General features: G+C 43.9%; 90 protein-coding genes and 1 pseudogene (1 of these 91 cut by a window edge). 56 read left to right on the plus strand and 35 right to left on the minus strand.

Annotated features, from left to right (window positions below; genetic code table 11):
* The 3 genes from HQR03_RS00985 to trmB all read right to left on the minus strand — a co-directional run.
* Positions 1–1,099, minus strand: partial view of a regulatory protein RecX gene (locus HQR03_RS00985; protein ID WP_173238832.1) — the 5' portion only. 8 nt of this gene lie to the left of the window's left edge; the window shows 1,099 of its 1,107 coding nt (coding positions 1–1,099); it begins with the start codon at positions 1,097–1,099; the stop codon falls past the left edge of the window.
* A 57-nt stretch (positions 1,100–1,156) separates the two neighbouring features.
* The gene (gene recA / locus HQR03_RS00990) at positions 1,157–2,215 is read right to left on the minus strand and encodes a recombinase RecA (protein ID WP_173238833.1); all 1,059 of its coding nucleotides are present in this window, start codon (positions 2,213–2,215) and stop codon (positions 1,157–1,159) included.
* Positions 2,216–3,245: 1,030 nt separating this feature from the next.
* Positions 3,246–4,043: a tRNA (guanosine(46)-N7)-methyltransferase TrmB gene (gene trmB, locus HQR03_RS00995; protein ID WP_101212380.1), complete on the minus strand. Its 798-nt coding sequence runs from the start codon at positions 4,041–4,043 to the stop codon at positions 3,246–3,248.
* A 1,037-nt stretch (positions 4,044–5,080) separates the two neighbouring features.
* On the opposite strand from trmB, the gene HQR03_RS01000 reads away from it, so the two are divergent.
* Entirely contained in the window at positions 5,081–6,010 is a 930-nt protein-coding gene (locus HQR03_RS01000; protein WP_173238834.1) for a DUF2628 domain-containing protein, read from the plus strand.
* A gap of 34 nt (positions 6,011–6,044) precedes the next feature.
* Here HQR03_RS01000 and HQR03_RS01005 read toward each other — a convergent pair whose 3' ends face one another.
* Together HQR03_RS01005 and HQR03_RS01010 are read right to left on the minus strand one after the other, a co-directional pair.
* On the minus strand, positions 6,045–7,904 hold the full coding sequence (locus HQR03_RS01005) for a monovalent cation:proton antiporter-2 (CPA2) family protein (RefSeq protein ID WP_173238835.1): 1,860 nt from the start codon (positions 7,902–7,904) through the stop codon (positions 6,045–6,047).
* Between the two features lie 89 nt (positions 7,905–7,993).
* The gene (locus HQR03_RS01010) at positions 7,994–8,698 is read right to left on the minus strand and encodes a hypothetical protein (RefSeq protein WP_173238836.1); all 705 of its coding nucleotides are present in this window, start codon (positions 8,696–8,698) and stop codon (positions 7,994–7,996) included.
* A 201-nt stretch (positions 8,699–8,899) separates the two neighbouring features.
* On the opposite strand from HQR03_RS01010, the gene HQR03_RS01015 reads away from it, so the two are divergent.
* Positions 8,900–9,214, plus strand: a complete 315-nt coding sequence (locus tag HQR03_RS01015; RefSeq protein ID WP_173238837.1) for a hypothetical protein — start codon at positions 8,900–8,902, stop codon at positions 9,212–9,214.
* A 71-nt stretch (positions 9,215–9,285) separates the two neighbouring features.
* Here the strand turns inward: HQR03_RS01015 and HQR03_RS01020 are convergent, their stop codons facing one another.
* The 6 genes from HQR03_RS01020 to gmk form a co-directional block, all read right to left on the minus strand.
* The gene (locus tag HQR03_RS01020) at positions 9,286–10,479 is read right to left on the minus strand and encodes a cation diffusion facilitator family transporter (protein WP_173238838.1); all 1,194 of its coding nucleotides are present in this window, start codon (positions 10,477–10,479) and stop codon (positions 9,286–9,288) included.
* A gap of 213 nt (positions 10,480–10,692) precedes the next feature.
* Positions 10,693–12,990, minus strand: coding sequence for a primosomal protein N' (locus HQR03_RS01025; protein WP_173238839.1), 2,298 nt, complete (start codon positions 12,988–12,990; stop codon positions 10,693–10,695).
* Positions 12,991–13,134: 144 nt separating this feature from the next.
* Positions 13,135–13,515 (minus strand): RidA family protein, encoded by a 381-nt coding sequence (locus HQR03_RS01030; RefSeq protein ID WP_173238840.1) that lies wholly within the window; start codon positions 13,513–13,515, stop codon positions 13,135–13,137.
* Between the two features lie 176 nt (positions 13,516–13,691).
* Positions 13,692–15,878 carry a RelA/SpoT family protein gene (locus HQR03_RS01035; protein WP_173238841.1) on the minus strand — a complete coding sequence of 729 codons (2,187 nt, stop codon included), beginning with the start codon at positions 15,876–15,878 and terminating at the stop codon, positions 13,692–13,694.
* A gap of 474 nt (positions 15,879–16,352) precedes the next feature.
* Positions 16,353–16,613, minus strand: a complete 261-nt coding sequence (gene rpoZ, locus HQR03_RS01040) for a DNA-directed RNA polymerase subunit omega (RefSeq protein ID WP_025652441.1) — start codon at positions 16,611–16,613, stop codon at positions 16,353–16,355.
* A gap of 220 nt (positions 16,614–16,833) precedes the next feature.
* Positions 16,834–17,460: a guanylate kinase gene (gene gmk, locus HQR03_RS01045; RefSeq protein ID WP_025652442.1), complete on the minus strand. Its 627-nt coding sequence runs from the start codon at positions 17,458–17,460 to the stop codon at positions 16,834–16,836.
* Between the two features lie 349 nt (positions 17,461–17,809).
* Here gmk and ispH point away from each other — a divergent pair, with 349 nt between their 5' ends.
* The 12 genes from ispH (at position 17,810) to HQR03_RS01105 (ending at position 29,799) form a co-directional block, all read left to right on the plus strand.
* The gene (gene ispH / locus HQR03_RS01050) at positions 17,810–18,766 is read left to right on the plus strand and encodes a 4-hydroxy-3-methylbut-2-enyl diphosphate reductase (RefSeq protein WP_025652443.1); all 957 of its coding nucleotides are present in this window, start codon (positions 17,810–17,812) and stop codon (positions 18,764–18,766) included.
* Between the two features lies 1 nt (position 18,767).
* Positions 18,768–19,013 (plus strand): hypothetical protein, encoded by a 246-nt coding sequence (locus tag HQR03_RS01055; protein ID WP_025652444.1) that lies wholly within the window; start codon positions 18,768–18,770, stop codon positions 19,011–19,013.
* A 149-nt stretch (positions 19,014–19,162) separates the two neighbouring features.
* A complete protein-coding gene (locus HQR03_RS01060) occupies positions 19,163–19,978 on the plus strand; it encodes a thioesterase family protein (RefSeq protein ID WP_173238842.1) in 816 nt (271 codons plus the stop codon).
* A gap of 474 nt (positions 19,979–20,452) precedes the next feature.
* Positions 20,453–21,985: a catalase gene (locus HQR03_RS01065; protein ID WP_217271508.1), complete on the plus strand. Its 1,533-nt coding sequence runs from the start codon at positions 20,453–20,455 to the stop codon at positions 21,983–21,985.
* Positions 21,986–22,261: 276 nt separating this feature from the next.
* Complete coding sequence (gene htpG, locus HQR03_RS01070; RefSeq protein WP_025652448.1) at positions 22,262–24,271, plus strand: molecular chaperone HtpG; 2,010 nt, start codon at positions 22,262–22,264, stop codon at positions 24,269–24,271.
* Between the two features lie 347 nt (positions 24,272–24,618).
* A complete protein-coding gene (locus HQR03_RS01075; RefSeq protein WP_173238843.1) occupies positions 24,619–26,100 on the plus strand; it encodes a C13 family peptidase in 1,482 nt (493 codons plus the stop codon).
* Between the two features lie 103 nt (positions 26,101–26,203).
* Complete coding sequence (gene fghA / locus HQR03_RS01080) at positions 26,204–27,094, plus strand: S-formylglutathione hydrolase (protein WP_025652450.1); 891 nt, start codon at positions 26,204–26,206, stop codon at positions 27,092–27,094.
* A gap of 145 nt (positions 27,095–27,239) precedes the next feature.
* Positions 27,240–27,593 carry a TIGR03643 family protein gene (locus tag HQR03_RS14320; protein WP_173238893.1) on the plus strand — a complete coding sequence of 118 codons (354 nt, stop codon included), beginning with the start codon at positions 27,240–27,242 and terminating at the stop codon, positions 27,591–27,593.
* A gap of 125 nt (positions 27,594–27,718) precedes the next feature.
* Positions 27,719–28,408: a ribulose-phosphate 3-epimerase gene (gene rpe / locus HQR03_RS01090; protein ID WP_025652452.1), complete on the plus strand. Its 690-nt coding sequence runs from the start codon at positions 27,719–27,721 to the stop codon at positions 28,406–28,408.
* 105 nt (positions 28,409–28,513) lie between these two features.
* Positions 28,514–28,849, plus strand: a complete 336-nt coding sequence (locus tag HQR03_RS01095) for a hypothetical protein (RefSeq protein WP_101212403.1) — start codon at positions 28,514–28,516, stop codon at positions 28,847–28,849.
* Between the two features lie 133 nt (positions 28,850–28,982).
* Positions 28,983–29,294 carry a hypothetical protein gene (locus HQR03_RS01100; RefSeq protein ID WP_010201409.1) on the plus strand — a complete coding sequence of 104 codons (312 nt, stop codon included), beginning with the start codon at positions 28,983–28,985 and terminating at the stop codon, positions 29,292–29,294.
* 193 nt (positions 29,295–29,487) lie between these two features.
* Positions 29,488–29,799, plus strand: a complete 312-nt coding sequence (locus HQR03_RS01105; protein ID WP_010201404.1) for a hypothetical protein — start codon at positions 29,488–29,490, stop codon at positions 29,797–29,799.
* A gap of 167 nt (positions 29,800–29,966) precedes the next feature.
* On the opposite strand, the gene rpmG is transcribed toward HQR03_RS01105, so the two are convergent.
* Entirely contained in the window at positions 29,967–30,122 is a 156-nt protein-coding gene (gene rpmG / locus HQR03_RS01110) for a 50S ribosomal protein L33 (RefSeq protein WP_010201403.1), read from the minus strand.
* A 134-nt stretch (positions 30,123–30,256) separates the two neighbouring features.
* Positions 30,257–30,493 (minus strand): 50S ribosomal protein L28, encoded by a 237-nt coding sequence (rpmB, locus tag HQR03_RS01115; RefSeq protein ID WP_149488796.1) that lies wholly within the window; start codon positions 30,491–30,493, stop codon positions 30,257–30,259.
* Positions 30,494–30,978: 485 nt separating this feature from the next.
* Here rpmB and HQR03_RS01120 point away from each other — a divergent pair, with 485 nt between their 5' ends.
* Positions 30,979–38,805 (plus strand): hypothetical protein, encoded by a 7,827-nt coding sequence (locus HQR03_RS01120; RefSeq protein WP_173238844.1) that lies wholly within the window; start codon positions 30,979–30,981, stop codon positions 38,803–38,805.
* A gap of 211 nt (positions 38,806–39,016) precedes the next feature.
* Positions 39,017–39,940, plus strand: coding sequence for a formyltetrahydrofolate deformylase (purU, locus tag HQR03_RS01125; RefSeq protein ID WP_227693171.1), 924 nt, complete (start codon positions 39,017–39,019; stop codon positions 39,938–39,940).
* A gap of 129 nt (positions 39,941–40,069) precedes the next feature.
* Here the strand turns inward: purU and HQR03_RS01130 are convergent, their stop codons facing one another.
* Complete coding sequence (locus HQR03_RS01130; RefSeq protein ID WP_173238895.1) at positions 40,070–40,834, minus strand: cytochrome C assembly family protein; 765 nt, start codon at positions 40,832–40,834, stop codon at positions 40,070–40,072.
* 462 nt (positions 40,835–41,296) lie between these two features.
* On the opposite strand from HQR03_RS01130, the gene ffh reads away from it, so the two are divergent.
* The 7 genes from ffh to HQR03_RS01165 all read left to right on the plus strand — a co-directional run bounded on the left by ffh (position 41,297) and on the right by HQR03_RS01165 (position 47,745).
* Positions 41,297–42,841 (plus strand): signal recognition particle protein, encoded by a 1,545-nt coding sequence (gene ffh / locus HQR03_RS01135; RefSeq protein ID WP_173238845.1) that lies wholly within the window; start codon positions 41,297–41,299, stop codon positions 42,839–42,841.
* Between the two features lie 195 nt (positions 42,842–43,036).
* Complete coding sequence (gene tsaB / locus HQR03_RS01140; RefSeq protein ID WP_025652460.1) at positions 43,037–43,720, plus strand: tRNA (adenosine(37)-N6)-threonylcarbamoyltransferase complex dimerization subunit type 1 TsaB; 684 nt, start codon at positions 43,037–43,039, stop codon at positions 43,718–43,720.
* Positions 43,721–43,817: 97 nt separating this feature from the next.
* Positions 43,818–44,660: an undecaprenyl-diphosphate phosphatase gene (locus HQR03_RS01145; RefSeq protein WP_101212406.1), complete on the plus strand. Its 843-nt coding sequence runs from the start codon at positions 43,818–43,820 to the stop codon at positions 44,658–44,660.
* 67 nt (positions 44,661–44,727) lie between these two features.
* Positions 44,728–45,651, plus strand: coding sequence for a class I SAM-dependent methyltransferase (locus tag HQR03_RS01150; RefSeq protein WP_025652462.1), 924 nt, complete (start codon positions 44,728–44,730; stop codon positions 45,649–45,651).
* Positions 45,652–45,808: 157 nt separating this feature from the next.
* On the plus strand, positions 45,809–46,048 hold the full coding sequence (locus tag HQR03_RS01155; protein ID WP_173238846.1) for a hypothetical protein: 240 nt from the start codon (positions 45,809–45,811) through the stop codon (positions 46,046–46,048).
* 88 nt (positions 46,049–46,136) lie between these two features.
* Positions 46,137–47,075 carry a 4-hydroxybenzoate octaprenyltransferase gene (ubiA, locus tag HQR03_RS01160; RefSeq protein WP_173238847.1) on the plus strand — a complete coding sequence of 313 codons (939 nt, stop codon included), beginning with the start codon at positions 46,137–46,139 and terminating at the stop codon, positions 47,073–47,075.
* Entirely contained in the window at positions 47,068–47,745 is a 678-nt protein-coding gene (locus tag HQR03_RS01165; RefSeq protein ID WP_173238848.1) for a DUF4112 domain-containing protein, read from the plus strand. Before ubiA ends, HQR03_RS01165 begins: the two co-directional genes overlap by 8 nt.
* Before the next feature lie 106 nt (positions 47,746–47,851).
* Here HQR03_RS01165 and HQR03_RS01170 read toward each other — a convergent pair whose 3' ends face one another.
* From HQR03_RS01170 to HQR03_RS01180, 3 genes are all read right to left on the minus strand, one after another.
* A complete protein-coding gene (locus HQR03_RS01170; protein WP_173238849.1) occupies positions 47,852–48,475 on the minus strand; it encodes a hypothetical protein in 624 nt (207 codons plus the stop codon).
* 80 nt (positions 48,476–48,555) lie between these two features.
* Positions 48,556–48,993: a secondary thiamine-phosphate synthase enzyme YjbQ gene (locus tag HQR03_RS01175; protein WP_173238850.1), complete on the minus strand. Its 438-nt coding sequence runs from the start codon at positions 48,991–48,993 to the stop codon at positions 48,556–48,558.
* Between the two features lie 9 nt (positions 48,994–49,002).
* Complete coding sequence (locus HQR03_RS01180) at positions 49,003–49,620, minus strand: hypothetical protein (protein WP_101212414.1); 618 nt, start codon at positions 49,618–49,620, stop codon at positions 49,003–49,005.
* A 171-nt stretch (positions 49,621–49,791) separates the two neighbouring features.
* Here HQR03_RS01180 and yiaA point away from each other — a divergent pair, with 171 nt between their 5' ends.
* Positions 49,792–50,358 carry an inner membrane protein YiaA gene (gene yiaA / locus HQR03_RS01185; RefSeq protein WP_201575919.1) on the plus strand — a complete coding sequence of 189 codons (567 nt, stop codon included), beginning with the start codon at positions 49,792–49,794 and terminating at the stop codon, positions 50,356–50,358.
* Positions 50,359–50,408: 50 nt separating this feature from the next.
* On the opposite strand, the gene mnmC2 is transcribed toward yiaA, so the two are convergent.
* From mnmC2 to ispZ, 4 genes are all read right to left on the minus strand, one after another.
* Positions 50,409–52,448: a tRNA (5-methylaminomethyl-2-thiouridine)(34)-methyltransferase MnmC2 gene (gene mnmC2 / locus HQR03_RS01190; RefSeq protein WP_173238852.1), complete on the minus strand. Its 2,040-nt coding sequence runs from the start codon at positions 52,446–52,448 to the stop codon at positions 50,409–50,411.
* Positions 52,449–52,782: 334 nt separating this feature from the next.
* On the minus strand, positions 52,783–53,238 hold the full coding sequence (locus HQR03_RS01195; RefSeq protein ID WP_173238853.1) for an SH3 domain-containing protein: 456 nt from the start codon (positions 53,236–53,238) through the stop codon (positions 52,783–52,785).
* The gene (locus HQR03_RS01200) at positions 53,235–53,564 is read right to left on the minus strand and encodes a YciI family protein (RefSeq protein ID WP_101212422.1); all 330 of its coding nucleotides are present in this window, start codon (positions 53,562–53,564) and stop codon (positions 53,235–53,237) included. The genes HQR03_RS01195 and HQR03_RS01200 overlap by 4 nt, the downstream gene beginning before the upstream one ends.
* A 177-nt stretch (positions 53,565–53,741) precedes the next feature.
* Positions 53,742–54,293 (minus strand): septation protein IspZ, encoded by a 552-nt coding sequence (gene ispZ, locus HQR03_RS01205; protein WP_173238854.1) that lies wholly within the window; start codon positions 54,291–54,293, stop codon positions 53,742–53,744.
* A gap of 171 nt (positions 54,294–54,464) precedes the next feature.
* On the opposite strand from ispZ, the gene HQR03_RS01210 reads away from it, so the two are divergent.
* Both HQR03_RS01210 and HQR03_RS01215 read left to right on the plus strand, forming a co-directional pair.
* Positions 54,465–55,346, plus strand: a complete 882-nt coding sequence (locus tag HQR03_RS01210; protein WP_101212426.1) for a PHP domain-containing protein — start codon at positions 54,465–54,467, stop codon at positions 55,344–55,346.
* Positions 55,347–55,587: 241 nt separating this feature from the next.
* Positions 55,588–57,042, plus strand: coding sequence for a GGDEF domain-containing protein (locus HQR03_RS01215; protein ID WP_244951947.1), 1,455 nt, complete (start codon positions 55,588–55,590; stop codon positions 57,040–57,042).
* A 168-nt stretch (positions 57,043–57,210) separates the two neighbouring features.
* On the opposite strand, the gene truD is transcribed toward HQR03_RS01215, so the two are convergent.
* On the minus strand, positions 57,211–58,440 hold the full coding sequence (gene truD / locus HQR03_RS01220; RefSeq protein ID WP_173238855.1) for a tRNA pseudouridine(13) synthase TruD: 1,230 nt from the start codon (positions 58,438–58,440) through the stop codon (positions 57,211–57,213).
* 379 nt (positions 58,441–58,819) lie between these two features.
* On the opposite strand from truD, the gene HQR03_RS01225 reads away from it, so the two are divergent.
* Positions 58,820–60,457, plus strand: a complete 1,638-nt coding sequence (locus tag HQR03_RS01225; protein ID WP_173238856.1) for an FAD-dependent oxidoreductase — start codon at positions 58,820–58,822, stop codon at positions 60,455–60,457.
* A gap of 108 nt (positions 60,458–60,565) precedes the next feature.
* A complete protein-coding gene (locus HQR03_RS01230) occupies positions 60,566–61,222 on the plus strand; it encodes a GNAT family N-acetyltransferase (RefSeq protein ID WP_173238857.1) in 657 nt (218 codons plus the stop codon).
* A gap of 29 nt (positions 61,223–61,251) precedes the next feature.
* On the opposite strand, the gene HQR03_RS01235 is transcribed toward HQR03_RS01230, so the two are convergent.
* Positions 61,252–61,413: a hypothetical protein gene (locus HQR03_RS01235; protein WP_227674769.1), complete on the minus strand. Its 162-nt coding sequence runs from the start codon at positions 61,411–61,413 to the stop codon at positions 61,252–61,254.
* Positions 61,414–61,840: 427 nt separating this feature from the next.
* On the opposite strand from HQR03_RS01235, the gene HQR03_RS01240 reads away from it, so the two are divergent.
* Both HQR03_RS01240 and HQR03_RS01245 read left to right on the plus strand, forming a co-directional pair.
* The gene (locus HQR03_RS01240) at positions 61,841–62,209 is read left to right on the plus strand and encodes a hypothetical protein (protein WP_173238859.1); all 369 of its coding nucleotides are present in this window, start codon (positions 61,841–61,843) and stop codon (positions 62,207–62,209) included.
* Between the two features lie 143 nt (positions 62,210–62,352).
* Positions 62,353–63,435: an XAC2610-related protein gene (locus HQR03_RS01245; protein WP_173238860.1), complete on the plus strand. Its 1,083-nt coding sequence runs from the start codon at positions 62,353–62,355 to the stop codon at positions 63,433–63,435.
* Between the two features lie 124 nt (positions 63,436–63,559).
* On the opposite strand, the gene gorA is transcribed toward HQR03_RS01245, so the two are convergent.
* The 3 genes from gorA to HQR03_RS01260 form a co-directional block, all read right to left on the minus strand.
* Complete coding sequence (gorA, locus tag HQR03_RS01250) at positions 63,560–64,915, minus strand: glutathione-disulfide reductase (RefSeq protein ID WP_173238861.1); 1,356 nt, start codon at positions 64,913–64,915, stop codon at positions 63,560–63,562.
* 221 nt (positions 64,916–65,136) lie between these two features.
* The gene (locus tag HQR03_RS01255) at positions 65,137–65,589 is read right to left on the minus strand and encodes a threonine/serine exporter family protein (RefSeq protein WP_025652627.1); all 453 of its coding nucleotides are present in this window, start codon (positions 65,587–65,589) and stop codon (positions 65,137–65,139) included.
* A 1-nt stretch (position 65,590) separates the two neighbouring features.
* On the minus strand, positions 65,591–66,406 hold the full coding sequence (locus tag HQR03_RS01260) for a threonine/serine exporter family protein (RefSeq protein WP_173238897.1): 816 nt from the start codon (positions 66,404–66,406) through the stop codon (positions 65,591–65,593).
* 163 nt (positions 66,407–66,569) lie between these two features.
* Between HQR03_RS01260 and HQR03_RS01265 the strand changes: the two genes are divergently transcribed.
* The 3 genes from HQR03_RS01265 (at position 66,570) to HQR03_RS01275 (ending at position 68,905) form a co-directional block, all read left to right on the plus strand.
* Positions 66,570–66,851 (plus strand): DUF503 domain-containing protein, encoded by a 282-nt coding sequence (locus tag HQR03_RS01265; protein WP_173238862.1) that lies wholly within the window; start codon positions 66,570–66,572, stop codon positions 66,849–66,851.
* A gap of 335 nt (positions 66,852–67,186) precedes the next feature.
* Complete coding sequence (locus HQR03_RS01270) at positions 67,187–68,044, plus strand: M48 family metallopeptidase (protein WP_173238863.1); 858 nt, start codon at positions 67,187–67,189, stop codon at positions 68,042–68,044.
* A gap of 477 nt (positions 68,045–68,521) precedes the next feature.
* Positions 68,522–68,905, plus strand: coding sequence for a hypothetical protein (locus HQR03_RS01275; protein ID WP_173238864.1), 384 nt, complete (start codon positions 68,522–68,524; stop codon positions 68,903–68,905).
* Positions 68,906–69,071: 166 nt separating this feature from the next.
* On the opposite strand, the gene HQR03_RS01280 is transcribed toward HQR03_RS01275, so the two are convergent.
* From HQR03_RS01280 to uvrA, 3 genes are all read right to left on the minus strand, one after another.
* Positions 69,072–69,986, minus strand: coding sequence for a DUF2971 domain-containing protein (locus HQR03_RS01280; protein ID WP_173238865.1), 915 nt, complete (start codon positions 69,984–69,986; stop codon positions 69,072–69,074).
* Positions 69,987–70,083: 97 nt separating this feature from the next.
* Entirely contained in the window at positions 70,084–70,368 is a 285-nt protein-coding gene (locus tag HQR03_RS01285) for a hypothetical protein (protein WP_173238866.1), read from the minus strand.
* A gap of 225 nt (positions 70,369–70,593) precedes the next feature.
* Positions 70,594–73,500 (minus strand): excinuclease ABC subunit UvrA, encoded by a 2,907-nt coding sequence (gene uvrA / locus HQR03_RS01290; protein WP_173238867.1) that lies wholly within the window; start codon positions 73,498–73,500, stop codon positions 70,594–70,596.
* Between the two features lie 805 nt (positions 73,501–74,305).
* Here uvrA and HQR03_RS01295 point away from each other — a divergent pair.
* From HQR03_RS01295 to HQR03_RS01355, 13 genes are all read left to right on the plus strand, one after another.
* A complete protein-coding gene (locus tag HQR03_RS01295; RefSeq protein ID WP_101212457.1) occupies positions 74,306–75,670 on the plus strand; it encodes an MFS transporter in 1,365 nt (454 codons plus the stop codon).
* A 150-nt stretch (positions 75,671–75,820) separates the two neighbouring features.
* Positions 75,821–76,453 carry a DUF3833 domain-containing protein gene (locus HQR03_RS01300; protein ID WP_240990833.1) on the plus strand — a complete coding sequence of 211 codons (633 nt, stop codon included), beginning with the start codon at positions 75,821–75,823 and terminating at the stop codon, positions 76,451–76,453.
* A 241-nt stretch (positions 76,454–76,694) separates the two neighbouring features.
* Entirely contained in the window at positions 76,695–77,330 is a 636-nt protein-coding gene (gene ssb / locus HQR03_RS01305) for a single-stranded DNA-binding protein (RefSeq protein WP_025652640.1), read from the plus strand.
* Between the two features lie 582 nt (positions 77,331–77,912).
* Complete coding sequence (locus HQR03_RS01310; protein WP_173238868.1) at positions 77,913–78,602, plus strand: hypothetical protein; 690 nt, start codon at positions 77,913–77,915, stop codon at positions 78,600–78,602.
* Between the two features lie 75 nt (positions 78,603–78,677).
* The gene (locus HQR03_RS01315; RefSeq protein ID WP_173238869.1) at positions 78,678–79,196 is read left to right on the plus strand and encodes a BLUF domain-containing protein; all 519 of its coding nucleotides are present in this window, start codon (positions 78,678–78,680) and stop codon (positions 79,194–79,196) included.
* Between the two features lie 66 nt (positions 79,197–79,262).
* Complete coding sequence (locus HQR03_RS01320) at positions 79,263–79,700, plus strand: BLUF domain-containing protein (RefSeq protein ID WP_025650790.1); 438 nt, start codon at positions 79,263–79,265, stop codon at positions 79,698–79,700.
* 559 nt (positions 79,701–80,259) lie between these two features.
* Positions 80,260–80,583: an H-NS histone family protein gene (locus HQR03_RS01325; RefSeq protein ID WP_025650789.1), complete on the plus strand. Its 324-nt coding sequence runs from the start codon at positions 80,260–80,262 to the stop codon at positions 80,581–80,583.
* Positions 80,584–80,908: 325 nt separating this feature from the next.
* A complete protein-coding gene (gene gspN / locus HQR03_RS01330; protein WP_173238870.1) occupies positions 80,909–81,724 on the plus strand; it encodes a type II secretion system protein N in 816 nt (271 codons plus the stop codon).
* The gene (locus tag HQR03_RS01335; protein WP_025650787.1) at positions 81,725–82,621 is read left to right on the plus strand and encodes a type II secretion system protein N; all 897 of its coding nucleotides are present in this window, start codon (positions 81,725–81,727) and stop codon (positions 82,619–82,621) included.
* Between the two features lie 155 nt (positions 82,622–82,776).
* Positions 82,777–85,047 carry a type II secretion system secretin GspD gene (gene gspD, locus HQR03_RS01340; protein WP_173238871.1) on the plus strand — a complete coding sequence of 757 codons (2,271 nt, stop codon included), beginning with the start codon at positions 82,777–82,779 and terminating at the stop codon, positions 85,045–85,047.
* A gap of 426 nt (positions 85,048–85,473) precedes the next feature.
* Positions 85,474–86,514, plus strand: coding sequence for a TatD family hydrolase (locus HQR03_RS01345; RefSeq protein ID WP_173238872.1), 1,041 nt, complete (start codon positions 85,474–85,476; stop codon positions 86,512–86,514).
* A 117-nt stretch (positions 86,515–86,631) separates the two neighbouring features.
* Positions 86,632–87,501: a tRNA threonylcarbamoyladenosine dehydratase gene (locus tag HQR03_RS01350; RefSeq protein ID WP_217271509.1), complete on the plus strand. Its 870-nt coding sequence runs from the start codon at positions 86,632–86,634 to the stop codon at positions 87,499–87,501.
* A 21-nt stretch (positions 87,502–87,522) separates the two neighbouring features.
* Complete coding sequence (locus HQR03_RS01355) at positions 87,523–89,340, plus strand: ATP-binding protein (RefSeq protein WP_227674767.1); 1,818 nt, start codon at positions 87,523–87,525, stop codon at positions 89,338–89,340.
* 285 nt (positions 89,341–89,625) lie between these two features.
* Here the strand turns inward: HQR03_RS01355 and efp are convergent, their stop codons facing one another.
* Positions 89,626–90,198, minus strand: coding sequence for an elongation factor P (efp, locus tag HQR03_RS01360; RefSeq protein ID WP_025650782.1), 573 nt, complete (start codon positions 90,196–90,198; stop codon positions 89,626–89,628).
* A gap of 165 nt (positions 90,199–90,363) precedes the next feature.
* Here efp and epmB point away from each other — a divergent pair, with 165 nt between their 5' ends.
* The 8 genes from epmB (at position 90,364) to HQR03_RS01405 (ending at position 101,472) form a co-directional block, all read left to right on the plus strand.
* Complete coding sequence (epmB, locus tag HQR03_RS01365) at positions 90,364–91,371, plus strand: EF-P beta-lysylation protein EpmB (RefSeq protein WP_173238874.1); 1,008 nt, start codon at positions 90,364–90,366, stop codon at positions 91,369–91,371.
* 154 nt (positions 91,372–91,525) lie between these two features.
* Positions 91,526–93,343, plus strand: a complete 1,818-nt coding sequence (locus HQR03_RS01370; protein WP_217271510.1) for a hypothetical protein — start codon at positions 91,526–91,528, stop codon at positions 93,341–93,343.
* Between the two features lie 353 nt (positions 93,344–93,696).
* Positions 93,697–95,790: an EAL domain-containing protein gene (locus HQR03_RS01380; RefSeq protein WP_173238875.1), complete on the plus strand. Its 2,094-nt coding sequence runs from the start codon at positions 93,697–93,699 to the stop codon at positions 95,788–95,790.
* 377 nt (positions 95,791–96,167) lie between these two features.
* Positions 96,168–96,629 (plus strand): c-type cytochrome, encoded by a 462-nt coding sequence (locus tag HQR03_RS01385; protein WP_173238876.1) that lies wholly within the window; start codon positions 96,168–96,170, stop codon positions 96,627–96,629.
* Between the two features lie 46 nt (positions 96,630–96,675).
* Positions 96,676–97,704, plus strand: coding sequence for an AAA family ATPase (locus HQR03_RS01390; RefSeq protein ID WP_037025906.1), 1,029 nt, complete (start codon positions 96,676–96,678; stop codon positions 97,702–97,704).
* A gap of 89 nt (positions 97,705–97,793) precedes the next feature.
* Positions 97,794–98,843, plus strand: a complete 1,050-nt coding sequence (locus HQR03_RS01395; protein ID WP_173238877.1) for a hypothetical protein — start codon at positions 97,794–97,796, stop codon at positions 98,841–98,843.
* Positions 98,840–101,116 carry a transglutaminase TgpA family protein gene (locus tag HQR03_RS01400; protein WP_173238878.1) on the plus strand — a complete coding sequence of 759 codons (2,277 nt, stop codon included), beginning with the start codon at positions 98,840–98,842 and terminating at the stop codon, positions 101,114–101,116. The genes HQR03_RS01395 and HQR03_RS01400 overlap by 4 nt, the downstream gene beginning before the upstream one ends.
* A 68-nt stretch (positions 101,117–101,184) precedes the next feature.
* A complete protein-coding gene (locus HQR03_RS01405; RefSeq protein WP_025650774.1) occupies positions 101,185–101,472 on the plus strand; it encodes a DUF4031 domain-containing protein in 288 nt (95 codons plus the stop codon).
* An 81-nt stretch (positions 101,473–101,553) separates the two neighbouring features.
* Here HQR03_RS01405 and HQR03_RS01410 read toward each other — a convergent pair whose 3' ends face one another.
* Both HQR03_RS01410 and HQR03_RS01415 read right to left on the minus strand, forming a co-directional pair.
* Positions 101,554–102,072: a DUF302 domain-containing protein gene (locus HQR03_RS01410; RefSeq protein WP_173238879.1), complete on the minus strand. Its 519-nt coding sequence runs from the start codon at positions 102,070–102,072 to the stop codon at positions 101,554–101,556.
* Positions 102,073–102,225: 153 nt separating this feature from the next.
* Complete coding sequence (locus tag HQR03_RS01415; RefSeq protein WP_173238880.1) at positions 102,226–103,122, minus strand: LysR family transcriptional regulator; 897 nt, start codon at positions 103,120–103,122, stop codon at positions 102,226–102,228.
* Between the two features lie 196 nt (positions 103,123–103,318).
* Here HQR03_RS01415 and HQR03_RS01420 point away from each other — a divergent pair, with 196 nt between their 5' ends.
* Positions 103,319–104,443 (plus strand): S-(hydroxymethyl)glutathione dehydrogenase/class III alcohol dehydrogenase, encoded by a 1,125-nt coding sequence (locus HQR03_RS01420; RefSeq protein WP_173238881.1) that lies wholly within the window; start codon positions 103,319–103,321, stop codon positions 104,441–104,443.
* A gap of 135 nt (positions 104,444–104,578) precedes the next feature.
* Here the strand turns inward: HQR03_RS01420 and HQR03_RS01425 are convergent, their stop codons facing one another.
* Together HQR03_RS01425 and HQR03_RS01430 are read right to left on the minus strand one after the other, a co-directional pair.
* Positions 104,579–105,247: a DsbA family oxidoreductase gene (locus HQR03_RS01425; protein WP_173238882.1), complete on the minus strand. Its 669-nt coding sequence runs from the start codon at positions 105,245–105,247 to the stop codon at positions 104,579–104,581.
* A 244-nt stretch (positions 105,248–105,491) separates the two neighbouring features.
* On the minus strand, positions 105,492–106,046 hold the full coding sequence (locus HQR03_RS01430) for a carboxymuconolactone decarboxylase family protein (RefSeq protein WP_025650768.1): 555 nt from the start codon (positions 106,044–106,046) through the stop codon (positions 105,492–105,494).
* Between the two features lie 406 nt (positions 106,047–106,452).
* On the opposite strand from HQR03_RS01430, the pseudogene nfsB reads away from it, so the two are divergent.
* Positions 106,453–107,019: pseudogene (gene nfsB / locus HQR03_RS01435) on the plus strand (oxygen-insensitive NAD(P)H nitroreductase); the annotation flags it as partial.
* A gap of 309 nt (positions 107,020–107,328) precedes the next feature.
* Here the strand turns inward: nfsB and HQR03_RS01440 are convergent.
* Positions 107,329–107,734 (minus strand): IS30 family transposase (locus tag HQR03_RS01440; RefSeq protein WP_173238883.1); only part of this gene is annotated, 406 nt, incomplete at its 5' end.

Here is a 107,734-nt window from a genome sequence, read left to right on the forward strand (position 1 = left end):
GCTCATCTAACGTGTCTAGCGTATAGTTGAGTGCCGCAAAGCAGATATCGGTGTTAAAGCCACGATATTGCAAAAACCGTAGTTGGCGCGCTTTATCTTTTTGCTCAGTAGGAATGTCGTCGCCGTACTTTTTGGTGCGAGCAGCAACAGCGAGCTTGAGCCAATCGACACCATCGACCAAATTGTCAGCGCTGTCATCTACGAATTCGCTAAACTCCTCTGACTCTGCATTCGCCATATCGATTAGCTCATCAATATTACCCGGCATGGCAATTTTTTTACGATAAAACTCCTGCTTGATACGTCCTCGTCCACGACCTTTGCGGATATTTTCGCGAATCAGCATGAGGGTAGTGCGATAGTCACTTTGATAGCCTTTTTCTGCAAACTCTTCAAGCAGCGCATCAACTTTTTCTGGGTCTTGCTCTTTATCGAGCAGCTTTTGCTTAAGCTCAGCCTTGCCATACTCACGTCGCGATAAATAATAAAACGCCAACCAGCGTAAGCGACTTTCGGCTTTGATTGCATCAATATCCGCTTGACGTTGTTCAGGGGTACGCAAGTAGGCTTTAAGCGCCGCCGGTAGGTTATCTGTATGGCTGTCTACTACGCTATGCGTAGAAGCAGTGGTAGCGGTTGCATCTGCTATGTGATTTGATTCTTTATTAAATCTATTGTCATCACCAGTAGCAGCGCTATCGTTTTGCTCACCATGAACGTTGTGTTTGACCTCTGCTAGCATCTCTCTAATGCTTTGCGCTGCAGGTGGTTGATAAGCGGGCACATCACTAGGCTCAGGGCTAAAGTTAGCCGCTGGGTGAAAGCGTTTTTTACGCTTTTTGGATTTAGTAGGGTTTTTGCTAGTAGAAGGGGGTGCGTCAACTGATTCTATCTCAAAGCTGGAGTCATCAGATAACGAAGTAGCTTTACGAGAGTAGGTCGAGCGCTTATGTGTTTTAGCCGACTGTTTAGGCTTGTCTTTAGATGAATGCCGAGAAGTCTTAGAAGATTGGGCAGAATTTTTTGAGTTAGTATTAGCACTACTCGCTGAATCGGTGTCCGATTCAGCAAGTATTTCAGCTAGAGTTTTAATTTTCATAACAATTTAATTTTCATAACAAGTCATGATCATTGATAACGGTGAATAATGGAGCCGTTATTGAACAGGTTCAGAAGCGGGTTCTACATCGGCTTCATTAGTATCCGCTGCTTTGGCTTCTTTTTTCGATCCAAGTTTTTCATCACGAATTTTATCTTCAATCTCTTTCGCAATCGCAGGATTTTCTTTTAAGAACAGTACAGAGTTGGCTTTACCTTGACCAATTTTTTCATCGCCATAGCTATACCAAGAGCCTGCTTTACCAACCGCCCCAATCTCAACGCCTAAGTCAATCACTTCGGCTAAATGATTGGTACCTTCACCATAAGTGATTTCAAACTCTGCTTGGCGGAAGGGCGGTGCCATTTTGTTTTTGATGACCTTGACACGGGTTTGGTTCCCGATGATTTCATCACCATTTTTGACCGCACCGATACGGCGAATATCCATACGGACTGAGGCGTAGAATTTCAGCGCATTACCACCAGTCGTGGTCTCAGGGCTACCAAACATGACACCAATTTTCATACGGATTTGGTTAATAAAGACCACCATACAGTTTGAGCGTTTGGCATTACCGGTAATTTTACGTAGCGCTTGGCTCATCAGACGTGCTTGCAGGCCCATGTGCGAGTCACCCATTTCGCCCTCAATCTCCGCGCGCGGCGTCAACGCAGCCACAGAATCAATGACAATCATATCAACCGCCCCAGACCGCACTAGCATGTCGGTGATTTCAAGTGCTTGCTCACCATTATCAGGCTGAGAAAGCAGTAGGTCATCAGTTCTCACGCCAAGCTTGCGCGCATAAACGGGATCTAGTGCATGCTCAGCATCAATAAAGGCACAGACACCGCCTTGCTTTTGGCATTCTGCAATCGCCTGCAGCGTCATAGTCGTTTTACCAGAGCTTTCTGGGCCATAAATCTCAACGATACGACCTTTTGGCAGACCGCCGATACCGAGCGCAATGTCTAGACCTAGTGAGCCTGTTGATACCACATCAACATCCATAATGGCTGAGTCGTCACCTAGATGCATGATGGTGTTTTTGCCAAACTGCTTTTCGATTTGACCGAGGGCTGCTTTGAGTGCTTTGGCTTTATTGTCGTCCATACTGGATTCCTTTTATTCAATAATTATTTTGAAATGGTAAATAAGATGTCTTTGCTACTATATAACGCTAGGGTAGTGAGGCTAATAATAGGAATGACCTAAATCATAAGAAAGATTCAGCCTTTAAATAGGCTAGCGACGTTGTAATAGGTGGTAATTAGTAAGTAATAGCTAATATATCACTCTACTATACAGTAAAATTAAATAATGAGATAAGTAAAAAAAAGTTCATAATCATCTATGATTATAGGAGACTTTGGCGTATCAATAGTGAATTAATTAAAGCATATGCTTTGTACTACTATTGATTAGATAAGGCAATTATAACAAAATCCAAGGACTGGCTTTAGGGTTAGGAAACGCTAAACGACACTAATTGTCGCGTGATAAACAACGATGACTTTATACAAACCATGCTAGCATTTATCTGTTATTTCAGACCGGATAACAGGGTGGTTTGTCAATAGATTTATAAGTTGTCCACAACGAATAATCAAAGTTTATTCGTCGTGTGTGAAACATCTTTAATAATTGAATAATATTTAAAAATATTAAAAATAAATTATTATGATTTCAAATGATGTCTAAGATATTGAATATTAAGGGTTTTTAAATTGTATAAAAAATGAACGATTTTACCTAACCCTTTAAGCTACCTAGGAAAATTCTTGTCAAGTGGTGACTTATACACAGGGTTATCCACAGCTTATGGGGAGAACTCATGCAGCCCTTATAGTATCAATGTTTGTATGGATAAGTAGGAGCAGAAAATCACTCAGTTATACATTTTTGCTATTATGCAACTATTTCTTCTTCTGTAAATTTCGTCGAAATGGCTATGTTTCACATATTGCTGCTTTGTTAATTTGGATAAATAAAATTCTTCAAAGCACCTCAGACAGAGGGTTCAGCCAATTAAACGCTACATATATTTAGATAGAATGAGGAAAAGCGATACCGATAGTACAAAAAAGCGGCTAGATATCTTAGCCGCTTTGTCAAAAAACCATTAAGGGTAACGTGGTAACGTTTACTCTTTAATATAGATCAAGTCCCAGACACCATGTCCGCGCTCTAAACCACGGCGCTCAAACTTGGTCATTGGACGAAAGTCAGGGCGGTCTGTGAAGTTGCCTGCGCCTGCTTGGTTGGTTAGCCCTGAAAAACCATCTAAAACCTCAACCATCCAAAAGGCATAATGCTCCCAGTCGGTTGCCGTATGGAACCAGCCACCTTGCTTTAAACTGCGCGTGACAATCGCCATACGCTCAGGACTGACAAAACGGCGCTTATAATGGCGCTTCTTTTGCCATGGGTCAGGAAAGTAAAGCTGGATGCGGTCGATATGGTTTTCTGGTAATTGCTTGAGTAATTGAATAGCATCACCGTTAATGATTTTGACATTGTTTAGCTCTTGCGTACCTGCCATATAAGCGCATTTACCGATACCTGGCTCATGGACTTCGACGCCAACGAAATTGCGCGTCGGCTCTGCGGCGGCCATCTCGATGAATGAATCACCCAGCCCAAACCCAATCTCTAAAGTAAGCGGAGCGGCACTGCCATTAGGGCTATCCGCGAATAACACCCGCAAGTCCTCGATGCCGTCGAGATTGCCATCACCGAAGCTATTATTGACCAAATAATGCGCAAATTCTGGATCAGTAAGAGCCATTTCGGCATTCTTATTCATGTGCGTACGCCGTTTCATAAAGGTATTAACAATACGAATATGCTTATCATTTTGTGAAACGGGCTCGATGGCGATATCAGGTTCAGCCACTTGGCTTATAGCGTTTAATTTATCGGTATTAGAAGACTGGTTCATAGGGGCACTAAGACTTTAGAAAGTTGCGAATATGAACGTATTATAGGTTAAATATCAGCAAGTGTGAACGTTCAATTATTAGACGCTTGCCAATACCGTAAAATGCTTCCTAGCCCCTTCCGAGCTTTTTCTAAGTCTCCGTACATAATTTTAAACCTGCAGCGATGATATCGTCTGTAGGAGCTTTAGAGTCAGCAGATGCTAAATGATTTTTATCTGTTTCAGTGTCTGTAGCAACATCGCACCAGACTGTATATTTTGCCCTAAGTATTTTCATTTGCGGCTTATCAATGTTTGTATTTGACTCAGCATTGAGAGTATAACTCTCTCCACTAGGGGTTATTATGGAAATAATAGATTTATTATCAATGTCATCACATCTTATTATTACTGTCTCGACGGCAAACGGTCATTGCCCTACAAAGGTGCTTTTATCCAAACCTAGCTCATTGTTATAAGGATCAGATATTGCACTGATATTAATAATGATAAGGGTTGTAGCAGTAGCAATTAGAACGGTAATAGCGATAATAGTTATGATTATATTGCGCTTGAGTGTAAACATGAGAGGCTCACGAATCAAATAAGGGTAAGAGCTCAGTCGCTCTATGATTGGCTTTTGCATCAGTTTATACTAGAGATATTTTATAAATATGAAATATTAATGAAGAATATAGAGATTGTATTTAGGGTCTGTTGAACATTCAAATGTAGAACTGGCAGTGGCTATTTTTTAGACAATGCGCAGTGAAATTTTTGACGCCCAGTCATTCTAGGTTAGACAATTTCGCCATGTATTGGCAAAAAACAGCCCTGCCCTGAAAGGCTGATACTAAAATCACCCCAAACGTTGTTGTAAACCTAGCTAAGGTCTCGACATTATCGTCGGTTTACGCCTGATTTGATAAAAGGTTTGGGACGATTTTAGCAATCAGCAGTCCTAATATTTGAATGTTCAACAGACCCTAATATAATTATTCGCTGAAGAGTGTCTTACAGTGATTATGAATACGCTTTTTATTTGAGAGCCTACTGTTATGTTATTTATTGAGACGGACTCGCCACCACCGTTTTACCAAGAACAGCTGACAGCTGCCAAGCGTGAGCAGTTGGATAAATGGTTTATCGGTCATCGTACCCAGCGCTATTATCTCAAGCGCTTCTCAGAGTTTGATGAGCAAGGTTATCTGTCGCCAAAATGGCACTGGGCCACCTTTTTTATTACTTTTCCTTGGCTGTTATATCGCAAGCGCTATATGGATGCAATTGTTTACAGCGTAGCAGGCTGGTCTTTTATTCAGCTTAATGTTGCTATTGTGCTGGTCACTTTTGAATTTGTAGCTATGTCTTATATTCCAGATGCATATCAAATGGCAACGCGGCTGGGTATTGCAGCGATTATTTGGCTGTTTTGGGCGTCTATGGTGGCACGTTGGACAGACGCTTATTACTACCGGATGGCACGGCGCGAAATCGCTGATGCGATTGAGGATCATCCGCGAGACGAGGCGGCGCAGCAAGCACATCTGCGCCGAGAGGGCGGGGTCAGTTTGTTTGGTTTGGGCTTGGGATTTGGGCTCTTTGCTTTTGCTTTATTGGTGATTAAGGTGCAGTTTTTACCTATTATTGCGAAGCCAAAAGCCAATGAGGTATTGTTTAACGCTTATGACATCACCAAGACGACGCAGAATCGTGTGGCGGTCATTTACCAACAGACCGGGCAGTGTCCCATTAATTTGCCATTTAACATAGATGATCCGCAGGTGCTGGTGCGTATTGATACTCAAGTGCCGGGCGTTCCTAAAACAGATTGTGCCGTCATAGGAACGATTCATAACGTTAAATTCCCACTGCGTTATCTCAATGAGCAAACAGTGGCTTTTTATCATGTGAAAGATAGCAACAGTTGGCAATGTACCAGCTCGCTAAATGAAAAACTTGCGCCGCCAAACTGCTCACCGGATTAAACGGCAATTATCCCTTGGGGTTAGTAGCAATATTCTAGTTTTCATCAACGGGCGCTGCTTGGTTTTTTAGGGCGTCAGAGAACTCACTCAAGTCCATCTTACGTGCCTTACCAATATCCTCATCGAATAAGCTCTCAAGCTCTGTCATTGAGGACTGTACTGACTCTATCAGGCTGGCCTCATCATCATAGATGGCTTGCTGACGCTCAATCAAATCATCATCATAGTCACGGAAAGTTTGCACGGTTTCGCGCGCTTTTTCAGGAGAGATGCCAAGCAGCTGCAAGGACTCACGCGACATATCTAAAGACGATAAATAAGTCTCACGCCAGATATGACGAACCCCAACTTCACGGAGACGGTAATAGTGCTGTCGGTCACGAGCGCGTGCCAAGATAATTAAGTCAGGGTAGTTTTTGCGCAGGTATTGAGCGGTGGTAATAGAGCGCTCTAGGTCGTCAATCGCCAGAATAAAGACGCGGGCTTTTTTGATACCAGCGGCGCGCAATATCTCAGGGTTTTTTGGATCGCCGTAATAGACTTGGTTACCAAAGCGCCGGACGAAATCCACCCGATTTGCAGAGCGTTCGATGGCTGTAAATTCGATATTGTGCATGCGTAATACGCGACCGATAATCTGACCGACACGGCCAAAACCAGCGATAATAACCTGATGCTCATGATCAGGGATGGTATCGTACTCACGGCTGGGTTTGCTTTTGGCGAATAACGGCTCTCCTATTTTTTCTAATAATAAGAATGCCAGCGGCGTCAGCGCCATAGAGATGGTCACAATGAGGTTTAGGGTGTTTGCCAGCTCAGGTTGCAAGACATTTTGAGCGGTGGCCACACTGAACAAAACAAATGCAAATTCACCGCCTTGAGCAAGAGTAACCCCTAACCTGATACTGGTTGGCCAGCGATTGCCAGATATTTTTGCGATAGCGGTGACCACACCGAACTTAATAAACATCAATGCCATCGCACAGCCGATAATAAAGATGGGCTTGGCCAAAATGAGTTTGACATCAGTCAGCATTCCGACCGACATAAAAAATAGCCCAAGTAATAACCCTTTAAAAGGTTCAATACTGGCTTCTAACTCGTGACGGTACTCCGAATCCGCCAGCAAAACCCCAGTCAAAAATGCACCAAGCGCCATCGATAGACCAATCTGCCCCATCAAGATAGAGACGCCCATGACGATAAATAGAGCAACTGCGGTTAATAGTTCTGATGCGCCACTAGATGCCACAAATTTAAAGAAAGGTCGGATGATATAGCGGCTAGCAAAGATAAGTCCGGCGAAAACCGCAAATACTTTGCCGAAATAGATTAAGTCGTAGCTCTGCTCGCGCACCCCTGACAAAAATGGAATAACCGCCAATAAGGGAATCACGGCAATATCTTGGAATAACAAGATGGTAAACGCTTCACGACCATGGGTACTAGATAGCTGCTGTTTTTCGGTCAGTATTTGTAGCACAAAAGCGGTGGAGGAGAGCGCTAAGCCGAAGCCGACGATAAAAGCCGTATCGAGTGGTAAGGAGAAAAATTGATAGAGGATACTCATCAATAAGGTGCCAGACAGACCGACTTGTAAGCCACCAAGGACGAATATTGAGCGGCGTAGCGCCCAAAGCCGTGAAGGCTGGAGCTCAAGACCAATGATGAATAGCAGCATCACCACGCCAAATTCAGAAAAATGTAATAAGCTCTCAGCGTCGCCCGCCACATCTAGCGCACTTGGTCCTAATATCAGTCCGGTGATTAAATAACCAAGGACGGTCGCAATACCAAAGCGTTTGCCAAGGGGTACAAAGAGCAGGGCAGCTCCTAAGAAAATTGTAGCTTGTAACATTAAATTTGGTGAGCCGGCGGCGGCAGCGAACATCTGGAATCCTCAAAATTGGCAAAAAAATAAGCAATGTAAAACAGTCAATATAAAACAAGAAGGACAATAATAAATAACGCTAGCATACTTTATTTTTTGCGATAAATCTTCCACACGCCGTTATCAGCAAGCGGATTGTTATAAGCATCATTACGACGCTTACGCGGTGTCTGCCGACTGTCTATCATCTTAAAATTGGGCAGTGCATGAACGATAAGTCCAGTGCGATAAAAGCGCACACGTTCGGGCTCTAGCATCTCACCCATACTATCGCGGCAAAAGACGTACGCACGCAAGTCAATAAATTCACGATGTGCGACTAAACGCGCCTCATCATCCTTCTCCAATACGGCAGCCATACGCGCAATCTCATCAGCGCTATAATCCCCGCATTTATCAGTAAGTGCACCTACTGAGCCAAAGCTCTTAGATTCTTTAGCATGAGTTTTGGTTAGATGCAGGCGCTGAACATGATAGATAAATTGAGGTATCTCGAGGCTGGCAGGTAATGGCAGATAATCGGGCGGTAGATTGGCCGCCGGATAAAAGGCCATCGCGCGTTCGAGCAGCGCCTGCCAACGCTGTTGATAGGCTTGGACTTCGGCTAGATTGCCTTCATAAATAGGCATATCACGGATTTGACGCAAAATATCAGGCGGGAACTGCGCATCTCGAAAGCTAGCAATGTCTTCTTGCAGCGTTGATAGCAATGTTTTGGCATGCTTTTTACCCTCGCTTGAGATAGGGTCATCAATGTAGCTAGGAGCAACGAAAGGAGCTGAGCGTCTCGACATGGCAGAAGGTCATCAATTGGTTATGAATAAGGGTTTTAAGCCTTAAGTATACAGAATTTATAGGAAAAATATGGCGGCGCGGCCAAATTTTCCATTATTTTTAACATGCTCTTACAATGATAAAAATCTGCCTGATATAAGCTGATTTGCAATAAAGGTCTTTTATTTATCTTTTTTAAGCCACTTTTTAGGCGCTTTTTTATGAATCATCATTCACCTCCTTCGTCCATATATGATAACTGGCGTGGCTTATTAGAAACTGTTGGTAAAATAATTTTAAGGATTATCGGTGCAGGACTGGCGCTGCTATTTGGGTTTTGGTTAATAATGGCATCCAATATGGGACCGGCTTATCTGCCGCACCTCATGAACGGTGCGCTAGATTTTTGGATTCGCATGACGTTGTTGGGGCTCGGGCTAAGTACTTGGCTCATAACAGCGCTGTGGATAATTTGGCTAATACTGCGTTATTGCCAGTACTTTATAAAAAAATATCAATTAAAACGTCGCTCATAACTAACAACCAGATAGGCGACGTCTTAATTGATAATTATATGGTTTAATGTCTTATGTTTAATGTCTTACGCTTAATGGTTGTGACCAATATGACTATTGGTATCAGTCGCCTGCTGTGAGATATCGCAAACTAAAGCATCGCTATGCGTCTTGGTTTGCGGATGCGCTAAGCTTTCAACCTGAATGGTCGCATGGTGAATATCAAGCTCAAGGAGGCTTTGCTCTAAACTGGTAATCAGGATACTGGATTCATAAATACTCATTTCGCCATCGACGACCACGTGACACGATAGGGCGTTGAGACCGCTGGTGATACTCCAAACATGCAGGTCATGGACTTGTCGTACTTGCGGGTGGGCAAGTAATTTGTCTTCGACCTCAACTAGCGATATACCTTCTGGCGTACCTTCCATCAGGATATGGACCGAATCACGGACGACGCGGTAACCACTAAACAAAATCAATATGGCGACAATCACCGAGGCCGCCGCATCCGCCCAAATCCAGCCAAAGCTCATCATCAAAAGCGCGGCAACGATAGCGGCAACCGAACCCATCAAATCGCTCAAGACATGCAAATAAGCACTTTGCATATTCAGATTGACCGGTGCTTTACCCTCATTTTTTCCTTGACTGTCCTTGTTACTACCTGCATGACTGTGACCATGTGCATCTGTGCCGCGACTGCCACGGTGCATCAGCCAAGCGACCAAAATGTTGACCAACATACCAATGGTAGCAACGATAAGCATGCCTTGGGTCGCAATCTCAGGCGGCGAATTAAAGCGTTTAATCGCCTCATAAAAAATCATAATGGCAATAATAACCAACGTCGCACCATTGACTGTTGCCACTAAAATCTCAAAGCGTTTATAGCCAAACGTCTTTTGATGAGTGGCTGCTTTTTCACCAATTTTGAACGCCATTAACGTCGCGCCAAGGGCTACGGCGTCACTGAGCATATGACCAGCATCAGACAATAGCGCCAAACTGCCCGTGAGCCAGCCACCGATGGCTTCGATAAACATATAGCCAGTAATAATGACAAAGCTAAAGAGTAACGTACGCTGATAGCCCTTGGTATCGCGCGGTGCGACCGTCTGTTCTAGGTGTTCATCGTGGTCGTGATTGTCTTGATTATTATCAGTATAACTGTCTTTAATATAATGACCTTCTGCATCCTTTTGACCGTGCTTATGATTATCAGCCGCAGTATTCTCATGAGAATGGTCATTCTTTTCAGATTTTGGGTGATTTTGATTCATAACAACACTCAGGATGATAGAAGGTGAAATTTGATTGCTTATAAAGCTGTGCTTGCTGTATAAAAACCAGACAGATATAAATAATTTAGCACATTTAATAAATGCTTGCTGTATCTAGGCGGTAAACGATAAATGAACTATTTCTAATAGCGTTCTTTAGTAACGGCGAGTTATAGAGGAGTAGTTGGGCTTATAAAGAGTAGTAGTTGGAAGTTACCAACCAACAGGGTCAATATCCAAGGTCAGCTTCAGATATTTGGCGCTTGGCAAGGTAAGTACAGGTTGCCACCAATGATGTAATACCCGATGCAATTGCTGTCTGTCTTTGCCTAACAGCAGTAAATGCACGTGGTAGCGACTGTTCTTTTTACTCATTGGCGCATCGATAGGACCGAGGACAGCAAGATTATGCCCATTTGGCAAAATAGCAATCGCATCTTTAAGCGCTTGCGTCGTGGCGGCAAGGGTTTTGCCTTCACAGCGTATTAGGGCAGCATAACTATGCGGCGGCAAGCCCATCATTTTACGTTCTTGCAATAGCTCGCGAGCAAATGAAAGATAACCATCTTTTACCAATTTTAATAACAGCTCATTATCGGGCTGCAGCGTTTGAATCAATACGCGCCCCGATTTATCACCGCGACCGGCACGCCCTGCGACTTGAATCATGAGTTGTGCAGTATGTTCCGGTGAGCGAAAATCGGCTGATAAAAAGCCACGATCAGCATTGGGCAAACAAACAAGCGTAACATTAGGAAAATGATGACCTTTGGCGACCATTTGCGTACCAACTAAGATGGCAGGCTTGCCTTCATTGATACGTTGATAGATATTCTCCCAGCTGTCTTTACGTCTGGTGGTATCGCGATCGATTTGGATAATAGGGTAAAGCTCTTTACTGGTTTGCGGATTGGCAAAAATCGCATGCAAGTTTTCGCTGAGCCTTGTAGTGCCCATTCCTTTGGCATCCAAATTTTGACTGCCACAATCAGGGCAAACCGTTGGAATATAGGCTTGCCAATCGCAATGGTGGCATTTTAAATATGAGCTGCTTGAATAGGAATTAGATGGCGATTGGCTATTATAATGGACAGTTAAATGGGCATCACAGCGCGGGCAATCTGCTTGCCAACCGCAAGCTTCGCATAGCAAAACTGGTGCATAGCCGCGACGATTTAAAAATATTAATACTTGATCGCCAGCCTCTAGTGTTTGCCGTATTGCGCCGATAAGCGCATCGGTCAGACCAGTATCATAGCGAGCGCCTTCGTCCGTCGTTTGTTGATGGGTACTTTGCAGGCGCGCATCAATCAGCTGCATGCTGGCAAGCTTGGCATTACCGGGGCGAGTCAATAACTGGCATTCTACTAATTTGCCGTCATCGACCAGTTTTAGATGCTCAAGTGAAGGGGTGGCGGTACCAAGCACGACGGGAATGTTGTATTGCAGGCCGCGATACAGCGCGACGTCAGCGGCATGATAACGTAGGGTATCTTGCTGTTTATAAGAGCCATCGTGTGCTTCGTCGACGACGATAAGTCCCAAATCAGCAAAAGGATATAGCACTGCTGAACGCGTCCCGATAATGATTTGAGCATGACCCGTGCGGCAATCTTGCCAACCTTGTAAGCGATGGGTATTGTTCATGCCTGAATGCAGCAAGACGATATGAGCTGCGAATCGACTGGCGAAACGTGCACGCGTCTGTGGTGTCAATCCAATCTCTGGCACTAAAATCAAAACTTGCTTGCCAGCTTCTAATACCGCTTGCATCGCTTGCAGGTAGACTTCGGTCTTGCCACTACCGGTAATACCGTTTAATAAAAATCCCGTGTAGCGCTTAGCTTCGTGGGCAGCAATGATAGCGTCGACAGCAAGCTGTTGCTCATCGTTCAGATCAAGTGGCATTTTCGCGAGTTTGACAGGGGCAGGTGCTTGTTTTGGCTCAATATAGCGTTCGATAAGGCCTTTTTCTTCCAGCGTCTTTAAGAAGGCTCTTTGCATGCCTTCCAACAACAAAGTATCTTCACTCGCACCGCGTTCGCCATGCAGTTTAAGCATATCGAATTGCTGCTTTTGTTTTTTGGCATTGGCACGAAAGTCATCATCATTCGCATGCGGCAAAATTCGCCAATGGGTAATCAATAAGTCTAGCGGATTGCCTTGACGAACGAGGGTGGGCAAGATGACAGCTAACACATCACCAAGCGGATAGTGGTAATAGCTTGCCAGCCAATAAGCCAGCTTTAACATGCTGGCGTCCAAAATCGGCTCGGCATCTAAGCACTTATTGATAGGTTTGAGTTTTTTTATTGGTACGCTGCTATCTGCTGCAGCGATATGAGCAATGACGATACCAATTAAAGTCTGACGACCAAATGATACCTCGACGCGGCTACCAATTGGCGGTAGTTGTGATGCAGCCTCATTTAGTGAAATGTTCATATCTGCCGGTAGGCTATAATCAAATACCCGATAAAGGGGCACAGGCAGCGCAACTTGTACCAACATAAAATGCATTCCTAACTTTTGGGTATCTAAATAATAAACTCGATGAGGATAATAACAGTAAGCCCAAATAATGATATTTGGGCTTACGCTAACAACCGTTATTTTGACGCATTCACTTAAGCATTCAGTGTAATAACTTCCGTATTATTCAATGTATAGTATAGACTCAATTTCAACCACACCGCCTTTAGGTAGTGCGGCTACTTGTACCGCTGCACGGGCAGGGTATGGCTTGCTTAAGTTGGCAATGAATACCTCGTTTAAGGTGGCAAAGTCATTCAAATCAGTCAAAGATACATTGAATTTAACCACGTCATTTAGACTGCCACCCGCGGCTTCACAAATGGCTTTAATGTTTTCAAACACTTGCTCAGCCTGTGCTCTAAAACCCTCGCGCAGTTTCATGGTTTCAGGATCAAAACCAAGCTGACCTGAGATATAGACGGTGTTACCGACCTTTACTGCTTGTGAGTAAGTACCAACAGCGGCAGGAGCTTTATCTGTTTGAATGGTTTGACGACTCATATTATATCCTTAACGTATTTTTTTCGTTTGATTGATTGGATTTACTGACTAAAAACGAAGTAGCAAAGTTTATCATTGTGTTGGTTTTTTCTAAAAATTAAGGCTAACTCTATAAGGGTTTAGTGCTTCTTCAATCAGCAAAAAAGTTAGGTATTAAGCATTAATAGCGCTTATAGCTATAGCTGATAAAGTCGCATAATATTAGGAAATCCCAATAGTGAGCGCAGCTCGCGAATGCCTTGTGCTAAGTGATTGCGACTACGCACCACAATATGGATGATGGTGTCAGTATGGCGCACATCGACCGTTTCGACCCCCATATTTAACTGGCGCAGATGGTAGATAACCTCGCTAATTTGTTCGTCGCTGAGGGCAAGAGACAGCTTTAAATAAGCCGAAAAACGGACTTTGCTAGCGTGCTCACCGGACTCATTTTGTTTGATGGCCTTATCATTGCGCCAGCGCAGCTGTATCACTTGGTAAGGGTTGTCCTTACGAATATCATCGAGCGAAAAGCATTTATGGCGATGTACCACCAAGCCATGACGCGATAAATGGCCAACGATAGGGTCGCCATAGATCGGATGACAGCAATTGGCAAAATCAAGCTCAACCCCTGAGGCGTTGACGATCAATTGCTGCGGTTGCGCCGTATCATCGCTGTGTTCTTTGGCCTGCAAGTCACTGACTTCATCGCTAAATAGCCGCGTGACTACCAGCTGAGGCAATAGCGTACCCGAGCTGATCTGCTCAAATAGCGCACTTTTTTCTGCCAGACCGCGCCATTCTGTCAAGTTTTTCCAGTCGCTATCGGTTAAATCATCGAGACTTTTTTGATAGGTTTTTAGCGCGCGATCCAAGGCTTGTTGACCGTGGTGCTGCTTATCAGCTGCAGATAAATCTTTAAACCAGCGTAAAATCTCTTCACGAGCTTTATTGGTTACCACAAATCCTAACCATTCGGCTTTTGGTTCCGAGTGGCTATTCACTTCTATCTCGACCAATTGACCGTTTTTGACCACCGTACCCAGCTTGGCCTTTTTACCATCGATATTGGCACCAACGGCGACATTGCCGACCATAGGTCCAACAGCGTAGGCAAAGTCAAGCGCTGTGGCTCCTTGCGGTAGCTCATAAGCACGACCTTTTGGGCTATAACAGATGATTTTGCTTGAATGCAAATAATCCATCAGCTCATTAATCGTCGAGACCGCAGCGGTAAAGTCAGGGCTGTGTTGATTAAGGCTGTCCTCATCCACCAAGTCCTTCATATTGCGCAGCGATGCTTGAATGACTGATTGGCTGACATCGGAGGCGTGTTCTGCGCCAATGACGCCCAGCCTTGCCGCATTTTGCATCTGTTTGGTCAAGATAGTGACTTTTACAAAGTCGTTATCGCGCTCATAAATAAGGGTCAGTGATTGGTTGCCACCTGGTAATGGACGCCGAATATTGTCAGCGATATGGCCGTCATCGATCTGATATTTTTTGATTAGGTAATAAGCAAGCTTGTCACATTCTTCGATACTATCGAGCACAATCTCAAAAGCGTAGTGACGGAGCAGGGCATTAATCTCACCGCGATTGCGGAAAAACTGCCGATATATCACCACACGATTGTCTAATACTTTCACGAGGCCATTGAGCCCTAGATTATTTAAGACAATAGTCAGATAGCTATGAATGGCTTCTCTTTGGAAGTTTCGTCCCAGCCCATGTTGCAGTAGCTTATCCGAAATCTTGTTATACATCCCAGAATCAAGATTTCGATAACATAGCACCTCGATATAATCGGCAATGTCATTGAGACCCATCAGACGGGCAAATGGCACATAAAAATCTAATGTCTCTTGCGCCGTGGTGCGCTGTTTTTCGGGGCGTACCGCATCCAGCGTCGACATATTGTGTAAGCGGTCGGCCAGCTTAATAATGAGCACTCGTGGATCAGCAAGGGTAGCCGTCAGGATTTTATGAAAGGTAGCAGCTTTATTCTGTTGCTTATTATGGGACGAGGATTTTAGTTTGGTGACCCCATCGACCAGCCTCGCCACGACTTTGCCATAACGCTGCTCAATTTGCTCATCACTGACCTCGGTATCTTCGACCGTATCATGTAAAATCGCCGCAATAATTGTATCTCGATCTAAGCGAAAGCCCGCCAATATCTCAGCGACCGCCATCGGATGAGTAATATATGGCTCCCCTGATTTACGCTTGTCTTTAATGTGCGCAATATCGCCGAACTCACAAGCATCAATAATGTCACGGCGTTCAGCAGCAGTCAGATAGCCAACTGAACGGAGCAAATTATATTGAGCATCATCGACTAGGTGATGACTGAGTTTGGGGAGGGTTTGACTCATAAAGTGACGATCCTATTTTCCATTATCTATCATTGATTGAGCGCTGTTAAGGTAAATGGTGACTGAATGAATACTAATCTATCGTTAAAAAAATAATATCGGTGCATGGATATATGGATATAAATGCAACCGCATGCAAGCTGTACTAGCGTATCGTTCACAAGGTTGATACTGTCACGCTTTTAAATTGCAGCGACCATATCATAAAAGAAAACGATCATTGTAAAAGAGCGCGATAATTATAATAGAGAGCAGTAGAAAGGCTAGACCACCCTCTAATTAATCGTAAATCGCCTTCAATGTCAACTGCTAAGCACAGGTGCTAGGAAAAAATTCATAAATTCCAACCCAATGGTACGATTTCGGGTATAAATGGCATTGGTAATCGGCAAAAGAACACTTGTATAAACGAAAAACCACAGCATAAGCTGTGGTTTTATCATCGATATGCAGATGCGTTTCGAGCCGTTCTTATTAAAAGCTATGATCGCCTGACAATGCTAAGTCTAGTGAACTCGTGGCAAAGTTATGCTCTGGCTGATTTAGAATGTCGCGGGTGATTTTGCCAGCAGCAATTTCACGTAGAGCCAGTACCGTAGGCTTGTCGTTATCGACTTCAACCAACGGCTCAGCGATACCTTTGGCCAACTGACGGGCGCGCTTACTTGCGACCAAAACCAGCTCAAAGCGATTATCAACATTATCCAAACAATCTTCAATCGTCACTCGTGCCATAAATACCTACCTCGGTTGTTTTTATCAGTCACGGGCATGGCCCGCCACTCAATAAAAATAATATCAAAAATATAAAGGGGAATAGCTAGACATTGTAGCATTTTTTGCCTAGGTAGGTGGTTGCTTTTTATGTCTGCTGCTACTTATATCGAAGGCGACGCGCACAATGCTCAGATAAGAGGGCAGATAGTGCGATTTTAGCCTTCACCTATTTTTCCGGTTACTCTTCTACTTTGGGATTGAGTAAGTTGGTAATGGTGCGATGATAACGCTGCTGTTGACGTTTTAAGGTCTGTCTATCGGCGACGATAATGGCCTTTAGCTCAGTCAAGGCGACTTCGAAATTGTCATTAATAATGACAAAATCAAAATTCACGTATTGCGCCATCTCTGTTACCGCGCCCGCTAGGCGTTGCTCTATGACTTCCAGGGTATCTTGCGCGCGAGTCGATAAGCGCTGGCGTAAAGTAGCAATACTTGGCGGCAGAATAAAAACCATCGTCGCATCGGTAAATATTTTTTTGACTTGTAGCGCCCCTTGCCAGTCAATCTCCAAAATCACATCGACACCGGCGTCTAACTGCGCACGCACGCTTTGTTCTGAGGTGCCATAATAATTACCAAACACTTCGGCGTGTTCCAAAAATTTATTGTCACCGATAGCAGCCACAAATGTATCAACATCAGTAAAATGATAATGATGACCATCAATTTCACCGGGACGCGGGGCGCGAGTCGTGTGCGACACACTGACGGTCAAGTCATTGGTGGTGGCAAGTAGCTGCTTTACCAATGAAGTTTTGCCCGTGCCGGAGGCGGCGGTAATAATAAATAATGAACCTGTCATACAATATTTCCTAATGGAGTGCGTCCTGATGGAGTACGTCTTAGTAAAGTGTGTGTTAGTAAACCGCCAAAGCGTCAAAGGCTGGTAAAAATATAAAATGCCATCATGTAAGGTTAGAGAAACCGTAACCGCTGTATAATTATAAACTGCTTTTGGTACTTTTATTTTTTAAAGACCAACCGTTATTTTTTAAAGATCAACTGTGTCTATTACGACTGCGACGGTGGTATTTTAAAAGGCAATAAAAGCAAATTATGCTAAAGTAGGGTATTGAATGCATCCCAACTTTTGAACGTTAAACTTTTGACGTTAAGCTATAAATACAAATTATCTAATGATAGGCCATCTTATGCAAATTTATCTTGCCAATCCACGTGGATTTTGTGCTGGTGTTGATCGTGCGATTGCGATTGTCAACGAAGCGTTGATACGCTTTGAGCCCCCTATTTATGTCCGTCATGAAGTCGTCCATAATAAATTTGTGGTCTCGGATTTGGCCAATCGCGGTGCCGTATTTGTCGAAGAGCTACATGAAGTGCCGGATGGAGCCATTGTCATTTTCTCGGCGCATGGGGTCTCAAAAGCGGTCGAAGATGAGGCGACGCGTCGTGACCTGACCGTCTTTGATGCCACTTGCCCGCTCGTTACCAAAGTACATATCGAAGTCGCTAAATTTGCCCAAGATGGCATGGATGCGGTATTGATCGGCCATGCAGGTCATCCTGAAGTAGAGGGAACGATGGGACGCTTTAATCGTCGCCATGGTGGGGAGATTCATCTGGTCGAAAATGAAGCCGATGTCGCAAAGCTAACTGTGCAGGATGGCGAACGTTTGGCATTCGTGACCCAAACGACCTTATCGATGGATGATACAGCTCGCGTCATCGATGCCTTGCGTGACAAGTTCCCTAGTATCGAAGGGCCGCGTAAAGACGATATCTGTTACGCCACCCAAAACCGCCAAGATGCGGTCAAAGACTTGGCCAGTCGCTGCGAGATAGTATTGGTCGTTGGTTCACCAAACTCATCGAACTCCAATCGCTTGCGTGAATTGGCAGAGCGGATGAACTGCCGTGCTTACTTGATAGACAATGCTAGCGAAATGGATAACAGCTGGTTCGACGGTATCGACAGTGTGGGTGTCACCGCAGGGGCTTCAGCGCCAGAAGTATTGATTCAAGAAGTGTTGCAGCAGCTACAGGATTGGGGTGGTGATTTGCCGAGTGAGCTATCAGGGATCGAAGAAAACGTTACTTTCAGCTTGCCCAAAGCGTTACGTATTCCGGTCACACAAGTGGGTAAATAACATGAAAAAACAGAAAAATAAATTTGTACTGGCAGAAGCCTCTGTTGAAGACATTAATAAGCAATTGAAAATCAACATGCTGGTCATTGTGGTACTGATATCGATGTTGGTTCTCAACACCGCGCAATTTATGAAGGATTATAGTTTGTTATATGCTGTTCTCATTGCCATCATGGCTTTTTTCCTCTTTATAATGGCTAAGAGTCGCACGCTGCTTACTATGAGAAAGCAAGCGCTTACTAAATAAACAAGAAAAGTAGGCGAAGTCTAAAAATTACCAGCGGCTGTTTAACACGCTCTGGTAAAGCGTATTTTTTATATAACCATAACCACTTCTCACGGCAGTCAAAAGCGCTGGATGAATGAGAGGGATTCGATTGAAAATCAAGGATATCCATGTCAGCTTATTACAACTTTATTAAACGCGAGCAGCAAGACGATGGTGTGGTAGTCGCCTATTACCAACCAACAAAGAACGTCCAAGGCGCTTGGAATGAGCATGAGCAACATATGGCACCAGCCACAGGAATACTGACCGCTGAGCTCAGTAAATATGCCCCGCAAGCAAATACGCGTATTGCTCGTATTAGCCTTGACATCTTGGGACTGATACCCTTTGATGACTTTACCATTACCACTCGTTGTATTCGTCCGGGTAAAACTATTGAGCTGGTTGAGGCGGTCATGAGTAGTGGCGGTCGTGATGCAATTATTGCACGTGCATGGCGATTGATGACGCAAGATACCAGCGAGATTGCAGGGCTAGAGGATCAAAAAGCGCAGTATCAACCTGAAGAGTTAGCGGACTGGGATGGGATGAAAGGTTGGCCAGGTGGTTTTATTGAAACAGTGCGCTTAGTCACTGATGCCGATCGCCGTGCTGGTCGTGGTATGGTCTGGATCACCAATGATGTTGAAATGGTAGCAGGTGAGCCAACAGATGATTTGGTGCATTTATTGGGTATGGTCGACACTGCGAATGGTGTAGTACCACGGCTTGGCCTTGGCCTCACAACGTTGGAATGGATGTTTCCCAATACAGATTTGCAGATTCATATGCATCGCTCACCGCAGGGTCGTTGGCTTGGCATTGAAGCTGTACAACAGTATGGCGCTGACGGAATAGGGCTTACCAGTGCCGTATTACACGATATACATGGGCCTTTTGGTCGTAGCGAGCAGATTTTGACAATTCGTCCCATGCCTCGTTAATTGCTAAGCAGTATGTAAATAACTAGGGCGCGTCCTCAATTCAAGCGATTGTATCTAAATGGGCTAAATCTTGCCGAACATCGTCAAATAGCTGATTAATATCTCGATATTATTTGCGCTATTTTCCTCATTTGACTGCAATTTATCTCATTTTTATGACCATTTGTAAAATGAGGACACGCCCTAGCTTTTAATCAAAGTTACCCAAAGAAGTAAAGCAATTTAAATCGGTCAAAACAAGCCAGATTGTTCTGAAAAACAAAACCAAAGCATGTAATTAATTAATTATACAAATAAATGGTAATCGGTTGTAATAGCATTCAATAACAGAATCTGACCACCAATTAGACATTACCTATGAAAAAAACAATCCGTTTTTCGAACACGCTGACAACTATTCTGGAACTGTTGCTTGAGGCTTATTCAGAATAGATTTTGTACTTTAATGCATTTAACTTTCAAAGGAGTATCACTATGAGCAATGACATGAGCGCTAAAAAATGTCCTTACGCACCGACCCAATTGACCATGGGCAATGGCGCACCAGTTGCTGACAACCAAAACAGTCTTACCGCCGGCAAGCGTGGACCACTATTGGCACAAGATATTTGGCTAAATGAAAAATTGGGTAACTTTGTCCGTGAAGTGATTCCAGAGCGCCGTATGCATGCCAAAGGCTCCGGCGCATTTGGGACCTTTACCGTCACTAATGACATTACCAAATATACCCGCGCTGATATTTTTAGCGAAGTCGGTAAGCAAACGGAGATGTTTGCGCGCTTTAGTACGGTGGCAGGCGAGCGCGGTGCGGCTGATGCCGAGCGTGATATTCGCGGATTTGCGTTGAAGTTCTATACCGAAGAGGGCAACTGGGACATGGTCGGCAACAATACGCCAGTGTTCTTTTTACGTGATCCTCGCAAGTTTCCAGATTTAAACAAAGCCGTTAAACGCGACCCACGTACCAATATGCGTTCGGCGACCAATAACTGGGATTTTTGGACTTTACTGCCAGAGGCATTTCATCAGGTTACTATCGTGATGAGTGATCGCGGTCTGCCCGCATCGTATCGACACATGCATGGTTTTGGCTCGCATACCTACAGCTTTTGGAATACAGCCAATGAGCGTTTTTGGGTAAAATTCCATTTCCGCACGCAACAAGGCATTAAAAACTTGACCGATGCAGAAGCGGCGGATGTCGTCGGTATGGATCGTGAAAGCCATCAAAAAGATCTGTACGATGCCATCGAAAATGGTGACTTCCCGAAGTGGAAAATGTATGTGCAAATCATGCCAGAAGCTGAGGCTGACACTGTCCCTTATCACCCGTTTGACTTGACCAAGGTCTGGCCAAAAGGCGACTATCCGCTGATCGAAGTGGGCGAGTTTGAATTAAACAAAAACTCTGACAACTACTTTGTCGATGTGGAGCAAGCCGCATTTGCGCCAAGTAACCTAGTACCAGGTATTAGCGTCTCACCAGATAAAATGCTACAAAATCGTTTGATTAACTACGCTGATGCACAGCGTTATCGTGTTGGGGTCAATCATCAGCAGATTCCGGTGAATAAGCCACGTTGCCCTGTGATGAGCAATCATCGTGATGGTCAAGGACGCGTCGATGATAACTACGGCAGTCGTCCGCACTATGAGCCAAACAGCTTTAGCCAGTGGCAAGAGCAGCCTGACTATGCTGAGCCACCATTAAAGATTGATGGCGATGCCGCGCATTATGATTTCCGCGAAGACGACAGCGATTATTTCAGCCAACCTAGAGCGCTGTTTAATTTGATGAGCGCTGAGCAGCAACAAGTACTGTTTGAAAATACTGCTGGCAACCTATCAGGTGTGCCTGACTTTATTCAGTATCGCCATATTCGCAACTGCAACTGGTGTGACCCCGCTTATGGTGAAGGCGTCGCCAAGGCACTAGGCCTAACGGTCGAGGACGCAATGGCAGCGCGCGCGACTGATCCTGCCCGTGATTTACCTAGTTGCTTATAATTATTCAGACGGTTATTAATGATTTAGACAGTTATTAACCTTGATATTCTAAGTATTATGCCAATAGATTGCTGATACAAAAACACCGCTTTAGGAAACTAGGGCGGTGTTTTTGTTGAATTGAACTTTTTAGCTTGAAATTTTCCGCTGCGCCCCTATTAGTATAAACAGCTTAGCGGTATCCAAATCGTGCTTTTCTCATATTCATTTGAGCAAAAATGGTTTGACTGCTGCTATTTTACAATAAGTTTTTGACATAAATTAAAGGAGTTTTTTATGAGTGAACAGACCCAAGCGGCTAATAAAAATGCTGATGACATCAACGTTAATAAAAGCAGCCCTGAACTAAAAAAACATACTTTTGAAGCAGAAGTGGCGCAGTTGCTACATTTAGTGACGCATTCTCTGTATTCTAATGCCGATATTTTTGTCCGTGAGTTGGTCTCAAACGCCTCCGATGCTTGCGATAAGCTTCGCTTTGAAGCCACCAATGATGACAGTTTGTACGAAGACGATGGCGAGCTACGTATTCGCATTGCTGTTGATGAAGACGCCAAAACCATTACCTTTACCGATAATGGTATCGGTATGAATGAAGCGGATGCCATCGAAAACTTAGGAACGATTGCCAAATCAGGTACCAAAGCATTCTTAGACAAGCTGTCTGAATCGCAAAAGCAAGAAGGTCAATTGATTGGTCAATTTGGCGTTGGTTTCTATTCAGGCTTTATCGTGGCAGATACGATTAGCGTAGAATCACGTAAAGCAGGCGAGCCTACTGATCAAGGCGTACGCTGGGTATCAGATGGTACGGGCAGCTTTACCGTTGAGCCGATCAATAAAGCGACGCGCGGCACTGCCATTACTTTGCATTTAAAAGAGCAATATAGTGAGGGCGAAGACAATTATCTAGATCGCGGTAAAATCAAGCGTTTGGTGAATAAATACTCAGACCACATCAGCTTGCCGATTCAAATGCGTAAAGAAGTTTGGCAAGAAGATGTAAAAGAAGAAGGCGACGCTGATGAACAAGCCTCTGCTGGCGGCGAGATGGTGTTGACTGACGAATGGGAAACCATTAATAAGGCCAGCGCGCTGTGGACACGCTCAAGCTCTGAGATTGAAGATGATGAGTACGTCGATTTTTATAAAAACATCTCTTATGATATGGATGCGCCACTAGCATGGACGCATAATCGTGTCGAAGGCCGCGTGCAGTATACGCAGCTATTATATATCCCAAAAAAAGCGCCGGTAGATTTATACACGCGCGAGCAGCAACATGGGCTTAAGCTGTACGTCAAACGCGTCTTTATCATGGACGAGGCAGAGCAGCTGCTACCAATGTATCTGCGCTTTGTCAAAGGGGTGATTGATTCAGCTGACTTGCCATTGAACGTCAGCCGCGAGCTATTGCAAGAATCGCGTGATGTGAAGTCTATCCGTGATGGTAATGCGCGCCGTATTTTGACCTTGCTAGCTAGCCTTGCTAATAGCGAAGACAGTGATAAGCAAGAGAAGTTCGCGCAGTTCTACGCTGAGTTTGGTGATGTCATCAAAGAAGGACTGGGCGAAGATATGGGCAATCAGGAACGCATTGCCAAATTGCTACGTTATGCGACCAGCACCCAAGACAGTGTGACCACCAGCTTTGAAGACTATAAAGCGCGTATGAAAGATGGGCAAAAGGCCATCTATTATATAACGGCTGACAACTTGGCGGCGGCAAAGAACAGCCCACAACTTGAGCTATTTAAGAAAAAAGGCATCGAAGTTATCTTGATGACCAGCCGTGTCGATGAATGGGCGATGAACTTCTTGACCTCATTTGATGAGACCCCGCTACAAAACATCGCCAAAGGTGCGGTTGATTTGGGCGACTTGCAGGACGAAGCTGAAAAGGCTGAAGCTGAGAAAGCGCAAGAGACCATGAAGCCTGTGGTTGATAAGCTAAAAGCAGCATTAGGCGAGCGTGCTAAAGACGTGAAAGTGTCTACACGCTTGGTCGATAGCCCAGCCTGCCTAGTCGTTGGTGAAGGTGAGTTGTCACCGCAAATGATTCAAATGCTCCAGCAAATGGGTCAAGATGTGCCAGCGAGTAAGCCGACGCTCGAGGTCAACCCTGATCATCCATTGATTAAAAAGTTAGAGAGTAGCGAGCAGTCTGACATCGATTTTGACAAGCTGGCGCAAGTGATTTTTGACCAAGCATTGTTAGCAGATGGCGGTCAATTAGACGATCCCGCTGCTTATCTAAAACGCGTCAATGAGCTATTGATGAGATAATGTTTAGTTGTTGATATAAAAGGAGGTCTTGCATGCAAGGTCTCCTTTTTTTTATGCTATTTCTGCCTTGATTTAAGCGATTTTTTACAAATCAGCCTTATCCTCTTAACCGACAATCCGTTACAATCGCGATAGATTAGCAAGCTAGACTATTGAGTATAGAACATTGATTCTAGACCATTGGTTTACGCTATTCGCTTCTTATAATTATTCTATAGTGAGTCAAATATAAAATAGATTTGTGTCAGCCGCGTAAAAATGCAATTGAATACTATGAAACGGCTGCTGCATCAAAAATTTATTATTGGCTCGCTTTATTTCTTTCGACTGGCTAGAGGTCTAAGTCTTTGTCACTTGCGTCGCTAAAAACCGTATCGCTTCAGCGCTTTTCACTTAATTTCGCTGCCAATATTATTGCAACCTTATGGATGCTGGTGGGGTCAACACGGGCGTTTTCTTGGGTTAAGCCCACCTTTATTCAGTTTGCGGTATTCGCGCTATTGGCACTTGGTAGTAACGTGCTTTTTTCGTGGCTGGCTGCCGAAAGTGGCAGTATTTTTAATGAGCAAGGTTTGGTCAGTTATTTAATCTGGCCGATGATTATCTTATTGAGTGGTATCATTTTGGCTAGGCGCGCGGGCAATCAAGCGCTGGTTTTTGTGCCGGTGGTGCTATGGTTGGTTGCTGACACCTTGTCGGCATTGTTACAAAGTCTGGTGCAGTTTTTTGGCAGTTATGGTTGGCTGCCGGACTGGAGTTATTCATTTTTACCCATTCTGTTTTTAGTACTGTTCTTATGGCAGACGCTTGCCTTATTGTGGATTTTTTCTCGTCGCCTGCGCACGCCATGGTGGGAGCGTATTATTGTGCTGGTAGGCGCAGTGGCGCTATTGACGATTTGGCAGCGCAATGTCGCTGATCAGCCCATATTTAAGCAAATTCCCGTAGAGCCTGTGTTGGCAGAAGCCGCATTGTACGAGCAACCAAGGCTGTTACAACAAGCGCTAGACGGTATTGATCCAAGTGTCGATGGCAAAACCGACTGGTATTTTATGGGTGTGGCGGGCTTTTCTGATCAAAACGTTTTTCGCTCTGAGATTAATAAAGTACGTGAGCTGTTCGATGTGCGCTTTGGTACCAGCGGTCATTCGCTTGCCCTTATTAACAATATGTATAGTTGGCTCGATGAACCGATTGCGACCAAGACCAGTATCCTACGCGGCTTAAAAAGAATTGGTCAGCAGATGAATGCCGATGAAGACGTGTTATTTCTCACGCTATCCTCACATGGTAACGAGGATATCGTTCAGTTAGCGAATCCGCCAATCGCGATGGATAACTTAGATGCTGCCTGGTTACGTGAAGCGCTAGATGCTTCAGGCATTCGCTGGCGTGTCATCGTCGTATCAGCGTGTTACTCAGGTTCATTTATCGATGAATTGGCGTCTCCAACGACGGTAGTGATTACTGCCTCAGCGGCTGATAAAGCTTCGTTTGGCTGCACCAATACCGCAGAGATGACTTATTTTGGGCAAGCCTTTTTTGCTGAAAGCCTACGTGAAAATACCAGCTTCGAATCTGCTTTCAAAGATGCTCGTTTGCGGGTGACTGAGCGCGAAAGTGTGATGGGTTTTGAGCCATCAGAGCCGCAGATGGTGATTGGTAGCTTAATGGAGACGGCACTACCTGCATTTGAGCAAGTATTGTTTGATCAAACCCGTCCGCCAATTGCCAGCATTACCAATAATACTGGCGCTACCGCCGTAAATATCATACCTGATGATACTGCTTCGAGCATAAGAATAGATGCTACCAGTGATATTGATTAAATATTTAAGTGTTATATGACTGATTATCAATGCGCTTTTTGCTTTATAAAGCATTTTTCACAAGCCATTGTTTATTTTACCTTGGATAAAAAGGACGTTAATGATGAATAATACTTATAATAAAAGCTTGTCTGCTAATAGCCAGCTCACGCAACAGAGTGTGAACCGCTGCTTTGATGGCGAGCAACATTACTATAGTCATGAGTCGACAGCGACTAAGACACCAATGACGTTCAGTATTTATCTACCAGATGAGGCGCTGGCAGGGCGGTTATGTCCTGCGGTTTTATATCTATCGGGTTTGACCTGTAATGCCGATAACGTCACCCATAAAGCGCATTTTCAACAAAAATGTAGCGAGCTTGGCATGATATTTATCGCGCCAGATACCTCTCCTAGAACTAGTGAGGGCAGTGAAGTGCCGAACGATGAGCGCTATTTTGTTGGTCAGGGCGCGAGCTACTATGTGGATGCCACCCAGCAGCCTTGGTCAGACAACTTTAATATGCAAAGCTACATCGTCGATGAGCTATACGATTTGCTACGCTCAGAATTTCCTATTCATAGCGTTGGCATTACTGGACACTCGATGGGTGGTCATGGGGCATTACTTTTAGGTTTTAAATTCCCGAGCAAGTTTGTCAGCGTCTCCGCCTTATCGCCTGTCTGTGCTGCCAGTGAGTCAGCATGGGGGCAAGCCGCCTATACTGAGTATTTCGGTGAGGACCACTCACTATGGTCGCAAGCAGATGCATCGCAGATGATCGAAAAGGTCGGCCAGCAGTATGCCAGCATCTTGGTTGACCAAGGCGCTGCGGATAATTTCTTGGCAGAAGGTCAGTTGCAAACAGCCAAACTTCAAGACGCTTGTATAAAAGCCAAGCAGCCTTTAACATTGCGTTATCAGGCAGGTCATGACCATAGTTATTATTTTATTCAGAGTGTTATCAACGACCATATCGAACATCATTGGCGCATGGCACAACTTAGCTAAGCGTTTATATTGAACTCTTTTCAATAAGCCGCTCAACACGCGCTAATGTTTAAAAGGTAAAATTATGGCAAGTTATCAAGATTTAACAGCACAAAGCTTAGATTCTTCCTCAGCTGAATCAGCGCTGGCGACTATGCAAGCCGAAATGGATGCGGCGCTAAAAAAGAAGCAGCATAGCAACAGTGACCCAGTCTCTAAAGCTAACTTAAATGAGTTCATCGCGAAAAATATCAATGACGCTGGTGACAGAGTGCCTGATGAGACCCAAGTCTCACGAGTTATAGAGATGGCGTGGGAGGATAGAACCCCATTTGGGGCGATCGAGCACAGCTACGGCCTTAATGAAGCGGGGGTTATTAAGCTCATGCGCCAAACGCTAAAGCCGTCGTCTTTTCGGTTATGGCGTCAGCGTGTGAGTAATCGCGCTACCAAACATCAAGCGAAACGTGAGTTTGCAGTTGGTCGCGCCTATTGTAAAACCCAATATAAACAGCGCTAGGGGTTTGAATCCTTAAGATTATTGCTTTAAAGGCTTAAGTTTTTTAACTCATTTAGATGACTATCGAGTGAGTTGAAGACACGCCCTAGTATTTCTTTATTTCAACAAAATTAGGTAGCTCAATTATGATCAGTCCTTCTAAGCCATATCTTATCGCTCCTTCCATTTTATCTGCCGACTTTGCCAGACTGGGCGAAGAAGTTGAAAGAGTATTGGAGTCAGGTGCTGACGTCATTCATTTTGATGTGATGGACAATCATTATGTCCCCAATCTGACCTTTGGCAGTATGATCTGTAAAGCGCTGCGTGATTATGGTATCGATGCACCTATCGATGTTCATCTGATGGTATCGCCGGTGGATAGCATGATTGAGCAATTCTTAGAGGCAGGTGCGAGTGTTATCACTTTTCATCCAGAAGCCAGCGCGCACATTGATCGCTCTTTGCAGCTCATCAAAGATGGCGGCGCTGAATGTGGCTTGGTATTGAATCCAGCTACACCGCTGCATTATCTAGACTATGTCATGGATAAAGTGGATCAAATCTTACTGATGAGTGTCAACCCTGGTTATGGTGGTCAGTCGTTTATTGAAGGTACTCTGGACAAGGTACGCCAAGTCCGTCAACGTATCATCACCAGTGGTCGCCCAATTAGACTAGAAGTTGATGGTGGTATCAAAGCCAGTAATATCCGAGCCATCGCTGAAGCGGGCGCTGATATGTTCGTCGCTGGTTCTGCGATATTTAACCAAGAAGACTATAAAGCGGCTATCGATGCGATGCGTGCAGAGCTTGCCTTGGCAAATGGGGAGTAACGCCCCATATAGTAAGGTATATACTATTGAATATTAGAGTTACATACTACTGATAGCCGCTGTATGACTGACTATATCAAGCGACGCGTCAGCTAAAGGTGCCATATGAATATACAAAATGCAGAACATAAAAACCAAGATTTGCAACCACGCAGCTTAGTACCCAAAAGCATTACCATTGGCTTGGCTATGTTTGCGCTTGTCTTAAGTTTGGCAGGCTATGGCTTTCGTCTCATGGTAGGTGATGATACTGGCGAAGTATTACGTCATGCTGCGGTCATCGTGCCTGCATTTATGCTGGGTATTCCGCTTTTGTTCTGGATAGGGTCACGCATATTTAACAAGGTTAAAGGCACACATATAGAAGGCTGGAATGCGATTAGCTTGGGCTATTTAACCTCTTGTATATCGATACTATGGTTGATGGGTACTTATAGTTAATTTTTTAGTCGCCAAGATGAGGTTGCTGAATAAATATAACCTTATGAATATAATGGGGCAATATTTTTTATAAGCGGTTTTTACACACTTTTTATCATTAAGTCAGGCTTTTTAAGCATGACTGGAATTTTACATGCGAATCATACCGACCAAGATTGCCAACATTATCTATCCAAAAGACTTACCAAATGGCTTATTTACCAGCTTAATTATCGCCTGTTTACTGTTAGGGCTGGCATCACTGCGTCATGGTACAGATTTTCAAGGCTGGCTGAATGTCATCGAAAACTGGCTGCTTATGCTGTTGATATTTCCGACGGCTACCGCTACCGTTGCCTTGCCGTTTAAATATCGAGATCCGACGCTCGAGTTAAAGCTCATGTATTACCTCGGCATGTTTGTGGCCTTCTTATTTACCATCGCAAAACTACGCTATTGGCGTTAACTGGTTTGCAGTGTCAGCAGACGAAAGTCGCATTTATATGTAAGACTTGCGTGACAGCCCTTGAATTCTAAGGTCAAAGCGTCCATTGTATGAGTAAGACAGTTTTACCCGCGTTACTGTAAATTGCTAGCTTTATTAAATGAATTATTAGGGTTTCTTTGCAGCGATAAACGGGTTAATAAGGATAACGTGAATGCCATACGACATTGATAATGAAATAGAAGTAGACAACGAAAGCACCGATCAATTTGCAGGATTTGCCAAAGAGACCACACTCGAGCTAGTAGAGGCGGATGATGGTCGATTGTTATTGCGTGACGCTGAACAAGATGAAGCGCCGCTGATGACCATTGATTTCTCTGAAAAACTGAAAGAACTGCTTGGCAGCGATACGCAAGCGATCGGTCAGCATATGATTCATGCAGCCATTCAAGTCATTATGCAGAAGCAGATGAGTCAATGGCATGCGCATGTCTATGACAAAGAACCAACCCATTACAGTTAATATGCATAGTTATTAATAATAGCTAGCAAGTTAGTAATGCAGTTTAACGACAGATAGTCAAAACATCAGCAATAAAAAAGGGTTTATCAATTGATAAACCCTTTTTTTGTTCAAATAATTCATTTATAAAAAGTATTTATAAAAATATATTTCATAAATAATACAAATTATTTGATTTTAGCTTCTTTAAAGATCACATGCTGGCGTACTTTTGGATCAAACTTTTTGATTTCCATTTTGCCAGGCATAGTGCGCTTGTTTTTGGTAGTGGTGTAGTAATACCCAGTACCAGCGGTCGATACTAATTTAATTTTATCTCTCATGATAGCTTTCCTGTAAATGAGGGGTCTTCAAACGATAGGTACGGATCTAAAAAACTAAGTAGCTACAATTAATGCAGCAGAATGACAGCTTAAGTAACAAAGATAATCGATGTCATTAAGCTGCCAGTCATCACTTATACTTTTTGACCTTGTGCGCGTAGATCCGCTAACACTTTGTCGATACCAAGTTTGTCAATGGTGCGCATACCTTTGGTAGACACACGTAGACGTACAAAACGATTTTCAGACTCTACCCAAAAACGATGGTTATGAAGGTTTGGTAGAAAGCGACGACGGGTTTTGTTGTTTGCGTGCGAAACATTATTACCCACCATAGGGCGCTTTCCAGTCACTTGGCAAACTCGAGACATGGCGAACTCCTAATCTATGAGGTATGAGTTTTTCTCATACCAGTCTGGGCAAGTTGCACGTATTTGCGGCATGGACACAGCAAGCGGCAGCTTTGCACCAAACAAAACTATATGAAGGTTGAGCTGATATGACTGTCATCTAAAGGCAAATAACAGGCTAACCAATTCAGAAAATTTTAAAGCCGACATTTATACCATAAAAGCGATGAATACTCAAATCTTTTTGTGATAATAGTCGACTTCAACGCCAGCCATTATACCTGAAATGAACGGGCTATGTGATTGATTATTTAACGGTAAAGAGTAATTTTTAGTTGTAAGTTATAACAAAAGTCAGTAAAGTTGCTGTTATAAAATTAATACAATCTGTTAATACAACTGGCCTTAATGTAAAACTATGTATCATTACCAATCTACTGTGATTCGGTGTGATGGTATTTTACTTATTTGCTGGAATAAATTACTGCCGATGCGGAGTTCAAAACATGTCATATAGCTCATTACCTTTTACTTCTAAATTATTTCAGCTTACTTCTTTGACTTGCGCTCTGGCACTAGCAGGTTGCGGTGGCGGCGGTGATGGTGACACGGTCGACTCTATCGCACCTGAACCCGATTTGGGTGTTCAGCAGCCTGGTAATGGTGGCGGCAATGGCAATAACGGCGGTGGTGAACAGGTACCAGAGGTTGAGCCTGATTTCTTTTTGCAAAGACTTAGTACAGCGCCTACTATTATCGAGCTGTCAAATGAGCAAACGAACTTCAGCGTTACTGTCAAAGCTGCTGAAGTAAGCTCTGGTGGAGCAATGGTTGGTAAAGCTGTGACCTTGAAAGTGGTCAATTCAGAAAATAATGGTATTACTATTGAAGGCCAGAGTACTCAGACTACTGATAGCGATGGTAATGCTGTCTATACGCTTAAGCTCAATCCGCAAGCTGTTGCTGATAAAGATGTGCTAGTAGCAGAAGGCTTCACCTTAGTAGCCACTGCCAAAAAAGCAGATGGTACTGCTATTGCACCGCAAGAGCTGAAAGTTTCAGTGAGCAAAAAAGGCAGTGGTGGTGGCACACAAGTTACCGAAAGTAAACTTGATATAGCATCTATATTAAGCACTAGTTCAGTTTCTAACAATGCCCTAAACCCTTATGGTGATAGTGCCCAATTGACCGTCATTGCTAAAAACAGCAATGGTGCCCGTGTTCAAGATGTAAAAGTTGGACTGGGTATTGATAGTATTAAAGGCATCTCTATCGTAGGTGGCAGTAGTAAAGTTACAAATTCGGATGGTATCGCAACGTTCAGCATTAAAATAGACGAAAATCTTTCGAAAGCTGAGCGCGATGCACTTCTTCAAGGTGAAGGTATTGCGTACGCTATTAGCATTCAAGAGCCAGATGGTGCTACCAAGCAAGAAACAGGCAATCTATCAATAGAGTTGCCAGTCTCTGATTATGTGCTAGATGTAAAAGGCAGCGATGTAGTGCTCAATGCCTATGGAGATGAGCAACCTCTAACTATCACAGCAACTACCAAAAACGCTAAAGTACCAACCTCTATCAATGGAGCAAAAGGTACAATCAAGCTTAATAACCCAATTACTGGGGTCAAGCTGAGTACAGAGGCCTTTGTCTTTGATGCGACTGGAAAGGTAGTTGTAAATCTCATCGTAGCACCTACGCTTACTGCAGATCAGCGTAAAGAGATTGTAGAGAAAGGCGTGAGTTATACTGTGGTTTTATCAGAGCCTAACCGCGCAGTAACGTCGGATACATATGGCAGTGAAGCATATATTCCTGAGTCTCAGTATCAAATAAAGTTTGCGACGAAAAACAAAGATAGAATCTCTAGTTTTGGTAGTGAGGCCATTATCAGCTTCCGTGTCAATGATAAAGATGGTGGCGCAATTGCCAATCAAAAAGTAACCGCCAGCTTACCTCAAGATCTAATCAAAACAGGATTATTGAATTTAGACAGTGTTGCTACTCAAGTAACCGATAGTAAAGGTATGGTTAGTTATAATGTGAGTGTGCCAGCAAGTTTGACTGCTGCACAAAGAGCAAAACTAGAAGGTATCGGTGGCTTTATCTTAGCGGCTGAGGTTACTGAGACCTCAGGAGCCAGTAGCACTATCAACAGTGAGCGTATCCAAGTCACTGCTGCAAGTGAAACGATCCTAAATGTAAAAAATATCCCTAGTGCTGTCAATATATTAAAAAATCAATTCCAAATTCAAGTGGCAGGTAAACGTCCAGATGGTAGTGCGGCAGCTGGGAAAGAAGTGAAGTTGGCTATTAGCAATGTCACAGGCGTAAGTATTCAAGGTAGCCAGCAAACTACGGATGCATCAGGTAACGTCACATTTACTGTTAACTTAAGCCAAGATCTGACAGAAACACAGCGCCAAGCTTTGGTGAAGTCTGGTATCCCTTATACGGTAACTCTGACTGATGAAGATGGTGTGGCTACTAATAAGTATAAGGCACCAGTTATCATTCCAGTGGCTGAATACAAGCTAAACTTTGGCAGCAGTAGTACTAGTAAGCTACTGAGTACAGGTGGTGTCACCACTTTAAGCTTCCGCGTTAACGATAAAAATGGCGGCGTAATTGCCAATCAAACCGTGACAGCAAGTCTACCTACGAACTTGATTCAGAAGGGCTTAATCACGCTTGAAAGTGCAGCCAACCAAGTAACTGATGCCCAAGGCAATGTGAGCTACAGGGTTCGCATTCCAGCAGGGTTATCTGCAACACAAAGAGCAGAGTTAGAAAAAGCTGGTGGGTTTGTACTAAATGCTCGTCTGGTTGAATCATCAGGTGCAAGTATCAATGTAAGTAGTAACCGTGTCCCAGTGACTGCTGATCCTAGTAGAAGTAAAACTATCCTCACGGCAAAAACCACTCCTAGCGTCGTGAACGTTTTAAAAGATCAGTTTACGATTCAAGTATCTGCCAAGCGTCCAAATGGTAGTGCTGCTGCAGGTAAATCTGTCAAGCTTGCGATTAATAATGTCAAAGGCGTTAGTATCGAAGGTGGTGAACAAACCACTAATAGCGCTGGTAATGCGGTGTTCACCGTAAATATAGACCAAGCATTGACCTTAGAGCAGCGTAAAGCGCTTGAAAAAACAGGCATTGCTTATACAGCCACATTGACTGATGACGATGGTGTTGCCACTGAAAACTACAGTGTGAAAGCATCTGTCCCTAATGCTGAGTACAAAATCAATTTTGGTAGTAGCAGCAATACACAATTATCAAGCTCAGGTGGCAGCACTGTTGTTAGCTTCCGAGTGAATGATAAAGACGGTGGCGTTATAGGCAATCAAAAAGTCACAGTGAGTCTTCCTAAGTCTTTAGTTGATGCTGGGTTATTGACCCTAGATAGCGCTACTACTCAGACAACGAATGAAAAAGGTATCGTGAGCTATACCGTTCGTATCCCTACTGGATTATCGACTGCACAAAAATCAGCATTAGAAAAAGCCAGCGGATTTTCCTTGACGGCCAACCTGATTGAGGCATCTGGAGCCAGTACTAGTACCAATAGTGCGCCTATCAGCATAAGCGATAAAATCCAGAAAAGTTTAACGGTCTTAACCTCAGAGACCACTCCTAAGGTAGTGAACGTTTTAAAAGATCAATTTACGATTCGAGTATCGGGTAAGCGCAAAGATGGTAGCGCTGCAGCTGATAAAGTTGTCAAGCTAGAGCTTAATAAAGTAGCAGGCATTACAGTTAAAGATAACGAACAGAAGACTGATGCCTCAGGTAATGCGACATTTATCGTAAATGTAAGCCAAGACTTGACCCAAGCTCAACGTGAAGCATTGGTGAAGACAGGTATTACTTATACCGCGAGTTTGACTGATAACGATGGTGTCACCACCAGTAATTATAATGCGTCTGTGGTTATCCCTGCTGCACAGTATCAAATTAATTTTGGTAGCAGTGATAAAGTTCAGTTATCAAGTTCAGGTGGTAATGCAGTCATTAGCTTCCGTGTGAATGATAAAAATGGTGGGGTTATTGCTAATCAAAGCGTCACAGCAATGCTACCAAAAGCTCTAATCGACTCTGGCTTACTGACTTTAGACAGTGCTGCGACTCAAATGACCAATGCTCAAGGTGTGGTCAGCTATAAAGTTAGTGTTCCTGCAGGTTTGACTAAATCACAGAAAGATAAGCTAGAAGCACAAAAGGGCTTTGCGTTAACTGCCAAAGCTGTTGAAGCCTCAGGTGCGAGCAGCAGTATCAGTAGTTCGGCTATAAAAATCAGTTCAGAGTTAGCCAAAAGTGATATTAAACTTACTTCGATTAGCTCTCCTAAAGTGGTGACTGTCACAGACAAGCAGTTTACTATTCAAGTATCTGCTAAAAACCCTAATGGTAATGTCGCAGTCGGCAAAAAAGTAAAGCTTGAGATCAGTAATGTGGCAGGCGTCAGCATTCAAGGTAATGAACAAACAACCAATGAAGCTGGCAACGCAGTATTTACTGTCAACCTTAGTCAAGACCTAACAGCAGCACAACGTACAGCTCTAATCAAATCAGGTATTAAATACAATGTTACTTTGACAGATGATGATGGAACAGTCGCCAAAATTGAAAATGCAGTTATTAATGTAGAACAACCAGCAACGAGTTTAGAGTTTGCCTCTATCCTTACGCCTTCTATTAGTGAACTTGGTGGTAGTGGTACTATTAGTATCAAGCTATTGGATAAAGTTAAGCAAACGCCAATGAAAGGGCAAGCAGTTGCTATTCAATTGGGTAAAGCAGCACTTGATTATGGCGTTACTGTCAACGCAGAGTCTGCGACTACTGACTTTAGTGGTGAGACGACGTTTATAGTTACTATCCCAGAAGGCTTATCAGCAAAAGAGCGTACTGAGCTTAAGAGTACAGGCATTAATTATCAGCTATCGTATGTCGAAAAAAGCGAGACTTATACCTCTGCTATAAAACAAGTAGATATACTAACTCCCTTGGTTGATTTGACTGTAATAAATCCGCCAAACCTTATCAATAATCGTCCTTTCTATACACTGAATGGCGAAGGTGATACGGTTGTAGTTAATGCGGCAATCAGTACTCGAAATACTAACGTCAGTATCGGTGGGCAGCCTATCAAGCTAGAATTTGCTAATGAAGAGTTGGCAAAGCTATTAACTGTAAATGGTAAGTTAGGATCGGCTACTAATATTGTTAGTACCAACGCTACCGGCACGGCAGGCTTTACCGTTACTGTACCGAGTAACTTAACCCCAGAGCAAAAAGCTGCTCTGAAAAACCAAAAGCTAACAGCTACTTTGACGGAAACACTGACAGATAAAAAACAAGAGATTCAGTTTAATATACAGTCAACTAAAGCCGCGATTGATTTAATAGCTATCACACCAAAAGCACTAAATCTAAATGGTGGTGAGACTCAAGTCGAGGTGATAGCCAAAGACAGTAAAGACCATATCATTGCAGGTAAACAAGTTTATTTAGCGCTCCCTGCCGCGATTGCTGCTCAAGGGGTTAGCTTAGTCACTAGTGGCACGCAAACTACAAATGATTCAGGAAAAGCTAGCTTTACGCTTGCTGTTCCAGCTGGTCTTACCGATGCGCAAAAAACAGCCATTGGTAGTAGCTTTGCAGTTGTATTCTCAGCAACCGATGAGAATAACAATATTGCCACGAAAACCAGTACTGTTAAGACAGCTACTCCTGATCTAAACGGTACACAAGAAAGTATAACAATCGGTGCAAATAAAGTCGTTAATACGAAGGGCGATACATTTAAAGTATTTGTGCGTGTAGAGAATAAAAAGGGCAGTATTGCCAATCGTGAAGTGCGTTTGAATGTTGATAATCCTATCAAAACTGGCGTGACGGTTAGTAGTAATACCGCTATGACCAATGGTGATGGTTTAGCAACCTTTGACTTAACACTTACAGATGGTGCTAACGTCAACCAAGCTATCTTAGAAGCAGGCATCAAGCTGAAAGCTACCACGACGACTGCAGAAGGTGTCGAGCTACCACAGACCTATATCGTTGCAGTAGATACTGCTACGATTGATAGTTATCAGCTCATAGCGTCCTCTGACAAGTCTACGTTGAATACTGGTGGTGATCAGACCAATGCTACTTTCCGTGTGACCGACAGCAAAGGCGGTATCTTGGCAGGAGTACCTGTACAGCTAAGTATTGAAGACTTAGAGGCAAGTGGTGCAGCGTTAACCACACCAAGTATGGTAACCACTGATGCTAATGGTCAGATCGATGTCGGCGTCATCTTAGCAGCCAACTCTATCAATTCCCGTCTGAATCATAGCGTAGTGATTAATGCTAAAATCGCGACACCGCAATACGATGCAGATGGCAATGTCAGCATGCAAGTGCGTGAAGAGAAGTCATTAAGCCTATCAGCTATCGGTACAGAAATTACTATTACAGCTACAGAGGCCAATCTAAAAGATGGCACTTCTACTACTATCACGACCACGTTGGTAGATGGTGCAGGACGTGCTATTACCAATGCTAGTATGGAACTAGTAGGCGAAGACGGTGATATTATTGCCACCAGTGCTACTGCGACTACCGATGCAGATGGTAATGCCAGTTTTAATGTCCGTGAAAGCGATTTATTCTTTGATAATAATGGTAACTTACGTGTATTTGCCCGCGCCTTGGGTGAAAATAGCATTAATACTCAGCGTAGTCTAAATAGTATTGAGCTAATCAAAGTCTCGCAGGCAGGCATTAGCTTTATAGATATTAAAGATGTCTACGATGTTAATAAAGCGCAGACTATCAATGTTCAGATCCGTCGTGATACAGCTGCACAAGCAGCAGAGCTAATCGGTAAGCAAGTTGAAGTACAAACGACACTAGGTAAGTTTACTAATGGTAGTGCTGCTAGTAACAATGTCATCGTTACTAAAACCATTGCTGCCACCGATATAAGTGGTAATGTTATTACGATACCAGTTACCTTGACATCAGAGCTTGCTGGTATTACTGCACTACAGGCAACTATACTGGGTGAAACTCAACCAAACGGTGAGCCGCGCTATCGTGCGACAGTAGACGCACGTTTCCGTGCTACGACACCTGCTAAAATGTTGTTCCAAGCGGTGAAGTCGGTCATCACTCCAGGTGGTAGTACTGAAATTGTCGCTACAGTAAAAGATAAAAATGATGTGCCAGTCGAAGGTCAAACGGTTGTATTTAGCCGTGCGTCAGACTCGTCAGCAGGACGCTTGTCTGCGGCAACGGCTATTACTGATAGTAAAGGTGAGGCGCGAGTTGTCTATCAAGCCAATGCTAGCTCACCTATTGGCGGTGTTGTAATCAACGCACGTTTATTACAAGACAATGCGAATATAGGGGTGAAGACTACGACTATCACTGTGTCAGAAGAAGCGGTCTATACGACATTGGCTTTTGCTAATACTTTATCTTCTGATGATATTTATTATACAGTACGTGGTTCTATATCTGTCATGGATGGTTCAGGACGTGCTGTACCTAATCAAGAAGTATCAATTAAGTCTTATGCCACACAATATGCTCAAGGCAGAGTCTGTTTGTTAGACAGTACAGTGACCTATCAAGCGGCTGATATTGCAGAAAAAGATGAGAATGGGAATGTGATTACTACAACACCAGATCCTAAAGTGTTCTCTGAAAAAGCGCCTATTTATTTAGAATCTAATTGGATATCAACTGAAGATCTAAACTATAACTATACGTTAGATCAAGACGAAAATATTAATCGAAATAGTCAGTTAGATGCTATTAATCCGGTCGCTATTATTGGTGGTACAGTATCAAATGACGGTTATTCATTTGTCACTGATTCAGAAGGTAGAGCCGACTTTGAGATTCGCTATCCACAGCGTTATTCAAAATGGGTTAAAGTACGTTTTGATGCATCAACCTTTGTTAATGGTAGTGAAAATACGCAAAGTATTAACTATCAACTACCGATCCTAGCGGGAGGGGTATCAGTATCTGACTCAGATATAATTACACCTTGGATTAATGGTATAAGTCCATTTGGTGATGCTGGCGCAACTTGTATAGATAGCATGAATGTTCTTATCAATGAGCAGGAGGATAGTACTAAAGTAGTCCTATCACCTTATGCACCATCACAACCAAATTATGTTGTTGCTATCAATGGAAATAGTTCAGGAACATCGTCAATAGGTTACGATAGCTTTATTGTAAACTTTGATGAAGCATTTGATTTAGGCTCTCGAATTAAAGTCAGCCGCAATGGTGTTAATTTTTCTAAAACGCTTAAGGTCGAGTAGTCAGTATCTCGTATTAATTCAAAATATATTCCTTGGTAAAAACCCCCAACCACGCGTTGGGGGTTTTTGCATTAGTATACTGAATAACCAAAAACAACCAACTCGCTCAGCAAAATATCGTAAAAGCGATTAAAATAGCTGTCTTCTTATACTGGTAATAGATTCTACAATCAGTAGCAAGTTTTGATTTAATTTTTACATTGGGCGCATTATGTTAAGTAATACAACATCAGACACTATAATAACGGCTTTATCTTCTAAAAACCCTGCCGCTAATCCTGCTATTGATACCGCGACGCTATTGATTAAATGCCGTGATCAAGCGGGCATCGTACAAGCCGTGTCCGAGTTTATCCATCGCTATGGCGGCAATATCATCTCCCTTGATCAGTATTCAACTGCTCATGAAGGCGGACAATACTTTATGCGCTTAGAGTTTGCGCTATCAGGGTTAAGTGAGATTATTGACAATTTTGAAGCCAGCTTTGGGCATACGGTTGCCAAGCGTCACAATATGACTTGGCGCTTACACGATAATGCCATTCAAACCAAAGTCGGTATTTTAGTTTCCAAGTTTGATCATGCGTTGTTGGATTTATTGTGGCGGCATCAGCGTGGATTGCTTGATTGTGAGATTACTTCGGTCATCAGTAATCATGAAGACTTACGCCAAGCGGTAGAAAACTTTGGCATTGATTTTCATTATGTGCCAGTGACCAAGGACAATAAGGCAGAGGCGGAAGAGCAGATTCACGAATTGATGGCAGGCAATGACTTGCTAGTATTAGCGCGCTATATGCAGATACTGTCCTCTGATTTTGTCAAGCGTTGGCCGATGCAAGTTATCAATATTCATCATTCGTTCTTGCCAGCCTTCGTCGGGGCTGATCCGTATCGTCAAGCTTATGACAAAGGCGTCAAGCTTATCGGCGCGACCGCGCATTACGTCACTGCTGAATTAGATCAAGGGCCTATCATTGAGCAAGACGTACACCGTGTGACCCATCGTCAAGGTGTGACAGAGTTGCGGGCTATTGGTCGTGATATCGAACGCAATGTGTTGGCACGTGCCGTTAACTGGCATGTGCAAAACCGCGTGATTGTGACTGGCAATAAAACAGTGGTTTTTAATTAGCTTTTGATTAGAGCATTTTTAAAGTGAAAGGTATGCATTGAATACAGAGCTAATAAAAAGCCGCCAATAGTATTAGATAATACTATTGGCGGCTCCGTTTTTAATCACATTACTACGGTAAATCTAAGTTTATAACAGCATCTCTAACACAAACTTGCTACCGACGAAGCCAATGGCCAATAAGATAAAGGCATAAATAGTAATGTTGGCAGCACGTTTGCCACGCCATCCAGCGCGCCAATTACCGAACAGTAGCGCACCGAACAATAACCATGATAGCAAGCTAAACACCGTCTTATGCACGATATGCTGCGCCATCAGATCTTCTACGTAAATAAAGCCGATACCCAGCGCGATGCTAAGCAGGACAAAGCCGACCAACAGCATGTCGAATAACAGACTCTCCATACTTTGTAGTGAGGGCAGTTTATTGACCCAAAAGCGGTGGATGCTTTGATGCTTAAGCTCACGAATTTGCAGCCGCAAAAATAGCGCTTGCACCGCTGCCATCAGCAGCACACAATAGGCGGCCAGCGATAGCAATATATGTGCTTCAAGGCCAACGCTGATATCCGTGAGCGGTTGATAAGGAGCGCGGCCGATATAGCCGATCGTCATGCCTATCATGGCAGTCGGTGCGGCCAAAATACCGAGGCTCAGAATAGGGCGATAGAGACAGAACAGTACATAAAAGAATAAGAAAAACAAACTGGTGAGGCTAAACACATTAAATAAATTGAAATTTAGCCCGTATAAGGTAACGACGTACGGATAGAGTAGCGTCGCATGCGCGAGCATACCGACCAATAATAAGCCTAAGCTCACGCCTTTATGGATAGGTTTGTCCTGAATCAGCGCCCAACCGATGTGGAAGCTGACGATGATATAAGCCATACTAGCAAGTAAGAATGCAAAGTGCACAGGTAAAAAGCCTCATCTCATCATGAGCGTAAAATAGCCGCTCAATATAATGCTAAAGTGGTTGTGACAGAAGGATTAGAATAATCGTCCAATTTATCATAAAATGGCAGTCAATTGAGTATCATCTTATTTATTCCTCATAAATGCGTAACGATGGCAGGATAAATAAGACTTTGTATCGGTCACTGATAAGCTAACCAAGCAAGCATTTTGCAAAACGTCTATAAATTTTTAACCGTCTTAATGCTATAGTATTGATAATAGGCAGTTTTATTTGCCAGCATTGCACCCAAACCTAAGCATGCATCCTAATATTATTTATAAGCCATTTTCATGGTTTACCTAAGAACTGGTTTGACTAACAATTATTTTAACCAACAACTATCTTAACTGCGAATTACTTTAACTGCGAATCACTTTAACTGAGAGTTATTTATGTTTGATACTTTAACAGAACGCTTATCGTCGAGTCTGCGCAATATTGTCGGGACTGGGCAACTGACCGAAGACAATATCAAAGACACCTTGCGTGAAGTGCGCATGGCATTGTTAGAGGCGGATGTGGCGCTACCGGTCACCCGTGATTTTGTGAAGCGCGTCAAAGAGCAAGCGCTTGGTGCAGAAGTGCTCAAAGAGTTGGCACCGGGTCAAGCATTTGTCAAAATTGTCCATGACGAGCTGACCGAAATGATGGGCAGTGCCAATCAGCAGCTTGAGATGACGGGTAAACCGCCAGTTGTTTATCTACTAGCTGGCTTGCAAGGGGCGGGTAAAACCACCACGGCCGGTAAATTGGCGAAGTTTTTACAAGAGCGTCATAAGAAAAAGGTGATGCTAGTCTCTGCTGACGTTTACCGTCCGGCAGCGATTGCCCAGCTTGAGCAAGTGGCAGGTCAGGTGAATGCCAAATTCGTCAATTCAAGTAGCGACGAAAACCCGATTGATATCGCTCGACGCGCTATTGAAGAAGCGAAAATCCAGTATCAAGATATTTTGATTATTGATACTGCCGGTCGTCTGGCTATCGACGAAGCGATGATGGAGGAGATCAAAGCATTAACTGCTGCGGTCAATCCTTCTGAAACCTTATTCGTCGTCGATGCGATGACCGGTCAAGATGCGGCCAATACTGCCAAAGCCTTTAACAATGCGCTGCCATTAACGGGTGTTATCCTGACTAAAACGGATGGTGATGCTCGCGGCGGTGCAGCACTGTCTGTACGCGCGATCACTGGTAAGCCGATTAAGTTCTTAGGTCGCGGTGAAAAACTAGACGCGCTAGAGCTGTTCCATCCGGAGCGTATCGCCCAGCGTATTCTTGGCATGGGTGACGTCTTAAGCCTAGTCGAAGAAGTTGAACAAAAAATCGATCGTGATAAAGCCGAAAAAATGGCGAAAAAGATGCAAAAGGGCGGCGAGTTCGACCTTGAAGATCTCTTGACTCAGTTCCAACAGATGAAAAGTATGGGCGGTATGGCAGGCTTTTTGGATAAGATGCCAGGTATGGGCGGCTCTGACATGCAAAAAGCGGTTGAAGATGCTAAGCCAGAAGAAAAAGTGCGTGAAATGGAAGCATTGATTAATTCAATGACGCCGTTTGAGCGTAAAAACCCTGATAAGATTAATCCAAGCCGTAAACGCCGTATTGCCGCAGGTTCAGGTCGCGAGATTCAAGACGTCAATCGTTTGCTCAAGCAGCACAAGCAAATGGCAAAAATGATGAAAATGATCTCCAAGCCTGAAGGCATCAGTAAGATGATGAAATCGATGCAAGGATTGATGGGTGGCGGCGGTGGAGCAGGTGGTGGCGGTCCTTTATTCGGTGGCGGTCAACAAGGCGGCGCTAAAGACGTGAACCCACAGCAGATGGCCAAACAGATGGGACTGGATCCAAACAATATGCCAAGTACCGAAGAGATGCAAAAGCAAATGGCGGAGATGCAAAACCAAGCGCCGAAGGGCTTCAAAAAACGTTTTTAAATGGTTGTTGATTAAATAAGTAGTTGTTAATAAAACCCCCAAGGTGCCAGTCGCTTTGGGGGTTTTCATGTCTGTCATACTTAAATGAATATCGATGGATTAAGTATGAAAATTTTGAAATTAATAAAATTTGCCCATCCTAAATGCTATGATAGGCGCTGTTTTATAATACCAAGCGAATAAGCCGAGGTTATGATGTTTTTAGCAATGGATACCGTGTTCGATCAGTGTTCGATCGCGATTTTAGATGTCAGTGGTCAAGTGCTATCGAGTCATACTGAGACGGGTAAACGCCAGCAAACGCAGCAAATCCTGCCGATGATTGATGCGGCACTGTCCGAAGCTAAGCTCAATCTTGCTGATTTGCAAGCCTTGATATTCAACCGTGGCCCTGGTGCATTTAGCGGTATACGCATTAATACGGCAGTCGTGCAAGCATTGTCTGTTGCTCATGACATTCCTTGTGTGGGTGTCTCAAGCCTACAAGCGATTGCTCAATGTGCGTATCAGAAATACGGTCAGACCGACGTTTATAGCGCCCTTGACGCCCGTATGCAGCAAGTTTATTTTGGGCAATATGCTGCAACAGATGACCTGATGCAGGCGGTTAATCAAGAAAATGGCGAAGATACCGAGCAGTTGCTCGATTATGACAGCCAGACGATGCTTAATATTCCTATCGCTGGTAATGGGGCGTCGCTATTAGCATTACGTGACGGTCAGATAATTCAGGCAGATATTCACCCTGACGCTACTGTGATAGGGCAGCTTGGTATTGCTCAGTTCATGGCGACAGGTGGTACAGAAGCCTCACAAGCTTTACCAAAGTATCTTCGCAATCAAGCGTGGAAAACGCTAAAAGAGCAAGGTAAGGCGTAACCATCATATTAATGCCAGCCATTATCAGCGCTATATAACATATAACAATACTCTAAAAACGCTATTAACCAACCGGTCCGTATCTAGGAAAGCCATCGTGGATATCATTTTATTAATTCAAGCTGTCATCATGGGTATCGTTGAAGGTATCACTGAATTTTTACCCATCTCTAGCACTGGCTACTTGATTTTATCAGCCGATTTGATGGGCTTTTGGACCAAAGAAAAAGTCGATTTGTTTGTGGTAGTCGTGCAGCTTGGCGCTATTTTGGCGGTCATTTATGACTATTGGGGCAGACTGTGGCAAGCACTGATGGGCTTACTGACCGGTAAAGCAGAAGGTATGAGTAATCCAAGACAGCTAGGACTTAGCTTAATTGTGGCGACTATTCCAGTGATGATCGTTGGTTTTACCTTCGCTGACGAAATCAAAGCTTATTTGTTTAATCCTATCGTCGTAGCAATTATGCTGATTATCGGTGGTCTGCTGATATTCTATGTCGAAAATCGCCCTAAAGCGATTATTGCGCAAGAAGCAGAAGACGTCAGTTTAAAAACAGCATTGATGATAGGTCTGCTGCAATGTCTGGCATTGATACCCGGAACATCGCGCTCGGGTGCCACTATTATCGGTGCATTATGGCTCGGTGTCTCGCGTAAAGCTTCCGCTGAGTTCTCTTTCTTTTTGGGTATTCCTGTCATCGTTGGTGCAGCATTATTAGATTTGCTCAAGCATCATGACGTCTTAACCAACAGTGAAGATTGGTTAGTACTCGGCATCGGCACAGTGGTGTCATTTATCGTTGCCTTATTATGTATTCGCCTGTTGGTTGCGTGGGTAAGTCGTCGTGATTTCAAAATCTTTGCGTGGCTACGTATTGTCACTGGCGTCATCGTCTTGGTCGCTGCTTGGGGTTTTGGTTATCAAATGGCAGGCTAAGTTTTATGATGAAATAGGCTTTTATGATAATACATGCGGTTTTGAGTGGTAAGAAGGAAGGGCTATTATGAGCAGTTTGCAACCAGTATCTAATAGCTTTACACATTGCCAACTTGTCTACGTTAGCGAGTCTCAGCATAGTCAGGTTGCAGATATACAAGCGTTGATAATTGCTCATCAGCTGCCCATTATTTTACACCTTGAGTTGTTTACTGCTAAGCTTAATCAAAAACGTCGCCAGCAATTAAGCCAGACAGCCACCCAACCTATCTTACTATTAGATGACAAAAACAAGCTATCATGGCTGAGCGATGGATTAAGTGTTGCACCCGAATGGGATAAGCTGCAACGCCGTGTGGTGAGTGCGGGGCGTAAGTCTGAATTATTATTACAAGCGGCAAAAATTACATCGGACAGTCAGGTTATTGATGCCACAGCGGGATTTGGTCATGACAGCTTGATATTGGCCAGTACGGGTGCACAGGTCATTATGCTCGAGCAGCAGCCTTTGATGGCGCTGCTTTTGCTAGCAGAACAGCAGCGTATGAGTGCGCTAGCAAATTGGCAAAAGCTTATGAGCCGGCTACAGATTATCAATACTGATGCGCTCAGTTATTTTAAAAATAGTTATTTTGCAAGCCTACAAGCTGATGCGGATAACGCTAAAGAAGTCGATGCGAAAGCAATCGATGTGGTATATCTGGATCCGATGTTTCCAGAGGACAGTTACCAAGATAGTAAAACAGGTAAAGGTGCTAAAGTGGGCAAGCATATGCAAGCATTGCATCAGTTGGCTAGCCCGCCGACCTCAGAGGAAGAACTACAATTGCTACAATCTGCGCAAGCAGTCGTTCGTCAGAATGGGCAACACACACAACTACGGGGTCGCGTAGTCGTCAAGCGTCCACAGTTGGCACCGTTACTCGCTAATCAACAACCCAGTGAAAGCTGGCATAACGAAGCCGTACGCTTTGATGGTTATTTTGTTTGATGGCTGTTATTTTCAAACATGGTTTTTTAATCACTGCTTTTTAATAGCTGTTTTTGATTATCATAAATGTGCTTAGTGAGCAGGTTTCCGATTGTTAACTTTATGATTGCTAACTTTAAATGTATTAAATTTAAGGCTATTAAGTTTAGGAGCAGGGATGACAACGTTAATAATATGGATCATGGGTGCCGGCTTGCTATTGGTAAATATCATCCTGCGCACCCGAATTCTACGGCTGGAAGCACGTCTTAAAGAGTTAGGCAATCCGCAAGAGCAATTGGCGTTTTTGCGTAAGCAGGCAGCACAAAAAGATAAAGTCCCTGCGACTAAAGCCTTACGCAAACAATATCCTGAGATATCACTCATCGAAGCAAATCGACTGTGGCAGAACGTTTAGAGACTGTTTGCGAAGAAATGGCAAACTTAGAGACAGTGCATTGAAATGCTGATTATTTAAAAAAGGTATATTTAGAGGTAAGGGTTCCATGACCAACCATCACTCAGCTTTAAGTTTTAAAGAAAAGCTACAGGCTTACCTGCAGCTGACGCGCTTTGATAAGCCCGTTGGTATTGAGCTGTTACTCTGGCCAACGCTATGGGGCGTGATGCTGGCTGCTATGGGTCAAGCGCAGCAGCAAGGGGCAACAGCAGGCTTGCCAAGCCTCAAGATATTTGTACTTTTTGCGCTAGGCGCGATTTTTATGCGGGCGGCAGGTTGCGCGATTAATGACTTTGCCGATCGCAAGGTCGATGGTTATGTCAGCCGCACCAAAGGGCGACCGCTTGCCGATGGGCGCTTGTCTGGCAAGGAAGCCATTGCGGCCTTTTTAGTACTGGTATCACTCAGTGCTGGTTTGCTATTTTTCCTGCCCGTTGAAGTGTTCTATTGGTCGCTTGGCGCTCTCATACTGGCCTTCATTTATCCATTTATGAAGCGTTTTACCCATTTGCCGCAAGTGTTTTTAGCTGCCGCTTTTGGTTGGGCGATACCGATGTCATATGTGGCGATACAGGGCGCACCTGATATCTGGGGTTGGCTGTTATTTATCGCTTATATGTGCTGGACAGTGGCCTATGATACCCAGTACGCCATGGCTGACCGTGAGGATGATTTAAAAATTGGGGTAAAATCAACGGCGATATTATTCGGTCGCTACGATGTGATTATTATCTCGCTGCTACAAACATTGTTTTTGCTGATCATGGGCATGGTTATGTGGCATTACTTCGCACCGACGACGTTAGGTGTCATACCCGTATTTGGTTTGGCACTAGTCGCAATGATGTTCGCCAAGCAAAACAGCGCTTGTGCCAGTCGTCAAGCTATGGCTTGTTTTCAGGCGTTTTTAGCCAACATATGGGTAGGGCGTTACGTCTTTGCTCTTATCGCCATCGCTTGTTTATGGACGACTTTTAATGGATAACTTCAAAAAGCTCTCAAAGTCAAAAGCGAAAAAGGGCGCTGATATTAATGCGCCAGTTATCGATTATCAGGCAAAGCTAGCCGCGCATGGCCTAACACGCGCACAAGTCATCGCGACCGAGCGTAAGCTGGCAAAATTTGCCAATACGATGGATTCGCTGGTACGTGTGCCTTTTACCAAGCAAGGCATGGGCGCTGATGCAGCGCTCTCGACCATTCCGCTGGCAGGAGATTTGGCTGGATTGGCTTTGACCAGCTATGCTTTTATATTAGGTCGGCAGTTGGGCGTCCCTGCGCATAAGATGACGCCAGCGGTTAGATTGGCACTGATTGATATGGTCGTGGGTATCGTACCGGGCATTGGCACGTTGCTTGATATCTTTATTCGTCCCAGTCGCAAGACGTTGACCATCGTGCACGAGCATCTCCACGAAGAATATGGCATCACTGAGACCATGCATATGGATCGGCCATTTTTGCATCAATCCTTAGAAGACAGGCAGCAGCAAAGCCGCTTTGCTTTCTTTTGGCGTAATCCAGTCGTTGCATGGTTGTATCTACATATTCCTGATATGCTCGGCTTACTCGTCATTGTGGTGATTGGCTGGGGACTGTGGGCAATGATTGGCTGGCTGGTAAGTCTGTTTGGCAACACAACTGGTTTTGGTTAAAGCTCCACAAGCCTAAAAAAGGCGGCAAATATCTATAATATTTGCCGCCTTTTTTATTGCATGCTTTTTTAGTGTCTATTTATTAATGTTAGTTTTTTTGCCATCGTTATTCTGTAATGACTTCCGCTTCAGCACTGACCGCATCAAAGCTGGTAACTTTATTATTACGAATAAAATCAATACTACCACCACCCGCATGACTGACCAGCTGAATACTACCATCGCTTGAGCGGTAAGTCGGGTTATTGCCTTGACCCTCTGGCGCGCTTAGGGTCATTTTTGGTTTGTTGGGTAGGGTGACGATAGCATTGAGCACACCTGCTGCCGAGGTCTCAAAAACGACAGATAACGATTCACCTGCCGCGCTTTTATAGCGAACATCAGTGATTTGAGCGCCCTTAATGGCTTGCTCTGGATTGGGCGCAACAGCCGCGTTGTTTGCTGCGCTATCCGTTGGCTCAAGATCTTTCTCAAGCTCGTTTAAGCTCACATCTTGCGCTGAGTCTACAGTAGTTTCAGCGGCATTTGCCTCTCTATCCGTCACTTCAGGTATATTGATGTTAGAGGTCACAGGTGTCGTTTGGACTGCTGCATCAGTGGTGGTCTCGTTAACTGTCTCAGATTCTGATGACTTTTCACAAGCAGTGACTAAAAACATACTCAAAAAAATAACAGGCAGTACACGAAGATAGCGCGTAGGCTTGGTTGGCGTAAATAGATGGGTTTTCATAAGCAGATGACTATTGGTAAAGAGAGGGTTATTTAAGCACAGTAAAGGGTAAGGAACAATCTACCATTGGTGACCATTGATTAAGTATTGACGGTAATGATAATTTTGCGATTGCCACCATACGTTTCAAGATGGTCTCGATGTTCACATAAATAAATGCCTTGCCACGTTCCTAGTCCTAGCGCCCCATTTACCAGCGGCACAGTCAAACTTACGCCAAACAGCATGCTTTTAAAATGCGCTGGTAGGTCATCCGAACCTTCTAAGGTGTGGCGATATTCCGGTTGATCGGCTGGCGCGATTTTGTTCAGCCAGTCTTCGGTATCTAGTCTGACATCTGGGTCAGCATTTTCGTTGATGGCTAGGCTTGCGGAGGTATGTTGTAAAAATAGATGCATCAACCCTGCTTTAGCCGAATTCGGTAAGAGCTGACTAATGGCCTCTTCAATCAGCGGCGTTATGATGTGAATGCCGCGCGCGTAGGCAGGAAGGGTTAGGGTGGTTTGTTGATAAGCCATTGGCAGGTCTCACTTTATTTTTAATATATCAGCTGTCGTTCCGCTCTCTTGATATACGTCATCCAAATAGCGACGGCTGGCAAGAAGCTTATCGACGACGCCACTTTGACTTTGGGTATTGAGCTTTTGTGCAAAGTCCAAAATAGAGCGCAATTGTTCCAATACCATGGTGTAGCTGGTCGCTGCTTTATCACTATCAATAATGACGGTTTTTGCATAGTTTGCATCAAGGCTGAGATAGTCATCAATCAATTCAGGAATCCGAGTTTCTATTAATTTATTGAGAGTAAATAATTGTGATTCGGTTATTTGCTGATGATGGGTGCCTTCATACTGTTGACCAATATCGTCCATGATTGCTCGAAAAGCGGACGGCACGCGCTCATCATACAGCCGTTTTATAAAAGGGTGCTGCGATGAGAAGTTAATAACGGCAAGTCCATTCGCGACCTCACTTGTAGCCACCTTAGTATTATTCTCTAATGAGGCCTTGGTCGCGGACGCCAGATACTCGCGATGGCGCTGTGTTGAATCAATTTGCAACTGTCGAGACTTTTCTTTCATCACAAAGAATATCGGCACAATAAGGATCAGGCTTAGCAAAATCAGTAAACTAAAAAAAGACATGTTTAGACTCTGTCGTGATAAAAACGATGATGATAAGAGTATCGCTATATTTAAAATATTTCTATATTACAACATAACACATCTGTGCTATTTTACCTGAAGGGACAACACTAGTTGGCGAGTATTACTTTATATTAATAAATAATAATGGATAAGTCGTTAAGGATGATAATGGATAATGACACAATTACGAAGAGTCAGCTAGCAGCTTATAAGCCGACTATTGCTTATGTCGGTACCTCTTGGGCAGTGATGCTGGTAGGCGTATTGGCCTATCTGCTGGGATTATGGAATGCACAAAGTATGCTACTTAATGAGAAAGGCTACTACTTTGCCGTTTTGGCACTGGGTCTATACTCTGCGATTAGCTTGCAAAAAACGTTACGTGATCGCGCTGAGGGTATTCCAACCACCAATTTATATTATTTAATCAGTTGGGCAGCGCTGGCGGTATCCATTTTTCTTATTGCCGTTGGGCTCATGAATGCAGGGGGTTTGAGCTTAAGCGAAAAAGGCTTTTATATGATGGCATTTACCATGAGTCTATTTGCAGCGGTGACGATTCAAAAAAACACTCGGGATGAAGCGCAAATTCGCACGCTTATCGCCCCAACGTTAAACGTAGATGGTAATGGTACGGCGCGAATATCTAATCAACACTCTAATACATCAGAGTCCGGCAAGTCATTGTTTGGTGCGGTTAAGTCAAGAATGGACAGTAGTGATAAAGACAGCTAAACAAAATAGGTAAAAAGTATAGCTAAATTTGTTCGCTATGCTCAAATTGCTTAAATGAGCGGCGTCTGCAAGCGTGTACGATTTGGCGACAGGCGCGCAAGCATCGCTGTCGATAAGGGTGGAAACGACCCTAACATCATATCTGCCAAGGCCTCAGCGCATATGGGTGCCAGTGCATAACCCTTAGCACCCATCGCACTCATAAGCCACATCCGTTTGCTGCGGGCTAACTGTCCAACGATTGGATGATAATCAGGTGTTTGAGTGCGGATGCCTGCTCGTCCTTGCCACAAACTGATATCTGTTGGAATAATCGATTTCATCTCGGGAATGGCAGTCACCAGCTTATCGCGGCTAATCTGATGCTCTTCATTGCGGACATCCGTATCTGTATCATTGCGTACAAAGCTCGCCCCCAATAATAAATGCGGTGCACCCGTTATTACCTTATTTAAATCATCGTCACCAGTTTGCGCGATAAATGAGGCGCAGTAACCGCTATATTTAAGCGGTATTTTGGGTAGCTTAGCGTACTGCTCAGCGGTTGGCACAAACCACGAGAGCTGACCGCGAATCTTACGGCAATCAAAAATACGCTTGTCTAGCTTATGACTGTCATAAGCGGCGCAAATAACGACGTTATCAGCGCTAATAGAGAGTAAACCCTTATCCTGGTTACTGCCCTCAATACAGACACTACCCTCCATCTCACTAATATTCGTAACATCCAACTGCTGAAAGTGGATGAGCGGATGCGTCAGTATAGTGTTTTTTAACGCCTGCGGATTCACCAAGCCAGATTGAGGTAAGTAGAGATTTTCTAATAAATTTTGTGCTTTTAAGCCACTAACGTTTTGCGCCTGTTCGCAGGATAGTGTGTTTGCCATGTCGTCAGGATAATCAGCGATTTGCTCTGTACCGATATTGGCTTTGATTAATAAATCAAGCGCGCCAGTTGCCTCAAGTATCGGTGCTATGCCTTCTTTCTCAGCTCTTTTATTAAGCAAGCGATAGAGCCGGTTGCTGTAAAGATAGCCTATGCTATGCAGATGCTCGTCGACATGATGAAGCGGTGTCATCTTAGGTGCAAGCAGAGCACGCGGATTGCCTGAGGCGCCTGCCAAAGGTGCTGATTTGTCTAGTAAGCTGACTTGAATGCCGCGATTGGCCAGCGCCCAAGCCGTTAGCAGGCCAGAGACGCCTGCACCAATGACGATGGTATGGCTCTGCTCGCTAGGTAGCGCAGCATTACCATTTATACTATGGTTATCATCTGCGAGCTTAGGATCACTCATGACTGCCGTTAGCATTTCGCGTTTACGGCCAAAGCCCTTTACTTTTTTAATCTGAAAGCCGCACTCTTGCAATGCACGTTTGACGATACCGGCACAGCTATAGGTAGCGGCGGTAGTCATTGGTCGTGATAAACGCTGCATTTGTGCAAAGATAGCGTCAGCCCATAAGCTGCTATTGCAAGAAGGGGCAAAGCCGTCTAAAAACCAAGCATCGATGTAGGGCGTAGGCTTAAGGGATGTATCTACTGCTAATTTGCCCAAGCTATCGGCCGCATCGCCAAGCCATATATCAACGGTCAGATTATCCTCAAAAAACTTCAAACGATGACAGCCCGCGATAAGGGGTGGGTATGCCGTTAGTAGTGGCTTGATGAATTCGGTAAGCTCAGGTGCGCGCTGCCCCCACAAGATGAGTATCTGCGTTAAATCTGCAAGGGGAATAGGATATTTTTCTGTCGTTATAAAATGCAGGCGAGCAGTGGCTAATTGTGGCTGCTTATCACGCAGCTGTCGCCATAGTTGCCAAGTCGCTAAAAGATTCAATCCTGTCCCAAAGCCTAACTCAGCGATCGTAAAGCATTGCTTTGGGGCAAGTTTTGCGAGGCGCGCGGGCAGTTGGTTGTGCGCTAAAAACACGTGGCGCGACTCTGCTAGACCATCGGCGTGTGAGAAGTAGACATCACCAAACTCGCCTGATACCGGCACTCTATTGCCCGTATCATCCGTTTGCCAATCGATGTTGGCAGGCGTAATAATATTGGGCTGTTCAGCATTTTTAATTTGAGCGTTAGACATGGCAAAGTTCTTAGGAGCGTTTTTAGCTATAGTCAGTGAGGAATAATATCGACACATCAGGCACTGCTGATATCCATTTTTCTTGCTTGCTGTGCCCGCGTAGACAGAGGCGACAAAAAATTGATATCAGCAATACCATCGCGTTTTAGAATAGTTTGACTATATGTCAACCATAATATCACGACAGCATCCACCTCACTGACCATACTCATGTATAGCTTGCACTCGGTTTCATTGTATTGATATTATTTTGGATTGACGATATATGGGAAGCATCAGAAAATTTACGTCCATCAAGTGCTGTTAAGTGCCGTTAAGTATAGATATGCAGCTATTACCAGCGTTCGCGGCGCACAAATACTAACCAAGACACAAAAATACCCACCAATAAGCTGATCAATACCGTGAACGCGCCATATAAAAACAGCTGACCTTTACTCTCATAAACCAACACATTGGCTTGGGTCTGCAGGTCATTGACCTGTCGTTGTAGTTGGGCATTGCGACTGAGCAGCTCTTGATTGGCAGCGTTTAGCGCCTTGTTGGAAGGTTGCAACTGTGCTGCCAAGGTATTATTTATATCAAGGCTTGAATTTGGCGTCATTGCTGGCGCGGTAGCCGCCTGTTCATCTAACGGCGCTGTCGCTAGCGGATCCGTCGTAGCAGGATTCACATTTGTGACTGTTGGCGCAGCGTGCGCTGTCATTGCTATCATAGCCGTGATTAGCATGACGCTAGCAAGACTGCGTTGATAGTAGCGGTTTTTTGACCAAGATATGCACTGATTCACGACTTGACTGCTTTGTCTGAGGCACTATCATCTGGCTTTGGCAAGGTATGGATAAAGGGTCTGATATCGACGTGACTGTATACACCGTCGCGCAGGTAGGGCTCAGCGTTTGCCCATGTTTGGGCTGCCTCGAGTGAGTCAAAGTCGGCGATGATTAAGCTGCCTGACATCTCGCTTTTACCATGCTCAATAGGGGTCGGACCTGCGATAATTAACCGTTGTTCGCGTCCTAATGCTTGCAGACGCTCGACGTGCTCAGCACGAGTGATCTGCCGCTGTGCGCTGCTATTAGCAACGTCATGACCAATAATGGCGAATAAAGACATAATAATTCCTTAATAGACAGTAATAATAAACCGTATCATCATTAATGATTAATCATTATCAATATTAGAATTTAGTAGTAATCAGTTATTATAAGATAATAAACTGGCATACCGAATGGTGAGTGTTGGACTTGTTCTTATGTTTACTTATCTAGCGACTATTTACCTAACCAGTGCTTATTTAGCCGCTTTATCGGTCAGCGCTGGATTGATATGTTTTTTTAATACCGCAAACTGCGCGACCACGAACACCAACATAATGGGTATCCAGCCGTAAGTTTTGAAGTTAATCCAAGCCTCATCTGACATAGTAAATGCCGTGATATAATGTAGTACACCCATCATGGCAAAAAACAGCGCCCAAGCAACGGTTAGCTTCTTCCAACCACTGAGCGTAAGGGTAAAGACCTCTTTCATGGCCAACTGCATCAACGGCTTATTGATAGCGGCACTGACAAATAACGTCAAGGCAAAGATGCCGTTAATAATCGGTGACTTCCAGCGCAAGTAAATGTCATCGCGTAGCAACAGCGTGCCGCCACAGAATACGATGGTTAATAATAAAACCACCCATTGCTGCTTATCAAATTTACCTTTTTGGCGAATAAAGTGAATAGTATAGACAACAATCGTGGCAATCAGTAAAGCGCCTGCTGCCGCCAAAATACCTTGGGTACGGGCGACAATAAAAAAAGCAATTAAGGGAATAAAGTCTAATAGGGCTTTCATAGCGTGTGGCATGTCCAACAAAACGTATAGGGTAGTTTACACGTCTACTGCACCAAAAAAAAGCAATCAACACGATAATCGTTTTATATGACCTGCCTTTGCCATTTTCTTGCATTTTATTGATACCATACTCATGATCATTACCATATTCAAAACCTTAAGGCTATTTTTATGAAAATCGATTTACATTGTCACAGTACTTGCTCTGATGGCACCTATGCGCCAACGGAAGTGGTGCAGCGTGCCCATGCGGCTGGTGTCGATGTATTGGCATTGACAGACCACGATACCCTAGCCGGCATCGATGAGGCGAGGGCAACCGCCACGGGCTGCGGCATGACGCTTATTAACGGCGTTGAAATCAGCTGCGAGCATACGCTGAGCGGTGGTTATGGCAAAAATAAATCTACCAACAAGATCATTCATGTGCTGGGATTGGATTTTACCGATTTTGATAAAATGCACGCAACATTGCAGCAATTACAAGACAGTCGTGCGACTCGTGGTCAGCGTATCGCCGAAAAGCTCAGTACGCTGCTAGAGATTGATTTTGATACGCTATGGCAAGCGATACTGGATAAAGCTGGCGGCAATCCACAAGCGGTTGGACGCGCGCATATTGGTCAAGTGCTGTTTGAGCGCGGTGACGTAAAGACGGTACAAAAAGCCTTTGATAAGTATTTGGCGGACAATAAACCTGCTTATGTGGCAATCGAGGCATTGACGATGCAGCATGGGATTGAGCTGATCCATGCCTGCGGCGGCAAAGCAGTCCTAGCGCACCCAACGCGCTATCAGCTCTCGGCGACACGAGTACGTAAGCTTATCGAAGAGTTCGCTCAGTTGGGCGGCGATGCTTGTGAGCTGCCTGCCAATAGTGAGCCGATTAGTACTCGTAGAATGGTGGATCGCAGCATAGCCGAGCACCAGCTCGTTACCTCGATAGGGAGTGACTTCCATGGTAGTAATATGCCGTGGCGACGTATAGGTGATGTACCAGTATTGCACCCTGAACAGCAAGGCATTTGGCAGTCTTTTGCGACTTTGTCTTAATCTTAAAACCGTTATAAATAATCGATAAGTATGATTCAACTACTTGATCAACAAATGATTATTTTTTAAACTGAACCCTCATTTTATGAGGATATACCCTAGTATATTAGCCAGTACAGCAACGCTATAAATAAAGTAAAAATTATCAGACTAAACGCGCTATTCAGAGTAAGCTTAAGGCAAAGAGAACTGTTTTTTAATTTGAGCTTACTAACTTTATACTACCTGCGGTAGCCCAATTATGGCTGTAAAGATATCTCATCTAGGCTATAAAAGACTCTCCCGAGTTATTTTTGAATGGCAGGCGGCCGATAGGGCGTCGCTGCTGGCCTTATTTGTGGTGATAGAAGTCTCCACCCATTGGCTGTGGTGCTTGATGGTTTGGTGCTTTCGAGATGCGCTCGATGATTATGTCAATATCCATCTGTTATACCCATTATGGTTGGGAGTGACAGTAATGGGGTTGTTTTCTTGGTGGCTGGTCGGCTACTTATCTCGTACTAGAAACAACTGTAAAGACTTGGATAAATGGCAAATTATGTTAATTGTGCCTTATACCCTTTACATTGCCGTGGTCATCGTGATGATAGGCTACAGCAGTTTGTTTGCGGGAGTATCGTTGGTTGGCGGTGCCATGTTAGGCATGGTGCTGATCAAGCGGCGTTATGCGTGGCGGGTGTTTTTGCTGCAGGTTTTACTGATTTTGTTGGCTATTGTAGCGCCTTATTTCGGTATCGATCTGCCCAATTTGCGCCAGTTAACAGTGATCTACCCCATTCTTGATAGCCCAAGTTATCTAACTTATAACGAAGTCATGGCGGTCGAGAACATGGTTGCCGCTGCCATCTTTAAAAATACAGCGCTAGGCTGGGACAGTGTTAGTGCCTTACAACAATCGTCAACGCTCTTTTGGCGCTCAACTCATGTGTATTTAGCCCTGCCCAAAGCCGTTTTTATCGTATATATGTTTCGTACCCTGTTATTGATATTGGATGATAGTAAAAACGAGATCTTGTTACATGCCAATCAAGACGAGTTAACCAAGCTCAAAAACCGCCGTTATGGCCTGACACAAATGCAGCAGGCGCTCATGACAGTGGACGAGGATCAAGATTTTAGTGTCATTTTATTGGATTTAGATTGGTTTAAAGAGGTCAATGACAATTATGGACACGATATCGGTGATCAGGTTTTGTTTGAGGTGGCGCAGACGTTATTACAGTCTTTGACAGAGGAGGCGATCGTCAGTCGCTATGGTGGTGAGGAGTTTTTGATTGTGCTGCCAGATACCAAGCACGATAGCGCTATGCTCATTGCTAAGCAGCTACGGCAGGATATAGCGCAGCATATTATAAAGGTCGATGACAGCGTCAGTTTTAGGGTAACGGCCAGTTTAGGACTGTATACGTTGACTTATGCTGAGAAAATGTGCCTCAAACAAAAATATGAGAGTATAGCGCTCAAGGATAGGGCGACGCTGCACTCAAAACCACAGACAGCTAAGTCACACAGCAGTAACCGAATGGCAAAACAAATCTCAAAGGCGCAATTGCCGAACGATATTTGCCAGCGTTTGATCCGGGTGGCAGACAAAGCCTTATATGAAGCTAAGGATCGAGGTCGTGATCAAGTAGTGAGCGCCAACAAAATGCTCGCCGCAGAAAAGAAGAATGTTGAGCCGCTTTATGGTACGTAGATGAGTGCCAATTAAATGAAGGGTTCTTGAACGAATACCACCTATTAAGCAAATGCCACTGACCAAGTAAATGCCGCCTAAACGGCTATTCGATTGGCTAGCCGCTTATATGAAATTGACTATACTGTTTTTTGCGCCAAGTCGTTATTTTCGCTAAGTCGTTAACTACTATGTACTTAGTTTCTGAACCAAACTCCCTAATACACTGGTGGCAAAGCTGCCAGTCGTCAATGTAAAGTTTAATACTAGCGTTTGCTCATCATTATTTTGCCACCGCCAGCTCATCTCTTCAATTGGTAGACGCAGCGCTCGTCGTTGTGCTTTCACATCGCGCTTCTCTAATCCTATTGCCAGCTGTGTTAGTAAATCACTATTCTGTACAACATCGTTTTCAATTTGAGCTGCTACGGCGCTGACTTTGTCATTAGCCATACCCCATAACACGCCAGTCGGATGAATATCACCGCTAGCAACTCGCGCACGTAAAGTGTCGTCTATTGCTTCACTGGTAAATATCGAGCCTGAACCATCTAAGTTAAATACTTCACCTGCCAGCCCTGTATTCCAACTGATATCCCGTACCCGCGCTGCTAAGATTTCATTAAATATCAAGCTACGCGCAGCAGACAATTCCATGCTGTTTTGCTCGCGTGGTGATTTTTTACGTTTGCTCTTTTTTGGCTGCGGTCGGCTCTCTGGCGTTGGACGCGCAAACAATGCCAAGGCTTCTCGAATATTATTACCATTCCATCCAAAACGCTGCGGACCAAAGTAATTGGGTACGCCAGTTGTGCTGATATTTTGCAAATGCTGTTCTACAGACGATTTATCGTCATTTTCCAATTCAATATCTCTCAAGGTGATAATAAATTGATTGGCCCTATGTGTACCGCGATTAAGCTTTTTATTGTGCCAGTGCTGAGCAAGGATAGTGACCGACTCGTTGTCGCTGATATCTACTGGTGCAAACTCAGACTCTGGCAATTGCTTTTTTGGTATCCGCAAGCTAAACCACTGCGTCGTTAGCGCATGACGGTCTTTGAGTCCTGAGTAACCGACATCACGTAAGGGAATCTCTGCCCACTCTGACAGTAACTTCGCCAGATAAGCAGTATTTACCCCTGACTTCTCTATATGTAGCCATAGATGCTCACCCTCGCCTGTAAACTCTAACGGCAATATTTCATTGACGACAAAATCTGTGTTATGGGTCTTGTAAGTCGCTTGTTTGAGAGGTGGCAAAGTCGGCTGCGGTAATTGCGCAGTATCCGTCGCTGCTTCGAGATCAAAACTGGTGATATCAAACTGTTCATTATTAGATGACTGACTGTTTAAGTCAGGTTCAGAAGTAGACGTAGCTGTCATTTCGTTGGGGTTATCTTGATCTTGAGAATTCATAAAGTCGTCTTGTATTTTGGTTATAAGTTTTAGGTTGAAAGAGTAGCTCTGTTCGTTAAAAAGCTAGTAAAGGTTAGGAGGTTACGTTTTGCAACGCAGCGAACATACAAATAAACAGCGTACGCTAACTGGGCTTGCTACTATCAATGAATCTGCTTTTTTTAATATATAGTTGATAATAAATAAAATGGTTACATAACATTATTATGCGTGACTGGTATAAATTTTTCTCGCTTGCTGTGCCTACGCCGACAGAGGCTTGGTAAAATTCATTCCAGTAACGCTTGTTAGTCCGCAGTAAACCTATATTCATTAAAGTATATCGACTATCTCAAACACGTTTTATTCAGGAAGTAATTATAACTGTTAAGGATGACCTATGAGCCAAGTTAATAATAACCAAGCCGACAACAAAATCGCCGCCAAAAATCTAGTAACGATCAATAAATCTGACATTCCAAGTGGCGGTATGAAGTCATATAAACAAGATGACGATAGTATCATTTTAATTACCCGTGATGAGGATGAGTTTTTTGCCTTTGATGGCAAATGTCCTCATGTTGGCGCAGATCTAGGTGATGGCATGCGCTGTGGTAATCGAGTGGTCTGCCCGTGGCATCACGGCAGCTTTGACAGCCGCGATGGCACGCTATTAGAGCCAGTTGCTATGCGTGGATTGACTCAATATGAGCTGACAGATGAGGGCGATAGCTTGACCGTCAATACTTCAGCAAAGATAGATAATAGTGTTGCTAATGATAAAATGACAGATACGCATACCATTATTGTTGGTGGCGGTGGCGCAGGCTTTATGACCGCCAATCAGTTGCGTCATACAGGTTATGGCGGCAAGATTACCTTAATCAGTAAAGATGATACAGCCCCTTACAACCGTCCTTTATTATCCAAAGCATTTTTGGCAGGGCAACTAAGTGCAGATAAGTTATTGCTTGGCGGTAGCGATTGGGCAAGCAACAATAATATTGAGCTACGCTTAAACCAGACCGTGAGCGAAGTATTGCCTAATGAGTGCACCATCGTCATAACCGACGAAAAAGGCAATAGTGAGCAGCACACAGCAGACTTCTTAGTCGTCGCGACAGGTGCTGAGCCTAAGATACCACCTTTTAAAGGCGCTGAGCTGGATGGTGTCTATACGCTACGCAGTATGGATGATGCCAAAGACATCAAGGCCGCCAGTGATAATAAGCATGTGGTCATCGTTGGTACGGGTTTTATTGGGATGGAAGTGGCTTCCGCCTTGGCAGATGCGGGCACGACTGCCTCTATTACTATCGTTGGTCGCAGCCGCCGCGTCATGAGCAATATCGTCTCAGAAACAGTGAGTCATGCGCTCATCAAACTTCATGAAGAAAAAGGGGTGACTTTCGCATTTGGCGCGGGTGTTGATAAAATCACTGGAGAAGGTAGTAAAGTCAGCGGCGTAAAACTGTCAGATGGCAGTACGCTGGCAGCAGAGGTGGTCATTTTAGGTACAGGTGTCGCCCCACGTACCGAGCTATTAAATGAGGTAAACGCGCCAGATGGCGTGCAAGTGGATGAGCATCTACAACTGCGTGATGGCGTCTATGCGCTCGGTGATATTGCTAAAGCGACCAACCAAATGGGGCGTATGCGTATTGAGCATTGGCGGGTGGCGCTACAACACGGCATCGTGACCGCTGCCGCTATCTTAAATGAAGACAACGTCAACACGCTAGAGGAACGTATCCCTTTCTTTTGGACGGCACAATATGGCAAAAGCCTACGCTATAGCGGCCACGCTGCTACGCCAGATAACAACATTTTGTTTGGCTCGCCAGATACGCTAGATTATATTGAATATTACTTTGATGACGATGGGGAAGATACGCGTGCGAGTGCTGCTAGCACGTTAGGGCGTGATAAAGAGCTGGTCGCCTTTTCTGAGCTGCTGCGCCGTGGTCATGCGCCAACGCGCGCACAAATTAATGCAGGATTTAATCTCATTGACCAAGCGCAAGCATTATCACGCTAGCATTTAGAGGGTTATAAGGTTTACTATAAAGGCTGATCTATTAATTTAGGTCAGCCTTTTATCATATAGCCTTTTATACTAAATAGACGGAAAAGGACAACCAGTTTCATGAATAAAGAACAGATAAATAAAAATCACTTGAATAGAGAGTCCATATTTTTACGCCAAGCAGAAGCGGATGATATTGACGCACTCGAACAGTTACTAAACCGTTGCTACCGAGAGACGGAAGGCTGGACCAATGAAGCAGATTTGGTCGGTGGTATCCGTATTACTCAAGCTGAGCTGGCGAGCATCATCGCCAATCCAAAACACTATCTGTTCGTGTACCCAAAAACCATAACGGGCGAACGCGATGGAGAGGAGACTGGTGAGCTATTGGGTTGTATTGCGGTCGATATAAAAGTTAATGCTGATACAAATAAGAGTGACCTTAATAGCACTGACAGTAAGAATAAAGCGTATATCGGCATGTTTGCGGTACATCCAGAGCTGCAAGGGCAGGGCGTGGGTAATATAATTCTACAAGCGGCAGAGACTTTCGCAAGAAGACATTTGTCATCAAGTGATCAGCAAAATAATCAGCAGCCAAGTCGTCTGACCATGTCTATATTGAGCCATCGACCAGAGCTATTGGCTTATTATCAGCGCCGTGGCTATCAGCTAAACGGTAATAAAATGCCGTTTCCAGACGATGGTAATAATGGCGAGCCCAAACGTCAGGACTTAGAGTTATTAGAACTGGAGAAAATTGTTAACGCATAAAAGTGAGTTTTATCTACATCAAACTTGAGTTAACCCCAAAAATGCCCAAAGGTCATAAACAGCCCAATACTAAGCAAGATAAATGCCACGACAATTAAGCGCTTAAACCAATTAAAAGCGGGCAAGCGTGTGGCATTGTCATCAGACATTAAGTAAGCAAACAGGCATAATAAGCTTGCTGCTAATGTCATAATCCCTAAGCCTATGGGTAATATATAAAGGTAGATTTGCCACACAGCCATCTCGCAACTATTATTGATACTATCATCATAACAGCATCGATAATGGACTGTCTGTATGCGGCATACTTTAATCTTTTCATCTTATCGAAATGTATAATGAGTGAACAGTAATATCGATAAATCGTGCACTGCTCATATCAATTTTTCTTGCTTGCTGTGCCTGTACAGACAGAGGCTACAAGAAATCAATATCAGCAATAGCGTCGCATTTTTAGCCCATTTAGATGACTATCGATTGAATTGAAGACACGCCCTAGGATATTTTGACTATAAAAACCACTTACGAATAAAATTGACTTTATTTTCTAAAATTAAGTTGGGTTTATAGAAAGGAATCTGTATAATTAAGTAACATTATAGATACATTGAGAACGATATGAAAAACCTAAAAAAACTCGCGCTGATACTACTTCTCACGCCATTATTCGCGGCTTGCTCTAGTGGTCCTTCTGAAAGCGATGTAGAGGCACTTATCCAAGCTCAGTATGATAAGGCCAACAGTATGATGGATGATGCTGTGGCAAATGCGGGCAATGATGAGATGGCAAAAGCCATGAGCGGCATGATGGAAGGGATGATGCCAACGCTTGAAAAAGTAGAAAACGTAAGCTGTGATACTACCGAAGGTGACAACACTTATTTGTGCACTGCTGACGTCACGCAAACGATTGGTGGTAAAAGCCGTACCGATAGTGGTACCTTTAAAGTTAATGATGTTAATGGCACTTGGGTATTGACTCAATAGCGGTTTATAAAGCTGTTAAAAGTAATGATATAAACAGGGCGCTTAAGTAGCGCCTTTTTTTGTACTTAACAATAGCTGATGAGTGGTTTATATTGTTCTATAAGACCTATGATAATAAAAAATAAGCGAATAAGGATTATCCGATGACTAGCAATATTCTATCTAAAGGCTTGTTTAAAAGAGGATTCAGAGCAACGACGATAATGACCGGTGCGCTTGTTTTTATGTCAACATTGCCAGCTTTGGCTCAAACCTCAAATCAGCACTATCAGATTCAGGATTTTTCTGACGATTACTATGCGGTTATTCAGACTAGCGCCGATGAGGATAGTGAAGAAAACACTAGTATAAATATTATAGATGCCAAAACCAAGCAAACCCTTATCAGCCAGCCAACTGATATTGATATAGAGTATGAGCTGAGCAATAGTGAAGCGTACCAACTAGGCAACAAGGTTAGCGCTAATATTGCCAATAGGCATTATGGCGAACATAGCGTACTCATATACGATGACTTTAATTTTGATAATAAAAAAGACTTGGCACTGCAAGATGGTCGCTACGGCTGTTACGGCGGGCCTTCTTATCAGGTTTATCTCAAGCAAGGGAGCAGGTTCGTGCTTAGCGAAGGTTTTACTGAACTAGCGCAAGGCTATTGCGGATTTTTTGGCATAGATAAAGACAGTAAAACCTTAAACACGATGACTAAGAGTGGCGCAGCATGGCATCAGTTTAAAGAGTTTAAGGTCATCAATAATAAGCCAGTAGCGGTGCGTATTATTGAGGAAGAATATAACTCAAGAAGCCTGCTATCTATTACTGAAAGCAAAAGGGTCAATGGCAAAATGAAGGTCGAGAATTATGAAATGCTACCGCAATATGATGATCAGAATGCAGCGGGCACACTACCTTATATTTATACCCTTATTGTAGATAATGGCAAAAAACTGGTGATTGATAGTCAGTATAAAGATGGCAGCGAGCAATTATATTATGCTTTTGCAAATAAAGAAGACAGAATTGAGCTGCTTTATGAAGGACAGTTTGACTATGATAAAACAACGAAGACACTGAGCTTCACCAACAGACCTGTGCTCTATAAAATCAATAACCAAGGCATCACGGTAAAGCTACCTAACCAGACAGTGCTGTTAAAGTCGCAACCTAATAGTGTGCAAGGCAATTTGGATGAAGTTACTCATTTCAAAAATGTAAGGGTGAGATAAAGAGTATTAAAATAATTCGTTGAAGTGAGAGATAGTCCTCAAACCCAGCAAAAAAGGCTACTCTCTCAAGAATAGCCTCTCTACTTACACACCCTATAAAACTAACGCATATATCAACGCGACATTAACGCATCGTCACAAACTCTTCAGAACCTGTCGGATGAATAGCGACGGTATTATCAAAGTCCGCTTTCGTCGCGCCCATCTTGATTGCGACGGCAAAGCCTTGAATCATCTCATCGACGCCAAAACCTATGCCATGCAAACCGATGACTTTTTCATCATCGCCCAAGCAAACGAGCTTCATCACGCATTTTTGGCGATGCTGAGTCACCGCGCTATACATCGAGGTAAAGCTTGATTTATAGCATTTAATATTGTCTTTACCGTACTGCTCAACGGCATCAATCTCAGACAAGCCAATAGTGCCGATAGCAGGGTGAGTAAAGATAACCGTTGGTACCAAGTCATAAACCAAATGCTCGTCTGTCTTATCATTAAACAAACGCTCTGATAGGCGGCGACCTGCTGCGATAGCGACGGGTGTCAAATCAATACTGTTTTCGATAATATCACCGACCGCATAAATACCATCGACATTGGTATTTTGGAATTTATCGACTTTGATTTTGCCATTATCAGTCGTTTCCACGCCTGTAACATCTAAGTTAATGGTATCAGTGGAAGGCGCACGACCAATCGCCCAAATCAAACAATCAACGGTATCAAGCGCACCATCTTTGGTAAAGAGTTCTAAACTGCCATCGTCGTTTTTATTGACTTCCGTCAGCGTCGTTTCAGTATGCAATTGAATACCATCTTGCTCCATCTCTATCAATAACGCTTCTACGATAGTATGGTCAAACGAGCGTAGCGGCGAATGTTGACGCACATACAGATGTACCTCAGCGCCCAGACTGTTGAGCACGCCAGCGATTTCAACCGCGATATATCCTGCCCCGACGATAGCCACGCGTTTTGGCAAATGATTTAATCTAAAAAACCCATCAGAATCAATACCGTGTTCCGCGCCTTTGATATCAGGGAAGATAGGATGACCACCCGTCGCGATCAAAATATGGTCAGCGGTGATATGTTCGCCATTGACCTCGACCGTATTGGTATCGACGAATTTGGCAAAGCCTTTTATCACTTCAACGCCGTTCTTTGCCAAATTATTATCATAAGAGCGATGAATGTTTTGGATATATTGTTGACGACTATTGACCAGCTTTTGAAAGTCAAAGCCTTTTAACTCAACGTCAAAACCATAGTCTGGCGCATACTTTTCGATAGCTTCGGCAACTTGCGCCCCATACCACATCACCTTTTTGGGCACGCAGCCCCAGTTTACGCAGGTGCCGCCTAATTGCTCCGCTTCGATGATGGCGCATTTTTTGCCATAGCTCGCTGCGCGATTGATTGAAGCAATGCCACCGCTACCGCCACCAATGGAAATATAGTCATAATGTTTGGTCATAGTTAAGTCTCTTTATTTAGTACGTATTGATGCGTATTGGTACAATTTTGCAGTCTATTATTTTTTAATTCTGTTATTTTTAACTCTATTGTAATGGGTATGATAATGAATCTTACAAGGTTTTGCTTATGAAGATGTGCCAGCTAGCACCACGCTATAAAAATATTTAGGCAAAAATAGCCTAACACATAATAATCTCATCTAAACCTATTTAAACCCACTTAAACTATGGCACGACGTCTATAAAATAACAGCCCAGGAATGGATAAGCCTAGCACCAATCCTGAGGTAACAAACAAAGCCTCAAACAAATACACCATCATTTGGCTAAATAATTCGTCGGAAAAGCCAAAATAGCCAATCTGTACCATACTGACCATCGCCTTATAAGCAGCGATACCGGGCATCATACAGATGACGCTTGGAGAGATTAACGCTTTGGGCGGTAAGGTATATTTTTTAGAAAAGTACACACCTAAAAAGCTGGCAAGCATCGCCCCAAAAAAGCTGGCTACCACGAGATGTATGTGCTGATAGACCAGCGCTGTTTTTAGCCCGAACCCAAAGGCGGTCATCAGCAAACAAGGTGGAATATAGCGTTTGGGTACGCTGAACATGAGTGTCCAACCAAGGGTAATAATACACGACAGGGCAACGGTTTCAATGAACCACATGTCAAAATCCCCAGTGCTGTATTTGTAGTAAAACCAGCGCCATCACAATGCCAACGCACGCTGACAAGGTTAGCATATAAGTAAAAACGGCACGTCCAATGCCGATATTGACATAGCCCTTTAAGATGTCTGAGAAAGAATTGATTAAAGGAAAGCTTGGAACTAGTAAGAGCACGCTAGAGGCAACGGCAATATCTGCATTATTACCAATATCAAAATAGTAAGTCGTCGCCCCAATCAAAGAGGCGATAAAAGCCGTCACGATGACGGTGATAAAAGGATTGAAATGCTGCTTGGCCAAATAAATGCGAGTGAACATCGCGACCATACCAGCGACAAAGGTCACCGCGGTAATCGACCAACTACCGCCATTAAGATTAGCAAACGCGGCACAAGATGCACCAACAAATATGCCCACCAGCCATGTTGGATAAACCGTTTTATCTAATTCATCAAACGCAAGGGTGGTGCGGTCAGTCAGCTCAGACTTCAGTTTATGGTTATCTAGCTTTTCGCTATTTGTATTGGCTTCGGTTTTATTGATAATTTGCTGGATTTGTACCAATAAATTGACATTGATGCTCTGATTAATCGTGTCTCGAGTGGTGGTGATACAGCGTTCATTACAGATGGTCGTCAAGGTGATGGCATTAAAATTCAGCGAACATTCTACGCTACTCATCCCCAAAGCGAATCCCAAACGTTTAGACAAGTCAACCACCACAGCGGACTCGGCACCATATTGCATAAGGAGTAATCCGCAGCGCACGCATAATCGAGTAATGCGCTGTTGCTGTACGTAGCTGATAGAAGTCATTGGGCGAGTACGCATATTGGCTATTATGATTTTTATGAATGGTATTAGTATAAACAGTGTGAGTCGTTATGAGGTATCGATACGGCAAGGTAACGATAGCATAACTTGCCGTGCTTATTTGCTACTATTATAAAGCGTAAACCACTGTCGCAAGGAGAATAAAATGCATATCGTCATTCTAACTTTGACCTTTTCTCTACCCGGTTGTAGCTCATTAAAAGAAAAACGCCAACGCATGGGCGGATTGCATGCACGATTTGGTAATACGCCAAGCGTCGCGGTATGTGAAAGCGGCGAGCGTGATCGGCATGATGCCAGCGAATGGACGTTTGTAATTGTCGGGCTGTCTAAACGTGAAGTCGAGTCACAATGCAGCCAAATAGAGGAGAAGATAGAGCGGACCGTAGATGCGCGGGTGATGAATGTTGAGAGAGAGTTTGTTTAGATTGGCTTTATTGCAGAATACTCTCTGAGTAGAGATTCTATTTAAAATGATAAAGTTGTATGTTTCAAAGGTAGGTCGGTAAAGCTTAAGACAACGAACAAACAATAGACTACAAATTTAATAGACTTTTGTTTTATACCATGATAATCTCCCACTCGGTAATTTAGACACATTACTTACACCTCATTTACATTTTAGTCACATTATTAATTATATATTGCTTTCAGTGCGCGCATTAAATCACATGAATTTCGATAGTGGGATTTTAAGTTCATCAACGCATTACCTTTATTTTAGCCAATCACCTTAATTATATTTCTCAACTAGGACGTCTAATGACAACTTTTAATAAAGTAAAAAATGCTCTATTGCTTACGACGATTACTACTTTAGTAGGCTGTACTACGATAGCTGATATGTCAGGGTACGATACCAATAGCATGAATGCCGATGCGGCTAAAAATTACTCTCAAGTGGTTTCTAGCGCTAATAGTCAAGGCGCAGTAGATAATACGTCTACCACCGCCATCCGAGTGAAAAGAGTCTTTAATCGTATGAAGCCCTACGCCGTTCGCGCTAATACGACAGGCGTCCCTTTTGATTGGCAGATCACTGTTCTACGTTCACCTGAATTAAATGCTTGGGCAATGCCTGGTGGTAAAATGGCTTTTTACACCGGTATTGTAGAGAAGTTACAGTTAACGGATGCAGAGATCGCTGCGATCATGGGACATGAAATGACCCATGCGTTAGCTGAGCACAGTAAAAAAGATGCTGGGCAAAAAATTCTGACAGGCTTAGCGCTGCAGTTAGGTGGTGCCGAACTACAGGCAAAAACAGGTTTGAGTGATGATGCGTTGGGTTTGATTAGTGACTACGGACTTGATAAGCCGTTTTCTCGTAGTCAAGAATCACAAGCCGATGCGGGTGGTCTACGCTTGATGGCGCAGGCAGGCTACAATCCAGAAGCTGCCGTTGCAGTATGGCAAAAAATGGAAGCCGCCAATGGTCGTAGCAACACCATAGCTACTTTGATGTCTACGCATCCAAACTCTGGGCAGCGTATTGCTAAAATTCAGGCACTCTTACCTGAGGTTACACCAGTTTATCAAGCGGCTGCTAAAGCACCTACTAACGCAACTAGTGGTGCAACTACTGGCGCAGCAGTTACTAGAACCATTAAACGCAAATAACTCAGTAAATACTCTCAAAAGTAAATGTTATCAAAAAAGGTAAGTCAATCGACTTACCTTTTTTTTGCGAAGAAATATCGAAAAGTGGTTGGTTTGGACTTTATGCGACGTCTGGATATTGGGTGTCGAGTAGGTTAGCGGCGAGGTACGAGATTCAACAGCTAAATATTGGAGCCAATCCCGCTTTCCGCTTATATCTTGGTCGCCCACTAGAGCGGTGACTAATAGCCAGTAGCGTTCCTGTTGTCTCGATACCGCTCCTAGCTAAGTCACCTCAATCTAGTGGTCAACCAAGGATAACCGCTACAATCGAGGCTAAACCGCTCTTAAAATTAATCATCGCCAAAAACTGTAGATTATAAACTTATTGATAGATACAATTACATTGAATGCAGTTAAAATGTATTTATGCTACACCAGCTTTATAGGAATAGTCTTAGTCTTACTGATTTTAATTGAAAATGAAAGGGAGTGTTTATGTCAGAGTTTAATAGTTTAGAGAATGCAGCTTCTTCACTAGGTGACGGTGGTTTAGGCCCAGATGAGGACTATGAAACAGTTAGAGAGTTTGTAGATGCATTAGTAGATACAGGAAATACAGATAAAGTATTCGCTTATCACGATGATCATCTTAGTCTTAAAGATAGTTTGTCTGAAGATGTTTTAAATATGGCTATTGATGAGGCTGACGAAATGCTTGAAAATGCAGAGCCTGAGCAGTCAGAATTAGAGGATCAACTTAAACGTATTCTTGACGAGGCCAATACCATAATTCCTCTTTCAAAAAAAGAGTTATCTGAAGACGACCTAGATGATATTAAAGAAGATTTAGAGTCTAGAGGGATAGATCCTGATGACTAATACAATAGTTTAAGTAGAGTTTGTGATACTCGACATATAAGTGATTCAAAATTAGCGATAATTAACTTAATTTATGCTGGGTTCAAAGTATAAAACCCAACATAGTAATTTTGCGTAATGTAGAATTATTGGGTTTTATTAATTAGCTTAATCTACGGGTTGTAGATTATCTCAGTGGGTCTTTACTTAACTCAGATTGCTTGATTGGAACAGTGACTTCGTACTTTTTAACAATCTCCTTTACTATATTAAAAAACCAACTCGGGGCTGATGGAGAGACATAAATTTCATTTATTAACTTATTCAAATCACATTTTGCATTAAAGCTCAATTTTGGTTCAACGTTTTCAATATCTTCCTCAGAGCGCCCCATGCTTACTCGACCATGAAAAACATTTTCATTGCGATTAGAATCAAATCCAACTGTTTGCATTGGCATATATTTATGAGTAACATCTGTGTCCCAAAATACTAACCTGTATTCTCGTTCATAATCATAACTTACTCGTTTGTATAGTATTGAGTTAAACCCATTATCTATATCAATAGTAAAATCATGACTATCGTAGTTGGCGTACTTTACGACACCACCAAAAATATCATTATTCAGGTCTGAAAAAGCATCGATGAAATTAGATTCAGATGAAACAATAGCAATACCTTCATCTTTTCTAGAATACATATCCCACATTGCTAAAGATTCAACTTCATTCAAATGCCAGCAGTTAATGAAATACGATCTTCTATGAGCAAAAGCTTGTTTGATTCTTAACTCTTGAACTTCTTTATGGTTTTCTAAACAAGCTTGTAAGTTGCCAGTTTCATGATAAATAGTGTTCATTTTTAATTTGCTAAGAACAGACAGTGGAAGGTCATTAACTGAATTCCATTTTCGATGCATAAAGTTAGCAGATGGTAAAAGCCCTTCAAATGTATCATCTCTAGCCATAAGTTCTAGGTTATACATAAATAGATAATTTTGTTGAATAAGTGAGAGAAATTTCGGTAAACTCATATATCGCCAGAGCTTTGACTTTTCATTAGGAGCAGGAGTAAAAGCTGGGTGACGTTTAAAAGCCATTTGAAATCCTTAGAAATAGAATTATAAAATGTGTTATAAACTCAAATTGGTGGATTAGAGTTATTATTATTTTATGTGCAAAAAAATGCAAATAATTCTACTCTTTACTATATTCAATATTATAATCGTCAGCTTTGCTTATAATTTGTTGTTTAAGATTATTTTTAATATCACTAACCATATTCATAATTGTAGCATTAGAAGAGTATTTAAGAACCTTATTATCTACCATTCTCTCCATTTCTCTAATAGCGTTTTCAACACTGTCTGAGTCTTTAGAATTAAGTTTAAAGGTTCCTAATTCTGAATCGAACTCATTCATAAATTTTTGTAAATCGACCAGTTCATCTTGTAATTTATCTAAACCTTGTATTTCGAGCATAAACTGTTCTCTCTTAGTAAAGTAAAATTAATTAAGAAATCATATTACAGTAAAACAATTGTTAGGAAAAGTATCAGAATCAGATATACGACAATACATGTCGTATGTAATTACTTTTAACTTTACAAACTACTTTGAATGAATTGCTATTAATAAAACTCTACCCAACAAAAAAAGGCCACTCCCTAAAGAGTAGCCTTTTCATCAATAACTCACTAACCTGTATCAACTCACATCTTTCAGTCCTTGCTCAAGCATCGGTTTTAAGAATTCACCCGTATATGAACCTTTCACTTCTGCCACTTCTTCAGGCGTGCCTTCCGCAATGATCATACCGCCACCTTTACCACCTTCAGGGCCAAGGTCAATCACCCAATCCGCGGTTTTAATGACGTCAAGATTATGCTCGATGACGACGATGGTATTGCCTTTATCGCGTAAGGTATGCAGGATATGCAGCAACTTATCGATATCATGGAAATGCAAACCAGTGGTTGGCTCATCCAAGATATACAGCGTCTGTCCGGTATCACGCTTGGCAAGCTCACGTGCTAGTTTAACACGTTGGGCTTCACCACCTGATAGCGTTGGCGCAGATTGACCCAAACGGATATAGCCAAGACCGACATCCATCAACGCTTGCAGACGACGATAAATCGCGGGAATGGCGGAGAAGAACTCAGTCGCATCTTCGACGGTCATATCGAGCACGTCGGCGATGCTTTTGCCTTTATAATGAATCTCTAACGTCTCGCGGTTATAGCGTTTGCCTTCACAGGTATCACACGGCACATACATGTCAGGCAAAAAGTGCATCTCGACTTTGATAAGACCATCACCTTGACACATCTCACAGCGTCCGCCTTTGACGTTAAAGCTAAAGCGACCCGCTTTATAACCACGAGCGCGGGCTTCCTGCGTTTGGGCAAACATTTCACGAACTGGGGTAAAGACACCGGTATACGTCGCTGGGTTTGAGCGCGGCGTACGACCAATCGGACTTTGGTCGATATCGACCATTTTGTCCAAATGCTCAAGACCAGTGATGCTGTCATGCTTATCAGCGATGAGTGTTGACGCATTATTTAACTGGGTGGCCGCAAGTGGCATTAAGGTACGGTTAATCAAAGTTGATTTACCAGAACCCGAGACGCCAGTGATACAAGTCATAATTCCGATTGGCAGGGTCAAATCAACGTCGTGTAAGTTGTTGCCGGATGCGCCTTTTAGCTCAATAGTCATAGGGACTTTTTTCGGCTTAGCTTTCCCTTTAACTTCCATATCAATCGTTTTGGCTTTATGACGAATGCTTGGAATCTCAATTTTTTTCTTACCAGACATATATTGTCCAGTTAGTGATTCTTTATTGGCCATGATGTCATCGACCGTACCTTGAGCGATGATATGACCGCCATGTACGCCCGCGCCGACACCGATATCGATGACGTGATCCGCTTGGCGAATGGCATCTTCATCATGCTCAACGACCAACACCGTATTGCCCAAATCACGCAAGCGCGTTAGAGTTTTTAATAAGCGATCATTATCGCGCTGATGCAGACCGATTGATGGTTCATCAAGGACATACATCACGCCCATCAGACCCGCGCCAATTTGGCTGGCAAGACGAATACGTTGCGCTTCACCGCCTGATAAGGTTTCGGCAGAGCGGGCGAGTGATAGATAATCAAGACCGACACTGACAAGGAAGTTTAAGCGCTCGTTAATCTCTTTAAAGATTTTTTCCGCGACTTCGCCTTTATGACCGCCAATCTTTAGCGTTTTATAATAGTCAGCAGCATCACCGATAGACAGCTTAACGATTTGGGCGATGGTTTGATCATCAACGCGGACATTGCGTGATATCTCATTTAGTCGAGCACCATCACAGACGTTACAAGTGGTATCAGCTAAATATTTAGCCAGCTCGTCACGCACAAGATTGCTCTGCGTTTTGGCATAACGACGCTCTAGATAAGGTAGCACGCCTTCAAATGGTACGGTTTTATTGGTTTTACGACCGCGCTCATCAGTAAAGTTAAAGGTTAGCTTCTCTTTACCTGAGCCTTGCATAATCAGATCTTGCTGCTCTTTTGAAAGCGTTTGCCAAGGCGCGTCCATATCGATTTTGAAATGCTTGCAGACGGTAGAGAGCAGACCGAAGTAATAAGCATGACGCTTATCCCAACCGTTTATCGCACCTTGGTTCAGCGTTTTATCATGATGGGTAATAAGTTTTTCGGCAGAAAAGTATTGACGCTTACCAAGGCCATCACAGCTTGGGCAGGCACCATACGGATTGTTAAAGCTAAACATGCGTGGTTCAAGCTCGGATACCGCACGATCGCAGACGGGGCAGGAGTGCTTAGCTGACATCACTTGATTGTCGCTGCCATCTTCCTTTGGATTACCATCCATAAAGTGTAGGGTCACTAGCCCTTGACCAAGGCGTAACGCAGTCTCAAGACTCTCCGCCACACGGTTGCCCAAGTCATCACGGACTTTAAAGCGATCGACTACGACCTCGATAGTATGCTTTTTCTTTTTATCAAGCGTCGGTAGCTCGTCGGTATCGTAAACATCGCCATCGACGCGTACGCGCACAAAGCCTTGCCCAATCAATTGCTCAAGCAAAACCGTATGCTCACCTTTACGCTCACGAATGACGGGTGCCAAAATCATAATCTTCGTTTCATCTGGCAATGCCATAACTTGATCGACCATTTCAGTGACCGACTGCGCGACCATTGGCTCGCCATGCTCAGGGCAAAACGGCGTACCAATACGCGCATAAAGCAGACGCAGATAGTCATAAATCTCGGTAATCGTCCCGACCGTTGAGCGCGGGTTATGGTTGGTTGATTTTTGCTCAATAGCAATCGCTGGCGATAAGCCCTCGATACTATCGACATCTGGTTTTTCCATTTGCGAGAGGAACTGACGTGCATAAGCGGAAAGACTTTCAACATAACGGCGTTGCCCTTCAGCATAAAGCGTATCAAACGCCAATGAAGATTTACCAGAACCTGATAAACCGGTAATTACTACAAATTTATCGCGTGGAATGTCTAAATCGATATTTTTTAGATTGTGCGTACGTGCGCCGCGTATTGCAATATGGTCATGTGCCATCGGTGATAGGTTTCCTATTTGCTAAAATGGTATTCGAAATGAGTATATATAATGTTAAGAAAGACTGGTTATGTCACTGGCTAGATCATGGTTTTAAATGGGTTGTTGCTTTTGTACAATGAGCGTTTCTACAGAAATTCTGATTTTTATTAATATCTGATTTTTATCGGTCAATGTTGGTTGTTATTGCAATTTATTATTAGTAAACCTTGAAGGGTGCTTTCAAACCGTTGCTAGTCATTCAACTGGTATTTAACAGCTAGTGGTATTTAACAGCTAAATGGATGAATTACAAGTAATAGACTAGCCTGATAATAGTGAATTTATTGGCCAAATGACATGTTTCGATTGTCGTTGTTTTATATAAATAGTGGTCGCTATACAATGATTCTGTCAGGCGAGAATGTCAGCGACGTTTTACTTTATTGTCATGATAGGCGCATTATTCAAGGTGCGATGACGCATCAGATGCACTTGGTAACAAAATTGTCGAGTAAAATGAATGAAGTGATCTCATATAAGCAGCATAGCGAGGCAAGCCGCATAAACCTCTAACTAAAAAGACATGGACAAAAACTGGTAGGAAGGTAAAAGTCTCGGCAACCAAACGGTGAATGTTTTATACTGTGGGGCTTGCATTATAGGTTGGGCGAAGCAGTGCGTACTTTTTTAAGGGACATTTGCCATAGAGTAAATGGCTCTTGATATCTTTTGAGACGCACACTTGACCTATAAGGAGAGTGGCGCTATCTATTATAATAATGGCTAGCGCCCAGTTGTGACGTGATAAACCAGTGAGGCAAGTATGAATAGCGTAGAAAAACGGGCAATCCTCGGGGTCGGTGGCATTTTTGCCTTGCGCATGATTGGTCTGTTTATGATTGTGCCCGTCTTTTCTGTGTATGGTGATAATTATGCGCATGCGACGCCATTCTTGATCGGTTTGGCGGTCGGTATTTATGGGCTAGGGCAAGCTATCTTTCAGATACCGATGAGCCTTGCTGCGGATAAGTTTCCGCGTAAGCCAATTATCTTTTTGGGTCTGGTGCTATTTGCGCTCGGTGGTATCATTGCGGCAAATGCCACGGATATTTACGAAGTCATTATCGGGCGGGCGCTGGCAGGTAGTGGCGCGGTCTCTGCGGTATTGATGGCATTACTCGCTGATGTGACGCGAGAAGAGATGCGTACCAAAGCGATGGCGACGATGGGCTTGACCATTGCGACCTCTATCATGTTGGCTTTTGCTTTCGGCCCTCTATTGGTCGGCTCGCTTGGTATTTCCGGGCTGTTTTGGCTCACGGCAGGCTTTGCGGTGCTAGCGATGCTGCTGCTTTTCTTTGTACCGACACCGCTACGGGTGCTTAAGCATAATCTTGATAATAAATCGATTGGGCAGCAATTAGCGACAGTGCTAAAGATTGGCGATTTAAACCGTTTGCATATCGGTATTTTTGCCCTGCATTTAACGATGACCGCCATCTTTGTTATCTTGCCACATCAGCTGAGTGAGGTGATGGGTCTATCGGTACGCCAGCAGGGTTTGGTCTATTTGCCATTGCTATTTATTGGCTTTGCCGTTGCGATTCCATTCATTATCATCGCTGAAAAGAAACGCAAAATGCGTCAAGTATTCTTGGCGGCGATTGGCTTGATGACCGCAGCCCTCGCGATACTGGCATTAGGCAGTCAGGTCGGCATCGGTATCATTTTAGGATTGTTGCTTTATTTTATGGGCTTTAACTTGCTCGAGGCAACGATTCCGTCGTGGATATCGAAGCGTGCGCCAGTGGCTAATAAAGCAACCGCGATGGGACTCAATTCTTCTAGCCAGTTCTTTGGCGCTTTCGTCGGTGGGGCGATGGGTGGTCTATTATTGAGCCAGCCTAATCTGTTAGCATGGGGTATCCTTGCAGCAGTGATGGCAGTGGCGTTGATACTTATTATTCCCATCGCTGATCCGCCGTATTTATCAAGTACCACGGTGACTATTCCCAAGAATATTAATATCCAAGATTGGTCACGGCAAATGTTGGCAGTAGATGGCGTGGATGAACTGGTCGTCATGGCAAAAGAGCAAGTGGCGTATTTAAAACTAGATAAAACCCAGCTCACAGATTTGTCGAGACAAGAGCTGTCACATTTGGCACAAAGCCCGCTCGATATTTAACAGATCGCTTGTCGTTAGCCTCAAAACTTAATAGATCGCTGTTGTTTTGATACGCATTCTTTAAATACATATTGTTTAAATGAAAACGGCTTAAATCATCAGGGTGTTTGCCTAAAGTCGAATTCTGATCTCTGTTTAAGAGGAATTAATATGAGCAAATTTAATACGCTATCTAGTCAGGTGGTCGGCATCAATGCGAAGACCGCCACGCCGTCAGCCATTGTTCATCGCTCGATGGCTAAGATTGCGATTGGTATGGGTCTAGCTGTCACGCTATTGACGACAGGCTGCGCCACTCAAAATATTCAGGCGTATCAAAACACCACACCAACGCTCGATATGCATGAGTTTTTCTCCGGTCAAATCGATGGCTGGGGCATGTTTCAGGGTCGTAATGGCGAGGTCAAAAAACGCTTTTATGTCGATATTGATGCCACTCACGAAGGCGAAAATGTTATTGTTTTGGATGAGAAGTTTTCATGGGCAGATGGCACAAAGTCGCAGCGCATATGGCGATTGACCAAGCAAGCTGATGGTAGCTGGAGAGGCACGGCAGGCGATGTCATCGGTGCAGCAAAAGGTGAGGTCGCGGGTAATACACTGCATTGGCAGTATCTGTTAGAGTTGCCCGTCGACGACAAAACTTATAAAGTGAATTTCGATGATTGGATGTATTTAGTCAATAAAGACGTCATGCTCAATCGCTCGGTCATGAAAAAATTTGGTGTGGAGCTGGGTAGTGTCACTCTTAGTATGCATCGCAACAACAATGATTCTAGATAGTTAAATAACGGTTCGCAAAGGGGGGTATTGACCGAGAAGAATATTTTATTGCTATAAGTCAGCCAGATTTTAGCTTATAAATTATTCACGACAGGTGTTGTCGTATCTTGCCCACAGACTGCTAGATATTTTAAAAGAAAATAGTTAAAGTAAAACCATATTACTGATAGAATTAATTGTTTATATGAAAAACTCGATTAAAGCTCGTAATTAAATTATTCATAAGTAAAAGGACGGAACTATGCGCGGAGTTAATAAAGTTATCATCATTGGTAACCTTGGAGCAGACCCTGAGGCACGTCAATTTAGTAATGGCGGTAGCGTGACCAATATTTCGGTTGCGACATCAGAACAATGGACAGACAAGCAAAGTGGTGAAAAGAAAGAGGCCACCGAATGGCATCGTATTTCACTCTTTAATCGTTTAGGCGAAATCGCTGCGCAGTATCTACGTAAAGGCAGCAAAGTCTATATCGAAGGCAGCTTGCGTACGCGTAAATATCAAGATCCCAATGGTCAAGATCGTTATATTACTGAGATTCGTGCTGAGCAAATGCAAATGCTAGATGGTGCCACGGGTGGTCAAGACAATGGCGGCTTCAGTAATAATAACCAAGGTGGTCAAAATCAAGGCGGCTATGGCAACCAAGGCGGTCAGAATAATTTTGGTCAGCAAGCAAACAACCAGTCAGCACAGCAAGGTGGTTACAACCAAGCGGGCGCGGCAGCTTCGCAAGGCGGTAATCAGAATAGTTTTAATAACAACCAAAATACGCCTGCTCAGTCGAATCAGTTCAATAATCCAGCGCAAACACCTGCTCAATCAAAACCGACAGCAATGCCAGATGGCCCAGTTGATGATGATATCCCATTTTGAGGATGATAAGAGATACCTAAGACTTATTAGTCAGTAATATATTTTAAAACCTCGCTATTAGCGGGGTTTTTTTATGGGAAAAATAAAATAATAAAAAAAATGGCACAAGCCATTGTTTAAGTTATTTAATGATGGCTTTGTCGCTATTGTGATCGTTATATAGAGACAGAATATGAATGTTAAATACCGCAGAAATATAAAGACCTAATTTTTGTTTGCAAGATATATTCTTTTTATTTCTTATAATTGCAACATCAGCAACGCATAAAAATAGAGTTGTACACTATTATTCTGATGAATTTTTATATGAAATTTATTCAAATGACCATTTATATCTTATATCAACCGTTCGTTCTATTGAATTTCACTAATGCTAACGCTTTATTAAATGTGTTGATATAATCAAAAACATAAATAATCCAGTAAAGATTAATATTTAGATACTTTAAAAAAATAAATAGTTTGTAAGAAATATTCAAAAGCTCAAGGTAGGGCAGATTTATAGCCCAAAGTATCAAGTCTTATTTAGGTGGCACTGTATTATTATCGTGTTTGCTTAAGTATCAGCGTTAGGTTTATCAGATGAATAGTAGTGATGTGTTTCGAAAAAGTGATTTGGGTCGAGAAGAAATTAAGACGCAAAGTTTGGGCGTGTTGCCGCGAGAAGCGAGAACATTGCTGATCATGATTGATGGCAAAAAAACCTATCAACATTATTTAGATTCGCTTGATAACAGTAAGATGTTCGCTGAGTTTGGTGGGATAGCACCGTTGTTTGAGCTGCTGCAAGAATTCCAATGTATCGAGCTGATAGTAGGGGATAACGCCAGCGCTTCTAGCCAATCTTATGCGCCGCCTCAATCCGCTGAGCTACAAGTAGCGGCATCGCCACCTACGATGCCGTCTATAGCACCGCCCCCAACGCTGGCTAATGAAGACAACAAAGCATTGCAGCCTGAACCAATGCCATCGCAGAGTGATAATGCCGCTGAGTTTGACGCGACCTTTAATGATAAGTCAGACAAAACCGTACCGTTTGCTAGCTACTTTAAGCGCAAAGCCGCTGATGTGGATTTTGAGACCTTAAAGTCGGAACTAGCGACTTATATCGAAAAAAATGCACCGCCTGAGGATGCGTGGGGTTACCTGCTAAATCTGGAACAGTGTACCGATGCCTCGCAATTATTGGCTCTCACACAAAAGATTCAGCGCTCTACCAGTGGCAGCCTATCACGCGGTGTGGGCGAGTTTGCCAAAAAAATTAAATCTTAAATTTACCCCCTTTATCGCAGCGCTGCATTTGGCTGTCGCCTGTAAAAAAGTACCAATAACTTATCGGAGTGCCTTATGGAAGTCGCTGAGCTGTCAGAAAAAAACACGTTAAACATGTTGCATGGTGAGCATATTATCTTGCGTTTGACTTATATTAGTCGTTATAACAACGACAACCCTAATGGGGAAGTCACGCGTATCCTAGCGCAGGCGCAGCAGAATAATGAGCGTAATGGCATTACGGGCGCATTGGTCTTCAATCACAATTACTTTCTTCAAAGCATTGAAGGGGCAAGACCTGTCATCAACGAGCTACTACGCAAGCTTGTAAAAGACGAGCGACATGCTGCCTTACAGATTATCGAATGCCGCGAAGTCGAGCAGCGTCGCTGGAATAAATGGTCAATGAAATATCTTATACCAAGTGATGAGAATAAAGGGCTGGCGCTTAAGTTTTCGACGGGCACTCAATTTAATCCCTACCTTATGAGTACCAACCAAATCATGATGTTGATTGATACCTTGTCAGAGCTCCAAGAGCAAGAAGAAATAGACGCTTCTGCTAAAAAGAAATCATGGTTTGCTATTGGCTAATTGACGTTTATAAAAGCGCTAATATAAAAGTGCTACGTCCCCATTACACCGCCTAAGAGAACAGATATGACCTCACCAAATTCAGATGCACACATCTTAATGAGCATGACCTACGCCAGCCGTGCAAACCCAGACGTATCGGCGAAAGACTTTAATGAGATTTTGCAGCAAGCTCAAGCGAATAACGCTGCCAATGGCATCACGGGGATGCTGACATTTAATAAAGACTATTTTTTACAAACGGTCGAAGGGCCGAGAGCGCAGATCAATCGTTTATTATATGGTCTTATTGCTGATCAGCGTCATCACGATTTACAGGTCATTGAAACACGCGAGCTGAAGCATCGAGAATGGGCTAAGTGGTCAATGAACTATGCCTCTCCAACCGAAGCCAATGCCGCAATTTATCTAAAATACTCTACGACGATTGATTTCAATCCGTACTTATTAAGTGCCGAATCCGCTCGTGATTTGATGAGTGAGCTTAGCGCAGGACGCACCTAGGCAGTTTTGGTATTTTCTCGTTAACATCAAAATAATGAGCAGTATGAAATGATAAACATTCAAGGGTTAATTTTATATATAGTCATTCCACTATAAAAGTATTACTGCGTTAACCTCGTTTGAAGTATTAAATATACATCTACACTCGGTTGCCTTGTACTACTTTTAAACTGAATCAACTATAGCCTCCAAGAGGTTTTTATTTATTAGTGTTGTCAGGGTACTGTTTACGAGATTTTTCTTTAGCAGGTTTTGGCACACAATAGGATTATTGTCGATCTTCTGTCTAATGCTATAGAAGATACATCATTGACTTAAGTTTGTTATTAATTATTTCTTATTATAGAGACGATTAATTTACTATTGTTATAACTACTGTTTTTGTTTATATTGTCTGTACTCATTAATGCCACGGCTAATACTGTTTTAATAAGTAAGAAACGGAATTGACTATTAAGTTTCGTATCATTACTTATTTATGAACTAGCAATCTTTAGTGCTTAGTAGATAAAATTATATTTATTAATTTTATATCCCTTATCTTAAAGTTGAGTTTATTATGAATAAGAATACCACCATTGATTTAGACAGCTTAAACGTAGATGAGCTACGTGCCATCACCGAAAATGCCCAGCAGCTGATTGCCAAAAAGCAACATCAGCGTTTATATGATGCTTATATGCAGTTTGAAAAAATCGCTGAAGAGAGTAATAGTACTATCGAAGAGATTTTAAAAGCTGGTGAGACGTTAGAGAAAAAACGTAGCATCAAATATCGCAACACCGATAATAATGAAGAGACTTGGACGGGCCGTGGTCGTAAGCCGACGTGGTTGGTTGACGCGCTAGCAGCAGGTCGTAAGCTTGAAGATTTTGCTATTTAGCCATTTTAAGACCACTAAATGTATCCATGTGCTAATTGATGACACGCATTAGGTGCAAGAAAGGCAAGTAACAGTGCTACCAGTAGACTGAACGAGCCTGATGACATACCTGATTTGTAGTGGATTTAACTATATAGCAATATGTCTTCTACGCTGTTTTTATGACGTCGTTATAGCGATTGAGCTAACAGCACATCAGTAGACAGAAGCCAGTATCTTTGTTGCCAGTAATTTGGTAAAAAGATACTGGCTTTTTTTCTGTCATCTGTATGCTATTGTTTGTTATGATAATGACGTTTTTATCTTATATAAGAGTTATGTAACCGTGGCCCAAGTCTCTGCGTCGTCTCATAAGCGTCCCCGTAAGTTGTGGTGGCTATTTGGGTTTATATTATTTGCGCTATTTGCATTATTGCAAATGCCTGCGTCGTGGCTACTTGAAAAATATGCACCCAATAGCCCTTATGTGCAGCACGTGTCGGGCAACTTATGGCAAGGCTCAGCGATTTGGCAATTGCCGTTGTCAGCAACGCCGTTGACTGGTGCGGCGAATTGGTCGTGGCAGCCTTGGCAACTATTCTTGGGTAAGTTGAGTGCGGACGTCGATATCACGACAGAGCAGACCAGATTGAACGGTCAAATAAAACTGGGTACCAGCTCATGGCAGATTGATGATATGAGCGGTAAGATTGCAGCGGAAACCTTGACCAGTGTGGTCGATTGGCAGCTGCCCAAGACGCCGATTCAAGTCAATGCGGTGTCTCTAAAACGCCAGACTGGCTCGGATAATGACTCCAATAAAAAGTCCTATGGTTTCAGTGAGGCGGATGGTCAGTTGACGTGGGTCGGTGGTGAAGTGGGCTATCTTAGTGGCGGTAAGGTTTTTTATATCACCATGCCAGCAATGCGTGCCGAGCTGAGTACGGAACAAAAAAATGATAAAAACCTGCTGCACGTTAATTTGTTGAACAATCAAGATAAGCGTTTAGGGGATCTGTATGTCGATGGCGATAATATGCTAGACGTCAGCTTGACCCAGCGTTTGTTGGAGAATATGCCTGAGTATAAAGGACAAGCTCCGCAAGATACCCCTGTCGTCAGTGTGCGCCAGCCCTTGTTAGCTGGTTTGGGGACGCGCTAAATGTCTACTGTTACCGCTAATTTAAAACCTATTATTAATATTCTGAATCGCTGCGCTGGTTGGCTGTTATTATTGGCGATTGCTTGGCTGTGCTGGACGGCGGCACGGCTATTGTGGTTGTTGCTAGCTGCGCCTTTGGCACCAGCATTGCCGCTTGCTCCTTTACAAAGCGCGAATATATCCGGCGATGATTACAGTGGTTTGTTTGCTATTTTTGCCGATCCCGCTCCTATCGCGGCGGCGGTACAGCCACCCCCTAATATTGGCTTGAAAGGGGTTCTGCTCGCGATACCAGAGAGCATGTCGTCAGCCCTGTTAGATGTCAATGGTGAGGTCAAAAACTATCGCATTGGTGACAGTCTAAAGGACAGTGACTATACTCTGATCGCCGTCGATTGGAATGCCGTCATCATTGCTGATGCCAGTGATCAGCAAACCGTCATTAGAATGGTAGAGTCCATGCCACTCGACCAAAGCGATATGCTAGCAGGCGCCGTCAGCAATCAGCGTTTGCCAAACACTAATGCCTTGCCGAGCGCCTCAATCTCAGCACCAGATAATACTGAATCCACAGCAGAGACGACTCCTGAGAGTAGCCCGCAATCCGCTATTGATGAAGCCATCACGGCACTACAAGAAAACCCAGCCAGTTATCTGAGCAGGATGGGCGTTATGGCCTCAGGCGAAAACTATCAGGTGACAGCGGCGATGCCCTCAAAACTACGCAACCGCCTAGGACTGGAGCCGGGTGATCAGGTGCTGACGGTCAATGGTCAAAGTGTGGGTAATAACCCGAGCCAAGATGCTGGTATCCTACAACAAGTCCAGCAAGCGGGCGAAGCACAAATAGAGGTAAAGCGCGGCGATCAAGTGATTACGATTCGCCAGCAATTTTAGACAAATGATTTTAAGTAAACCGTTCGTCATTAAAACGGCTTTAAGTAATTAATAACTATCTGGTTGGGGCTATGCTAGCAACGCACCAGCCGACAATACTCAGTCATACTAAATTCAGTACATACTAAGCGACATCACTGTAGGTAATTATCAATATGGTAAGTTCTCATAAATTTTCAGTTACGCTTTTGCACTATACCTTACAGCGCTTGATGCGCCTATGTCGTCCTCTTTGCTTAGCCGTGCCGCTATGGGCAGCCAGTACAGGTCTCGTTAATGCTGAGAGCTGGAAAGTCAACTTACAAGATGCCGATATCAAAGCCTTTATTAATGAAGTGGCGACCATCACCGATCAAAACTTTGTGCTTGATCCACGTATCAATGGCAATGTGACGGTCATCTCCAATAAAGCCTTATCCCGTGATGAGATTTATCAGCTGTTTTTGAGCGTGATGCAAGTCAATGGTATCGCTGCGATTGATTCTGGAACGACGGTTAAGCTGGTACCGGATAATGTCGCCAAGCAGTCTGGAGTCGCCGTCGATTTACGTGGTGATAGCGTCGGTGAGGCGCTAGCAACGCGCGTCATCTATTTAACCAATACTCAAGCGGCAGAGGTGCTGGGAGTCATACGACCGCTCATGCCGCAGTCGGCCCATGCTGCTGCTGTGCCGGGTGTTAATGCCTTGGTATTGTCGGATCGCGCGGATAGCTTAAACCAATTAACCGCGCTCATCCGCGATTTGGACAGCAACGTTAATGACAGCTTGCAAGTCATACCGCTACGTCATGTCGATGCCGAGCGTATGATGGAGTTGATCAGTGCTTTGGTGGCGAGTGCCGGTAGTGGGCAAGCACAAGGCGGCAATAATCAGCTCAAAGTCATTGCTGATACGTCCAGTGATCGGCTGCTGGTCAAAGGCAGTCCTGAGATGATTGCCAAGGTCCAAGAAATGGTCAATCAGCTGGATACCACGCCTACCAGACGTCTGAGTGGTTTGCGCGTTTTTCGATTGAAGTATGCCAGCGCTGGTCATATTGCCGATATGCTGCGTGGCTTACTGGCCAATCAATCCATCAATAGCGCTGGCGCGACCTCGACGTTAGAGTCGGCATCTTTGAATGATGCAAGTAGCACCGGCTCATCATTAAATAATAGCGCCAATGATATTCTTGGCAACAGCAGCATTGGTAATAATGCAGCAGCCTCTACCTCGAGTGCTAGCACTGGTGGCACGAGTAAAGGTGGTACTGGGGTTGGTGGTCGACCTTTCAGTATCATCGCTGACGAAACCCAAAATGCGGTCATCGTGAATGCAGCGCCCGAGCTGATGTTTGAGATAGAAGATGCCGTCAATCAGCTAGACAGTCGCCGCGCGCAGGTGCTCATTCAAGCTGCTATCGTCGAAGTATCGGGCGATGATGCCACCCAACTGGGGGTGCAGTGGGCACTCGGTAACGCCAACAGCGGCTACGGGGTTGTCAACTTTAATAACGTTGGTGCTAGTGCAGCGTCGCTTGCGGCAGCTGCTTTGTCAGGGGGCGGTGCTGCTAGTATTAGCGCGGCTGCAGGCTCAATTGCTGGTGCGTTGATTGGAATTGGCGATAGCAGTAAGGACAGTCAAGGCAATACCCAGTTTTATGGCGCTATCTTGCAAGCGCTTGATTCGTCTACCAGTGCTAATCTGCTGTCTATGCCATCGATTTTGACACTAGACAATGAAAAAGCCAGTATTTTAGTCGGTCAAAACGTGCCCTTTGTTACCGGCTCTTACACCACCAGTGGCAACTCCTCAACCAATCCATTTCAGACTATCGACCGCCAAGATATTGGTATTAATCTGAACGTCATTCCACACATTGGTGACAATGGCACGGTGCGTTTAGAGGTGTCGCAGGAAGTGTCTTCAGTCGTGCCCGGTAGCACGGGAAATGCCAGTGGTTTGATTACCAATAAGAGCCTTATTAATACCACTATTTTAGCAGACGACCAACAGACCATCGCTCTGGGCGGTTTGATGCGGGATAACACCACCACACGTCAACAAAAAGTGCCGGGCTTGGGCAATGTGCCGGTTATCGGTCGCCTGTTTCGCTCGGACAATGACAACACGCAAAAAAGCAACTTAATCATCTTCTTACAGCCGACTATTCTACGCGATGGCGGTGCAGTGGCGAGTGTGACCGAGCGTAAATATAACCAAATGCGCGTCTTACAGCTGGTCATCGACAAGAATGGAACGATTAAGCAATTGCCATTGAGTGGTACGGAAGGCTGGAATGGGGATGTCAGTGCAGATTACGAGCTGATGCCACTGAATCCGCTCGTACCTAAGCGCGATCAAACGCCAAAAGCTACCTCGCAAGGATTTACTAAAGTAGAGAGTCCTAACAGCGGTATCACGACTTATCCTCTCAAGCGTTAAACGCTAACTCACGCATATTATCCTTTGGTACGGTGTCATCAAAAACATGACACCGTACATTAGCTTGCGTATTCATAACACAGATAAACACAGCCACTACGATATCCCAGTATACTAGGGGACTTAAATATACCGTAGTAAAAAATATTCAAAGGCAATTTAGCAAATATACAAGCAACAGAGGGGCGGACATAATGGCACAGCGTATAAACAAAAAAAGATGGCTTATGTTGGGCGCTGTTGCTACTGCTTTATTATTGATACCGCGACGTAGTAGTCAACGAGCAGACAGTAGCCTACAGAACGACACTAAGAATAAGACGAATAACAATTCAAATGCTAAAGATTAACTGCTCTCACTATTTATTTTATAATAAATATTTTCGTTAAAAAATCACTAATAATAATAAAATTTGGAATTTGTTAATGACTGCTCTTGATTCATCGTATATCGCTCCTCATTGTTCGTCTGCTGCTTTGCCACTGATTGACACGCATACACATTTTGACGCGCCAGTATTTGATAGCGATAGAGCGGTACAAGTAAAAAAAGCCTGTGAGCAAGGCGTGCGCCACCTTATGCTGGTGGGTTATTTATATGAGCATTTTGAACGTCTGTATGATATTAAACGCCTGATTAACGAGCAAGTTCAGGTCAATGAGAACAGTCAGGCAATTGCGACGCCAGCAGTTGCAACGGAGGCTGGCAATCAAAACCACTCGTCTCCTGAGGCTCATATCGCTCTAGGTCTACACCCTTTTTATATCACGCAGCATACAGAAGCTCATCTACAGAGTATGGCAAAGATGCTGACTGAGCAGTGCCCATTGGCAATCGGTGAGATTGGTTTGGATACTTTTACCGACGAGATGAAGCAACCGCATATGCTGGCCAAACAAGAGCAGTTTTTTAAGGCGCAACTGGATATGGCAGTGGCGCATCAGCTACCCGTCATGCTGCATATTCGTAAAGCCCATGCTGAAGCCTTAGCGATATTAAAAGCGCACGATTATGATGCGCACAAGTTGGGCGGTGTCGCTCACAGTTTTAGTGGTGGTGAGCAAGAGGCAAAGGCCTTTGTAAAACTCGGCTTTAAGCTCGGGGTCACTGGACAAGTCACCAATCCGAATGCCAAAAAACTGCGTCGGGCGATTCAAGCAGCAGTTGATACTTATGGTCTTGAATGTTTGGTGATTGAGACGGATTGTCCGGATATGACTCCCATCATGTGCCAGCACTCAGATAGCAATCCGTCAACCAATAATCAGTCAGCGCTTGGACAAAGTCCTGATAATGAATGGGGTGATGCGCCCGATCATAATAGGAATGTTCCTGCCAATTTGCCATGGGTGCTGCTCAGTCTCAGTGAGTTACTTGATGTGCCACCAGCTCTTCTTGCTGAGCAACTATGGCAAAATAGTTGCGATGCCTTGCGCACGCAATGGCTGTATCCTAGGCAGTCATAAAAGCTACTGTTGTTCAAAGTAAAATGATATCGCCAAAAGTAAAATAGTACAGAATAAAATAAGAGCAACATAAGTTATCGTTGATTATATACCCCTCAAAAGAGCGTTTAATCTGTTATGAGTGAAGCAAAATTATTTGACCAGTCGTTTGTAGAGCCTAATGCCGTTGAGCATTCTGTCGCTCATGACGATAGTGGTAGCGCAAGTGAGCAATACGAGCGACGTTTCCAAGGGACAAAAATTCTCTACGGCGGCTCAGCCGTTGATACTTTTGCGGCAGCGCATGTGTATGTGATTGGTATCGGAGGTGTTGGCTCTTGGGCAGCTGAAGCGCTGGCTCGTACTGCGGTTGGTACTATTACGTTGATTGATTTAGACGTATTGGTGGCTTCTAATGTCAATCGGCAATTGCCAGCGCTGGACAGCACCTTTGGTCAAAGCAAAATTGCAGCGATGGCGCAGCGCATTGCTGAGATTAACCCCAAGGTCACGGTCAATTTAATTGATGATTTTCTCACCACTGATAATGTCACTGCACTGCTGCCGAGCCGTGACGAAGCCAAGGCTGCCATTGCTCAAGGTCATCCTATTGCCGTGCTAGATTGTGTCGATGATATGAATGCCAAACTTGCTATTGCCCTGCATTGCCGTTTTAATAAACTAAAATTGGTTTGCGCAGGCGGTGCGGGTGGTAAGATAGACCCAAGCAAAATTACGGTGAGTGACTTGCGTGATAGCTATCAAGATCCATTACTCGCCAAGCTCCGCAATAAGCTGCGTCATGAAAAAGGCATTAACAGCGCTTTAAAAGAAAAATTTGGAATCAAATGCGTTTATTCCACAGAACCACCACGCGTCGATAAAAGCTGTCAAACGGGCGGTTTACACTGTGGCGGTTACGGTTCAGCGGTCGTAGTGACATCGGTTGTGGCTATGCTGATGGTGAGCGAAGCGTTACAATTATTGATAAAGCAGACAGGCGTCTGATTTTAATGAATGGAGTCCACTTTGACGATACCTAACTCACCTAAGCGCCGCTACCCAGTCGCCGCAGATGAAGTAGAGCGCATTAATAAGCTCAAAAAACATCAGGTGCTCAACAACAATGATGAGCCTGCCTTTGCGCGTCTGACTGAACTTGCCAAGTTGTTTTTTGATATGCCGGTCGTCACCATTACCTTTATGGATGAAGAAACCCAGTATCTAAAATCTGTGCACGGGCTTGGCGGGGTATGTACGACGACGCGCCAAGTGGCTATTTGCAACTATACCGTGCTGTCTGACGAGGTATTTGTGGTTGCGGATTTGACAAAAGACAGCCGCTTTAGTCAAAATCCATTGGTGACAGAATCTCCGTACCTGCGCTTTTATGCCGGGGCGCCCATTATCATGTATGAAGACAATAAGACGTACCGTTTAGGCTCTTTTTGTCTGATGGATATGAAACCCCATGATGATTTTGACAATAAGCAAGCGCAATTATTGGCGCAGTTCGCGATGATGGCAGCCGATGCGCTACAACTACAAGACAAACAACGGGTCGCCAAACATGCCAACGAGATGAAGTCGGACTTTTTGGCCAATATGAGCCATGAAATACGCACACCGATGAATGGTATTATCGGCATGGTAGAGATGCTTAGCGAGACTGATCTTAGTCACGAACAACAAGAGTATGTGGACAATATCAAAGTCTCCAATGAGCATTTGCTAGCGATTATCAACGGTATCTTGGACTTATCGAAAGTTGAGTCTGGTAAAATGACCATTGATACCATTCCGATGAATCTGTCCACCTTATGCAATGAAGTAGTCAGTCTTTTTGCGATCAAAGCTCGCCAGCGCGGCTTGATTTTAGATTACCATTATACTGAGTCGTTATCACCTTATGTGCAAGGCGATCCGGTACGTCTTAAACAAATCATGGTCAACCTTGTCAATAATGCCATCAAGTTCACCCGTGAAGGTGGGCGAGTCAGTATCGATGTCAAGCACGTGCCCAATTGCCATTGTATCGATGACAATGCTGAAAAACATGAAAGCAATGGCGGGTTTGCTGATGGTATTATTGGTGAAGAGAATATTACTAAAGAGAACATTACCAAAGAGAGTATTGCTTACGAAAACATGACTCTATGTATTGAGGTCACCGATACGGGTGTCGGTATTAAGCCTGAATCATTGGACGCGATATTCGATGCCTATGATCAAGCCAATAAATCAACCCATCGTCTTTATGGTGGTACGGGTCTGGGGCTGTCTGTATGTAAGTCTCTGGTGGATTTAATGGGTGGGCGCATCGACGTCGATAGTGTGGTCGGTGAGGGTACAACCTTCACAGTATTGTTGCCGCTCGCTACTATCGATGAGGAACAGTATGAAAATTGGCAAGTTGCCAACGACTTTACCATGACCGCCCCGAGTCAGGAGCGTTCTGGTCACATACTGTTGGTTGAAGACGATAGTGTCAATGCGACAATTGCCAAAAAAGCCTTGAGTAATAGCGGCCATACGGTAACCCACGTCACCGATGGACAGCAAGCGATTGAGGCTTTTGCTTTGTACCCTGAGCGTTATGATCTCATTTTGATGGATCATCATATGCCGATTATGGATGGCGTACAGGCGACCATTAAGTTGCATGAGCTGTATGACCCTCAAGTATTGCCACCCATTATCGCCTTGACTGCCAATGCGATGGATGGCGAGCGCGAAAAATACCTTGATGTGGGCATGCAGGACTATTGCACCAAGCCTTTTAAGCAAGAACAGTTAAATGCCTTGGTGCAATATTGGCTAATGCATAAGCAATCGTCAGCTGATTGAGTGAATAAGACAGACGTAAGGGTTGTGAATTTCCCTCGCTAGACTTGCCATCGGCTACATAGGCTTTTTCTTTCTATATCGACAGTTAAAGCAACTTGACTCATTTATCCTAAATTTTTTACGATATAGTCAAAATATCCTAAAAACGCGACGCTATTGCTCATATCAATTTTTTGTGGCCACCGCCCGTGCCACATTTGAATGTTTAACAGACCCTAATAAAAAAGCTTAACCATTTAATAATGGTTAAGCTTTTTTTATGTATTACTCAAGCAATTTGAACGATTAGCTCACGCGGGTTTGGTAGTCACCAGTACGGGTATCTACACGCACGACTTCACCTTGCTGGACGAATAGTGGTACACGTACCACCGCACCCGTCTCTAACGTGGCAGGTTTGCCACCGCCACCTGAAGTATCGCCGCGTACGCCGGGATCGGTTTCGGTAATTTGCAACTCAACGAAGTTAGGCGGGGTGATTGATAACGGCACGCCATTGAATAAGGTAATGGTACAAAGCGCATTGCTGTTCTCTTTGAGCCATTTTTGCGCGTCGCCAATGGCTGTTTTGTCCGCTTGTAGCTGCTCAAAGCTTTCTGGATGCATAAAGTGCCAAAACTCCCCATCGTTATACAGATAGTTCATTTCGGTATCTATAACATCTGCCGCCTCTAAGCTATCACCTGACTTAAACGTTTGCTCTAGCGTTCTGCCACTGCGTAGATTGCGCAATTTCACGCGGTTAAACGCTTGTCCTTTACCAGGTTTGACGAACTCATTTTCGAGAATGGCACAGGGATTGCCATCGAGCATGACTTTGAGACCGGCTTTAAATTCATTGGTAGAAAAACTTGCCACAAGAAACTCCTAAGGGTTACGAATATATGATCGGTATTTGGGTGTGGAGCTGACTGTGCTAAGCGCTGTCGTCATACCAAGTATTGATGGCTGACGGGTATGCTTTGATAGGGTACTCACTAAGGGCGTATAATGACGCCTTTTAGGCACAGGTACTAGGTTGTCATGATAAACCATTTAATCACACAAAAAAACTGGCAAACGCAATTATCCGAAGGCATTACTAGCATCGATGAATTGCTTAGTATCCTAAAGCTTGAATCGCGACGCGCAGAGGTTTATGTGCCTGAGCATTTCGAGCTACGCGTGCCACGTGCTTTTGTCGCAAAAATGACCGTCGGCGATAGCGATGATCCCTTATTAAAGCAAGTGCTACCCGACCGACAAGAGCAAATCGCAGTGACTGGCTATGTGGCAGATCCTTTAGCGGAAAATGCTCATAACCCAACCAAAGGCTTATTGCATAAATACCAATCCAGAGTGCTGCTGACGATTACGGGTGCTTGTGCGATTCACTGTCGTTACTGCTTTCGCCAGCATTTTGACTACAGTGCCAATATGCCCACTGCCGATGCCAAACAAAGCATCATCGATTATATTACCGCCCATCCCGACATTAATGAGGTGATTTTAAGTGGCGGCGATCCTTTAAACGTGACCAACAGACGACTGTTTGCTTGGCTTGATACTTTAGAGGCCATTCCGCAATTGACCACCATTCGGCTGCATACTCGGTTGCCAATTGTGATTCCAGCGCGTTTAGATGCGCCATTATTAGAGCGGCTAGCACAAGGTCGCTGTCATATCGTCATGGTCATTCACTGTAACCATGCCAATGAAATCGATACGCTCACAGCAGAATATTTGCAGCGGGCGCGGGCGGCTGGCGTGACGCTATTGAATCAAGCTGTGCTTTTAAAAGGTATCAATGACAGCGTGGCTGCTCAAACTGCCTTAAGTCAACGTTTATTCTCTGCTGGGGTATTGCCTTATTATCTACACGTATTGGATAAAGTAGCAGGCGCGGCACATTTTGATAGCGACGAGCGGTCAGCAATAGCGCTTTACTGGTCACTATTGGCAGCATTACCCGGCTATCTAGTACCTAAGCTGGTTAGAGAGTTGCCAGATAGACCGTTTAAGGTGCCGATTGACATTTACAATGAAGTCTAAAAGTTGCATTATGATAAAGTAGCGCTATTAGCAGACAAATAATGACTAATAAGTGCGTAAGCAGCCGTTATTATATCCAATCGATAGCTAAAGCTTACCTACCTGCTTGCTACTAACTTGTACAGCCGTTACTGTGCAATGACTAAGGATAGTAATGATAACTTTATCAGTTTTTCAACAGCAGTTGGCGTCGATTGCAGCGTTACCCGCAGCATATGGTAAATCGACCGACGGCCAAGAGCAGCACCTACGCAACTGGGTAGCGCTGATGCCATCGCAAACAGAAGCGCAGCAAACGGAGCAATTGGAAAAAGTACTCATGGAATTGAGGGTGGCTGATGTAGATGATCAGCAACGCTTTACCTTAATCACTATCGTCCTTGAAGCGGCTGATCGGCTGATCGCCGCTTTACGTCAGTATTATATTTATGAAGCAGGAGCGCTAAGTGACGCGCAGTTGGCTCATGTTGCTCAAGTAAAATCCTTATACTATCTCATTGTTTTAACTTATGACGGGGTGATACGCCGCGAAATAGCATTGCTAGATCAGCAAAAACCCCCAGCAAGTAGTGGCTGGCAGCGCCACTTCACGGGCGAAAAGTCTTCTCCCGTTAGGTTAGCTATTGCCATTTACCAGACGCTACTCATGTACCAAAAGCTATTGATTGAAGACGCGCTTTGTTATCAAAAGCCACCGTCGTATGTATGGGCTGCAATCAATCGATTGTATTATCTTGCCCATCAGCGCCATGCTGCTACCCTTGACCTGAGCAGTCATGTCGTCACCAATCGTGCAGACACTATACATCGCTTGTACTGTCAAATATGTCTGCACAGTTTACTCAATGTGCGTGGCATGCGCCGGCCTAATATGCTGCTGGTTCAGCGCTCGCTACCTGAGTGGGCTGAGCCAATCGTTGCGACCATAGAGCCGCAAACTGAGACGCGGGTCTTCGTTAACTTGCATAGTGACAGTCCACCTACTTATTTGACCGCGCATTCTGATATCAATCCTTACGAAAACCAGTACGACTGTCTCTTTATTGAGCTAGCACCAGTGGTCACCTATCTAAAAGCACGCCGGCAAGCGTTAATGAATGAGGGTAGCGCAGGCGTTGAGTGTTGTTTGCTCGATAGGATGGCCATGGCGCTAACCTATCGTTATATTCAGCCGCAATTGACCGTACCGACCAAGTATAGTCCTAAGCAAAACGCCACAATGGTGACCGGATTTAATGACATTCACTATCATGCTAGCCATGCGCAAGGTCTAATAAGTTTGATTGGCACTAAAGAGCTGCCGGATGCGCAGCGACCTCGCTATGATACCGTGCCAAAAAAACAAACGACCAATGGCTTATTATCCGTTGAGACTTTCGACAGTAAGGACGCCCTGTCGCATTTTCGCACGCTGCGCTTGATTATCAATCCTGAAGATATATCTGCTGTTACCGAAGACAAGGTTGTAACCCCAAGCACCGCCACGATAACGACAATGAGCAAAGTCGGTAGCGAAGCGAGTAGTATGGTAGCAGTGATGGACAGCAATACTACTAATGCTGATATTCATCCTAGCAATACCGCACCGCCACCGTTGCAAATGATGAGTCTCTTTTTATTATGCCGTTCTGAGACGAAGACCGCAGCTGATTGGTCGATGGGAGTGGTGCGTTGGCTCAATCTTGATACGCGAAACCCAGAAGTAGAATGGCAAGTGCTCGGTCACAAGCTCATCTCTTGTGGGCTGCGCCTAGAGGACAGAGGCTCACGCAGTCAGCATTTTGTACCAGCTTTTATGATTGCTGGTGATGATCAGCTACAGACGACTTGTAGCTTAGTCGTGCCGATCTCTCATTTTCAAACCAGTGATAGAGTGATAATGCGCCTAAATAATAAACAGAAATCCTTACGCTTATTAAATCCTTTACTGGTTACCGATGAGTTTAGCCAATATGAAGTAGTACAATTGTAATCTGCTCAATTAGGGCGTGTCCTAAATATCAGCATGGATATAAGTGTAGATGGTTACATGGCGAAGGTGCAGGTGTAACCACTTTATCTGACGGTATGAGTAATAAGTTAAGCTGCAGTCGGTCAAATTATTGTCTATAATGACGGATACCATGACTTAAGTTTGATAGATAAGATATGTCTACTAAGCCAGTCAGCCTAGACATATCAATAAACCAGTATTGTCAGTACCGCCCGAACCGAACCCGAATAGTGCTTATCTATTTGCCGCGCTATCTAAATATTGATAAAAGGGCGAGGTATCGAAGTTAAGCGATAAAAATAAATACGATCATAAGATTCAAAAGGCCTCCTATGCGTACTCAGTCCGTCTTAAATCTATTAGTTATCGATGACGATCAGCTCTATGCTGAGCGCCTAGTGGATTTGCTAGATTCTTATTATGACAGCGTCAACCTAGGCTTTTTGGATGACAAGGAAGAACTGCTCAAATCGCTACGCCAGCCGTGGGATGTCTTAGTCTTTGGGCAAGCCTATGATATGGGCTTTACCGACGTTGTGGGTATCGTACAAGAGCAAAGCATTGACTTGCCGATGATATGCTTGATGAGTGCGGAGATGGCTGCGACTGCCCATAACGAGGAAGGTTTGCCTGCGGTCATGAATAGCACGATGGTTAAGGCGCTTAGGGCAGACCAAGAGACAGCGGTAGTGATGGCCATCTGTTTACAGCATGGTAATTTGCGGAGTCGTCATCAGCTTAAAGCCTTGCGTCACGTGTTATCTGAGGCAGAGCAGCGCGCTAATATCTTGATTAAAAACTCTAAAAGTGCGGTTGCCTACCTTGATCAAGGGATTCATATCTTTGCCAATGACCCTTATCTTCAGCTATTCGGTTTTGACTCAATGAACGATATCATTGGCGTACCGGTTATTGACTTGATCGCAGGCGGTGATAACATCAAAGCCTTTAAGCAGTTTTTGCGGCAGTTTGATAAAGGGAGCCGTGACGAAGTCGAGTTCAAGTTTGAGAGTCTGCGTACGGATGGCAGTACCTTTGAGGCAAAATTACAGCTGGCAGCAGCTACCTTGGATAGTGAGCCGGTTACCCAGATTATTATTCAACAAAATAACAGTAATAGTGCTGAGGTTGCTAAGCGCTTGGCAGAAGCTGAGCGTAAGGACAGCTTGACAGGCATCAATAACCGTCGTGGTTTTGAAGAGCAGTTGGCGATATTACACCAGCAAGCGTTGGCTGGTACTCTGACTGCTGGGCTGTTGTATGTTCAGCTCGATAACATTGGTAAGATCAGAAGTAGCTTGGGTTTGCAAGGTGTCGATACGACAGTCAGACAGGTCGCTTATGCTTTAGATGAGCTGGTGCCAGAAGGCTATGTGAGCCGCTTTAGTGACACAGCATTTACGATACTAGTAGAAAACCAGACCACCGACGATCTCGAAAAGCTTGCGGAGCATATTGGCCTACGGATTAGTGGCATGCTTATTGAAGTCGATAAGCGCACGACCAGCACGACGGCGAGTATTGGTATTGTCAAAATCGAAAGAAATACTGCTGAGCCTAAAATAGTACTCGAGCGAGCGATGGATGCCATCGCCCAGATTATGACCGAGACCTCCAATAACGGTGGTACTTATCATCTATATGATCCAAGCGAACATGCCAATAGTGATGACCATGCGCTGGCGGAGTCTTTAGTCGATGCCATTGCCAATAATCGCTTTGAGCTATCATTCCAAGCGATATATGACATCAATCATGATCGTAGTGACTTTTTTGAAGTCTATCTGCGTTTGCCATTGGCAGATGCTGACAATACAGTATTGACCCCTGATCAATTTATGGCGGTTGCAAAGACGCATCAACTATTAGAAAAAATAGATCGCTGGGTGCTGATCAATGCCTGCAAAAAAATAAACGATGTACGTAAAACCCATCCTGAGGCGCGACTACTGGTACAATTGACCAGTGCTTCGCTGGTGGATAAAAAGCTGCCCAATGTCGCCAGTCAGCTGATTAATGCGGTTGGCGGTGCGGCAGGAGTGTTAACGCTACAGTTCAACGAAAAAGATATTGCCGATCATTTAACAGTCGCCAAATCTCAGTTTGAGGCCCTTAATAAAGTGAGCTGTCAGCTTGGCGTCAATAACTTCGGCTCATCTACTAAGTCTATTGAGATTGCCAGCTTTGTGCAGCCAGATGTGGTGCGTTTGGCCCGCAGTTATGTACAAGATATCGACTCTGCAGATAATTTAGAAGCCGTTAAATCACTAATCGTACGTACCAATGCGGTTAATATTGATGTGTTGATGCCTTACATTGAAGAGGCGGCAACCATGTCTGTCGCTTGGAGTGTGGGTGCGCGTTACCTGCAAGGGTATTATTTGGAAGAGCCAAGCAGTACAATGAAAGTTGCTAGTGGCACATAAGAGAACCTAGGGCGTGTCCTCAATTCAAGCGCTTGTATCTAACTGGGCTAAAAATGACTAAATTTTGCCAAATATCGTCAAATAGCTGAATAATATTCCGATATTATTTGCGCTATTTTTCTCATTTGACGGCAATTTATCTCATTTTTACGACCATTTTTAAAATGAGGACACGCCCTAATCTCATGTGTGATTATAAAGTTATAATCCTAGACGTTTCTTAAGCGTGATTTATTGGTTTAGCTGCCGATAAATTGCGCTCTATTTTTAAACAGCTATCTATGTGTGCCGCCTGATGTTGCTTTCTACATGGTTTTTCAATGCACTATGCCTGTTGTCTCACATAGCTGGCGCTCCTCAACTAAAGATTGCCAAAAATGTCTATCATCAATACATCAATATTGAGCGGTATTTTTTCCGCTGTTCTGCTACTCACCGCCTGCGGGGAAAGTATCCCACCTGATCATCGCGCGCCTGTCACGCTGCCAATATATACTGAAGGTGATGCCGATAATGGTGCTCTAATTTATCAAGACGCTTGTGGCCAATGCCATCAGAGGAATGCTGGACTCAATAAAAAAGGCCCGCAGTTGATGAATATATATGGCGCGCCCGCTGCAGAGTTAGCAGATTATACCTATAGTGACGGGCTAAAAAACTCAGGTTGGGTATGGGATGCAGCAACGCTCGACCCTTATATTGCAGATGCGGAAAAAGCCATACCAAACTCAAAGATGCTATCAGACCCGATGCCAGATGCACAAGAGCGTGCGGATGTGATTGCTTATCTGTCAACGCTGCGCGCCGCCGCGCCGATAGTTGCAGATGAGTCAAAGTAATCTCTGATTTATACTTACTATTCAAAAAACGAGCCAATAATTGACTATGACCCACGCAGCCATCAATAGTGCCATTACAACACCACGTCAAGCAGCAGCAGAGGTGACTGATAAGCCGACCTTTAGCACTGCCGACTATCGTCGCAATCAGCAAAAAATTGCCCAGCTTATGGCGCAATTAAATCAAATTGTGTTAGATAAGCCGCAAGCCGTTAAGCTTGCGCTCAGCGGTATATTGGCAGGTGGTCATCTATTGTTGCAAGATATACCTGGTATGGGCAAGACCACTTTGGCACAAGGCTTGGCGCAGTTGCTTGGTCTGAGCTTTAGCCGTGTGCAATTTACCAATGATATGCTGCCAGCAGATATCCTAGGGATGAGCATTTATGACCAAAGTAAACAGCAATTTGAGTTTCGCTCAGGGCCTATCTTTACTCAACTGTTACTCGCTGATGAGATTAATCGCTCTAGCCCTAAGACCCAAAGTGCGCTACTAGAGGCGATGGAAGAGCGGCAAGTGACCCAAGATGGACAAAGCTATCCATTGCCGCAACCATTCTTTGTGATTGCAACTCAAAACCCTTTGCAGCAAGCAGGCGTCTATCCACTCCCTGAATCGCAGCTAGATCGATTCTTGCTATGCTTGTCGCTTGGCTATCCATCACCTGCCGCAGAGCGTGAGCTTTTAAAAGGTCAGGATCGCCGTGAGTTACTAAAAGAGTTGTCTGCGGTACTTGATACCGAGGCGGTCTTGTTAGCGCAGCAAGGCGTCAAGCAAGTATACGTCGCGGATGTGGTTTTAGATTATCTACAAAGACTGGTGGCAAAAACACGATCAAGCCAAGAGTATCATGGCTTATCACCACGTGGCGTGCTGTCGCTACAGCGTGCCGCACAAGCCTATGCCTATGTATCGGGGCATATGGAGATGACGCCTGAAGACATTCAAGCGGTGTTTGCCGCCGTCACTGATCACCGTCTCGGTCAGCGTTTTGTACCCGCGCATGTGACGGGAGGACAAGCGACGCAGACCATCGCCCAACGCATTTTGGCAGACGTAGCGGTTGTTGTTTAAGAGTCCGTTATTTAATCGCATGCTTATTTTTCAAACGATCATTCAGTTATCGATGAGAGTATCCATTTTATGGTAAGGATAGGGTAGTCATGAGCTTTTTGCCAAAAGCCTTTACCGTACCAGCTAGTTCCGCATTACGCCGTTGGTTTGCCGCGCGGGCCCCAAAAAGCGATAGCGCCACGCTCAATTTGCGTAACGTCTATATCTTTTTTAGTCGTGAAGGGATGCTATTTGCTGTCTTACTGGTCATTACCTTTATCGCTGGTATCAACTATGGCAATAACTTGGTATTGGGCTTATGTTTTTATCTAATCAGTGTCTGGCTGATCAGCTTTCATGTGACCTTTGCTCATATCTCAGGTCTAAAAGTACAATTAATAGAAGTGACCATGGCAGAAGCGGGTGCGCCTGTTTGGGTGACCCTGCAACTGCGTAGTGAGAGTCGCCAGCCAAGACGCCAGCTGCTATTTAGCTTTGCGCAGACTGATAAAGAGATGGATAAAAAATCTGGTAAGAAAATCAAACATAACGTGGATAGTCAACATTCTGTACTTGTTACACGGTTACAAGATGAGCAAATTATTCGTTTGCCGGTGCAGACGCATAATCGTGGCGCGTTTGAGTTGCCACGATTAACCATCAAAACCGTTTATCCATTAGGGATCATGCGTGCATGGTCTTATGTCTATTTTGCCCGTAGCGCTTGGGTCTATCCAAAACCTGAAGCCTTTGACTGGCAGACGCAGTATTCGGTCGCAAGTTTAGAGGACTTGCCAACAGGCGGGCAATATCGTCAAGGTCAAGATGACTTTGAGCGGCTCGATAATTATATCGAAGGTGAGTCGCTGGCTCGGGTTTCTTGGGGTCACGTGGCGCGCGGTCAAGGCATGTTTACCAAGCATTTCGCTGATCCAGTCGGTGATGAGCAAACATTGGATTATGCCGATATGCCAGCAGCCCATCATGAACAGAGGCTGGCACAACTGGCGTACGGGGCGATGACATTAGGTGAACTTGGCGTACCATTTAACATGCGCTTACCGAATGACATGCGCTTTGATCAATCCTCTAGTGCAACAATGGGTGAAGGCGATAGCTTTGCACGAGCATGCTTGTTAAGGCTGGCGAAAGCACCATGATCAATTTTAAAAATTCCTCTACAAATGAGACAGAGATCAATCCTGCAAGCTTTGAGCAATTGGCTTTGGGTCAACATATCACTTCTCACACTGAGCAGGCTAGCGATGCTAAATGGACTCGCAAGCTACTCGCCTTGCCAGCCTATTATTGGGTCTTAATTGCCCAAATCATCGTCATTTTACCGCATGCAGCACATCTGCCTTTATGGTTGATTGGCTTTGCTGTGGTCAGTATTGTGGCTCAGTTGCCACGCGTAAAAGCGCGATTTAAAAAATTAGCGCATTTAAAGCGTGTCTATCAAAGCATGCAAATGCTCGGCTTTTTATTGGGGCTGGCAGGTCTGTGGCTGACTTATAATACAGCGTTTGGTCTCGATATGGGCGTGGCGTTTTTAGTGCTCTGTCTTATCAGCAAGCTATGGGAATTGTATAAGCGCCGTGATGCTTATGTGGTATTGAATTTATCGCTATTTGTACTGGCTGCGCTATTTTTGATGGATCAAGGTCTCGTGACGACGTTAGAAGTAATCGTCGGTGCGGTCATCATATTATTGGCATTTATTGCGCTCAATGACGATGGCAATACTCGCGGTGATGGTCGTCTGCGTACTTTGGGCGTATTAGGTCTTGGGGCACTACCGTTATTGGTCGTGCTATTTTTGTTTTTTCCGCGCTTGCCACCGCTATGGTCAGTACAACTATCAGGGCAGCAGGCGACCACGGGTGTCTCTGATAGTATGTCGCCCGGTGATTTTGCCAATTTGGGACAATCGACTGAGCTGGCGTTTCGGGTAGAGTTTGCAGATAAGCGCCCACCACAGCAGCAGCTATATTGGCGCGGCTTGGTATTTAGCGACTTTGACGGGGTGACGTGGCGTCCTAGCCCTCAGCAACGACAGTGGCAGCCGACGCAGCGAATACCTGCTTGGATTGAGAATGCCTTTGCTACTATCCCTGATGAGGTGAAAGCTGCGCCGACCAGCTATGAGATTATTCTAGAGCCCACGCAACAAAACTGGCTATTTGGCCTTGATTATCCTTTTGCTCAGCGTCAAGACATTAGTATTACTTCAAACTTTACTTTATTAAAAGACCAGCCGGTTACCCAACAGCTGCGCTACGAGGTATTACAGTTTGCCCCGATGGGTATCGATACGATTCTCTCTGATGAGTCACGCCGTCTGAATCTTGCCCTGCCAGCTGACGGCAATCCCAAAGCAAAAGCACTGGCGCAGCAGCTGTTTGTTCAATCAGACTCAGACCCAGTACGCTACATGCAAGCACTTGAGCGCTGGATCAACCAAACGGACTTTCGTTATACGTTGTCGCCGCCACGATTGCATAAGAACCGTATTGATGAGTTTTTATTTGACACCAAAGCGGGGTTTTGTGAGCACTATTCTTCCAGCTTCACCTTTATGATGCGCGCTGCTGGCATTCCAGCACGCGTCGTGGCGGGCTATCAAGGTGGTGAGCTGAGCCGCGGTGGTAATGTTTGGGAAGTACGGCAAAAGGATGCGCACGCTTGGACGGAGGTTTGGCTTGACGGTCAAGGTTGGGTACGTGTCGATCCGACGGCTTTTGTAGCGCCTGAGCGTGTCGAGCAAGGTATGGATGCACTGACGCAGGCACAAGGGGCAGCAATGTTCGGTGATGGGGCTAGTGCGCAAATCAGCTATCAGCAGTATCAAATGCTACAAACCTTACGCCGCCTCTCAGATCAAGCCAGCTACTATTGGCAAAAAGACGTCGTTGGTTACGATCAGGATAAGCAAGCTGACTCATTACTCAAGTGGTTTAACATCCGCTCAATCATGCAGCAAATTATTTGGCTAGCGGTGAGTGCTATTACCGTCATGGTAATTTTGGTTTTTATCATTTGGCAACGTCGCCGCAAACGTTGGCATCCAGCCGATCTACCACTTGCACAATTATCAAAGCGCATTGGCAAAGCGGATAAATCGCTCGCTCGCGATAACAACGAAGGGCAATTGGCTTGGCTTGAGCGTTTGGCAGCGGCGGTTAATAACCGAGGCAATGATATAAATAGTGACATGGATAGCCGTAACAATACTGTAAGTAGCGGTGCGGGTGGTAAAGTTAGTAAGCTAACAGATAGCGGTCACTCAGAGATTGTACAAGCAAAAATAATACAGATGAAGCAGGACTATCGTCAGCTACGTTATGGATGCCTAAGCAGCCTTGAAACCAATGATAGCGAATACCAAACTATCCTAAAGCAGCTTAAGAAAGATGCACGTGAATTGTTCTAATGGCTGTTTTGTGAAAGCGTTGTTTAGCATATGATAAAATAGCTAATGATAATAAAGGAGGCGACTCTATGGCGATATACGTTGATTTTATGCAGATAGAATTTAAAGGCTATAAATGGTGCCATATGCTGGCTGATACCCTGCAAGAGTTGCATGACTTTGCGGCATTGATTGAAGTGGATAAGCGTTTATTCCACCGTCATGCCAGTTATCCGCACTATGATGTGACGGTGCAAATGCGAGAGACAGCAATTGAGTACGGCGCTATTCCTGCCGGTCGAAAGAAAATTATTGAATGTGCAAAGAAGTTGAAAGTAGAGTTACATGAGCAAATAGCACAATCTGAGAATCGCTAATAATTTAATTTTCTAAAACATGAGAAAGGTGGGTTGTGCTTTTGTATCCCACCTTTTTTTGTTCAGGTTTTTGCTAGAAGTTTATTTCGCAATAGCTGCTTTACTAACGCCATCAAGGGCTGTTGCGATGTTATCAATAGCAGTATCACAACCTTTTATATTATGACGCTCTTTGAGATATTCAGGATTGTTGTACGACAACCAAACTTTTTTATCGGCATCTTCACTGATGAGGATTTTTTGCGGTAAGTCAATGGCGACGCTTTGCTCGCAATTCATCAATGGCGTGCCCGCTTTCGGATTACCAAACATAATCACTTGCGTCGGTCTCAATGTTAAATCAACACCTTGCGCATTTTTCTGATGATCGACGCGCGCAAATACTTTCATACCTTTGCTTTCGATAATCGCTGCTAGCTTATCCGCAGTATCTTGAACGGAGTGATTACTTTGCATCGTCACCAAACCCTTCTCAGCATTGATAGCAGTCATCGTTTCTGGCGTCGACTGCCCCTTGTCTGGCGCGTTTAAAATATTTTCAACACTGGCGCAAGAGGATACAGCCAAAGCTAACGCCGCAATAGAGATAATTTTAAGCATAAAAAGTCCTTTTTTATGGTGGTTGTTTATTCAGTGATTGATGGTTAGCAACATCGAATATTCATTGTGAGCTATAACATTGTGCGTAATAAACTGCGCATAGTAAAGGGTCGCATGACAACACCTCTTAAAGAATTAATAAGCCAAAACTAATTACACAGCCAAACGCTCTGCCAGATAATCTACTAGCAATCGAATCTTTGGCGATAAATGACGGTTGTGCGGATAGACGGCCCAGATACTTTCCTCAGGCTCTCTATAGTTATCCAGTAAGCTGACCAGCTCACCTGATGCTAAGTATTTTTGCACATAATAATCAGGTAGCTGCACGATACCCAGACCTTTTAACGCAGCATCAACTAGGCTATGACCGCTGTTATATTGCACCGTGCCAGATACTCGCAGGTTTTTTTCTTTATCAGCATCTTTTCCAGAACCTGTTTTTTTAGAATCTATAAAGTGCCAATAGTCACGAGTGCCAAGTAAGCAGTTATGTTGGCTTAGCTCGGACAGAGCATGAGGCGTGCCGTATTTTTCAAGATAAGCGGGTGCGGCACAGACGAAGTTGGTACGACGGCTAAGTTTTTTTGCCATCATCGTCGAATCGCTTAATTTACCAATACGAATCGCTAAATCATAGCCGCCATCAACCAAGTCAATTTTTTGATTACTCAAAAATGCCGTCACTTCGATATCACTATATTGCACCATGAAATCATTGACCAGTGGCAATAATTGCTGCTCGCCATAAGTGACAGGGGCGGTCAGTTTAATCCTACCTTGCGGCTTTGATTGTAAGTTACTCACCGCTTGCTCAGCAGCATCCAAGCCATCGAGTACACTGCGGCAATGCTGATAAAACACGCGGCCTTCTTCAGTCAGCGATACCTTACGCGTTGTGCGATACAGTAACTTAATACTGAGGCGCTTCTCTAAGGCGCTTATCTGCCGGCTGACTTGCGCGGTTGAGATGCCCAATTCTTTGGCAGCACGTGTGAAGCTCTCGTACTCCGCCACATAGACGAACTCGCTAATACCATCCCAGCGCATGATTATTACCACTGTGTAAAAGATATTTGTAAATATAGCACATTGTTATCATGGCAGAAACGACTATAATGGTCAGTATAAAGTTTAATGCTTCACAGACTGGTATAACTGTAGCTTGCCTCTACTAAGTCAGCACTATAAGATGAATAGGTCTGTGCTCAATAATCGATAAAACTAATTAAAAAGAGAGACAACTATGTCAGATAAATTTATTAAATCGAAAGCCGCCATCGCTTGGGGCCCAAACCAGCCACTATCTATTGAAGAAGTGGATGTCATGCTGCCGCGCAAGGGCGAAGTATTGGTAAAAATCATCGCCAGTGGCGTCTGCCACACTGATGCCTTTACCTTATCTGGTGAAGACCCAGAAGGTGTGTTCCCAGCTATCTTAGGTCATGAAGGTGGCGGTATCGTTGAGCAAATCGGCGAAGGCGTGACCAGCGTCCAAGTCGGCGATCACGTTATTCCTTTATACACCGCAGAGTGTGGTGTCTGTAAATTCTGTACTTCAGGCAAAACCAACCTTTGCTCAGCCGTACGCGAGACTCAAGGTAAAGGCTTAATGCCAGACGGCACCACGCGTTTTTATAAAGACGGTGAGCCAATTTATCATTACATGGGTTGCTCAACTTTCTCTGAATATACCGTCTTGCCAGAGATTTCGTTGGCCAAAGTGGACAAAGACGCACCGTTAGAAAAAGTTTGCCTACTTGGTTGTGGCGTGACCACCGGCATGGGCGCGGTTATGAATACCGCTAAGGTTGAAGAAGGTTCTACCGTTGCTGTTTTCGGTCTTGGTGGTATTGGCCTTGCCGCCATCATTGGTGCAAAAATGGCAAAAGCCAGTCGTATTATCGGCGTTGATATCAACGAAGATAAATTTGAGTTGGCTAAGAAGCTTGGCGCGACTGATTGCATCAATTCTAAAGACTATGACAAGCCTATCCAAGAGGTCATCGTTGAGATGACTGATGGCGGCGTAGACTATTCTTTTGAATGTATTGGTAATGTCGATGTGATGCGTTCAGCGCTTGAGTGCTGCCACAAAGGGTGGGGCGAGTCGGTCATCATCGGTGTCGCTGGTGCTGGACAAGAGATCTCAACCCGTCCATTCCAGCTAGTGACTGGTCGCGTCTGGAAAGGTTCAGCATTTGGCGGGGTCAAAGGCCGCAGCGAATTGCCAGGCTACGTCGATCGTTATATGCAAGGTGATATCCCATTAAATGACTTTATCACTCATACGATGCCATTAGAAGACATTAACGAAGCCTTTGACTTGATGCATAAAGGTGAAAGTATTCGTACGGTTATTCATTTTTAAGAGATGCTTTCTAAAAGTAATGGTTAACGATATAGGTTATAAATTTAGCGTTATAAAATAACAGTGTTATAAAATAAAAATGCCGCTCCTATATGGGGCGGCATTTTTTTAGCTTTGATGGTCATTCAAGTTGATTTAGTCTGTCATATTAGCCAATTGCTCTAATATATTGACATAGTTCTCAACCCCTTGAGCACCACCAACCAAATGGCGCTCATTAAAAATCATTGCTGGCACGCTTTGAATGCCTTGTTGTTGCCAATGTTGCTCAGCCTCTCTTACCGCTTTGGCAAATCGTTGGTCTTCTAATACCGCTAATGCCTCACTACGATCTAGTCCAATCTCCGCTGCAATATCTGCAAGCACTGCATTATCAGAGATGTTTCTGTTATTGATAAAGTGAGCGGTAAATAGCGCCTGCTTTAAGTCGTGCATACGTCCTTGTTGATCTGCCCAATGCAAAAGTTGATGCAGATTAAAGGTGTTGTGCATACGCGTGTCATCATTAAAGTTGAACTCAAAGCCGACTTCGTGACCCGCTTCCTTCAATCGAGTTCGGCTAGCATCAGACTCTTCCTTGCTCGAGCCATACTTCTCCATAATATGCTCGCGCATATTCTGACCGTCGCTTGGCATACTAGGATTCAGCTCAAATGGATGCCAGTAAATCTCGTGTTCGGTGTTGGTTTGCTTGAGCGCTTCTGCCAGCTGGCGGTAACCAATGACACACCAAGGACAAACAACGTCTGAAACGATGTCTATACGTAGTGGCTGCGCTGATGATAATGGCTTTGAATGTTCCATATGATCTCTCGTTATCTATTTTTTAATTCATTATAGTTTTACTAGGACACATATCCCTAGGGCGTACCCTGTATTAACTGAAAAAACTGCTGCTCAATTTTTTGAGCAACAGCTATCTGTGAACAACAGTCTTTTACAGGCTAGCTTTCAAATAACAGTATAAAAACAGCCAAGGAGTTATTACAACCCTAGATTGGTTGCATCATTAATCTGTTTTGTTGGGTTGCGTTATCAGTTAGCGTCATTAATCAACCTTATGCCATTCAAACTTTTGGAATGGCTTGTCGATTGGGGTGTTGGCAAGATGGTTGGTGTAGTTGCTCATTACCTTTTGCGCAGCAGCAAGGACGACTTCTAAAATCTGGCGTTTGGTGAAACCCGCATCCAAAAATGCTTGGACGGCGTCATCATCAACGTTACCACGATCACGGACGACAGAGAGCGTAAAGTGACGTAGCGCCTCTAACTTATCAGTCGGTAGTGGGGTTTCATTACGCAATGCTTCGGTAATCGCATCATCCACTTTCATACTTTTGGCGATGCCCGTATGCGCAGGCACGCAGTAATGGCAGGCGTGCTCAACGTTAATGGTTTGCCAGACGACGGTAACTTCTTCATCATCAAAGCTGCTGTCTAAAAACAATTGATGCAGCTGTTGATAACCTTCAAGCAAGCCTGGCGCTTCAGCCATCACAGCGTGCAAGTTTGGAACCATACCAAATGCTTTGATAGAAACATCGAGCAAGTCTTTGCTGTCTGCTGGCGCGCTTTGCTTGTCGTGCAATGTAAATTCGGTCATATAAAATCCTTAGTATAACTATTCTCTAATTATTATTTGGTTGTTAAATTTTTGTAGCTTAAGTCCGTTAAAAACAAAGAACTAAATTGAGTGATTGCTCAATATAATACGTCATACGTCTCTGAGTAGATTAACTGCAACCACTCTAAACTATTTTGAGTGATTGCTCAATAACAAACTAATGAAATGTTTAATCAATTTGTAACGGTTTTTAAATAGGCTTTCTATTAGAATCGCTAAACTATGATGCGCATTGGTTTACGCGTGGTTAATATTTATTGAATAATAAAAGCTTAGCATTAACATTGGAGTACGCATGAAGAATCTTACCGAAGTGATGGAGTAGCGCTATAGCGTTAAAGACTATAATCCTAGCAAAAAGCTATCAGCAGAGGACTTTCAAAGCTTAAAGGAGGTATTACGCCTCAGTCCGTCAGCGACCAATATCCAGCCATGGCACTATGTCATCGCTGATGATGACGCGGGCAAAGATCGCATTGCCAAAAGCACTGATGGACATCATGAGGCCAACTCTTCAAAGATAAGAGAAGCTTCACACGTCATCGTTTTCTGTAGCCACATCCATGCAGATGAGCCACATTTGGCAGCGGTACTCGAAAAAGAAGCGGCTGATGGACGGTTTACGGAGCCAAAGCGCAAAAAACAGATGGATGACAAACGTAGAAAGTCAGTAAATAACCACCGCTATGCCCTAAAAGATGAGTCACATTGGTTGGCTGAGCAAGTATATATCAGTATGGGTGCGCTATTGCTTGGGGCAGCAACGCTCGGTATCGATGCCACCCCGATGGAAGGCGTTGATTTTGAGGTACTTGATGCTGAACTTGATTTAAACAGTAAAGGTTTAACGGCGTTAGGCGTGGTCAGTCTTGGCTACCGTAGTGGTGATGGCTACAATGCAGATCTACCAAAATCACGTTTAAGTGAAGATGCTGTTTTTACAAAGCTATAAATTAAAACTCTATCTATATGGCTATAAAGGATAAGCGTGTCGGAATAAACTTACGCTTATAAGATTATAGATAGTCAGCCATTAATGACCCCATAAGCCTATCTTCTTTATGGGGTTTCTTTATGCGCGTTAGCATATTCTTTCATCTACTTATTGTCGTCATGAGTGCCTAAGTTTTAATTATTGAGGCTGCTAACCCATGGTTTTTATTAAAAAAACTATGCCCTAAGCATTACAAAGTAATAACAAAGTTAACCTTTGCTGTCAGTCATAATAAAAAAATTGAGGTTACTTTTATCTTACTTGGATTCAACATCGAAGTGCAACGCACCCGAAGCTAGATTTTACCTCAAGAGGTGTTCTAAACCCTAGCACCTTTCTAGGTCGATTATTTAAACTGTCTTCAATCGACTGAACTAAGTGCATGCATAGGTTATCCAGACGCATTGACTTCGGTAGAAACTGACGAATTAACCCATTGGTATTCTCATTCGTTCCACGCTCCCAAGAATGATAAGGCTGAGCAAAGTAAATATCAGCCTTCAACGCTGTTGCCATCGTTTCATGGTCAGCAAACTCTTTACCGTTATCAAAGGTGATACTTAACGCCTGTTCACCTTTTAGCATGCCAATACAAGCTTGTGTGACGGCTACTGCCTTGCGATTGGGTAGCGCTTTGATCTTAGTCTCTCGAGTTGTTCTATCCACTAGAGTG

This window comes from Psychrobacter okhotskensis (assembly GCF_013248965.1).
Lineage (GTDB): Bacteria > Pseudomonadota > Gammaproteobacteria > Pseudomonadales > Moraxellaceae > Psychrobacter > Psychrobacter okhotskensis.

Coding starts and splice junctions, on each gene's coding strand:
- HQR03_RS01280 (WP_173238865.1), bottom strand. CDS start 69,986: ATGGCTTTTAAACGTCACCCAGCTTTTACTCCTGCTCCTAATGAAAAG.
- ispZ (WP_173238854.1), bottom strand. CDS start 54,293: ATGAAAGCCCTATTAGACTTTATTCCCTTAATTGCTTTTTTTATTGTC.
- HQR03_RS14320 (WP_173238893.1), top strand. CDS start 27,240: ATGGATGCGGCGCTAAAAAAGAAGCAGCATAGCAACAGTGACCCAGTC.
- HQR03_RS01370 (WP_217271510.1), top strand. CDS start 91,526: ATGATAACTTTATCAGTTTTTCAACAGCAGTTGGCGTCGATTGCAGCG.
- HQR03_RS01405 (WP_025650774.1), top strand. CDS start 101,185: ATGGCGATATACGTTGATTTTATGCAGATAGAATTTAAAGGCTATAAA.
- HQR03_RS01395 (WP_173238877.1), top strand. CDS start 97,794: ATGAGCTTTTTGCCAAAAGCCTTTACCGTACCAGCTAGTTCCGCATTA.
- HQR03_RS01095 (WP_101212403.1), top strand. CDS start 28,514: ATGAATATACAAAATGCAGAACATAAAAACCAAGATTTGCAACCACGC.
- HQR03_RS01010 (WP_173238836.1), bottom strand. CDS start 8,698: ATGTCGAGACGCTCAGCTCCTTTCGTTGCTCCTAGCTACATTGATGAC.
- HQR03_RS01255 (WP_025652627.1), bottom strand. CDS start 65,589: ATGTGGTTCATTGAAACCGTTGCCCTGTCGTGTATTATTACCCTTGGT.
- HQR03_RS01390 (WP_037025906.1), top strand. CDS start 96,676: ATGACCCACGCAGCCATCAATAGTGCCATTACAACACCACGTCAAGCA.
- HQR03_RS01300 (WP_240990833.1), top strand. CDS start 75,821: ATGAGCAAATTTAATACGCTATCTAGTCAGGTGGTCGGCATCAATGCG.
- HQR03_RS01035 (WP_173238841.1), bottom strand. CDS start 15,878: ATGAGTCAAACCCTCCCCAAACTCAGTCATCACCTAGTCGATGATGCT.
- HQR03_RS01020 (WP_173238838.1), bottom strand. CDS start 10,479: ATGAATCAAAATCACCCAAAATCTGAAAAGAATGACCATTCTCATGAG.
- rpe (WP_025652452.1), top strand. CDS start 27,719: ATGATCAGTCCTTCTAAGCCATATCTTATCGCTCCTTCCATTTTATCT.
- HQR03_RS01170 (WP_173238849.1), bottom strand. CDS start 48,475: ATGAAAACCCATCTATTTACGCCAACCAAGCCTACGCGCTATCTTCGT.
- HQR03_RS01065 (WP_217271508.1), top strand. CDS start 20,453: ATGAGCAATGACATGAGCGCTAAAAAATGTCCTTACGCACCGACCCAA.
- rpmB (WP_149488796.1), bottom strand. CDS start 30,493: ATGTCTCGAGTTTGCCAAGTGACTGGAAAGCGCCCTATGGTGGGTAAT.
- HQR03_RS01230 (WP_173238857.1), top strand. CDS start 60,566: ATGAATAAAGAACAGATAAATAAAAATCACTTGAATAGAGAGTCCATA.
- gmk (WP_025652442.1), bottom strand. CDS start 17,460: ATGACAGGTTCATTATTTATTATTACCGCCGCCTCCGGCACGGGCAAA.
- HQR03_RS01015 (WP_173238837.1), top strand. CDS start 8,900: ATGAATCATCATTCACCTCCTTCGTCCATATATGATAACTGGCGTGGC.
- yiaA (WP_201575919.1), top strand. CDS start 49,792: ATGGATAATGACACAATTACGAAGAGTCAGCTAGCAGCTTATAAGCCG.
- HQR03_RS01345 (WP_173238872.1), top strand. CDS start 85,474: ATGACTGCTCTTGATTCATCGTATATCGCTCCTCATTGTTCGTCTGCT.
- gorA (WP_173238861.1), bottom strand. CDS start 64,915: ATGACCAAACATTATGACTATATTTCCATTGGTGGCGGTAGCGGTGGC.
- fghA (WP_025652450.1), top strand. CDS start 26,204: ATGAATAATACTTATAATAAAAGCTTGTCTGCTAATAGCCAGCTCACG.
- HQR03_RS01400 (WP_173238878.1), top strand. CDS start 98,840: ATGATCAATTTTAAAAATTCCTCTACAAATGAGACAGAGATCAATCCT.
- HQR03_RS01315 (WP_173238869.1), top strand. CDS start 78,678: ATGGAAGTCGCTGAGCTGTCAGAAAAAAACACGTTAAACATGTTGCAT.
- HQR03_RS01120 (WP_173238844.1), top strand. CDS start 30,979: ATGTCATATAGCTCATTACCTTTTACTTCTAAATTATTTCAGCTTACT.
- HQR03_RS01380 (WP_173238875.1), top strand. CDS start 93,697: ATGCGTACTCAGTCCGTCTTAAATCTATTAGTTATCGATGACGATCAG.
- HQR03_RS01295 (WP_101212457.1), top strand. CDS start 74,306: ATGAATAGCGTAGAAAAACGGGCAATCCTCGGGGTCGGTGGCATTTTT.
- HQR03_RS01030 (WP_173238840.1), bottom strand. CDS start 13,515: ATGAGTCGTCAAACCATTCAAACAGATAAAGCTCCTGCCGCTGTTGGT.
- mnmC2 (WP_173238852.1), bottom strand. CDS start 52,448: ATGTCTAACGCTCAAATTAAAAATGCTGAACAGCCCAATATTATTACG.
- HQR03_RS01285 (WP_173238866.1), bottom strand. CDS start 70,368: ATGCTCGAAATACAAGGTTTAGATAAATTACAAGATGAACTGGTCGAT.
- HQR03_RS01105 (WP_010201404.1), top strand. CDS start 29,488: ATGCCATACGACATTGATAATGAAATAGAAGTAGACAACGAAAGCACC.
- HQR03_RS01200 (WP_101212422.1), bottom strand. CDS start 53,564: ATGTCTTTATTCGCCATTATTGGTCATGACGTTGCTAATAGCAGCGCA.
- HQR03_RS01165 (WP_173238848.1), top strand. CDS start 47,068: ATGGATAACTTCAAAAAGCTCTCAAAGTCAAAAGCGAAAAAGGGCGCT.
- HQR03_RS01275 (WP_173238864.1), top strand. CDS start 68,522: ATGTCAGAGTTTAATAGTTTAGAGAATGCAGCTTCTTCACTAGGTGAC.
- HQR03_RS01425 (WP_173238882.1), bottom strand. CDS start 105,247: ATGGAACATTCAAAGCCATTATCATCAGCGCAGCCACTACGTATAGAC.
- HQR03_RS01325 (WP_025650789.1), top strand. CDS start 80,260: ATGAATAAGAATACCACCATTGATTTAGACAGCTTAAACGTAGATGAG.
- HQR03_RS01270 (WP_173238863.1), top strand. CDS start 67,187: ATGACAACTTTTAATAAAGTAAAAAATGCTCTATTGCTTACGACGATT.
- HQR03_RS01005 (WP_173238835.1), bottom strand. CDS start 7,904: ATGTTCGCTGCCGCCGCCGGCTCACCAAATTTAATGTTACAAGCTACA.
- HQR03_RS01385 (WP_173238876.1), top strand. CDS start 96,168: ATGTCTATCATCAATACATCAATATTGAGCGGTATTTTTTCCGCTGTT.
- epmB (WP_173238874.1), top strand. CDS start 90,364: ATGATAAACCATTTAATCACACAAAAAAACTGGCAAACGCAATTATCC.
- HQR03_RS01245 (WP_173238860.1), top strand. CDS start 62,353: ATGACTAGCAATATTCTATCTAAAGGCTTGTTTAAAAGAGGATTCAGA.
- HQR03_RS01000 (WP_173238834.1), top strand. CDS start 5,081: ATGTTATTTATTGAGACGGACTCGCCACCACCGTTTTACCAAGAACAG.
- HQR03_RS01240 (WP_173238859.1), top strand. CDS start 61,841: ATGAAAAACCTAAAAAAACTCGCGCTGATACTACTTCTCACGCCATTA.
- HQR03_RS01260 (WP_173238897.1), bottom strand. CDS start 66,406: ATGACTTCTATCAGCTACGTACAGCAACAGCGCATTACTCGATTATGC.
- HQR03_RS01415 (WP_173238880.1), bottom strand. CDS start 103,122: ATGCGCTGGGATGGTATTAGCGAGTTCGTCTATGTGGCGGAGTACGAG.
- truD (WP_173238855.1), bottom strand. CDS start 58,440: ATGAATTCTCAAGATCAAGATAACCCCAACGAAATGACAGCTACGTCT.
- HQR03_RS01225 (WP_173238856.1), top strand. CDS start 58,820: ATGAGCCAAGTTAATAATAACCAAGCCGACAACAAAATCGCCGCCAAA.
- HQR03_RS01055 (WP_025652444.1), top strand. CDS start 18,768: ATGAAAAAACAGAAAAATAAATTTGTACTGGCAGAAGCCTCTGTTGAA.
- HQR03_RS01320 (WP_025650790.1), top strand. CDS start 79,263: ATGACCTCACCAAATTCAGATGCACACATCTTAATGAGCATGACCTAC.
- HQR03_RS01180 (WP_101212414.1), bottom strand. CDS start 49,620: ATGTCTTTTTTTAGTTTACTGATTTTGCTAAGCCTGATCCTTATTGTG.
- HQR03_RS01265 (WP_173238862.1), top strand. CDS start 66,570: ATGCATATCGTCATTCTAACTTTGACCTTTTCTCTACCCGGTTGTAGC.
- gspD (WP_173238871.1), top strand. CDS start 82,777: ATGGTAAGTTCTCATAAATTTTCAGTTACGCTTTTGCACTATACCTTA.
- purU (WP_227693171.1), top strand. CDS start 39,017: ATGTTAAGTAATACAACATCAGACACTATAATAACGGCTTTATCTTCT.
- recA (WP_173238833.1), bottom strand. CDS start 2,215: ATGGACGACAATAAAGCCAAAGCACTCAAAGCAGCCCTCGGTCAAATC.
- HQR03_RS01025 (WP_173238839.1), bottom strand. CDS start 12,990: ATGTTGGTACAAGTTGCGCTGCCTGTGCCCCTTTATCGGGTATTTGAT.
- HQR03_RS01175 (WP_173238850.1), bottom strand. CDS start 48,993: ATGGCTTATCAACAAACCACCCTAACCCTTCCTGCCTACGCGCGCGGC.
- htpG (WP_025652448.1), top strand. CDS start 22,262: ATGAGTGAACAGACCCAAGCGGCTAATAAAAATGCTGATGACATCAAC.
- HQR03_RS01350 (WP_217271509.1), top strand. CDS start 86,632: ATGAGTGAAGCAAAATTATTTGACCAGTCGTTTGTAGAGCCTAATGCC.
- HQR03_RS01060 (WP_173238842.1), top strand. CDS start 19,163: ATGTCAGCTTATTACAACTTTATTAAACGCGAGCAGCAAGACGATGGT.
- ffh (WP_173238845.1), top strand. CDS start 41,297: ATGTTTGATACTTTAACAGAACGCTTATCGTCGAGTCTGCGCAATATT.
- HQR03_RS01430 (WP_025650768.1), bottom strand. CDS start 106,046: ATGACCGAATTTACATTGCACGACAAGCAAAGCGCGCCAGCAGACAGC.
- rpmG (WP_010201403.1), bottom strand. CDS start 30,122: ATGAGAGATAAAATTAAATTAGTATCGACCGCTGGTACTGGGTATTAC.
- HQR03_RS01155 (WP_173238846.1), top strand. CDS start 45,809: ATGACAACGTTAATAATATGGATCATGGGTGCCGGCTTGCTATTGGTA.
- rpoZ (WP_025652441.1), bottom strand. CDS start 16,613: ATGGCACGAGTGACGATTGAAGATTGTTTGGATAATGTTGATAATCGC.
- ubiA (WP_173238847.1), top strand. CDS start 46,137: ATGACCAACCATCACTCAGCTTTAAGTTTTAAAGAAAAGCTACAGGCT.
- HQR03_RS01235 (WP_227674769.1), bottom strand. CDS start 61,413: ATGACATTAGCAGCAAGCTTATTATGCCTGTTTGCTTACTTAATGTCT.
- uvrA (WP_173238867.1), bottom strand. CDS start 73,500: ATGGCACATGACCATATTGCAATACGCGGCGCACGTACGCACAATCTA.
- HQR03_RS01100 (WP_010201409.1), top strand. CDS start 28,983: ATGCGAATCATACCGACCAAGATTGCCAACATTATCTATCCAAAAGAC.
- HQR03_RS01210 (WP_101212426.1), top strand. CDS start 54,465: ATGAAAATCGATTTACATTGTCACAGTACTTGCTCTGATGGCACCTAT.
- HQR03_RS01130 (WP_173238895.1), bottom strand. CDS start 40,834: ATGGCTTATATCATCGTCAGCTTCCACATCGGTTGGGCGCTGATTCAG.
- ssb (WP_025652640.1), top strand. CDS start 76,695: ATGCGCGGAGTTAATAAAGTTATCATCATTGGTAACCTTGGAGCAGAC.
- HQR03_RS01410 (WP_173238879.1), bottom strand. CDS start 102,072: ATGCTTAAAATTATCTCTATTGCGGCGTTAGCTTTGGCTGTATCCTCT.
- HQR03_RS01335 (WP_025650787.1), top strand. CDS start 81,725: ATGTCTACTGTTACCGCTAATTTAAAACCTATTATTAATATTCTGAAT.
- tsaB (WP_025652460.1), top strand. CDS start 43,037: ATGTTTTTAGCAATGGATACCGTGTTCGATCAGTGTTCGATCGCGATT.
- ispH (WP_025652443.1), top strand. CDS start 17,810: ATGCAAATTTATCTTGCCAATCCACGTGGATTTTGTGCTGGTGTTGAT.
- HQR03_RS01150 (WP_025652462.1), top strand. CDS start 44,728: ATGAGCAGTTTGCAACCAGTATCTAATAGCTTTACACATTGCCAACTT.
- HQR03_RS01215 (WP_244951947.1), top strand. CDS start 55,588: ATGGCTGTAAAGATATCTCATCTAGGCTATAAAAGACTCTCCCGAGTT.
- trmB (WP_101212380.1), bottom strand. CDS start 4,043: ATGAACCAGTCTTCTAATACCGATAAATTAAACGCTATAAGCCAAGTG.
- HQR03_RS01420 (WP_173238881.1), top strand. CDS start 103,319: ATGTCAGATAAATTTATTAAATCGAAAGCCGCCATCGCTTGGGGCCCA.
- HQR03_RS01310 (WP_173238868.1), top strand. CDS start 77,913: ATGAATAGTAGTGATGTGTTTCGAAAAAGTGATTTGGGTCGAGAAGAA.